At 71.6% G+C, this 115,343-nt stretch carries 93 protein-coding genes and 1 pseudogene (1 of these 94 running past the window's edge); 40 read left to right on the forward strand and 54 right to left on the reverse strand.

Annotated features, from left to right (window positions below; genetic code table 11):
• From ACQEVJ_RS32785 to hrcA, 3 genes are all read right to left on the reverse strand, one after another.
• On the reverse strand, positions 1 to 578 hold the 5' portion of the coding sequence (locus ACQEVJ_RS32785; protein WP_433107814.1) for a 16S rRNA (uracil(1498)-N(3))-methyltransferase. It extends 157 nt beyond the left edge of the window; only the first 578 of its 735 coding nucleotides appear in the window; its start codon is at positions 576 to 578; the stop codon falls past the left edge of the window.
• A gap of 107 nt (positions 579 to 685) precedes the next feature.
• A complete protein-coding gene (gene dnaJ, locus ACQEVJ_RS32790) occupies positions 686 to 1,825 on the reverse strand; it encodes a molecular chaperone DnaJ (protein ID WP_433107816.1) in 1,140 nt (379 codons plus the stop codon).
• Positions 1,826 to 2,839 (reverse strand): heat-inducible transcriptional repressor HrcA, encoded by a 1,014-nt coding sequence (hrcA, locus tag ACQEVJ_RS32795; protein ID WP_433107818.1) that lies wholly within the window; start codon positions 2,837 to 2,839, stop codon positions 1,826 to 1,828. It lies immediately after the preceding gene.
• Between the two features lie 156 nt (positions 2,840 to 2,995).
• Here hrcA and ACQEVJ_RS32800 point away from each other — a divergent pair, with 156 nt between their 5' ends.
• Positions 2,996 to 3,664 (forward strand): hypothetical protein, encoded by a 669-nt coding sequence (locus ACQEVJ_RS32800; protein ID WP_433107820.1) that lies wholly within the window; start codon positions 2,996 to 2,998, stop codon positions 3,662 to 3,664.
• A gap of 18 nt (positions 3,665 to 3,682) precedes the next feature.
• On the forward strand, positions 3,683 to 4,489 hold the full coding sequence (locus ACQEVJ_RS32805; protein WP_433107822.1) for a DUF3097 domain-containing protein: 807 nt from the start codon (positions 3,683 to 3,685) through the stop codon (positions 4,487 to 4,489).
• Here ACQEVJ_RS32805 and hemW read toward each other — a convergent pair.
• Positions 4,486 to 5,706 (reverse strand): radical SAM family heme chaperone HemW, encoded by a 1,221-nt coding sequence (hemW, locus tag ACQEVJ_RS32810; RefSeq protein WP_433107824.1) that lies wholly within the window; start codon positions 5,704 to 5,706, stop codon positions 4,486 to 4,488. The genes ACQEVJ_RS32805 and hemW overlap by 4 nt on opposite strands.
• A 138-nt stretch (positions 5,707 to 5,844) precedes the next feature.
• On the opposite strand from hemW, the gene ACQEVJ_RS32815 reads away from it, so the two are divergent.
• Positions 5,845 to 7,083: a glycoside hydrolase family 18 protein gene (locus ACQEVJ_RS32815; protein ID WP_433107826.1), complete on the forward strand. Its 1,239-nt coding sequence runs from the start codon at positions 5,845 to 5,847 to the stop codon at positions 7,081 to 7,083.
• Positions 7,084 to 7,239: 156 nt separating this feature from the next.
• On the opposite strand, the gene ACQEVJ_RS32820 is transcribed toward ACQEVJ_RS32815, so the two are convergent.
• The 3 genes from ACQEVJ_RS32820 to lepA form a co-directional block, all read right to left on the reverse strand.
• Complete coding sequence (locus ACQEVJ_RS32820; protein WP_433107828.1) at positions 7,240 to 7,803, reverse strand: hypothetical protein; 564 nt, start codon at positions 7,801 to 7,803, stop codon at positions 7,240 to 7,242.
• A 55-nt stretch (positions 7,804 to 7,858) separates the two neighbouring features.
• Complete coding sequence (locus ACQEVJ_RS32825) at positions 7,859 to 8,506, reverse strand: MOSC domain-containing protein (protein ID WP_433107830.1); 648 nt, start codon at positions 8,504 to 8,506, stop codon at positions 7,859 to 7,861.
• A 69-nt stretch (positions 8,507 to 8,575) separates the two neighbouring features.
• A complete protein-coding gene (lepA, locus tag ACQEVJ_RS32830) occupies positions 8,576 to 10,399 on the reverse strand; it encodes a translation elongation factor 4 (protein WP_433107832.1) in 1,824 nt (607 codons plus the stop codon).
• 119 nt (positions 10,400 to 10,518) lie between these two features.
• On the opposite strand from lepA, the gene ACQEVJ_RS32835 reads away from it, so the two are divergent.
• Together ACQEVJ_RS32835 and rpsT are read left to right on the forward strand one after the other, a co-directional pair.
• Positions 10,519 to 11,595 (forward strand): hypothetical protein, encoded by a 1,077-nt coding sequence (locus ACQEVJ_RS32835; protein WP_433107834.1) that lies wholly within the window; start codon positions 10,519 to 10,521, stop codon positions 11,593 to 11,595.
• Positions 11,596 to 11,733: 138 nt separating this feature from the next.
• A complete protein-coding gene (gene rpsT / locus ACQEVJ_RS32840; protein WP_363646479.1) occupies positions 11,734 to 12,006 on the forward strand; it encodes a 30S ribosomal protein S20 in 273 nt (90 codons plus the stop codon).
• 76 nt (positions 12,007 to 12,082) lie between these two features.
• Here the strand turns inward: rpsT and ACQEVJ_RS32845 are convergent, their stop codons facing one another.
• A complete protein-coding gene (locus ACQEVJ_RS32845; RefSeq protein ID WP_433107836.1) occupies positions 12,083 to 13,291 on the reverse strand; it encodes an MFS transporter in 1,209 nt (402 codons plus the stop codon).
• A gap of 66 nt (positions 13,292 to 13,357) precedes the next feature.
• Here ACQEVJ_RS32845 and ACQEVJ_RS32850 point away from each other — a divergent pair, with 66 nt between their 5' ends.
• Positions 13,358 to 13,855: a MarR family winged helix-turn-helix transcriptional regulator gene (locus ACQEVJ_RS32850; RefSeq protein ID WP_433107838.1), complete on the forward strand. Its 498-nt coding sequence runs from the start codon at positions 13,358 to 13,360 to the stop codon at positions 13,853 to 13,855.
• Positions 13,856 to 13,874: 19 nt separating this feature from the next.
• Here the strand turns inward: ACQEVJ_RS32850 and holA are convergent, their stop codons facing one another.
• From holA to ACQEVJ_RS32885, 7 genes are all read right to left on the reverse strand, one after another.
• Positions 13,875 to 14,840, reverse strand: a complete 966-nt coding sequence (holA, locus tag ACQEVJ_RS32855; protein WP_433107840.1) for a DNA polymerase III subunit delta — start codon at positions 14,838 to 14,840, stop codon at positions 13,875 to 13,877.
• An 83-nt stretch (positions 14,841 to 14,923) separates the two neighbouring features.
• A complete protein-coding gene (locus ACQEVJ_RS32860) occupies positions 14,924 to 17,770 on the reverse strand; it encodes a ComEC/Rec2 family competence protein (protein ID WP_433107842.1) in 2,847 nt (948 codons plus the stop codon).
• Entirely contained in the window at positions 17,767 to 18,873 is a 1,107-nt protein-coding gene (locus ACQEVJ_RS32865; protein ID WP_433107844.1) for a helix-hairpin-helix domain-containing protein, read from the reverse strand. Before ACQEVJ_RS32865 ends, ACQEVJ_RS32860 begins: the two co-directional genes overlap by 4 nt.
• Before the next feature lie 254 nt (positions 18,874 to 19,127).
• Positions 19,128 to 19,982, reverse strand: coding sequence for a DegV family protein (locus ACQEVJ_RS32870; protein ID WP_433107846.1), 855 nt, complete (start codon positions 19,980 to 19,982; stop codon positions 19,128 to 19,130).
• 63 nt (positions 19,983 to 20,045) lie between these two features.
• A complete protein-coding gene (gene hutI / locus ACQEVJ_RS32875) occupies positions 20,046 to 21,254 on the reverse strand; it encodes an imidazolonepropionase (RefSeq protein ID WP_433107848.1) in 1,209 nt (402 codons plus the stop codon).
• 454 nt (positions 21,255 to 21,708) lie between these two features.
• Positions 21,709 to 23,112: a GTPase HflX gene (hflX, locus tag ACQEVJ_RS32880; protein WP_433107850.1), complete on the reverse strand. Its 1,404-nt coding sequence runs from the start codon at positions 23,110 to 23,112 to the stop codon at positions 21,709 to 21,711.
• Between the two features lie 179 nt (positions 23,113 to 23,291).
• Entirely contained in the window at positions 23,292 to 26,642 is a 3,351-nt protein-coding gene (locus tag ACQEVJ_RS32885; protein ID WP_433107852.1) for a BTAD domain-containing putative transcriptional regulator, read from the reverse strand.
• Positions 26,643 to 26,810: 168 nt separating this feature from the next.
• Here ACQEVJ_RS32885 and ACQEVJ_RS32890 point away from each other — a divergent pair, with 168 nt between their 5' ends.
• Positions 26,811 to 28,175: an FAD-binding oxidoreductase gene (locus tag ACQEVJ_RS32890; RefSeq protein WP_433107854.1), complete on the forward strand. Its 1,365-nt coding sequence runs from the start codon at positions 26,811 to 26,813 to the stop codon at positions 28,173 to 28,175.
• 7 nt (positions 28,176 to 28,182) lie between these two features.
• Here ACQEVJ_RS32890 and ACQEVJ_RS32895 read toward each other — a convergent pair whose 3' ends face one another.
• Positions 28,183 to 31,488, reverse strand: a complete 3,306-nt coding sequence (locus ACQEVJ_RS32895) for a BTAD domain-containing putative transcriptional regulator (RefSeq protein WP_433107856.1) — start codon at positions 31,486 to 31,488, stop codon at positions 28,183 to 28,185.
• Positions 31,489 to 31,640: 152 nt separating this feature from the next.
• Here ACQEVJ_RS32895 and ACQEVJ_RS32900 point away from each other — a divergent pair, with 152 nt between their 5' ends.
• The gene (locus tag ACQEVJ_RS32900) at positions 31,641 to 32,993 is read left to right on the forward strand and encodes an FAD-binding oxidoreductase (protein WP_433107858.1); all 1,353 of its coding nucleotides are present in this window, start codon (positions 31,641 to 31,643) and stop codon (positions 32,991 to 32,993) included.
• Positions 32,994 to 32,999: 6 nt separating this feature from the next.
• Here ACQEVJ_RS32900 and ACQEVJ_RS32905 read toward each other — a convergent pair whose 3' ends face one another.
• The gene (locus ACQEVJ_RS32905; RefSeq protein WP_433107860.1) at positions 33,000 to 33,680 is read right to left on the reverse strand and encodes a DUF4097 family beta strand repeat-containing protein; all 681 of its coding nucleotides are present in this window, start codon (positions 33,678 to 33,680) and stop codon (positions 33,000 to 33,002) included.
• Positions 33,681 to 33,826: 146 nt separating this feature from the next.
• Between ACQEVJ_RS32905 and aceB the strand changes: the two genes are divergently transcribed.
• The 10 genes from aceB (at position 33,827) to ACQEVJ_RS32955 (ending at position 44,585) form a co-directional block, all read left to right on the forward strand.
• Positions 33,827 to 35,416, forward strand: coding sequence for a malate synthase A (gene aceB / locus ACQEVJ_RS32910; protein WP_433107862.1), 1,590 nt, complete (start codon positions 33,827 to 33,829; stop codon positions 35,414 to 35,416).
• 24 nt (positions 35,417 to 35,440) lie between these two features.
• Entirely contained in the window at positions 35,441 to 36,892 is a 1,452-nt protein-coding gene (locus ACQEVJ_RS32915; protein ID WP_433107864.1) for an FAD-linked oxidase C-terminal domain-containing protein, read from the forward strand.
• On the forward strand, positions 36,892 to 38,178 hold the full coding sequence (locus tag ACQEVJ_RS32920; RefSeq protein ID WP_433107866.1) for an FAD-binding oxidoreductase: 1,287 nt from the start codon (positions 36,892 to 36,894) through the stop codon (positions 38,176 to 38,178). Before ACQEVJ_RS32915 ends, ACQEVJ_RS32920 begins: the two co-directional genes overlap by 1 nt.
• Position 38,179: 1 nt before the next feature.
• Positions 38,180 to 39,430 (forward strand): (Fe-S)-binding protein, encoded by a 1,251-nt coding sequence (locus tag ACQEVJ_RS32925; protein WP_433107868.1) that lies wholly within the window; start codon positions 38,180 to 38,182, stop codon positions 39,428 to 39,430.
• Between the two features lie 62 nt (positions 39,431 to 39,492).
• Entirely contained in the window at positions 39,493 to 40,227 is a 735-nt protein-coding gene (locus ACQEVJ_RS32930) for an IclR family transcriptional regulator (protein WP_433107870.1), read from the forward strand.
• A gap of 29 nt (positions 40,228 to 40,256) precedes the next feature.
• Complete coding sequence (locus tag ACQEVJ_RS32935; RefSeq protein WP_433107872.1) at positions 40,257 to 40,475, forward strand: DUF2277 domain-containing protein; 219 nt, start codon at positions 40,257 to 40,259, stop codon at positions 40,473 to 40,475.
• 88 nt (positions 40,476 to 40,563) lie between these two features.
• A complete protein-coding gene (locus tag ACQEVJ_RS32940) occupies positions 40,564 to 41,232 on the forward strand; it encodes a hypothetical protein (RefSeq protein ID WP_433107874.1) in 669 nt (222 codons plus the stop codon).
• A 100-nt stretch (positions 41,233 to 41,332) separates the two neighbouring features.
• Entirely contained in the window at positions 41,333 to 42,013 is a 681-nt protein-coding gene (locus ACQEVJ_RS32945; RefSeq protein WP_433107876.1) for an RNA polymerase sigma factor, read from the forward strand.
• Positions 42,013 to 43,041 carry a CU044_5270 family protein gene (locus ACQEVJ_RS32950; RefSeq protein WP_433107878.1) on the forward strand — a complete coding sequence of 343 codons (1,029 nt, stop codon included), beginning with the start codon at positions 42,013 to 42,015 and terminating at the stop codon, positions 43,039 to 43,041. The genes ACQEVJ_RS32945 and ACQEVJ_RS32950 overlap by 1 nt, the downstream gene beginning before the upstream one ends.
• Positions 43,042 to 43,097: 56 nt before the next feature.
• On the forward strand, positions 43,098 to 44,585 hold the full coding sequence (locus ACQEVJ_RS32955; protein ID WP_433107880.1) for a hypothetical protein: 1,488 nt from the start codon (positions 43,098 to 43,100) through the stop codon (positions 44,583 to 44,585).
• A 10-nt stretch (positions 44,586 to 44,595) separates the two neighbouring features.
• On the opposite strand, the gene ACQEVJ_RS32960 is transcribed toward ACQEVJ_RS32955, so the two are convergent.
• The 11 genes and pseudogenes from ACQEVJ_RS32960 to ACQEVJ_RS33010 all read right to left on the reverse strand — a co-directional run bounded on the left by ACQEVJ_RS32960 (position 44,596) and on the right by ACQEVJ_RS33010 (position 57,609).
• Positions 44,596 to 45,345: an HNH endonuclease family protein gene (locus ACQEVJ_RS32960; RefSeq protein ID WP_433107882.1), complete on the reverse strand. Its 750-nt coding sequence runs from the start codon at positions 45,343 to 45,345 to the stop codon at positions 44,596 to 44,598.
• A gap of 212 nt (positions 45,346 to 45,557) precedes the next feature.
• The gene (locus tag ACQEVJ_RS32965) at positions 45,558 to 46,508 is read right to left on the reverse strand and encodes an ABC transporter substrate-binding protein (RefSeq protein WP_433107884.1); all 951 of its coding nucleotides are present in this window, start codon (positions 46,506 to 46,508) and stop codon (positions 45,558 to 45,560) included.
• 163 nt (positions 46,509 to 46,671) lie between these two features.
• Positions 46,672 to 47,643: an ABC transporter substrate-binding protein gene (locus ACQEVJ_RS32970; RefSeq protein ID WP_433107886.1), complete on the reverse strand. Its 972-nt coding sequence runs from the start codon at positions 47,641 to 47,643 to the stop codon at positions 46,672 to 46,674.
• Complete coding sequence (locus ACQEVJ_RS32975) at positions 47,640 to 49,577, reverse strand: ABC transporter permease (RefSeq protein ID WP_433107888.1); 1,938 nt, start codon at positions 49,575 to 49,577, stop codon at positions 47,640 to 47,642. The genes ACQEVJ_RS32970 and ACQEVJ_RS32975 overlap by 4 nt, the downstream gene beginning before the upstream one ends.
• A 315-nt stretch (positions 49,578 to 49,892) precedes the next feature.
• A pseudogene (locus tag ACQEVJ_RS32980) lies at positions 49,893 to 50,891 on the reverse strand (quaternary amine ABC transporter ATP-binding protein); the annotation flags it as partial.
• Positions 50,892 to 51,274: 383 nt separating this feature from the next.
• Positions 51,275 to 52,036 carry an SDR family NAD(P)-dependent oxidoreductase gene (locus ACQEVJ_RS32985; RefSeq protein ID WP_433107890.1) on the reverse strand — a complete coding sequence of 254 codons (762 nt, stop codon included), beginning with the start codon at positions 52,034 to 52,036 and terminating at the stop codon, positions 51,275 to 51,277.
• 69 nt (positions 52,037 to 52,105) lie between these two features.
• On the reverse strand, positions 52,106 to 54,388 hold the full coding sequence (locus ACQEVJ_RS32990; protein WP_433107892.1) for a tetratricopeptide repeat protein: 2,283 nt from the start codon (positions 54,386 to 54,388) through the stop codon (positions 52,106 to 52,108).
• Between the two features lie 67 nt (positions 54,389 to 54,455).
• Positions 54,456 to 55,223 (reverse strand): SCO6745 family protein, encoded by a 768-nt coding sequence (locus tag ACQEVJ_RS32995; RefSeq protein ID WP_433107894.1) that lies wholly within the window; start codon positions 55,221 to 55,223, stop codon positions 54,456 to 54,458.
• A 72-nt stretch (positions 55,224 to 55,295) separates the two neighbouring features.
• Complete coding sequence (gene dapF / locus ACQEVJ_RS33000) at positions 55,296 to 56,108, reverse strand: diaminopimelate epimerase (RefSeq protein ID WP_433113108.1); 813 nt, start codon at positions 56,106 to 56,108, stop codon at positions 55,296 to 55,298.
• Positions 56,109 to 56,135: 27 nt separating this feature from the next.
• The gene (gene miaA, locus ACQEVJ_RS33005) at positions 56,136 to 57,047 is read right to left on the reverse strand and encodes a tRNA (adenosine(37)-N6)-dimethylallyltransferase MiaA (protein ID WP_433107896.1); all 912 of its coding nucleotides are present in this window, start codon (positions 57,045 to 57,047) and stop codon (positions 56,136 to 56,138) included.
• A 28-nt stretch (positions 57,048 to 57,075) separates the two neighbouring features.
• On the reverse strand, positions 57,076 to 57,609 hold the full coding sequence (locus ACQEVJ_RS33010; protein ID WP_433107898.1) for a methylated-DNA--[protein]-cysteine S-methyltransferase: 534 nt from the start codon (positions 57,607 to 57,609) through the stop codon (positions 57,076 to 57,078).
• A gap of 42 nt (positions 57,610 to 57,651) precedes the next feature.
• On the opposite strand from ACQEVJ_RS33010, the gene ACQEVJ_RS33015 reads away from it, so the two are divergent.
• Complete coding sequence (locus ACQEVJ_RS33015; RefSeq protein ID WP_433107900.1) at positions 57,652 to 58,353, forward strand: class III extradiol dioxygenase subunit B-like domain-containing protein; 702 nt, start codon at positions 57,652 to 57,654, stop codon at positions 58,351 to 58,353.
• Here the strand turns inward: ACQEVJ_RS33015 and ACQEVJ_RS33020 are convergent.
• The 3 genes from ACQEVJ_RS33020 to miaB form a co-directional block, all read right to left on the reverse strand.
• Positions 58,326 to 59,276, reverse strand: coding sequence for a ribonuclease Z (locus ACQEVJ_RS33020; protein WP_433107902.1), 951 nt, complete (start codon positions 59,274 to 59,276; stop codon positions 58,326 to 58,328). The two genes, ACQEVJ_RS33015 and ACQEVJ_RS33020, sit on opposite strands and share 28 nt — an antisense overlap.
• Before the next feature lie 638 nt (positions 59,277 to 59,914).
• A complete protein-coding gene (locus ACQEVJ_RS33025) occupies positions 59,915 to 60,193 on the reverse strand; it encodes a hypothetical protein (RefSeq protein WP_433107904.1) in 279 nt (92 codons plus the stop codon).
• A gap of 142 nt (positions 60,194 to 60,335) precedes the next feature.
• A complete protein-coding gene (gene miaB / locus ACQEVJ_RS33030) occupies positions 60,336 to 61,784 on the reverse strand; it encodes a tRNA (N6-isopentenyl adenosine(37)-C2)-methylthiotransferase MiaB (protein ID WP_433113111.1) in 1,449 nt (482 codons plus the stop codon).
• A gap of 595 nt (positions 61,785 to 62,379) precedes the next feature.
• Here miaB and ACQEVJ_RS33035 point away from each other — a divergent pair.
• From ACQEVJ_RS33035 to ACQEVJ_RS33045, 3 genes are all read left to right on the forward strand, one after another.
• The gene (locus ACQEVJ_RS33035) at positions 62,380 to 63,618 is read left to right on the forward strand and encodes a sensor histidine kinase (protein ID WP_433107906.1); all 1,239 of its coding nucleotides are present in this window, start codon (positions 62,380 to 62,382) and stop codon (positions 63,616 to 63,618) included.
• A 139-nt stretch (positions 63,619 to 63,757) separates the two neighbouring features.
• Positions 63,758 to 65,884 (forward strand): sensor histidine kinase, encoded by a 2,127-nt coding sequence (locus ACQEVJ_RS33040; RefSeq protein ID WP_433107908.1) that lies wholly within the window; start codon positions 63,758 to 63,760, stop codon positions 65,882 to 65,884.
• Positions 65,856 to 66,494, forward strand: a complete 639-nt coding sequence (locus tag ACQEVJ_RS33045; protein WP_433107910.1) for a response regulator — start codon at positions 65,856 to 65,858, stop codon at positions 66,492 to 66,494. Before ACQEVJ_RS33040 ends, ACQEVJ_RS33045 begins: the two co-directional genes overlap by 29 nt.
• A 76-nt stretch (positions 66,495 to 66,570) precedes the next feature.
• On the opposite strand, the gene ACQEVJ_RS33050 is transcribed toward ACQEVJ_RS33045, so the two are convergent.
• From ACQEVJ_RS33050 to ACQEVJ_RS33060, 3 genes are all read right to left on the reverse strand, one after another.
• Positions 66,571 to 66,882, reverse strand: coding sequence for an ArsR/SmtB family transcription factor (locus tag ACQEVJ_RS33050; protein WP_433107912.1), 312 nt, complete (start codon positions 66,880 to 66,882; stop codon positions 66,571 to 66,573).
• Positions 66,879 to 67,367 carry an SRPBCC family protein gene (locus ACQEVJ_RS33055; protein WP_433107914.1) on the reverse strand — a complete coding sequence of 163 codons (489 nt, stop codon included), beginning with the start codon at positions 67,365 to 67,367 and terminating at the stop codon, positions 66,879 to 66,881. The genes ACQEVJ_RS33050 and ACQEVJ_RS33055 overlap by 4 nt, the downstream gene beginning before the upstream one ends.
• 102 nt (positions 67,368 to 67,469) lie before the next feature.
• Positions 67,470 to 68,066 carry a hypothetical protein gene (locus ACQEVJ_RS33060; protein ID WP_433107916.1) on the reverse strand — a complete coding sequence of 199 codons (597 nt, stop codon included), beginning with the start codon at positions 68,064 to 68,066 and terminating at the stop codon, positions 67,470 to 67,472.
• Between the two features lie 222 nt (positions 68,067 to 68,288).
• Between ACQEVJ_RS33060 and ACQEVJ_RS33065 the strand changes: the two genes are divergently transcribed.
• The 6 genes from ACQEVJ_RS33065 (at position 68,289) to ACQEVJ_RS33090 (ending at position 74,339) form a co-directional block, all read left to right on the forward strand.
• Complete coding sequence (locus ACQEVJ_RS33065) at positions 68,289 to 69,044, forward strand: amino acid ABC transporter ATP-binding protein (protein ID WP_433107918.1); 756 nt, start codon at positions 68,289 to 68,291, stop codon at positions 69,042 to 69,044.
• Between the two features lie 44 nt (positions 69,045 to 69,088).
• Positions 69,089 to 69,922 carry a glutamate ABC transporter substrate-binding protein gene (locus tag ACQEVJ_RS33070; RefSeq protein ID WP_433107920.1) on the forward strand — a complete coding sequence of 278 codons (834 nt, stop codon included), beginning with the start codon at positions 69,089 to 69,091 and terminating at the stop codon, positions 69,920 to 69,922.
• Positions 69,923 to 69,955: 33 nt separating this feature from the next.
• A complete protein-coding gene (locus ACQEVJ_RS33075; RefSeq protein WP_433107922.1) occupies positions 69,956 to 70,627 on the forward strand; it encodes an amino acid ABC transporter permease in 672 nt (223 codons plus the stop codon).
• On the forward strand, positions 70,624 to 71,502 hold the full coding sequence (locus ACQEVJ_RS33080) for an amino acid ABC transporter permease (RefSeq protein ID WP_433107924.1): 879 nt from the start codon (positions 70,624 to 70,626) through the stop codon (positions 71,500 to 71,502). Before ACQEVJ_RS33075 ends, ACQEVJ_RS33080 begins: the two co-directional genes overlap by 4 nt.
• A gap of 84 nt (positions 71,503 to 71,586) precedes the next feature.
• Positions 71,587 to 72,324 carry a transporter substrate-binding domain-containing protein gene (locus tag ACQEVJ_RS33085; RefSeq protein ID WP_433107926.1) on the forward strand — a complete coding sequence of 246 codons (738 nt, stop codon included), beginning with the start codon at positions 71,587 to 71,589 and terminating at the stop codon, positions 72,322 to 72,324.
• A 53-nt stretch (positions 72,325 to 72,377) separates the two neighbouring features.
• Positions 72,378 to 74,339, forward strand: coding sequence for a S9 family peptidase (locus tag ACQEVJ_RS33090; RefSeq protein ID WP_433107928.1), 1,962 nt, complete (start codon positions 72,378 to 72,380; stop codon positions 74,337 to 74,339).
• Positions 74,340 to 74,349: 10 nt separating this feature from the next.
• Here the strand turns inward: ACQEVJ_RS33090 and ACQEVJ_RS33095 are convergent, their stop codons facing one another.
• Positions 74,350 to 75,009: a DUF305 domain-containing protein gene (locus ACQEVJ_RS33095; RefSeq protein WP_433107930.1), complete on the reverse strand. Its 660-nt coding sequence runs from the start codon at positions 75,007 to 75,009 to the stop codon at positions 74,350 to 74,352.
• Positions 75,010 to 75,298: 289 nt separating this feature from the next.
• On the opposite strand from ACQEVJ_RS33095, the gene ACQEVJ_RS33100 reads away from it, so the two are divergent.
• Positions 75,299 to 77,014: an LVIVD repeat-containing protein gene (locus ACQEVJ_RS33100; RefSeq protein ID WP_433107932.1), complete on the forward strand. Its 1,716-nt coding sequence runs from the start codon at positions 75,299 to 75,301 to the stop codon at positions 77,012 to 77,014.
• A 102-nt stretch (positions 77,015 to 77,116) separates the two neighbouring features.
• On the opposite strand, the gene rny is transcribed toward ACQEVJ_RS33100, so the two are convergent.
• The 3 genes from rny to recA form a co-directional block, all read right to left on the reverse strand.
• Positions 77,117 to 78,739: a ribonuclease Y gene (gene rny / locus ACQEVJ_RS33105; RefSeq protein WP_433107934.1), complete on the reverse strand. Its 1,623-nt coding sequence runs from the start codon at positions 78,737 to 78,739 to the stop codon at positions 77,117 to 77,119.
• Positions 78,740 to 79,019: 280 nt separating this feature from the next.
• Positions 79,020 to 79,625, reverse strand: a complete 606-nt coding sequence (gene recX, locus ACQEVJ_RS33110) for a recombination regulator RecX (RefSeq protein WP_433113114.1) — start codon at positions 79,623 to 79,625, stop codon at positions 79,020 to 79,022.
• A 386-nt stretch (positions 79,626 to 80,011) separates the two neighbouring features.
• Complete coding sequence (gene recA, locus ACQEVJ_RS33115) at positions 80,012 to 81,112, reverse strand: recombinase RecA (RefSeq protein ID WP_433107936.1); 1,101 nt, start codon at positions 81,110 to 81,112, stop codon at positions 80,012 to 80,014.
• A gap of 330 nt (positions 81,113 to 81,442) precedes the next feature.
• Between recA and ACQEVJ_RS33120 the strand changes: the two genes are divergently transcribed.
• Positions 81,443 to 81,718 carry a hypothetical protein gene (locus tag ACQEVJ_RS33120; RefSeq protein ID WP_433107938.1) on the forward strand — a complete coding sequence of 92 codons (276 nt, stop codon included), beginning with the start codon at positions 81,443 to 81,445 and terminating at the stop codon, positions 81,716 to 81,718.
• Between the two features lie 24 nt (positions 81,719 to 81,742).
• Here the strand turns inward: ACQEVJ_RS33120 and ACQEVJ_RS33125 are convergent, their stop codons facing one another.
• The 7 genes from ACQEVJ_RS33125 to ACQEVJ_RS33155 form a co-directional block, all read right to left on the reverse strand.
• Positions 81,743 to 82,828 carry an ABC transporter permease gene (locus ACQEVJ_RS33125; protein ID WP_433107940.1) on the reverse strand — a complete coding sequence of 362 codons (1,086 nt, stop codon included), beginning with the start codon at positions 82,826 to 82,828 and terminating at the stop codon, positions 81,743 to 81,745.
• Positions 82,825 to 83,703, reverse strand: a complete 879-nt coding sequence (locus ACQEVJ_RS33130; protein WP_433107942.1) for an ABC transporter ATP-binding protein — start codon at positions 83,701 to 83,703, stop codon at positions 82,825 to 82,827. Before ACQEVJ_RS33130 ends, ACQEVJ_RS33125 begins: the two co-directional genes overlap by 4 nt.
• Positions 83,696 to 84,004 (reverse strand): winged helix-turn-helix domain-containing protein, encoded by a 309-nt coding sequence (locus ACQEVJ_RS33135; protein WP_433107944.1) that lies wholly within the window; start codon positions 84,002 to 84,004, stop codon positions 83,696 to 83,698. The genes ACQEVJ_RS33130 and ACQEVJ_RS33135 overlap by 8 nt, the downstream gene beginning before the upstream one ends.
• Entirely contained in the window at positions 84,001 to 84,432 is a 432-nt protein-coding gene (locus ACQEVJ_RS33140; protein WP_433107946.1) for a hypothetical protein, read from the reverse strand. The genes ACQEVJ_RS33135 and ACQEVJ_RS33140 overlap by 4 nt, the downstream gene beginning before the upstream one ends.
• Before the next feature lie 240 nt (positions 84,433 to 84,672).
• Positions 84,673 to 84,867 carry a DUF3046 domain-containing protein gene (locus ACQEVJ_RS33145; RefSeq protein ID WP_433107948.1) on the reverse strand — a complete coding sequence of 65 codons (195 nt, stop codon included), beginning with the start codon at positions 84,865 to 84,867 and terminating at the stop codon, positions 84,673 to 84,675.
• Positions 84,868 to 84,941: 74 nt separating this feature from the next.
• Positions 84,942 to 85,430 (reverse strand): VOC family protein, encoded by a 489-nt coding sequence (locus ACQEVJ_RS33150; RefSeq protein ID WP_204047141.1) that lies wholly within the window; start codon positions 85,428 to 85,430, stop codon positions 84,942 to 84,944.
• Positions 85,431 to 85,475: 45 nt separating this feature from the next.
• Positions 85,476 to 85,619 (reverse strand): hypothetical protein, encoded by a 144-nt coding sequence (locus ACQEVJ_RS33155; protein WP_433107950.1) that lies wholly within the window; start codon positions 85,617 to 85,619, stop codon positions 85,476 to 85,478.
• 128 nt (positions 85,620 to 85,747) lie between these two features.
• On the opposite strand from ACQEVJ_RS33155, the gene ACQEVJ_RS33160 reads away from it, so the two are divergent.
• On the forward strand, positions 85,748 to 91,288 hold the full coding sequence (locus tag ACQEVJ_RS33160) for an Lhr family helicase (RefSeq protein WP_433107952.1): 5,541 nt from the start codon (positions 85,748 to 85,750) through the stop codon (positions 91,286 to 91,288).
• A gap of 179 nt (positions 91,289 to 91,467) precedes the next feature.
• Here ACQEVJ_RS33160 and ACQEVJ_RS33165 read toward each other — a convergent pair whose 3' ends face one another.
• Both ACQEVJ_RS33165 and ACQEVJ_RS33170 read right to left on the reverse strand, forming a co-directional pair.
• On the reverse strand, positions 91,468 to 92,151 hold the full coding sequence (locus ACQEVJ_RS33165) for a M15 family metallopeptidase (RefSeq protein ID WP_433107954.1): 684 nt from the start codon (positions 92,149 to 92,151) through the stop codon (positions 91,468 to 91,470).
• Positions 92,152 to 92,167: 16 nt separating this feature from the next.
• On the reverse strand, positions 92,168 to 93,343 hold the full coding sequence (locus ACQEVJ_RS33170; RefSeq protein WP_433107956.1) for an ROK family protein: 1,176 nt from the start codon (positions 93,341 to 93,343) through the stop codon (positions 92,168 to 92,170).
• Positions 93,344 to 93,567: 224 nt separating this feature from the next.
• On the opposite strand from ACQEVJ_RS33170, the gene ACQEVJ_RS33175 reads away from it, so the two are divergent.
• The 4 genes from ACQEVJ_RS33175 (at position 93,568) to ACQEVJ_RS33190 (ending at position 98,407) form a co-directional block, all read left to right on the forward strand.
• A complete protein-coding gene (locus tag ACQEVJ_RS33175; protein WP_433107958.1) occupies positions 93,568 to 94,896 on the forward strand; it encodes a sugar ABC transporter substrate-binding protein in 1,329 nt (442 codons plus the stop codon).
• 3 nt (positions 94,897 to 94,899) lie between these two features.
• Positions 94,900 to 95,916, forward strand: coding sequence for a carbohydrate ABC transporter permease (locus ACQEVJ_RS33180; RefSeq protein ID WP_433107960.1), 1,017 nt, complete (start codon positions 94,900 to 94,902; stop codon positions 95,914 to 95,916).
• Complete coding sequence (locus ACQEVJ_RS33185; RefSeq protein ID WP_433107962.1) at positions 95,913 to 96,764, forward strand: carbohydrate ABC transporter permease; 852 nt, start codon at positions 95,913 to 95,915, stop codon at positions 96,762 to 96,764. The genes ACQEVJ_RS33180 and ACQEVJ_RS33185 overlap by 4 nt, the downstream gene beginning before the upstream one ends.
• A gap of 122 nt (positions 96,765 to 96,886) precedes the next feature.
• On the forward strand, positions 96,887 to 98,407 hold the full coding sequence (locus ACQEVJ_RS33190) for a glycoside hydrolase family 3 protein (protein ID WP_433107964.1): 1,521 nt from the start codon (positions 96,887 to 96,889) through the stop codon (positions 98,405 to 98,407).
• Between the two features lie 98 nt (positions 98,408 to 98,505).
• Here ACQEVJ_RS33190 and ACQEVJ_RS33195 read toward each other — a convergent pair whose 3' ends face one another.
• From ACQEVJ_RS33195 to ACQEVJ_RS33215, 5 genes are all read right to left on the reverse strand, one after another.
• On the reverse strand, positions 98,506 to 99,141 hold the full coding sequence (locus ACQEVJ_RS33195; protein WP_433107966.1) for a hypothetical protein: 636 nt from the start codon (positions 99,139 to 99,141) through the stop codon (positions 98,506 to 98,508).
• A gap of 33 nt (positions 99,142 to 99,174) precedes the next feature.
• The gene (locus ACQEVJ_RS33200) at positions 99,175 to 100,626 is read right to left on the reverse strand and encodes a sugar phosphate isomerase/epimerase family protein (protein ID WP_433107968.1); all 1,452 of its coding nucleotides are present in this window, start codon (positions 100,624 to 100,626) and stop codon (positions 99,175 to 99,177) included.
• 644 nt (positions 100,627 to 101,270) lie between these two features.
• The gene (locus tag ACQEVJ_RS33205; RefSeq protein ID WP_433107970.1) at positions 101,271 to 101,906 is read right to left on the reverse strand and encodes a hypothetical protein; all 636 of its coding nucleotides are present in this window, start codon (positions 101,904 to 101,906) and stop codon (positions 101,271 to 101,273) included.
• Between the two features lie 124 nt (positions 101,907 to 102,030).
• Positions 102,031 to 103,884: an OmpL47-type beta-barrel domain-containing protein gene (locus tag ACQEVJ_RS33210; protein ID WP_433107972.1), complete on the reverse strand. Its 1,854-nt coding sequence runs from the start codon at positions 103,882 to 103,884 to the stop codon at positions 102,031 to 102,033.
• A 212-nt stretch (positions 103,885 to 104,096) separates the two neighbouring features.
• Complete coding sequence (locus ACQEVJ_RS33215) at positions 104,097 to 108,107, reverse strand: ThuA domain-containing protein (protein WP_433107974.1); 4,011 nt, start codon at positions 108,105 to 108,107, stop codon at positions 104,097 to 104,099.
• 482 nt (positions 108,108 to 108,589) lie between these two features.
• Here ACQEVJ_RS33215 and ACQEVJ_RS33220 point away from each other — a divergent pair, with 482 nt between their 5' ends.
• Both ACQEVJ_RS33220 and ACQEVJ_RS33225 read left to right on the forward strand, forming a co-directional pair.
• Entirely contained in the window at positions 108,590 to 109,825 is a 1,236-nt protein-coding gene (locus tag ACQEVJ_RS33220; RefSeq protein WP_433107975.1) for a multicopper oxidase domain-containing protein, read from the forward strand.
• 199 nt (positions 109,826 to 110,024) lie between these two features.
• Entirely contained in the window at positions 110,025 to 111,020 is a 996-nt protein-coding gene (locus ACQEVJ_RS33225) for a multicopper oxidase domain-containing protein (protein WP_433107977.1), read from the forward strand.
• A gap of 95 nt (positions 111,021 to 111,115) precedes the next feature.
• On the opposite strand, the gene ACQEVJ_RS33230 is transcribed toward ACQEVJ_RS33225, so the two are convergent.
• The gene (locus ACQEVJ_RS33230; RefSeq protein WP_433107979.1) at positions 111,116 to 111,439 is read right to left on the reverse strand and encodes a hypothetical protein; all 324 of its coding nucleotides are present in this window, start codon (positions 111,437 to 111,439) and stop codon (positions 111,116 to 111,118) included.
• Positions 111,440 to 111,495: 56 nt separating this feature from the next.
• Here ACQEVJ_RS33230 and ACQEVJ_RS33235 point away from each other — a divergent pair, with 56 nt between their 5' ends.
• Both ACQEVJ_RS33235 and ACQEVJ_RS33240 read left to right on the forward strand, forming a co-directional pair.
• A complete protein-coding gene (locus tag ACQEVJ_RS33235) occupies positions 111,496 to 111,756 on the forward strand; it encodes a hypothetical protein (protein ID WP_433107981.1) in 261 nt (86 codons plus the stop codon).
• Positions 111,757 to 111,786: 30 nt separating this feature from the next.
• Positions 111,787 to 111,981, forward strand: coding sequence for a hypothetical protein (locus ACQEVJ_RS33240; protein ID WP_433107983.1), 195 nt, complete (start codon positions 111,787 to 111,789; stop codon positions 111,979 to 111,981).
• On the opposite strand, the gene ACQEVJ_RS33245 is transcribed toward ACQEVJ_RS33240, so the two are convergent.
• The gene (locus tag ACQEVJ_RS33245) at positions 111,971 to 113,149 is read right to left on the reverse strand and encodes an ROK family transcriptional regulator (protein ID WP_433107985.1); all 1,179 of its coding nucleotides are present in this window, start codon (positions 113,147 to 113,149) and stop codon (positions 111,971 to 111,973) included. The genes ACQEVJ_RS33240 and ACQEVJ_RS33245 overlap by 11 nt on opposite strands.
• 234 nt (positions 113,150 to 113,383) lie before the next feature.
• On the opposite strand from ACQEVJ_RS33245, the gene ACQEVJ_RS33250 reads away from it, so the two are divergent.
• The gene (locus ACQEVJ_RS33250) at positions 113,384 to 115,285 is read left to right on the forward strand and encodes an endonuclease/exonuclease/phosphatase family protein (protein ID WP_433107987.1); all 1,902 of its coding nucleotides are present in this window, start codon (positions 113,384 to 113,386) and stop codon (positions 115,283 to 115,285) included.
• Positions 115,286 to 115,343: the final 58 nt, after the last annotated feature.

The following is a 115,343-nucleotide window of genomic DNA, read 5'->3' on the forward strand; positions in this document are numbered from 1 at the left end:
ATCACGATGTCACCCGGCTCCTCCGGCAGGGGGAGGCGGCTCAGCGGCTCGGCGGCCTCCTCGTGCAGCACGACCGCGAGCGCCGCCGCCGAGACGAGCGAGCCGACCGCCGCGGTCGTGGCCTGCTCGGTCACCTCGGGCAGGTGGAAGCGCCGGGCCTGCTTGGCCGCCTCGCGGGCCGTGCTGCGCCAGCGGGCGAGGGCCTTGGCGGCCCGGTCGCCCTTCCACTGGGTGACGCAACGGGCGGCGGCCCAGGGCACGATCACGTCGACCCCGGCCTCGGTCATCATCTCGACCGCGAGCTCGCCCCGGTCGCCCTTGGGCAGGCCCTGGACGACCACCAGCCTCGGCCGGGGCGGCGGGAGCTCGAACCGGCGCAGCACCTCGGCGGTCAGCGAGTCCTTGCCGGCCGCCGTGACCGTGCACTCGGCCACCCGCCCCGCGCCGTCGGTCAGGTCGATCCGCTCCCCCGGCCGCAGGCGGCGTACGGCGGCGGCGTGCCGCCCCTCCGGCCCGTCGAGGACGATCGTGTCCGCCGCCTGGCCGGCCGCGTCCGACAGGAACACGGGAACACTCATGCCACCTCCTCGCCTGGCGGCTCGGAGTTCGGTCGCGACGGAGACGCGCAGGTCAACACCTCGCGAAACACGCTGTGCCTATCGCTTCGCTCGCTCATGCGATCAGCTCAGCGGCCGTTGAAGGCGTCCCGCAGGCGCGAGAAGAAGCCCTGCTGGCCCGGGGAGAACTTGCCGGGCGGCCGCTCCTCTCCGCGCAGCTTCGCCAGCTCGCGCAGCAGTTCCTCCTGCTGCGGTTCGAGCTTGGTCGGCGTCTCGACGTTGACGTGGATCAGCAGGTCGCCCCTGCCGGTCTCGTTGAGCCGCTGGACGCCCTTGCCGTAGAGGGGGATGACCTGGCCGGCCTGCGTGCCCGGCCGTATGTCGAGCTCCTCTGCTCCGTCAAGGGTCTCGATCGTGATCGACGTGCCGAGCGCGGCCGCGGTCATCGGGATGTGCACCGTGCAGTGCAGGTCGTCGCCGCGCCGCTCGAAGATCTCGTGCGGCCGCTCGACGATCTCCAGGAACAGGTCGCCGGGAGGCCCGCCGCCGGGGCCGACCTCGCCCTCGCCCGCGAGCTGGATGTGCGTGCCGTCCTCGACGCCGGCCGGGATCCTCACCTTGATCGTGCGCCGGGTCCTGACCCGTCCCTCGCCCGAGCACTCCATGCAGGGGTGCCGGATGACGCTGCCGTACCCGCCGCACTGGGGGCAGGGACGGGAGGTCATGACCTGGCCGAGGAACGAACGGGTCACCTGCGAGACCTCGCCGCGCCCGTGACACATGTCGCAGGTGTCGGGGTGGGTGCCGGCCGCCGCCCCGGAGCCCTGGCAGACCTCGCAGACCACGGCCGTGTCGACCACGATCTCGCGGGTCGTGCCGAAGGCCGCCTCCGCCAGGTCGAGCTCGACCCGGATGGTGGCGTTGCGGCCACGGCGGGCGCGGGAGCGGGGCCCCCGCGCGGCGCCCGCCGAGCCGAAGAAGGCGTCCATGATGTCGCTGAACGGGAAGCCCGCGCCGAAGCCGCCGGCCCCGGCCCCGGCCCCCGCGCCGCCGCCGAACGGGTCGGCGCCCATGTCGTACATGCGGCGCTTGCCCGCGTCGGACAGCACCTCGTACGCCTGGTTGATCTCCTTGAACCGCTCCTGCGTCTCCGGATCGGGGTTGACGTCCGGGTGCAGTTCGCGGGCGAGACGGCGGTACGCCTTCTTGATCTCTTCCTGGCTGGCGTCGCGCCGTACGCCAAGGGTCGCGTAGTAGTCGTTGGACACTTATGACCCCGCCAGGATCTGGCCGACGTAACGCGCCACCGCGCGCACCGCACCCATCGTCACCGGATAGTCCATTCGTGTCGGGCCCAGCACTCCGAGCCGGGCCAGTTCCTTGTCACCCGAACCGTATCCGGCGGCCACGATAGAAGTGCCGCGCAGCCCACTGTAGGGGTTCTCGGATCCGATGCGGACGGTCAGTTCGGACAGCCCGCCGGTCTCTCCCAGCAGGCGGATGAGGACGACCTGCTCCTCCAGCGCCTCCAGCACGTCCCGCAGGCCGATGCTGAGGTCGGCGGCGGCGAGGTTGGCCGTCCCACCAAAGACGATCTTCTCCTCGTGCCGCTCGACGAGCGTCTCCAGCAGCACCGACAGGATCGTGGCCGCCGCCGGCCTGTCCTCGGGAGGCAGGCGTTCGGGAACGTCGGCCACGGTCTCGGGCACCTGGGACAGGCCGCAGCCGTCCAGGCACGCGTTGAGCACGGCGCGCAGGTTCGCGATCCGGTCGTCGGCGATGGCCTCGGGCAGGTCGACCACTCGCTGCTCGACCCGCCCGGTGTTCGTGATCAGCACCAGCATGACCCGGCGCTCCGCGACCGGGACGATCTCCACGTGGCGGACCGACGACCTGGTGAGCGAGGGGTACTGCACCACCGCGACCTGCCGGGTGAGCTGCGCGAGCAGCCGCACCGTGCGCATGACGATCTCGTCGAGGTCCACCGCCCCGGCGAGGAAGGTCTCGATGGCCCTGCGCTCCGCGCCGGACAGCGGCTTGATCTGCGACAGCCGATCGACGAACAGGCGGTATCCCTTGTCGGTCGGCACCCTGCCGGCACTGGTGTGCGGCTGGGTGATGTATCCCTGCTCCTCCAGCGCCGCCATGTCGTTGCGGATCGTCGCCGGGGAGACGCCGAGGTTGTGCCGGTCCACCAGGGCCTTGGATCCCACCGGCTCGTTGGTGGACACGTAGTCCTCGACGATGGCGCGCAGGACGGCGAGCTTGCGGTCGTCGAGCAATCGTCACCTCCCTGTGCCTGGAAACACCGACTCTGGCACTCTGTGTTCCCGAGTGCCAAGTGTACGGCTACCACCCCACGTGGTGCGATAACGCGGAGGGCACCAGGACAAGCGAGCTACAAATCCACCACAAGCCGCATGGTGGACTCTTCACCCATGCACGAGAATCAGAACTCCGCGGCCGACGTGACGATGCGGGTGCCCCGCCCCGTACCCCCGCCGCCGGCCGACGTGACCTTGCGGATGCCGCACCCCTTTCCCCCGCCGTACGGCGAATCCCGGCCGATCCGGCCCCGCCTGCTGTGGATCTTCCTCTCCTGGGCGCTCTTCGTCGTCCTGCTGGTGGCGGGCGTCGGCGGGTTCGCCGGCGGCCTGTTCTCCACGATCGGCGACGCCGCGCCCAGAACGATCTTCTCCGGCGGGCAGTCGGTGAACGTCGCGCTCGACCCCGCGGACAAACCGGCGATCTACGCGGCCGTCGACCAGCCCACCGACGTCCGCTGCCAACTCGGCGACGGCGCCGATCCGCGGGTGCGGCTGACCCGGCCGGCCGTCTCCCAGACCGTCTCGCTGAACGGCACGACCTGGGAGCTGCTGTTCGAGGCCGGCGTCCCGGAGGCGGGCACCTACCAGCTCGCCTGCGAGGGCGACGGGGTGCGGTTCGGCGTCGGCAGGCAGCTCGCGGGCGGCGCGCTGGTGAGCGGCGCGCTGGTGGGCGGCGCGATCGCGCTGCTGGCGCTGCCCACCGTCGGCTTCCTGGCCGCGCTGATCGTGACGATCGTCGTGCTCGCGCGCCGCTCCGCGGCCCGGCGTCGCATGGCGTGATTTGCTAGCGTTCCCCGCATGTACGGGCGGGACGTGCTATCCGGAGACTGGCGGCGGCCACGGCGGGGGCAGATCCCCGAGATCCCGGCCGAGCCCGACCTCGTGGTCGAGGACGCCGAGGGCCGCTTCTGCGGCGCCGTTGTGGCCTGCGACAAGGAGGCCGTGACACTGGAGGACCGGTTCGGCCGCCGGCGGGTGTTCCCGCTGACGCCAGCCGGCTTCCTGCTCGAAGGCAAACCGGTGACGCTGGTGCGCCCCCAGGCCGGCCCGAAGGGGCCGCTGCGGAGCGCCTCGGGGTCGATCGCGGTCGAGGGCCTGCGCGCGCAGGTCGCCAGGGAGAGCCGCATCTACGTCGAGGGCGTCCACGACGCCTCTCTGGTCGAAAAGATCTGGGGGCACGACCTGCGGGTGGAGGGGGTCGTCGTCGAATACCTGGAGGGCGTGGACGACCTCCCGGCCATCGTCGAGGAGTTCGGCCCCGAGCCGGGCAGGCGGCTCGGGGTGCTCGTGGACCACCTGGTGCCCGGCTCGAAGGAGAGCCGCATCGCCGCCCGGGTGTCCGGGGACGACGTGCTCGTGGTCGGGCATCCGTTCGTGGACATCTGGCAGGCGGTCAAGCCGCGGGCGCTCGGCATCCCCGCCTGGCCGGACGTGCCGCGCGGCGTGCCCTGGAAGGAGGGCGTGATCGCGGCCCTCGGCTGGCGGATGGACCCCCAGGAGGCGTGGCGGCACATCCTGGACCGGGCCACGACCTACGCCGACCTGGAGCCCGAGCTGCTCGGCCGGGTGGAAGAGCTGATCGACTTTGTCACGGCACCCGATTAGGGAGTCAGGTCCCGCACCACGGCGTCGGCGAGCAGCCTGCCGCGCAGCGTGAGCACGGCCCGGCCCGCCTTGAACGCCTCCACCTCCAGCAGCCCCTCGGCCAGGGCCCGCGCGCACGCCGTACGCGCCTGGGGGGCGAGGTCGGTGAGCGGGAGGCCCGAGACGAGGCGCAGCTCCAGCATGACCCGTTCGACGGCCCTGTCCTCCGCCGACAGCACCTCCCGGGCGTGCGCGGGCGAGGTCCCGGCCGCCAGGCGGGCGGCGTACGCCGCGGGGTGCTTGACGTTCCACCAGCGGGTGCCGCCGACGTGGCTGTGCGCCCCCGGCCCGGCCCCCCACCAGTCGCCGCCGGTCCAGTACAACAGGTTGTGGCGGCAGCGGGCCTCGTCTCCCGCAGCCCAGTTGGAGATCTCGTACCAGCTCAGGCCCGCGGCCGTCAGCATCTCCTCGGCGATCAGGTAGCGGTCGGCCGCCACGTCGTCGTCCGGCATCGGCAACTCGCCGCGCCGGATCCGGGCGGCGAGCCGGGTGCCGTCCTCGACGATCAGGGAGTACGCCGAGACGTGGTCGGGCCCGGCGGCCAGCGCGGCCTCCAGGGAGGCCCGCCAGTCGTCGTCGCTCTCCCCCGGCGTGCCGTAGATCAGGTCGAGGCTGACGTGCTCGAACCCGGCCGCACGGGCCTCCCGTACGGCCTCGGCGGGCCTGCCGGGGGTGTGCCTCCGGTCGAGCACGGCGAGGACGTGCTCGACCGCGCTCTGCATGCCGAAGCTCAGGCGGGTGAACCCGCCCGCCCGCAGCTCCTTCAGGTAGGTCTCGTCCACCGATTCCGGGTTGGCCTCGGTCGTCACCTCGGCGTCCGGCCGCAGGCCGAACTCCTCGCCGATGGCGCCGAGGATCCGTACGAGGTCGGCGGCGGGCAGCAGGGTCGGCGTGCCGCCACCGAAGAAGACGGTCTCCACGGGCGGCGCGGCGTCTCCCAGCACGCGCCGGGCCAGCCGTATCTCCTCGACCGCGGTGGCGGCGTAGTCGCGCTGCGCGGCGCCGGGGCCCAGCTCGGCCGCCGTGTAGGTGTTGAAGTCGCAGTAGCCGCAGCGCGTCGCGCAGAACGGCACGTGGACGTAGAAGCCGAAGGGGCGGGAGCCGAGCCCGTCGAGAGCCCCGGACGGCAGCTCGCCGCTCACGGGGACGGGGTCGCCGTCGGGAAGCACAGAAGGCACGCTCTCCAGTCTGCCGTCACTCGCGCCCTGCCATTGACGCCCTGATCACACCGGTCTACGATCGCGGCAATTTACAGGAAACTTTCCTATAAAAAAAGCGCTCGGGAGGCCGGCGTGCTCATGAGAAGGACCCTCGCCGTGGCTGTCGCGGCCACCCTGGCGGCAGGACTGGCGCCGTCGGCGGCCCAGGCCACCACTGGCGGGGACCGCTACAAGCGGGTCGCCTATTTCATCCAGTGGGGAATCTACGGTCGGAACTTCCACGTGAAGGACGTGGACGCGAGCGGCGCCGCCGCGAAGCTGACCCACCTCAACTACGCCTTCGGGTTCGTCGGCCCCGAGGGCACCTGCTACTCCGCCGACCCCTGGGCCGACTGGCAGCGCCCCGTGCCCGCCGAGCAGAGCGTCGACGGCGTCGCCGACACCGACGACCAGCCACTCAAGGGCAACCTCGGCCAGCTCAAGAAGCTCAAGGCCCGCCACCCCGGCCTCAAGGTCCTGATCTCCCTCGGCGGCTGGACCGGCTCCAAGTACTTCTCCGACGCCGTCCTCACCCCCGAGTCCCGGGCCAGGCTCGCCACCTCCTGCGTCGACCTGTGGCTCAAGGGCGACCTGCCCGGCCTGCCCCCCGGCGCCGCCTCCGGCGTGTTCGACGGCATCGACCTCGACTGGGAATGGCCCGGCTCCGCCGGAAACGACGGCAACGTCATCCGCCCCGAGGACAAGCAGAACTTCACCCTGTTCCTCGCCGAACTGCGCCGCCAGATGAAGGCCCACGACCGGCGCGACGAACTGAGCGCCTTCCTCCCCGCCGCCGCCGCCAAGATCGACGCCGGCTTCGAGGTCAGCAAGGTCTTCGACCAGCTCGACTTCGCCACCGTCCAGGGCTACGACCTCCACGGCCCCTGGGAGAACCGCACCGGCCACCAGGCCAACCTTCTCACCGACCGGCGCGACCCCAACGACGTGAAGTTCAGCGTCGACCAGACCGTACGCGACTACGTCGGCCGCGGCGCACCCAAGCAGAAGATCGTCATCGGCGTCCCCGCCTACGGCCAGGGCTGGACCGGCGTGACCTCCCGCGGCGACGGCCGGTACGCCACCGCCACCGGCCCCGCCCCCGGCACCTGGGCCGCCGGCAGCGACGACTACAAAAACCTCGTCAACAAGCCCGGCAAGCGCTACCGCGACCTGCTCACCGGCACCCTGTGGCTCTACGACGGCAACGAGTTCTGGTCCTACGACGACCCCGCCGTCATGCTGGAAAAGGCCGCCTACATCCGCCTCAAGGGCCTCGGCGGCTCCATGCTCTGGTCCATCGACCAGGACGACTCCAAGGCCTCCCTCACCTCGGCCCTCTACTCCGTCCTGCGCTGACCGGCCGTGCGGAAGGGGCACCCCGGCCTCTTCCGCACACGGAGGGCAGGAAAGACCACTTACCTGGGCAGGCGTTCTGCGGTGTCGGCCTCTCGGCCTTTCCCCCGGCCGGGCGGGGAGCGGATGCTCGACCGGCTCCTCGCCCGGTTCGCCTGATCAAGAAGGGCAGTACTCCGTCCGTCCTTCCTGGTCGAACTCGGCCCGCGGGATCAGCGCGTCGACGACCTTGTCCGTCCTGTCGTCGTACTCGTTGACGAGCACCGTGCCCGGTCTGCGCCTGAGCTTGTCCGCGTCGCCGGGTTGGAACTCGACGTGCTCGGTCGAATAGCTGTTGTCATTCGTCCAGCCATATGCCCGGTAGGTGATGGCCGGGTCGAATGACGGGATCTTCTGCTCGGCCCGCCAGCCGTCGCCGGGAGCGTCGAGCCGCAAGGACGCCGTCTCACCCGCCACCCGCGGAGCCAGGTAGGAGGCGTCGCTGATGGAGGGATTGGGCGGCTCCGTCGCGTCGGGGTCGTACGTCGCGGGAGTGGGATCCTCCGGGTACCGGTCGTGATAGACGATCACGCCGTCGGGCTGCCGCCCGCACCAGGCCAGGACGATGACGAGGTTCCCGTCCCGGTCGACGCTGACCCCGGTGATCCCGTTGATGGGAACGGTGCAGCCGGTCGCCCCGAAGGCGATCAACCCGACCACGAGCAGACCCGCGAACCGTCTCATACAAGCAAAGTAGATCGCTTCACGGCTGGAACCGAGGGCCGTGAGCGCTTCGTGATCAGGACGCGACCACGTCGGTGCGGCTGTCGAGCACGCGCTCGGCGACCCGGTCCCACCTGATGCTGTGGCCGGGGAGGGCGAGGATCCGCAGCAACAGGTCCCGGTCGCCGTGGTAGGCCTGGAACGACTCGGCGATCGTCACCCCGTCAGAGGGCCGGTCGAGCACCTCGATCTCGTCGCCGGCGCCGAGTTCGCCCTGCTCGATCACCCGGAAGTACGCCCCGGTGCGGCCCGCCTCGGTGAAGCGCTTCACCCAGCCGCGCTCGTCGAGCCAGTTGCGGAACACGACGCAGGGGACGCGGGGGGCGGTGACCTCCAGGACGGCCGTGCCGACCCGCCACCGCTCCCCGAGGACCGCGCCGGTCACGTCGGCCCCGGACGTCGTGAGGTTCTCCCCGAACTGGCCGTCGCGCAGGTCGCGGCCCATGCGGGGCTCCCACCAGTCGTAGTCCTCCCGCGCATAGGCGTACACCGCCTGGTCCGGGTGGCCGTGGTTGGGGATGTCGGCACGCTCGTCGCCCGCCAGGCCGTTCTCGCGTACGGCGACCCGGCCCTCAGCCTTCCGCTTGTCGATGGCGGTGCGCCGCAGGTTGCCGGCCCATTCGGCGTCCACGGCCAGGCCCACGTTCACAGAGAGGATGTGCATGACCAAACGTTAAAGGATGGTCATGTTTCTCCGCGATCCTATTAAGTTCTGGTCAAACCAGACGGAGTCCTACTTCTTGTTCTTGTCCGGGGCCTCGGACGAGAGGGCGGCGACGAAGGCCTCCTGGGGGACCTCCACCCGGCCGACCATCTTCATCCGCTTCTTGCCTTCCTTCTGCTTCTCCAGCAGCTTGCGCTTACGGCTGATGTCACCGCCGTAGCACTTGGCGAGGACGTCCTTGCGGATGGCGCGGATGTTCTCCCGGGCGATGACGCGGGCGCCGATCGCGGCCTGGATGGGCACCTCGAACTGCTGCCGCGGGATGAGCTCCTTGAGCTTCTTGGCCATCTCCACGCCGTAGGCGTACGCCTTCTCGCGGTGGACGATCGCGCTGAACGCGTCCACGGTCTCGCCCTGCAGCAGGATGTCGACCTTGACCAGGTCGGCCTCCTGCTCACCGGACGGCTCGTAGTCGAGCGAGGCGTACCCGCGGGTCTTCGACTTCAGCTGGTCGAAGAAGTCGAAGATGATCTCGCCGAGCGGGAGCGTGTAGCGGATCTCGACCCGGTCCTCCGACAGGTAGTCCATGCCCTGGAGCTGCCCGCGGCGACCCTGGCACAGCTCCATGATCGCGCCGATGAACTCGGCCGGAGCGAGCACCGTGGCCTTCACCACGGGCTCGAAGATCTGGCCGATCTTCCCCGCCGGGAACTCCGAGGGGTTGGTGACGACGTGCTCGCTGCCGTCCTCCATGTTCACCCGGTAGATGACGTTGGGCGAGGTCGAGATGAGCGACAGGTTGAACTCGCGTTCCAGCCGCTCACGGACGATCTCCATGTGCAGCAGGCCGAGGAAGCCGCAGCGGAAGCCGAAGCCGAGCGCCGCCGACGTCTCCGGCTCGTACACGAGGGCGGCGTCGTTCAGCCGCAGCTTGTCGAGGGCCTCGCGCAGCTCGGGGTAGTCGTCGCCGTCGATGGGATAGAGCCCGGAGTAGACCATCGGCTTGGGGTGCTCGTAGCCGCCCAGGGCCTCCCCGGCGGGCTTGGCCGCGTTGGTGACCGTGTCGCCGACCCGCGACTGGCGCACGTCCTTCACGCCGGTGATCAGGTAGCCCACCTCGCCGACGCCGAGCCCCTTGTCGGACGGCATGGGCTCCGGCGAGATGACGCCGATCTCCAGCAGTTCGTGCTGCGCGCCGGTGGACATCATCAGCACGCGCTCGCGCTTGGACAGGTGGCCGTCCACCACCCTGACGTACGTCACGACGCCCCGGTAGGTGTCGTACACGGAGTCGAAGATCAGCGCTCGGGCGGGGACGTCCGCGTTGCCGACCGGCGCCGGGACGTGCTCCACGACGTGGTCGAGCAGTTCCTTGACGCCCACGCCGGTCTTGCCGGACACGCGCATCACGTCGCCGGGGTCGCAGCCGATCAGGCCCGCGATCTCCTCGGCGTACTTGTCCGGCTGCGCGGCGGGCAGGTCGATCTTGTTGAGCACCGGGATGATGTGGAGGTCGGCGTTCATGGCCAGGTAGAGGTTGGCCAGCGTCTGCGCCTCGATGCCCTGGGCGGCGTCGACGAGCAGGATCGCGCCCTCGCACGCCTCGAGCGACCGGGACACCTCGTAGGTGAAGTCCACGTGGCCCGGCGTGTCGATCATGTTGAGCACGTGGCCGTTCCATGGGAGCCGCACGGCCTGCGACTTGATGGTGATGCCCCGCTCCCGCTCGATGTCCATGCGGTCGAGGTACTGCGCGCGCATCGACCTGTCGTCCACCACGCCGGTGAGCTGCAGCATTCGGTCGGCGAGGGTCGACTTGCCATGGTCGATGTGCGCGATGATGCAGAAATTGCGGATCAACGCGGGGTCGGTCTGGCCAGGCTGAGTGCGCACCGGGGTCCGTTTCGACAAGATGATTGACTGCTGATCGGGCAGGCCGTCCGCCTCGCCTCGCGCTCGGCGGGCCCTCCCGAGGCTGGCGGACCAGCCACCCTCCATGGTGGCATGTCCGGGTGCTTGCCTTGACCACCAGACGTGTTCTGCGATTAACCGCCGTCGTCGTGGCCGTGCCGCTCGCGCTCGGCCTGGCCGGAGCCGCCGCGCTGCGTCTGCAGTTCGCCGGGACGCCCGCCGGATGGGCCAGGACGACAGGCCACGACGCCCTGTGGATGGGCCACGCGTGGGTGGACGGCCGCCGCACCGAGGCCGACGTGCGGGCCCTCGCCGTACGGCTGCGCGCGAGCGGGATCAGGGACGTGTACGTCCACAGCGGGCCGTTCAAGTACGACGGGACCCTGCCGCCCGACCGCTACGCCAACGCCGGAAATTTTCTGAAATGGTGGCGGAAGAACGTGCCCGGCGTCCGGGTGTCGGCCTGGCTCGGCCAGACGGTCAACGACAACGGCAAGCCGCACCTGAGCCTGGCCGACACGGCGACGCGGGCCCGCGTCGTGGCGGGCGCCCGTGACCTGGTCGCCCTCGGGTTCGACGGGATCCACTACGACTTCGAACCGGTCTCCGACGGGGACGGGCCGTTCCTCAGCGTCCTGCGCGAGACCCGGCAGGCCGTCGGCACCCGGCTGTTGTCGGTCGCCACCCAGCAGATCGAGCCGCTGACCGGCCTGCGCGCCCCCACCGCCCTGGTGATCGGCCACGACAAGTACTGGACGCCGGACTACTTCCGCCAGGTCGTCGGCCTCACCGACCAGGTCGCGATCATGACGTATGACTCAGGGACGCCCCTGCCGTCCCTGTACGGCGGATATGTCGTACGGCAGGCCTCCCTCGCCCTGGACCTCGTACCCGAGGACAAGACCCTCCTTATCGGGGCTCCGGCGTACCACGACCACGGCGTGGCGTACCTCGACTACGCCGAGAGCGTCGAGGCCGCCGCCGAGGGCGCGCGGCTGGCGCTCAGCGAGCACGGGCCGCGCACCGAGTTCGGCCTGGCCCTGTACGTCGACTTCGCGGCCACGGAGGAGGATTGGACGGAGTACGAGCGGGCCTGGGTGCGCGGTGGTGCCGGAGGAAGCGTGGAGTCGTCGGGCGGGCGGGCCGATGTGCGGACCGCGGCTGCCGCGTCGCGATAGCATGAGCGGGGGCGGCCCTGTCGTCGTGAATTTGAGCGACGGCCCGGGCTGTTGGTATCCTGTCCAACTGCGTGTGGCGCGCCCTCTCACGAGCCCGCGCGCCCCATCCGACCGAGACTTAACACTGAGGCTTTCTTCGTGGCGAACATCAAGTCCCAGATCAAGCGCAACCGGCAGAACGAGAAGCACCGGCTGCGTAACAAGGCCGTCAAGTCGTCCCTGAAGACCGCGGTCCGCAAGTTCCGCGAGGCTGCCGACCAGGGCAACGTGGACGAAGCCCTCGTCGCGCTCAAGGCCGCGTCCCGGCAGCTCGACAAGGCCGTCAGCAAGGGCGTCATTCACAAGAACCAGGCCGCCAACCGGAAGTCGGCGATCGCCCAGCGCGCCGCCGCCCTGCAGGCCGCCAAGTAGCTCGCACCGAGCGTACGCCGCATCTCCCCTCGCAGGGGGATGCGGCGTTTTCGCGTGCCCGCAGTCGCTCCGGACGTCAGGCGGGCACGGGCGGTCGCGCCGCGTCCTCCGTCGTACGCCTCCGGACCTCGGGCAGAGCGAGCACCGCCAGGTTGACCACGGCCACCAACGCAGCCGCCGTGAGCAGCGGAAGCGCGGCTCCGGCCCAGGCGGCGAGCGGCGCCGCCGCGGCGAGACCGAGGGGCCGCGCCGCGTAGGAGATGAGCGCGTCGAACGAGTCCACCCTGCCGAGGGCCTGGGGCTCCACACGCTGCTGCACCACCGTCTCCCACAGCGGCGTCAGCATCCCCACGCCCAGCATCGCGACGACGTACGCGGCGGTGACGGCCACGGCCGGCGCGGGAAACGCCGTGGGGAACGCGAAGGCGACGAGCGGGCACGCGTAGACCGCCGCCCCGACCGCCGCCACGGCGAGGGGCCGCCGGATCGGCAGCCTGGGGGCCAGGAAGACGCCGAGCAGCGTCGCCACCGTTCCCGCCTGCGCGACGACCACCCAGACCGGCTCCCCGCCCAGGCTGCGTACGGCGATGATCGGGCCGAGGGTCAGCAGGACGCCCGCCCCGAGGTGCCAGACGCCGTGCCCTGCCACACTGATCAGGAACCAGCGGTGCCGCCGCGCCTCGCGCCACCCTTCCCGCAGGTCGCCGAGGAAGTGATCGCGCCCGGTCGCCGGCCGGGGAGCCGTGACCAGGCCGCCCAGCGTGACCGCGGACCCGGCGAACAGGACCCCGGTCAGCAGGAAGGACCAGCCCGGCCCGAGCCACAGCGTCAGACCTCCGGCGAGCGCGGGGCCGGTGATCTGGGCGAGACCGCCGGCCACTCCGATGTGGGCGTTCACCCGCAGCCGGCGCTCCGCCGGAACCACTCCGATGACCAGCGGTGACACCGCCGGGACGCCGAAGGCCACCGCGGCTCCGGTGAGCGCCGCGAGCCCCGCCATCACGGCGAGACTGGGTCGCCCGAGGAGGAGCAGCGACCCCAGTGCCACCTGGGCGGCGCAGCGGGCCAGGTCGGCGACAAGGATCACCCGCCTCGGCGGGAAGCGGTCCGCGATCACTCCGCCGATCGGGAGCAGCAGGAGCATGGGCAGCATCTCGGCGGCGAGAACGACGCCGAGTTCGAGGGCGGAGCCGGTCACTCTGATGACGGCGAGGGTGAGCCCGGTGGGGATGAGGGCGGTGGCGAGCGCGGCGACCGTCCGCCCGGCGACCAGACGTGCAATCATGCGAGGGAAGGTATTTCGTCAGCGAAGCTTTCGTCAACGTATTTTTATCCGACGTAGGATTGCCCCGTGGACGACTCGGTGGACCGGCACATCGCGCGGTGGCGCGGGAAGGCGCCCTTCGACGAACGCGCGGAGGCGATCGTCACGCGCATGCAGTTCCTGGTGAAGCACCTGGCCCAGGCGAAGGACAGCGCGCTGTCCGCGGTGGGTCTGCAGGACTTCGAGTACGAGACCCTTCATTGGCTCGGCGCCCGGGGAGAAGGCGGCCGGGCCACCCCTTCGGAGCTCGCCGGCGAACTGAAGGTCTCTCCCGCCGGCATGACGGGCCGCCTGGACACCCTGGAGAAGGCGGGGCTCGTCCGGCGCATCCGCAGTGTGGAGGACCGCCGCCGAGTGGACGTGGAGCTGACGAGCGAGGGCCGCGCGATCTGGCTCGAGGCGATGGACCTGCGCGGCGAGGTCGAGGACGCGATGGTGGGCGTGCTGGAGCCGGACGACCAGGATGTCCTCGCGGCGCTGCTCAAGCGGATGCTGCTTCGTATGGAGAATCCCGGCCAGGCCTGAGCCGAGCGGCGGGAGCGGCTCAGCGGGTGCCGCGACTGGCCACGATCGTGTGGACGGCCTTCTCCAAGGCGTATGCCGGGTCGGTGCCGCCGCCCTTGACCTGCTCGTCGGCGGTTGCCACGGCCTGCAGGGCGGTGGAGATCCCCTCCGGCCCCCAGCCGGACAGCTGGCGCTTCACCCGGTCGATCTTCCACGGCGGCATGCCCACATGGCTCGCGAGCTGGCCACCGCGCAGGTTGCGGGGCGCCCCGCCCACCTTCGCGAGCGAGCGCAGGCCTCCCGCCAGCGCGCTGACGATCAGCACCGGCGCCACGCCCGTGGCGAGGGCCCACCGGACCTGCTCCAGCGCCTCCCCCAAGCGGCCCTCGATCGCCAGGTCGGCGATGGTGAAGCCGCTGACCTCCGCGCGTCCCCGGTAGTACTTCGCGACCGCCGCCTCGTCGATGTTCTTGCCCTCGGTGTCGAAGGCGAGCTGATTGCAGGCGGCCGCGAGTTCGCGCAGGTCGCTGCCCACGGCGTCGAGCAGCGCCTGGGCGGCGGCGGGCGAGATCGAGCGGCCCTCCCTGCGGACCTCGGCCTTGATGAAGTCGAGCCGCTCTCCCGCCTTGGTCAGCTTGGCCACGGTGACGACGTCGGCGCCCGCCTTCTTCACGCCGTCCACCAGGGCCTTCCCCTTGACGCCGCCGGGGTGGGCCAGCACCAGCACCGTGTCGTCGGCGGGACGGGCGGTGTATTTCACGATCTCGGCGATGACGTCCTTCGAGAGGTCCTGTGCCCCCCGGATCACGATGACCGACCGGTCACCGAACAACGAGGGGGAAGCGAGCCCGGTCAGCTCCCCCGGCTCCACCTTGCTCCCCTGAAGGTCGTACAGCTCCACCCCCGGTTCCTCGGCGCGTACCGCCGCCACGATGGAGCCGATGGCGCGATCGGCAAGGAACTCCTCGTCGCCGACGACCAGGGTCACGGGTGCTGGGTTCGCCATGTCAGGCAGCATGCCACGCCCACGCGGCCACGGCACATCCGCCGCCGGCAAGGAGCATCGCGGGCCGGTCTCCACCCCACCGCTCACCCGGCTCCCGATCGTTTGCCCCGTACGACCACGGCGAGGCCGTCGCGGGCGGCGACGACGGCGATGTCTCCCGACAGGTCGGTGCGGTAGGGCCGCATGCCGAGCCAGCGCAGCCGCTGCAGCGTCAGCGGGGCGGGATGCCCGTAGTCGTTGACCGCGCCGACGCTGATGAGGGCGGCCCGCGCGCCCGTGGCGGCGAGGAAGGCCGGTGCCTGCCGGGACGACCCGTGATGGGGCACTTTCAGCACGTCGACCCGTGGCAGGCCGCGCCGCAGCAGGGCTTCCTGCGCCTCCGTCTCCAGGTCCCCGGCGAGCAGGGCCGCCCCCAGAATCGGCCCCGGCGCCGGTTGTGCGCCGGGCCCGCCCGGCACTCTCGCCCCTCCGGGCACTCCGGGCGCTGCGGGTGCTGCGGGTGCTGCGGGCAGACTGTGTGGTGCTGCGGGCGTGCCCTGTGTGGGCGGCTCGGACCAGCGCACCAGCAGCACGACGCTGGCGTTGTTGGCCGTCGCCCCCTCACCGGAGCCCTGCGGCGCCGCACCGGACTCGGGGGCGAGCACGGTGATCTCGCTCAGCCCGAACCGCCACCGCATCCCGGGGACCGCCTGCCATTCCGGGATCCGAGCCGTCCTGAGTTGCGTGGAGACGCGACCGGCCTCGCCCTCCGGCACACGGCTCGGGCTCACGACCACCGCCCCCACCGCTCGGCGGCGCAGCACGCCCGGCAGCCCGCCGACGTGGTCGAGATGGGGGTGGGTGAGGACGACGAGCGGCACCTGCCGCACTCCCAGGGCGCGCAGGCACCGGTCGGCGGGGCCCGGCTGCGGCCCGGCGTCGACCACCACGGCCCGGCCGGGACCGGCCGCCAGGGCCATGGCGTCTCCCTGGCCGACGTCGCAGACGACCAGCAGCCATCCCGGCGGCGGCCAGGGCGACACCACCGGCATGGCCACGAGGGCGGCGAGCAACGCTCCCGCAGCGAGCGCCGCCACCAGGCGCCTGCGCGCACGGCCCCGCAGGACGAGCCATCCCGCGACGGCCGCCGCCGTGAGCGCGGCGACGCCCGCCATTCCCCCGAGCCACTCCGCCGAGGCGAACGGAAGGTCGGCCGCCCGCTGCGCCACCGTGATGATCCAGCCCACGGCCCACCCGGCGGGGCGCACCAGCAGCCGGGCCAGGTCGATGCTCACCGGGGCGATCAGGGCGGCCCCGAACCCCAGCACCGTCGCGGGCGCCACCGCGGGCTCCGCGAGCAGGTTGGCCGGGATCGCGGCCAGGTCGAGGCGCCCGGACATCAGCACCAGCAGCGGTGTGACGGCCGCCTGCGCCGCGGCGGTCACGGACAGGGCCTCGGCGAGCAGGCGGGGCACCCGGCGCGCCGTCAGACGGTCGCGCCACCGGGGCGCGAGGAGCAGGATGCCGCCGGTCGCGAACACCGACAGCCCGAAGCCCCACTGCCGGGCCAGCCCGGGGTCGAACACGACCAGCCCCAGCACGGTCGCCGACAGGGCGGCCACGCCGTCCCTGGTGCGGCCGGTGCCGAGGGCTACGGCGGCGACGGTTCCCATGACGAGGGCTCGCAGCACGCTCGGCGACGGCCTCGCCACGACCGAGAACGCGATCATCGCCACGACCGCGACGACGGCCCGGAGGGCCAGTGGCAGGCCGGCGAAGCGCCCGAGCACCAGCACGGCGCCCGCCACGATCGCGAGGTTGGTGCCGGACACGGCGGTGAGGTGGCCGAGTCCCGCCGTCGCCAGGTCGAGCCGGACCTCCTCGTCCAGGCGCGACACGTCGCCGACGACCAGACCGGGCAACAGCCCGCGCTGGTCGTCGGGCAGCACGTCGCTCGCCTCGCGCAGACCCGCGCGCAGCACTCCGGCCGCACGCTGCACGGCCGATGGCGCGCCGATCGGCTCGGGCGGCCCCCGGACGAGCATCACGGCCGCGACCGGCTCACCCGGCTCGGCCGGACCCAACCGCCCACGCACCCTGACCCGCTGGCTCGGCAGCAGCGGACGCCACCCGTCGGCGGGACCGAGCAGCACGACGGGCACGTCCACGGCGTACCGCTCCTGGGCGGCCGACACCAGCAGCATCCGGGCCCGGACGACCGCCGTCTCCCGCCGGGACACCCCGCCCTGGTGCGGCCGGATGCGCAGATCGTCGGCGATCTCGGCCTCGGCGGTCACCGTGACGCCCCGGCGGGCCAGGTCCGGCACCGGCCCGGTCGTCACTCCGTGGACCGTGAACGCCGTCACCGCGGCCGTAACGGCCACAGACGCGAGCACCGCCAGGGCGATCCTTGCGGCGACCCCGGGCGCTCTCGTCGGGCCGGCGAGTCCCCCGCCGACGCGCGAACCTGCCTCGGCGACGCCGCCCCAGCCATGCTCGACGCCAGCCCGCCCATGCGAGACGCCGCGTCCCGAGAGCCACTGCTCCTCCCCCAAGCGGTGTCGCGGTTCCGCGCCCGCCGGCTGCTCCTCCTCTCCCAAACGGTGCCGGGGTGCCTGACCCGTCCGTTTCCCGCCCGCGGCGGCGGGGCGCTCTCCTGCCGGAGCCCGCGTGTAGTCCGCCGCGATGTCGCGACGCTTCGCCGCCGCCCATGTGACGGCGCCCGCGACGGCCGCGGCCAGTGCCACGGCGGCTCCCGCGAGGGCGGGGCAGCCGAGCAGCACGAGTGCCGTGAGCCAGGAGGCCACCGCTGGAGCGGCCAGAGCCGCCGGACCGGAGACCGTCCTGCCGCGCCCCGATTCGTCCTGCCCCGGCTGAGCGCGCCCCGGCTCATCGCGGCCCCGCTCGTCGCGGCCCTCGGGAGGGTCGTGGGGGTGGCCTCCGGCGGTCACACGGACACCTTGTCGCGCATCTCGGCGAACTTCCTGTCTCCGATGCCCGGAACGTCTTTCAACTGGTCGACGCTCTGGAAACCTCCGTGCGCGTCCCGGTAGTCGACGATCCGTTGCGCGATCACGCCGCCGATCCCGGGCAGCGCGTCGAGTTGCTCGGCGGTGGCGGTATTGAGGTTCACCACCCCGGCCCCCGGCGTCATGCCCGACGCAGGGTCTGGAGCAGGGCCCGCACCGGCCGTCGCCGGGCCTCCGGCGACGATCTGCTCACCGTCCACCACTCGCCGGGCCAGGTTGATCCCGCCCGGGTTCGCGCCCTTCCGCAGACCTCCCGCGGCTTCGATCGCGTCGGCGACCCGCGAGCCGGACGCGAGGACGAACACCCCGGGGTTGCGGACCTTGCCTGTCACGTAAACCACGACTCGCGCCGATGAACCGGGGGTGGCGGCCATGGTGCCACCGGTGCCCGCGACGTAGGCCGTCGCGCCCGGCCCGGCATCGACTCCTGGGCCCGACGTCGCATGCGGGGCCGAACCCGGTGCCGCGTCGGGGCCGGCGGCGGAGTCGGCGGTGCGGTCGGCAACGTGGTCGCCGGCGTGGTCGGCGATGGGGCGGAGGTCGCGCACCGCGGCGGCCGGGAGCGGCGGGGCGATGGGCTCTGCCACCGGCCTCGACCGCCAGGCCAGGATCCCGGTGACGAGCGCGGCGAGCAGCCCGGCGGCCACCAGCACCCGCAGCCCGGGCATGCCCGGGTCGAGCCGTGGCAGGGCTCGACCGAGAGCCGCCCGTCCGAGCGTTCGCAGGTTCCGCGCGGACGTCCCCGGCCCGTCCGCGCGTCCTTCCCACCGGTCGGCGACCTCCTCGGGCAGGCCGGAGGTCCCCTCCCGGTAATGATCGCCCTCGGCCTCCATCGGATGATCCGGCACGTAGGTCTCCGTACGGACGACGTGGGGAGCACCGAACGACGGCGGCGGCCCGGGCGGGGACGGCGTCGACCGCAGGCGGGCGGACGGGGGAAACGGATCGAGCGGACGCAACAGCCCGCGCAGGCGGGACTCGCCGACGACGCCGCGGGCAGCCCCACGAGACTCCTTGCTTCGCACGCCATGGACGGTAGACACATGACAGGACCCCGCCCGGCCCGAACGTGATTCTGTGGACAACCCGGGAGCTGCCACGACGGGCTCACCTCACGGACGATCAGGGACGCACCACGCGCTGATCGTCCGGCGCGGCACAGCGTGGAAAGGCGTGGAAAGGCACGGGACGGCGCAAGACCGCGCGGGACAGCGCGGGACAGCGCGGACCGGAGCCGGACGGCGCAGCAGTGGACGCACCGCCGGATCTCCGGGAGGGCTCAGTCCACCGCGGCGGGGGCGACGGTGACGCCGAGCATGCCAGGGCCGACGTGGGCGCCGAGGACCGGCCCGATCTCGGCCACCCACATCCGTACGAGCCTGGGCAGTCGCGCGGTCAGCCCCTTGGTGAGCGCCTCGGCCCGCTCGGCCGCCATCAGGTGCTGCACGGCCACGTCGACCGGCCGGTCCCCGGCCACCTCGACGGCCAGGTCCTCCAGGCGGGCCAGGGCACGGCTCGCGGTGCGGACCTTCTCCAGAACGCCGATCTCGCCGTCGGCCATGCGCAGCAGCGGTTTGATCGACAGGGCCGACCCGAGGAGGTTGGTCACCCGGCCGATGCGGCCGCCGTGCCGCAGGTAGTCGAGCGTCTCGACGTAGAAGAACGTGCTCGCGGAAGCGGCCCGCCGCCGGGCCACGTCGGCCACCTCGGCGGCCGGGGATCCCGTCGTGGCCGCCCGCGCGGCGGCCAGCACCGCGAAGCCGAGCCCCATGGCGATCGACCCGCTGTCGACGACCTCGACCGGCACGGGGGCTTCACGCGCGGCCAGACGCGCGGAGTCGGCGGTGCCGGACAGTGCGCCGGACAGGTGGACGGAGACGATCGCGGCGGCGCCGTTCGCGGCGGCCCGCCGGTAGGCGTCCGCGAAACGCTCGGGGGCCGGGCGCGAGGTGACGATCGGCGAGCGGTCCTTGAGGGCGTGCGCGAGAAGACCGGCGTCGAACGGGGTCACGTCGTCGATCTCCCGATCGCCCAGGAGCACCTGAACCGGTACGACGGTGATGTTCCATCTGCCGGTCGCCTCGGCGCCGAGGTACGCCGTGGAATCGGTGACGACAGCGACAGGTGGTGACATATCGCGAGATTACCCGCGAGTGATCGCCCGGCAACCCCTTCGTGAACGTTCAGGCCACACCGGTCACTGGACCGGTACGCCGCCCCGCCAGACGCGACGCGGCTTGAGACCGAACGACCAGGCGAACGCGCCCTCGTGGTCGGCGTCCCACTGGACGATGTCGGCGAGCCGGCCGGGAGCGAGGATGCCGCGGTCGGGAGCGCCGAGGACCTGGGCGCCGCCCAGAGTGGCGGCCCGCAGGGCGTCTCCGACGCTCATCCCGAACGCCGCCACCGCGAGGCTGATGACCAGGGACATCGAGGTGATGCCACAGTGTCCGGGGTTGTGGTCGCTGCCGAGCGCCACCGGAACGCCCTGGGCCAGCATCCGGCGCACCGGCGGGAGGTGGCCCACCTGCAGGGCCGCGCCCGGGCAGACGACGGCGGGCACGCCGTATCTCGCCATGAGGGCGACGTCCTCGTCCGAGGCGTGGTGGAGCAGGTCGGCGGAGGCGCAGCTCATCTCGGCCGCGAGCTGGACGGCGCCGCGCCGGTTGTAGGCGCCCGCGTGGATGCGCGGCAGCAGCCCGACGTTGCGGCCGGAGGCCAGCACCCAGCGGGCCTCCTCCGCAGTGAAGTGGCCGTCGTCGCAGTAGACGTCCACGCTGTCGGCCCCGGCGCCGGCGGCGTCCGCGCACCACGAGGCCACGGCCTCGACGTAGTCGCGCTGGCGGCCGAAGTATTCCGGCGGCACCACGTGGGCGGCCATGAACGTGACGTGGACCCGCGGCATCATCGGCTCTTTCTCGAGCTCGCGCAGCAGCCGCACGTCGGCCAGTTCGCCGTCGCGGGTCAGGTGGTAGCCGGTCTTGGCCTCGACGGTCGTGGTGCCGCCGAGCAGCCACTCGCGCAGCCGCTCGCGGACCCCGTTGCACAGTGTCCAGGGGTCGGTGCCACGCGTCACGGTGACGGTCGAGCCGATGCCGCCGCCCGCCGCCGCGATGGCCGAGGAACTGGATCCCCCGGAGCGCATCGCCATCTCGGCGTAGCGGTTGCCTGCGTACACGGGGTGGGTGTGCGCGTCGATGAGGCCGGGCGTGACGAGCGCTCCGCCGAGGTTCTCCACGTGGTCGACGTCGACGATGTCGTCCACGACTCCGGGAACGCTCTGCGGGAGGTCGGCGGCGCGGCCGACCCACGCGATCCGGTCGTTGTGCACCAGGATCGCCGCGTTGCTACACACATCGTGCCCGGTCCAGAGCCGGCCGATGTTGGTGAGAAGGCGAACGGTCATCGGACCACCTGCCGAATACCCCGGGACGACGAACGGCCCCCGCCTGCGGGCGCCTGGCCCGCCGGGTCCGCTTCGTGTCCGGACGTCATTGGGGGGTCTCCTGCCTCATCGCGCACCCATGTTGTGCGATGACCCTACCGCCGGGATCTCGAACCCGGGCGATTCAGTTCAGTTACGGTATTTCACAGGTGGGCTCGATGTACAGGGTTAGCGACAGAAACGAACGTCGGCCTCATGCGCATCGCAGCGCATCAGTCGTCTCACACGCTGCGGCAAGGTCAGGATCGAAGGAGCAGATCCGATGTCCGCGAACGCCTTGGAAAGGGTGACCACACTGCCTGGAGTCATGTTGTTACCCACGCCATAAGGTCCCATTAGGCTTTCCTTATCATAGCAAGGGCAACCGCTGGCGGGCCACCGACACGCCGGAGGTGGCCCGCCGATGAAAAAGGCGTCAGACGGTCTCGACGGGCTTCGCCACGCGGTCCAGCTCCGCGTACAGATCGGCGTAGACCCGGGCGTGCAGGATCGTGCCGTCGCCGGTGTGCTCCAGCGACAGGACCTCGCCCTCGCTGTGCGCCCGCGCGATCAGGTCGCCCCTGTCGTACGGCACCAGCAGCCTGACCTCGTGGTCGAGGCGGGGAAGCTCCCGCTCGATCACGGACATCAGCTCGCCGATCCCGGCCCCGGTGCGGGCGGAGACGACGACGCTGTGCCGCTCCTTCATCGTCAGCCGGGTCAGCACGACGGGGTCGGCGGCGTCGGCCTTGTTCACGACCACGATCTCCGGAATGTCCCGCGCGCCCTCGATCTCGGCCAGCACCTCGCGGACGGCCGCGATCTGCGACTCGGGGTCGGGGTGCGACCCGTCCACCACATGGAGGATCAGGTCGGCGTCCCCCACCTCCTCCAGCGTCGAGCGGAACGCCTCGACGAGCTGGTGGGGCAGGTGCCGTACGAAACCGACCGTGTCGGCCAGCGTGAACAGGCGGCCCTCGGGCGTGCGGGCCTTGCGCACGGTGGGGTCGAGGGTCGCGAACAGCGCGTCCTCGACCAGCACGCCCGCGCCGGTCAGCCGGTTGAGCAGCGACGACTTGCCGGCGTTGGTGTATCCGGCGATCGCAACGGCCGGCACCTCGCGGGCCTGCCGGCGGTGCCGCATGGTCTGCCGGGCGGTCGACATCCCCTTGATCTGCCGCCGCAGCTTGGCCATCCGCTCGCGGATCCGCCGCCGGTCCAGCTCGATCTTGGTCTCACCGGGGCCGCGGCCGCCGATGCCGACGCCACCGGCGGCACGACCGCCGACCTGGCGCGACAGGTTGCCACCCCAGCCTCGCAGGCGCGGCAGCAGGTACTGCAGCTGCGCCAGCTCGACCTGCGCCTTGCCCTCGCGGCTCTTGGCGTGCTGGGCGAAGATGTCGAGGATCAGCGCGGTCCGGTCGATGACCTTGACCTTCACGACCTCTTCGAGCTGGCGGAGCTGGCCGGGGGTCAGCTCGCCGTCGCAGATCACGGTGTCGGCGCCGCCGGCGGCCACGATGTCCCGCAGCTCGACGGCCTTGCCCGATCCGATGTAGGTGGCGGGGTCGGGCCGGTCGCGACGCTGGATCAGACCCTCCAGCACCTGCGATCCCGCGGTCTCGGCCAGCAGCTTCAGCTCCTGCAGCGAGTTCTCCGCGTCCAGCGCGGTGCCGCCCGCCCAGACGCCCACCAGGACGACGCGCTCCAGCCGGAGCTGGCGGTACTCGACTTCGGTGATGTCTTCGAGCTCTGTCGACAGACCCGCTACGCGGCGGAGCGCCTGGCGCTCTTCCAGTTCGTAATCGCCTACGGCAAGGTCTTCGGGCTCGTTTCGCATATATGTCATCTCTACTAGACAGAACAGTCAGACACGCCGATGCCTTCCCGGCCCCGGGTGCCTCCCGTCGATGGTGACACGACCCCCCGGACGTGCGCACTCCCTTATGTGCCCAGTTCTTATGTAGGCAGTTCTTATGGGCCCGGTTCTTATGAGCCCAGTCCCTATGAGCCCAGTCCCTATGAGCGCAGCTCGGCCAGGAGTCGCGCGCTCCGTCCCGCCCAGTGGTCCAGCCCCAGGCGGAGGTGGATCTCGTGCGCCCGGCGCGCGTGGTCCAGGGCCAGCTCCCGGTCGCCCGTCGCCACCGACAACATTGCCAAAGCTTGGTGGATGGAGCCCCAGCCGGCCGTGCCGCTGCCGTGCAGGGCCAGCCGGTCCGCGTACGGCGCCAGCCTGTCGTACAGGCCGGAGGGATCGGGGACGCCGAGCTGAGCCGCCACGTACGACCAGATGACGGCGACGAACTCCCCCGACCAGTCGTCGGGGACCGTCGTGCCCCATCGGGCGATCAGGTTCCCGGCCAGCTCGCGATCGCCCACGTCGAGCGCCGCGAGCACGGCTATGGGACGCAGCGGGTCGTTGTGCGGCTGCGACGCCGCCGTGATGACCTCCTCGAGGACTTCGGCGACCCTGCCCTGTCCCCGCCGGCAGGCGTAGAGCATGGTCGGCCGCACGACGCCCAGGCCCCACATGCTGCTGTCGCCGAAGACCTCGCCGAGCTCGTCGACGAGGCGCTCGACCTCGTCCCAGCGGCCCTCCAGGGTCAGCCGCGCGGCCTGGGCGATGCGCACCATGGCCGTCAGCTCAGATCTTCTGACCTCCTGCAGCAGACGCTCGGCGCGGGCCAGATCGCGGTCCCATTCGGTCAGCTCCCCCGCCCTGAACAGGCACGCCATCCGGTGCACCCGGGCCACGATCTCAGCCGCGGCGGGAAGATTGGGCACCGCGAGCATCTCCTCGGCGGCGCGGCGGCGCTCGGTCTCCCGCTCCGGCACCCAGGACGCGATCATGTAGTTGTTGAGCACCTGGAGGAGCAGGGCGGGGTCGCCTATCCTCCGGGCGATCTCCACAGCCTCCGCCACCATCGCCTCGCCTTCCGCGCGGCGAGGCCCGTAGTTGAGCTCGATGCCGAGAGTGCCGAGCAGTGCCGCCCTGTGGGCGTCGTCCAGCGGGCCCGCCAGCAGGTTTTCGAGGAGGGCGACCGTGTGGTCGTCGACCACTCCGTACGACCGCCAGTTCCAGACGCTGAGGGTGCCGAACACCGCCACGGCATCCACCAGGGCCACCCGGTCGCCCGTGTCCTCCGCCAGCTCGATGGCCTCCTCGAGTGCCGCCCGTGCCCGCACGGCGTCCCCGATGACGCGCAGCGACCGGCCCAGCTCGATCAGCAGGCGGCACCGCCTGGCCGGGTCGCGCGTGCCGAGGGCGAGCAGCGCCTTGTCCCACAGCTCGACCGCCTCGTCGTACGCGCGCTGGGCGGTCGCCTGCCTGGCCGCTCTGGCGGCGTAGCCGACGGCCTTGTCCGCTCCCCCGACCCGCGCGGCCATGGCGAAGTGGTGGGCGAGGACGGGCAGGCGCGCCGCCCCGTCGCCGCCGGGCGGCGCCGTCGGCAGGGACTCCAGGGCCTCCGCCACGCTCAGGTGGAGCCTGGCCTTCTCCAGACGGCCGAGCCCGGCGTAGAGCGCGTCACGCACCAGGGCGTGCGAGAAACGGTAGTCGAAGCCTCCCGGCGCCTCGGCGAGGACGCCGACGGCGACGGCGGGCTCCAGCAGCGACATCACCTCCTCGGCGGGGGTCTCCGTGAGCGCCTCCAGCACGTCGAGGCTGACGTCGCGGCCCAGGACGGCGGCGCGGCGCAGCAGGTCCCTGGTGGGGTCGGGCAGCCGCGCGACCCTCCGCTCGATGACCTCCATGACGCCTTCCGGCACGCCCAGCGACGCGGCGTCGAGCCGATGCTCGCTGCCGAGCAGCCGCAGCAGCTCGCCGAGGTAGAAGGGGTTGCCGCCGGTGCGCCGGTAGAGCACCTCGGCGAGCGCCGGGTCGGTCAGGTCGTGCCGCCGCAGGAACGCGCCGACCTCCTCCGCGGTGAACGGCGCGAGGGTGAGGCGCTCGGTGCCGGGCTCGCGGGTGAGGGCGGCGAGGGTGTCGCGCAGCCGCTCGGGCTCCCTGCCCGGCTCCGGCCGCACGGTCGCCAGCACCAGCACGGGCCTGCGGTGCAGCTCGGCAGCGAGGAAGGCGAGCAGCCGCAGCGAGGCTACGTCCGCGGCGTGGAGGTCATCCAGCACCACCAGCGTCGGCGTGCCCGACCGGGCGAGCGCGGCCAGCACGCCCTCGTAAAGCTCGAAGAGCGCGGCCTCCGGGTCGGCGGCGGCGTCGCCCTCGCCCGCGAGGAGCCGCGCCGCGGCCCGGCCCCGCTCCCCCAGCTCGCGCAGCGCCTGCAGCCAGGGCCAGAACGGCGGGGCCGCCTCGGCCTCCACGCAGCGGCCCCAGACGACCGCGACGCCGCGCGCCTCGGCCTCCTCGGCGGCGAGCTGGGCCAGCCTGGTCTTGCCGATTCCCGGCTCGCCGGTCACCAGCAGCACGCCGCCGCGGCCCCGTCGTAGGGCACCGAGCCGTTCGCCGAAGCGGGCGAGCTCGCGCTCGCGCGCGACGAGGGCCGCGGACGGCGGCGGCTCGTCCGCCGGGATGGGCCGCTCCTCCGCCGGCGGAGCGTCGGCCGGCCGCGCGACGACGGGCGCTTCCAGGGGCGCGGGCGCGTCCAGGGCCGGCGACTGCTCCAGCACGGCCTGCTCCAGCCGCCGCAGCTCGGGGCCGGGCTGCAGGCCCATCTCCTCGGCGAGCAGGGCGCGCACCCGGCGCAGCGCGCCGAGCGCGTCGGTCTGCCTGCCCGACCGGTAGAGGGCGAGGACGAGCAGGCTCCACAGCCGCTCGCGGTACGGATACGCCTCGACCAGCCGCTCCAGGTCGGCCACGCACGAGGGCCCGTCGCCCATGGCGAGCCTGGCCTCGAACCGGTCCTCGACCGCCACCGCCCGCAGCTCGGCCAGGCGCGCGATGGCAGGCTGGGCGAACTCGTAGGCCGCGAACTCGGCGAGCGGCTCGCCCCGCCATGACTCGAGTGCCCGGTCGATCAGCCCGAGCACCGCGGCGTACTCGCGCCGCGCGAGCGCCCTGCGGCCGTCCTCCACCCAGGAGACGAAGCGCGCGAGGTCGACCTGGCCGGGCGCGACGGACAGCAGGTAGCCGGGCTCGCGGGTGAGCAGCACGGCCGGGGGCGTGCGCGGCCGGCGTCCCGGCTCCAGCACCTTGCGCAGGTTGGAGACGTACGACTGCAGCGTCGCGGTGGCGCTGGAGGGCGGCTCGTCCGCCCACAGCTCGTCGATCAGCCGGTCGAGGGAGACGATCCTGCCGGGCTCAAGGGCGAGGACGGCGAGCACCGCCCGCTGCTTGCGCGGGCCGAGGTCGATGACGCGGCCGTCGCCGCCGGTGACCTCGAAAGGGCCGAGCAGCCGGAAGGACAGCGTGTTCATGGCCTAACCCCTCTGATCGCTGCCGCAAGCGTAGAGCCGGGACGACCCCCACCGGAACGGTCCACTTGGGGGCGACTTGGACGGCCTTCAAGCCGCGCTCATGAACGCTCCGATCCCCGTGTTCCACCGTGGTCCCACACGAGGAACCCACGATGGGGAGGAGAAGAGATGGACCAGGTGAAGGCGCTCGGCGCCGATCTCCGCCGAGTGGTGCGCGGCCGGGTGCTGGTGCGCGGCGACGAGGGCTTCGACGAGAGCCGGCGCCCCTGGGACCTGGCCGTCGACCAGCGGGTCGCGGCGGTCGTCGAGGCGCGGGACGCGCACGACGTCGCGGCCGTGGTCGGCTACGCGGGCCTCGCCGGGCTGCGCGTCGCCACCCAGCCGAACGGGCACGCCCCCGCCGCCTTCGACGACGCGATCCTGCTGCGGACGGGTGCGTTGCGCGGCCTGACCGTACGGCCGGCGGAACGGGTGGCCCGGGTGGAGGCCGGCGTCTCGTGGGGCGAGGTGCTCACGGCGGCGGGCGAGCACGGGCTGACACCGCTGGCGGGCAGCACGGGGGCCGTCAGCGCCACCGGGTTCACCCTGGGCGGAGGCTTGAGCTGGTTCGGGCGCAAGTACGGCTTCGCCGCCGACAGCGTGCGCGCGTTCGAGGTCGTGGACGCCTCCGGCGAGCACGCGACCGTCACGGCCGGCAGCGACCCCGAGCTGTTCTGGGCGCTGCGCGGCGGCGGGGGCGACCTCGCGGTGGTGACCGCGATGGAGTTCGACCTGCACCCGGCGCCGGTGCTGTACGGCGGGCGGATCCTGTGGCCGGCCAAGCGGGCCGCGGAGGTGCTGGCCGCCTTCCGCGCCACCACGGCCGAGGCGCCCGAGGAGCTGACGGTCTGGTTCCACCTGCTGCAGTTCCCGCCGCTGCCCGAGCTGCCCGAGCCGCTGCGCGGCCTGTCGGCCGTGACGATCGACGTCGCCTACCTGGGCGACCCGGACGAGGCGCGGGCCCTGCTGCACCGGTTCGACCGGATTCCCGAGCCCGTCTTCGACACGCGCGACCGGATGCCGGTGGCGAACCTGGCGGACATCTGCGCGGAGCCGACCGACCCGACACCGGCGATGCTGCGCTCCGAGCTGCTCACCGGCCTCGGCGACGCCGACGCGGCGGCGCTGCTGGCCGCCGCCGGGCCCGGCACCATCGCGCCGCTCGCCTACGTGCAGATCCGCCACCTCGGCGGGGCGCTGGCCCGGGTGGACGAGAAGGGCGGCGCCTGCGGCCACATCGCTGAGCCCTACCTGCTGACCACGCTCGGCGTGCTCGTAGCGCCCGGCATCGAGGAGGCGATCCGGCAGCGGCAGTCGGCCGTCGCGGACGCGGTGGCGGGGGTCTCTACCGGCCGCAAGCCCTTCACCTTCCTCGGCCACGGGGAGCCCGCGTCGTCCGCCTTCCCGGCCGAGATCCTGACCCGTCTGCGCGAGGTCAAGCGCCGCCGCGACCCGCACGGCGTCTTCCTCGGCAACCACCCCGTCCTCGACTGACGGCGGCTCATCCGTCCAGTTCGGCGAGGAGCCGCGTGCTCTCCCCCGCCCAGTGGTCCAGCCCCAGGCTCAGATGGGTCTCGTGGGCCCGGCGCGCGTGGCGCAGGGCGAGGCCGCGCTCACCCGCGGCGGCCGCCAGCTCGGCCAGGACCAGGTGGGTGGAGCCCCAGCCGGCGCCGCCCATGCCGCTGACCACGAGCCGTTCCCCATACGGCGCGAGCCTGCGGTAGAGGGCGGCGGGGTCGGGCACGCCGAGCCGGGCGGCCACGTGGCCCCACACGACGACGAGGAGCTCGGCGGTCCAGTCGTCGCGGATCTCGCCGCTCCAGCGCTCCGCCAGCCGCCGGGCGAGCGCGGTGTCGCCCACGTCGAGGGCGGCCAGAGCGGCGACCGCGCGCAGCGGCACCATGTCGGGGTCGTGCGCCCGGGCCACGAGCCGGTCGGCCAGCTCGTCCACCCGGCCCTGCCCGCGGCGGCAGGTGTAGAGGGTGATCAGGCCGGGGTAGTCGAGCCCCCACATGCTGAACCCCGCGATGAGCGCGGTGAACTCCTCCGCGAGGCGTTCTGCCTCCGCCCAGTCGCCGCGCATCGTGCGGCCGGCGGCCTCGGCGATCCGCGCCATCCCGGTCGTCTCGGGACGCCTGATCTCCTCGGCCAGCCGGGCGCAGCGGGCCAGGTCGCGGTCCCACTCCGCGAGCTCGCCCGCCCGCAGCAGGTGGGCCATGCGGAAGACGCGGGCGACGGCCTCCGCCGTCGCGTCCAGGGGGAGGGTGAGCATCTCCTCGACCGCCTGGCGGCGCTCGTCCTCCCGCTCGGAGACCCAGGCGGCCACCACGTAGTTGTTGAGCGAGCGGGCCAGCAGGCGGGGGTCGCCGGTGCGGCGGGCCAGCCGCACGCCGTCGGCCGCCAGCCGTTCCCCCTCGACCCTGCGCGGCGAGTAGTACAGCTCCAAGCCCAGGGTGCCCAGCAGGGTGGCCCGCTCCACGTCGCCGAGCGGCTCCTTCAGCAGGCCCTCCAAGAGGGTGACCGACCCGTCGTCCACGATGCCGTAGTGGTGCCAGTTCCACACCGACATGCCGCCGAACACCGTCGCGGCCTCGATCAGCGTCGCACGTTCGCCGATGCCGGCGGCGAGGCCGATCGCCTCCTCAAGCGCCGACCTCGCACCGGCGACGTCGCCGACCGCGCGCAGCGCCTCGCCGCGGCGCACCAGCAGCGCGCAGCGCCGGGCGGGGTCCGCGGGGCCCAGAGCGGCGAGGGCCCTGCCCCACCAGTCCACCGCCTCGTCGTACGCGCAGCCGGCGGCGGCCTGCCTGGCGGCCCGGACGGCGTACTCCACGGCCTTGGCGGCGCCGCCCGCCCGGGCGGCCGCCACGAAGTGGTGGGCGAGCACGGACGCCTCGACCCCCGGAAGGACCTCCAGCGCCTCCCCCGTGCGCAGGTGCAGCCGCGCCGCGCGCACCCGGCCGAGACCGGCGTAGAGGGCGTCGCGGACGAGGGCGTGGGAGAACCGGTAGTCGAAGCCGGGCGCCTCGACGAGCAGCCCCGTCGCCACGGCCGGTTCGAGCCGCAGCATCACCTCCTCCGCGCCCACGCCGCAGGCGGCCTCCAGCGCGTCGAGGCTCACCTCGCGGCCGAGTACGGCGGCCGCCTCCAGCAGCGCACGGGTCTCCTCCGGCAGCCGTGCCACGCGGCGGCCGATGACCTCACGCACCCCCTCGGGCACGCCGACGGAGGCGGCGTCGAGCCGGTGCTCGCTGCCCAGCAGCCGGATCAGCTCGCCCAGATAGAAGGGGTTGCCCCCGGTGCGCTCGTGGAGCAGCGCGGCGAGCCGCGTGTCCGGCAGGTCGCGCCCGGCCAGGTAGGCGGCCACGTCCTCCCGGGTGAACGGCGGCAGCGTGAGGCGCTCCGCGCCGCGTTCGCGGGCGAGTGCGGCCAGCGTGTCGCGCAGCTGCTCGGGGTCGCCGCCCGGCTCCGGGCGAATCGTCGCCAGCACCAGCACGGGCGACCGGTGCAGCTCCCCCGCCGCGAACGCGAGCAGGCGCAGGGACGACGCGTCGGCCCAGTGCAGGTCGTCGAGGACGACGAGCGCCGGTCCCGCCGCCGGCAGGGCGACGGCCACCCGCTCGTGCAGCTCGAACAGCGCGGTGCCGGGGTCGCCGCCGGGTGTCTGTCCCGGCGTGTCCCCGGACAGGGCGGCCAGCGCGTCCGCCGCCTCCGGGCCGAGGTCGCGCAGCACCCGCAGCCACGGCCAGAAGGCGGGGGCGCCGGTGTCCTCGGCGCAGCGGCCCCAGGCGACCGCCATCCCCAGGGCGGCCGCCTCGTCGGCCGCCGCCTCCGCGAGGCGGGTCTTGCCGATGCCCGCCTCCCCGGCGACCAGCAGCACGCCGCCCCGGCCGCGCCGGGCCTCGGCCAGGCGGGCGGCCACGCGTCCGAGCTGCTCGCGCCGGGCGACGAGCCCGTCGTGGACGACCGGTCCCGGCGCGGTCCCGGGCGGGGCGGCCGACACCGGCGCGGCGGCGGGGGCGAGCAGGACGGGCCCGGGGCCGCCGAGGTCCGGCGACTGGCCGAAGACGGCCTGCTCGAGCCACCGCAGCTCGGGGCCGGGCTCCAGGCCCAGTTCCCCGGCGAGCAGCGCCCTGACCCTGCGCAGCGCGGCGAGGGCGTCGGCCTGCCGTCCGGACCGGTAGAGGGCGAGCACGAGCAGGCTCCACAGCCGCTCCCGGTAGGGGTGGTCCTCCACCAGGCGTTCGAGGTCGGGCACGCACGATCCCGCGTCGCCGAGCGCCAGCCGGGCCTCGAACCAGTTCTCCGTGGCCGTGGCGCGCAGCTCGGTCAGCCGCGCGACGACCGGCTGGGCGAACTCGTACGCGGTGAACTCGGCCAGCGGCTCGCCCCGCCACGTCTCCAGCGCGCCGCGCAGCGACTCGGCCGCGGCGGTGTGCTCGCCCCGGGCGAGCGCCCGCCCGCCGTCCTCGGCCAGCGCGGTGAAGCGGACCAGGTCCACCTGTCCGGGCGCCACCGCCAGCAGGTAGCCGGGCTCGCGGGTGACCAGCAGCTTCGGCGGCGTGCGCGGCGGCCGGCCGGGTTCGAGCGCCCGGCGGAGCTGGAAGACGTACGCCTGCAGGGTCCCGGTCGCGCTCGACGGCGCCTCGCCCGACCACAGCTCGTCGATGAGACGGTCGAGGGAGACCACGCGGCCCGGCTCCAGCGCGAGCATGGCCAGCACGGCCCGCTGCTTGGGCGTGCCGAGGCCGACCGCCCGGCCGTCGGCGTCGGTGACCTCGAACGGGCCGAACAGGCGAAAGTCCATCGTTCCCCATCGCGAGACATTTACCGGAAATCGGATTCCTACCGTAGGACCAGACCGTTCCGAGCCGATTCCTAATCATCGCCAACCGGGATGTAGCAGGGTTGATCACGAGCGGGGCCGACCGGCGCCGCCGGACACAGCAGGAGGAGAGCGTGACAACCCTGGGAACCGACCTTCGCCGTACGGTACGCGGGCAGGTCCTCGTCCCCGGCGACGACGGCTTCGAGGCCGCGCGGCTGCCGTGGAACCGGGCGGTCGACCAGCGCGTGGCCGCGGTCGTGGAGGTCGAGGACGCGGCCGACGCCGCCGCCGCGATCCGTTGCGCGAGGCTGGCCGGTCTCGCCGTCGCGGCGCAGCCGAGCGGGCACGGCGCCACGACCCGCCTCGACGGGACGATCCTGCTGCGCACCGGACGGCTGCGCGGCGTGGAGGTCGTGCCGGAGCAGCGGACCGCCCGCGTCGAGGCCGGCGTGCAGTGGGGCGAGTTGCTGACCGCGACCGGCAAGCACGGGCTGACCGGACTGCCCGGCAGCTCCCCCGTCGTCAGCGTCACCGGCTACACCCTCGGCGGCGGGCTGGGGTGGTTCGCGCGCAGGCACGGCTGGGCGGCCGGCGCCGTACGCGCCTTCGAGGTGGTCGGCGCCGACGGCACGCAGGCCCGCGTCACGGCCGGCTCCGACCCCGACCTGTTCTGGGCGCTGCGCGGCGGCGGAGGAGACTTCGCGCTGGTGACGGCGATGGAGCTGGACCTGCACCCGGCGCCGCTGCTGTACGGCGGACGCATGCTGTGGCCCGCCGAGCGGGCGCCCGAGGTGCTCGCCGCCTACCGGGAGGTGACCGCGGCGGCGCCCGAGGAACTGACCGTCTGGTTCACGATGGTGAAGTTCCCGCCGGTGCCCCAGGTGCCCGAGCCGCTGCGCGGGCTCGCCGCGGTCGCGGTGGACTCGACGTTCCTGGGCGGCGAGGAGGAGGGGCGCGACCTGCTCCGGCGGTTCGAGGGCATCCCCGGCGTGCTGCGCGACAGCCGCGCGGCGCTGCCCCTGGACGCGCTGGGCGGCATCTGCGCCGAGCCGACGCAGCCGGTGCCCGGCGCGGGCCGCGCCGAACTGCTGACCGGGCTCGGCGACGACGTGGCGGACGACCTGCTCGCGGCCGTGGGCGACGTCGCCCCCTTGGCCACGGTGCAGGTGCGCCACCTCGGCGGCGCGCTGAGCCGGCCCGCCGACGGCGGCGGGGCGTGCGGGCACATCGCCGAGCCGTACCTGCTGGGCATGATCGGGCCGGTCATGTCGCCGGAGGGCCGGCAGGCGGTCAACGCGCGGCTCGCGGAGATCGCGCGGGCGATGGCGCCGCACACGACCGGCCGCAAGCCGTTCACCTACCTGGGCGGCGACGAGAAGGCCGCCTCCGCGTTCGACGCGGACACGCTGGCCCGGCTGCGCGAGATCAAGCGCCGCCGCGACCCGGACGGCGTCTTCCGCGCCAACCAGCCGGTGCTCGCCTGACGGCGATCACAGCTTGTGCACCTCGGCGTCGCCCGATCCGGTCCTGATCGTGATCGTGTGCGGCGCCGAGGCGTCGTCCGCCACCTCGATCCTGCGGTCGCCGCTCCCCGTCGACGCGTTGACGTTGTAGGCGCCGTTCGGCACCCAGAGCCGGCCGTCGCCCGACCCGGTCACCGCCTGCACCTGGTCGGGGACGGCGGTGAACCGGAGCGTGATGTCCCCCGACCCCGTGCGGGTGCTGACCTGGGTGGCGGCGAGCCCCCGCGCGTCGACGTCGCCCGATCCGGTGGAGGCGTTGACCTGGCCGGTCAGGTCGCGCAGCGTGATGTCCCCCGAGCCGGTGTCGATCTTCATGGTGAGACCGCGCGGCACCTCCACCTTGTAGTCCACCGAGCAGCTGTCGCACTTGTACGCCAGTGTGAGCGTGTCCCCGTCGACGGAATGGCCGTTCGCGGGTTTGTCACCGCGCCAGTGCAGGGTCTCGGTGACGTGGACCCCGGACCTGTCGCTCTCGTTCACCACGATGTCGCCCGACCCGGCATGGGTGTCGAGGACGGCCACCTTGTCCGTCACGTCGTAGGACTCCACGGCCTGCTGCCCGTCGAAGTCGAGCCGCACGTCACACGCCGCGACGACGAGGCTCATTCCCAGGACGGCCCCCGCGACGGCCATCGTCTTGTATCTCATGCCCACGATCTTCGGCCATGCGTGCGACGTCTCCCATCAGGGAATCCCCGGACAGCCCCCTGAGGAACCCCCTGCGTTGACCCCCGGCCGTCCCCTGAAGTAGCGTCGATTCCACCATTCAGAACTACTTTTCCGGAAGGTGGAAAATGACGGAAGGCGTCGAGATCAAGGGCCCCCTGCTGGACCGGTTCGACGAGATCCTCACTCCCGAGGCCCTCGGCTTCGTGGCCACCTTGCAGCGCGAGTTCGACCCCAGGCGCAGGGAACTGCTCGCCGCGCGTCAGGCGCGGCAGGAGGAGCTGTCCGCGGGCGGCATGCTCGATTTCCTTCCCGAGACCGCCCACGTCCGCGAGTCGGAGTGGCGGGTCGCCCCGCCCGCTCCGGGGCTGGAGGACCGCCGGGTCGAGATCACCGGCCCGGTCGACCGCAAGATGACGATCAACGCGCTCAACTCCGGCGCCAAGGTCTGGCTGGCCGACTTCGAGGACGCCAACTCCCCGACCTGGGAGAACACGATCAACGGGCAGCTCAACCTGCGCGACGCCCTCGACCGTACGATCGACTTCGAGTCCGGCGGCAAGACGTACGCCCTGCGGCCGGACGAGGAACTGGCCACGGTCGTGGTCCGCCCGCGCGGCTGGCACCTGCCCGAAAAGCACATCCTGGTGGACGGCGAGCGGATGTCGGCATCGCTGCTCGACTTCGGCCTCTACTTCTTCCACTGCGCGCAGCGGCAGATCGGCAAGGGCCGCGGGCCCTACTTCTACCTGCCGAAGATGGAGTCACACCTGGAGGCGCGGCTCTGGAACGACGTGTTCGTCCGGGCCCAGGAGCTGCTCGGCATCCCCCGGGGGACGATCCGGGCGACCGTGCTCATCGAGACCTACCCGGCGGCGTTCGAGATGGAGGAGATCCTCTACGAGCTGCGCGAGCACTCCGCCGGCCTCAACGCCGGCCGCTGGGACTACCTGTTCAGCGTCATCAAGAAGTTCCGCACCCGGGGGCGGGAGTTCCTGCTGCCCGAGCGCAACGCGGTGACGATGACCGCGCCGTTCATGCGGGCCTACACCGAACTGCTGGTACGCACCTGTCACAAGCACGGCGCGCACGCGATCGGCGGCATGGCGGCCTTCATCCCCTCCCGTCGTGACCCGGAGGTCAACAAGGTCGCGCTGGAGAAGGTGCGGGCCGACAAGACCCGCGAGTCGGGCGACGGCTTCGACGGCTCCTGGGTCGCCCACCCCGACCTCGTGCCGATCTGCCGCGAGGTCTTCGACGGCGTGCTCGGCGACCGGCCCAACCAGCTCGACCGGCTGCGTGAGGACGTCCACGTCACGGCCGAGGACCTGCTGTCGGTGTCCAAGACCCCCGGCGAGATCACCGAGGCGGGGCTGCGCGGCAACGTGGACGTCGGCCTGCGCTACCTGGCGGCCTGGATGGGCGGCAACGGCGCCGCGGCGATCCACAACCTGATGGAGGACGCGGCGACCGCCGAGATCTCCCGCTCGCAGGTCTGGCAGTGGATCCACAACGACATCACGCTGGCCGACACCGGCGCGGTGGTGACACGGGAGCTCGTGGAGCGGATCATCGAGGAGGAGCTGGCCGGAATCGCCGCCGAGCCGGGCTACGACGAGAAGCTCTACGCGCAGGCCACGGCGCTGTTCAAGGAGGTCGCCCTTGACGACGACTTCGCGGAGTTCCTTACGCTTCCGGCGTACGAGCGGATGCCGTGACGATGTGAGGGGAAGCGGGAGCCGATGTCCGAGCTCGAACGGCTGACGGCACGGCTGGCGGCCGTGCTCCCGCCCGACGCCGTCATCACCGATCCCGTACGGCTGCGCACCTACGAGTGCGACGGGCTGACCCACCACCGGGCGACCCCCGGGGTGGTCGTGCTGCCGGAGGCGGCCGAGCAGGTCGCCGCGGTCGTACGGCTGTGCGGTGAGCACGGCGTGCCGTTCGTCGCGCGGGGGTCGGGCACCGGCCTGTCGGGCGGCGCCCTCCCCCGCACGGACGGCGTGCTGATCGTCACCTCCCGCATGCGGCGGATCCTGAAGATCGACATCCCGAATCGCCAGGCCGTGGTGGAGCCCGGGGTGACGAACCTGGCGATCACCGAGGCGGTCCGCGACCGGGGGTACTACTACGCCCCCGACCCCTCCAGCCAGCAGGTCTGCTCCATCGGCGGCAACGTGGCGGAGAACTCGGGCGGCGCGCACTGCCTCAAGTACGGCTTCACGGTCAACCACGTGCTCGCCGCCGAGATCGTCACGCCCGACGGGGAGATCGTGGAGCTGTCGGCCCGGGACCCCGGCTACGACCTGCTCGGCGCGTTCATCGGCTCCGAGGGCACGCTCGGCATCGCCACCAAGATCACCGTACGGCTGTCGCGGGCGCCCGAGGCGGTCACGACCCTGCTCGCCGCCTTCACCGGCATCGAGGCCGGCGGGCACGCGGTGTCGGCGATCATCGCGGCGGGCGTCGTCCCCGCCGCGATCGAGATGATGGACGCGCTGGCGATCGAGGCGGCCGAGGCCGCCGTCAACTGCCGCTACCCCGCCGGGGCGGGAGCCGTGCTCGTGGTGGAGCTGGACGGCCCGCGCGCCGAGGTGGAGCACCAGTTCGCGGCCGTGGAGCGGATCTGCCGCGACAGCGGCGCCTTCGAGATCCGGGTGGCCGCCTCCGCGGAGGAGCGGGCGGCCATCTGGAAGGGCCGCAAGTCGGCGTTCGCCGCCGTGGGCCGGATCAGCCCGGCGTACATCGTGCAGGACGGCGTGGTGCCGCGGACCGCGCTTCCTGGCGTGCTCGCGGGCATCGACCGGCTGCAGGAGGAGTACGGCATCCGCGTGGCCAACGTCTTCCACGCGGGCGACGGCAACCTCCATCCCCTCGTGCTGTTCGACGACTCCGTGCCCGGCGAGGCCGAGCGCGCCGAGGCCGTCAGCGGGCGCATCCTCGACCTGTGCGTCGAGCACGGCGGGTCGATCACCGGGGAGCACGGCGTCGGCGTGGACAAGGCCCGCTACATGCCCCGGATGTTCACCGAGGACGACCTCGACACCATGCAACTCGTGCGGTGCGCGTTCGATCCCCGGGGGCTGGCCAACCCGGGCAAGGTCTTCCCCACCCCGCGCCTGTGCGGCGAGGCGCCGGGAGTGCGCAGGGGCGCTCACCCTCTGGTCGAGGCCGGACTGGCGGAGCAGTTCTGATGGGCGTGCGGGACGTTCGGGACGCGCTGGAGGCGACCGGTGTGGCCGTGCGCGCGGCCGGCGACGGGGACGAGGTCGCGGGCGTGCGTCCGCGCTGGGTGGCGCTGCCCGAGTCGGCCGAGGAGATCGCGGCCGTGATGCGGGTCTGCGCCGCGCACGACCTGGCCGTCGTCGCGACGGGCGGCGGGACCAAGCTGCGCTGGGGAGCCTCGCCCGCCCGCTGTGACGTGCTCGTGGACCTGTGCTGCATGAACCGGATGCCGGAACACGCGGCGGGTGACCTGGTCGTCCGGGCGCAGGCCGGGGTGACCGTCGAGGCGCTGGCGCGGACCCTCGCCGAGGGAGGTCAGGAGCTCGCACTCGACGTGCCCGTGCCGGGGACCACGGTCGGCGGGCTGCTGGCCACCGGCGTCGCCGGGCCGCGCAGGTTCCGCCACGGCACGGCCCGCGACCTGCTCATCGGCGTCACGGTCGTGCTCGCCGACGGCACGATCGCCAAGTCGGGCGGGAAGGTCGTCAAGAACGTCGCCGGATACGACCTCGGCAAGCTGTTCACCGGCTCGTACGGCACGCTCGGGATCATCGCGGACGCGACGTTCCGCCTTCATCCCCTGCCCGCCGCCCGCGCCTGGGTGACGGCGACCGTCGAACGGCCGGTGACCGAGACGGAGCGGGTCATGTCGGCGACCGGCGTCCTGCTGACGGCGGTCCCCGCGGTGACCGAGTCGCCGCTGGAGCCGAGCGCCGTGGAGATCGACTGGCCCGACGTGGACGGCCCCTGCACGCTGGCGGTCCTGGTCGAGGGCGCCGCCGCGGCCGAGCGCGCCAAGGCGCTGTGTGTGCTGATGAACGACGTGATGGACGGCTCGGCGGAAGTGACCGAGGAGCCGCCGACGTGGTGGAACCGGCTTCCCTCGTCGGACGACGACGCGCTGCTTGAGCTCAGGATCGGGGTCGCCTCGCTTCCCCACATGCTCCCCGCCCTGAGGGAGGCCGCCCACGCGTCGGGGGCGCGGCCGGCGATCCGCGGCTCGCTCGCCGCCGGGACGCTGCACATCGGTCTGCGGGGTCTGCCCGGTGAGATCGCCGGGTTCGTGGGCCTGGTGCGTGACGACGCCGAGGGGATGTTCGACGGCCGGGTGGTCGTGCTCGCCGCGCCCCCGGAGACCGCGCGCCGCCTCGACCGGTGGGGGCGCGTCGGCGCGCTGCCGCTGATGCGGCGGGTCAAGGAGCGGTTCGATCCCGATCGCCGGTTGTCCCCCGGCCGCTTCGTCGGAGGCATCTGAAATGGACCCCGAGCTGATCAAGGACTGCGTCCACTGCGGGTTCTGCCTGCCCACCTGCCCGACGTACGTGCTGTGGGGCGAGGAGATGGACTCCCCGCGCGGGCGCATCCACCTGATGGGGCAGCACGTCGAGGGCACGCCGCTCACCGACGCGATGGCCGGTCACTTCGACGCCTGCCTGGGCTGCATGGCGTGTGTCACCGCGTGCCCGTCCGGGGTGCGGTACGACCGCTTGATCGAGCAGACACGCGCGGTCGTGGAGCGCGAGCACGTGCGCCGCCCGGACGAGCGCGCGATCCGGGCGCTGGTGTTCGCGCTGTTCCCCTACCGGCGCAGGCTGCGGGCGATGCGGCTGCCGATGCGGCTGAGCAGGCGCCTCCAGCCGTTCCTGGAACGGGTGAACCCCTCACTCGGCGCGATGGCCGAACTGGCACCCGGCGTCCCCCGGCCCGTACGGCTGCCGCCACTGGTGCGGGCGAGGCGACGGCGCAGGGCGCGGGTCGGGCTGCTGACCGGCTGCGTGCAGGGCGAGTTCTTCCCGCAGGTCAACGCGGCGACGGCCCGGGTGCTCGCGCTGGAGGGCTGCGACGTGGTGATCCCGCCCCGGCAGGGCTGCTGCGGGGCGCTGTCGCTGCACTCGGGCCGCGAGGCCGAGGCGCGGAGGTTCGCCCGCCGCACGATCGCCACCTTCGAGCGGGCCGGCGTGGACGCCGTCGTGGTGAACGCGGCGGGCTGCGGGTCGAGCATGAAGGACTACGCCGAGGTGCTCGCGGACGAGCCCGCCTGGGCGGCCCGCGCCGGGGCGCTGCGGACCCGTGACCTGGCGGAGTTCCTGACCGAGCTGGGACCGGCCGCCGAGCGCCACCCGCTGCCGGTCACGGTCGCCTACCACGACGCCTGCCACCTTGCCCACGCCCAGGGCGTGCGCGCCCAGCCGCGTGAGCTGCTGCGCGCGATCCCGGGGCTGGAGCTGCGGGAGGTCGAGGAGTCCGCGATCTGCTGCGGGTCGGCGGGCACCTACAACCTCTTCCAGCCGGAGGCGGCCCGGCAACTGGGCGACCGCAAGGCCGAACGGGTGCTCGCCACCGGCGCCGGCCTGCTGGTGTCGGCCAACCCGGGATGCACGATGCAGATCGCGGCCGCCGTCCGCAGAGCGGGCAAGGGGGAGATCCGGGTCGCGCACACGGCCGAGGTGCTCGACGCCTCGCTGCGCGGCCTCGAACCCGGCATGCTGGGACGGTCCCCGCATTGAGGATGACACCGCATTGAGGATGACACCGCATTGAGGATGACACCGCCGAGGAGGAGGACGCGGTGAGCGTGCAGAGCGTCGACCGGGCGCTGGACGTGCTCGAAGCACTGTCCGAGCACGGCGGCCAGGCCGGCCTGTCGGAGATCGCCGCCACGACCGGCCTGCCGTACGGGACGATCCACCGGCTGTTACAGACGCTGCTGGCCCGTGGGTACGTCCGGCAGGAGTCCGACCGGCGCTACGCCCTCGGCGGCGCGCTCGTGCGGATCGGCGGCGTGGCCGAGCGGATGCTCGCGGTCTGGGCCGAGCCCTACCTCGCGAGGCTGGTGGAGCTGTCCGGTGAGACGGCCAACCTCGCCGTGCTGGAGGGCGACTACGTCGTCTACGTGGCCCAGGTGCCCTCGCCGCGCAGGCTGCGGATGTTCGCCGAGGTCGGCCGCCGGGTGCTGCCGCACAGCACGGCCGTCGGCAAGGCCCTGCTGGCCGGCCGGGACGACGCGGAGGCGGTGTTCCGGCGCACCGGGCTGCCCCGCCGTACGGACCGGACGATCACGGAAATCGGCGAGCTGCTTGAGGAGCTCGGCCGGGTGCGCAACCGCGGGTACGCGCTCGACCTGGGCGAGGAGGAGAGCGGCGTGCACTGCATGGCCGTGCCGGTCCACGACGGCGGGCGGACCTTCGCGGCGATGTCGGTGTCCGGACCGGCCGAGCGCATCGACGCGGTCGACCGCGAGGAGCTGGCCGCGATGCTGCGCAAGGTGGCCGAGGACTTCGGCGCCGCGGTCTTCCACTCCTGACCGCGTCCGGGATCGGCGAGTATGGGGTCATGTGCCGAAGCATCAAGACCCTGCGCCCGCCCTTCACCGACGAGGTGACCGAGGAGGACATCCGGGCGGCGGCCCTGCAGTACGTCCGCAAGATCTCCGGTTTCCGCGCGCCCGCCGCCCACAACGCCGAGGTGTTCGACCGCGCGGTCGAGGAGATAGCGCAGGCCAGCACGGCGCTGCTGGCCTCCCTCCAGGTCCGCGGCTCGGCGGCCCGGTAGCACCGAGATCCAAGCACGGAGATCCAAGCACGGAGATCCAAGCTGGGGCTCCAAGCCGACCACAAGTGCCGGGCGGGACAGTGGCCACATGGGACTGATCTCCGACTTCCTCATGGCCCGGCGGCTGCGCAAGGGCCCCACGCTGCTGCTGCCGTACGCGCCCGACACCGCGACCGTGCTGGAGACGGTGCGGCTGCACGACCCCCAGGCCGGGCCGTACGGGTGGGGGTTCAAAATCGGCGAGAACGTCGAGCTGCGCGGGCCGATCGAGCTGACCCCGGAGCTGGCGGCCAGGGCCGGTCTCCCGGCGGGCTGGGCGACCGCGTTCTTCGCGCGCAACATCGACAGCGAAGAGGGCGGCGACTTCTCGCGGCCGAGCCTGCTCGTGCGGGGCCTGGCCGAGCGGCTCGGCGGCCGGGAGCACCCGGAGTGCCAGGAGCCGCCGGAGGACCTGGCCGAGGTCACCGGCGGGCGGCTCATCCCCGTGGACGAGGTGATCGGCCTGCTCGCGGACGATCTGCCCGGCCTGGCCGTCGCGACGGTGACCGACACGGGTGCGACGCTGCTCACCAGCGCCGAGAGCCCGATCGAGGTCTTCGTCACCGAGTGGGACGCCGACGACGTGACGTACGAGCTGTCCGCGGACGGCGGTTACGGCACGGACGTTCCCGCCGCCGCCCGGCGGGCCGCCCTCGCGATCGCCGAGCGCACGGGCGGGACGGCCCGCGACCACAACGGGTTCCTCATCACCGGGTGAGCGCATCGGGTGGAACCGGCCGGGCGGGTCCGGCGGAGTAGGGGTGGAGGGCGCGACGGCGCCCCACGGAAGGATCCCCTATGAACGGACAAAACGGGTGGTGAGGACGGTCTCCGGCGACACGCGCTTCACCACCGCCGCCCCCGATCGCGGGCCCGGCGGCTCCCGCAACGGCATCAAGGCACGCGACGCCGAGCCGGACGACGCCGGGGCGGACGACGCCGAGCCGAGCGACGCGGGGCTGATCGAGGCGTCGCTGACCGTGCCCGAGCGGTTCGCCGGCGTCTTCGACCGGCACGCGGACGAGATCCACGCCTACGCCGGTCGCCGTCTCGGTCCCGAGCACGCCGACGACGTGACGGCGGAGACGTTCCTCGTGGCGTTCCGCAAGCGGCACCGCTACGACACCTCCCGGCCGGACGCCCGGCCCTGGCTGTACGGCATCGCCGGCAACCTCATCTCCGGGCACCGCCGGTCGGAGGTGCGCCGGCTGCGGGCGCTCGCCCGCGCCCCGCGCGACGCCGGCGAGCGCGGCGCCCACGAGGAGGAGCGCGGAGCGGAGCGGGCGAGCGCCGCCGCCCTGCGGCCCGCCCTCGCCGCCGCGCTGGCCAGGCTGTCGTCCGCCGAGCGCGACCTGCTCCTACTGGTCGCCTGGGCCGACCTCTCCTACGAGGAGGCGGCCGAGGCGCTGAGCATCCCCATCGGCACGGTCCGCTCGCGCCTGCACCGGGTGCGCGCGAAGCTGCGCCGCCATCTCGACCTTCCCGAGGAGAACGTGTGATGACCGACGAGATCGACCTGGTGGCGCGGGAGCGGCCCGACGTCGCGCCCTACTCCCTGGCGGCCAAGGCGGCCGTGCGGCGGCGGCTGGCCGACCCCGCGGGCCGTCCCGCCCGTCCGCGCCCGCGTCCGTACGTGCTTGTGGCGGGCGGGACGGCGCTGCTCGCCGCGGCGGGCGTCGTCGCCGTCACCACCGTGCTGACGGAGCCGGAGGCCCGGCCGGCGAAGGTGAGCCCGGGGGTCGTGACGCTGCCGAAGGTGTCGGCCATGTCGGCCGAGGAGGTGCTGGGCCGTGCGGCCCGTGCCGTGACCGACCTGTCGCCGCGCGACGACCAGTTCGTCAAGGTCGGCTCGCAGACGATGTACGAGGCCGACGTGGTCGGCGAGGACGAGAAGGAGTCGCGCTACCTCTACCGGACGAAGCGGACGATCTGGCTGTCCGCCGACGGCACGAGGGACGGCGCGCTGAAGATCGAGTATCTGGAGCCGCACGCCTACCCCGGCTGGCCGATCCCGCCGGAGGCGTACAAGGAGAAGGGCACCGAGTGGATGCGGCTCCCGGCCTGCAACAGCGTGCGGGACACCGCCTACACGAATTTGAAGAAGCTGCCCGACGACCCGGAGAAGATGCGCGCCTACCTGTACGACCGGCCGCGCGGCGACAGTCCACCCGACACGGGGGCGTGGACGGCCGTCGGCGACCTGCTGCGGGAGACGTACGTGCCGGCCCCCCAGCGCGCGGCGCTGTTCAAGGCCGCCGCCACGATCCCCGGGGTGACGGTGACCGAGAACACCGAGGACGCGGCGGGACGCACCGGCATCGGCGTCGGTCGGGTCTCCGGCGGGGTGCGCGAGGAGATCATCTTCGATCCCTCCACGTATGAGCTGCTCGGTGAACGCGGCATCGTGGTGGACGAGAAGGAGGCGAAGGCGCCCGCCGGGAGCCTGGTGGCCTCGACCGCCCAGCTGGAGGTCACGGTCGACGACACCGCGCCCCAGGTGGACGACCCCCACGCGGGCTGCGGCTGACCTGCCGGAGGCGATCTCCCCTAAGATCATCCTTCTTGTCTCGGGAAGGGCGCGGGGTGTTCCGACAGCGTGCGGGGAGGATCGCGGCCGGGGTCTACCTGGCGGTGTCGGCCGTCGGCGCCGTGGTCTCGGCCGTCACCGGGCGTCTCGACGCCCTCTGGGCGGCCGTCCTGTGGTATCCGCTCGACGACTACTCCTCGGGCGGCCTCGCCGCGGCGCCCACGGCCGCCATGACGGCGGCGGTGGGTCTCTTCACGATCCTCGCGCTCAAGGCCTGGATGCTCCGCCAGGTCTTCACCTTCCCCCCGCGCGCGCCGCGGCCCGCCGACCGGCGGACGGTCTGGCTGCGGCGCCTGCTGTACCTGGCCGTCGCCGACGCCCTGATCCCCGGGCTGCCGGCCGCGCTGCTCCCCGACGCCCTCGCCGAGGCGCTCACGCTGGCCCTGTGGTGCCCGCTGCAGGTGCTGTTCGCGCTGACCCTCACCCGCGGGCGGCTCCGGACGTTCGCGCTCGTCTCCGCCTGGCCGGGGTCCGCGGGCCTGGCGGTGATCGCGATGGACGAGGTTCCCGGGGTGCGGGCGCCCCGGTTCGTCCTGCTCGCCTGCCTGGCCATGGCGGCGGCCTGGCAGATCGCCGTCCTCTTCGGTCAGCACCGCGACGGCCGCTGGAGCCGCGACACGGTGACGGCCGGCTGGCGCCACGTCACCGTGTCGCTGGCGACCCCCCTCGCCGCCATGGCCGTCCTCTGGGCGTTCGCCTACAACGTGCCGCTGATGGAGATACTGGAGGAGTTCGACGTCTTCCTGGCGGTGTGGCTGGCCCGCTCCGCCCGCGAACTCACCGGCCCGCGCGGCACACCCCCGGAGCCTGCGCCGCTCCGCCCGCCCGGGCCGATCCTGCTGGCGGCCGTCCTGCTGCCGTTCCTCGTGCTGGTCGGGCCGGAGGAGACCGCGCGCCCCGCCTACAGCGACTCGTGGTACGACCCCGGGCCACCCGAGGCGTCGCGGTCCGAGGACGGGGCACGCGCGGACCACGAGAGCTACGTCGCGGAGGCCAACGCCCGCTGCCGGGACCCCTGGCCGCGGGTGCGGGCCAGGCGGCAGGGCACGGCCGCGTACTTCCTGTTCGAGGGCGGGGGATACGGCGTCTACGACCCGGACGACACCACCGAGGGCGGGGACCCCTACGCGGACGCGGACGACGGGTTTCTCGGCGCGGCGGGCGGTTCCGCGGTCGTGATGACCCACGGCGAGAACGAGCCGATGTGCCTGACCGTGAAGGCGTTCGGCTCCGCTCCCCCACTGCGGTTGAAGGGCTGGGAGCAGGTGGCCGAGGTCGGCGTGGTCAGCCGCAGCGGCCGCCTGGAGGTGCCCTCGTACGCCGACGGCGGCGACGAGGGCGCGGGGGCCCGGCTGCCGAACCTGGCGGTGAAGGGCCCCGGACGCTACCGGCTGCGCGTCTACGCCCGGGGGCCGGAAGGGGCCGAGGAGCACCTGGTCGTCGTGTTCCCCGGCCGGTCGGGCGGCAAGATCGTCTACCGGTGAGCCCGGTCTCCTACTTGCACTGCTCCAGCATGGCCGCCTTGTCGGCGGAGGTCACCGGCAGGTCGTACTTGAGGGCGACCTGGGCGAACCGCACGGCGTAGGAGCAGCGGATGTCGCGGCGGGGCGGCAGCCAGGTGGCCGGCCCCGAGTCGCTCTTGGAGCCGTTGGTGGAGCCGTCCACGGGGATCAGGTTGAGCGGGTCGTTGGCGATCTGCTTGCGCTTGCTCTCGCTCCACCGCGACGCGCCCATCTGCCAGTCGTACGACAGGGGCATGACGTGGTCGATCTGGACCTCCGCCGCATGCGTCTTGCTCCAGTCGATGGTCTTGCCGGTGTACGGGTCATACAGGGTCATGGAGACGATGACGCAGTTCGACCCGCTGCGATACTTGATGTCCCGGCCATCCCGCTTGAGCAGGTCGTTGCGGGTGTCGCAGCCGTTGCGCCCCCACGGCACATCGTCCACGCTGTCGGCCCAGGCGTAGCCGAACTTGTCGCGGTCGTAACCGGTCTTCACCCCTCGGCCCTTCGTCGCCACCTTGTCGATCAGATCGCGGGCCTTCGCCAGGTCCTTGTCCGACGAGATCGCCTTCAGGCCGGGGCCGGTGCCATCGGGGTTGTCGAGCGGGTTGACGCCCTGCTCCGTCCCCGAGCCGCCCTTCGCGCCACCGCTCTTGCCTGTGAGGTCGCCGTCGAGTTCCGGCATCGGCCCGCAACCCGCCAGTACGGCCACCGCCACCGAGATTCCGGAGATCGACACAGCGATCAACCGAGTACCACGCCCGCCCACTGCCACCCCTAGGTAATGAAATATCCCCCTCAGATATAGCAAATTGCAAAAAAGTGGCAAAGGAGGCGCGCGGCGCCGCTTCCGGCGAGAGCACGGGGACGACGAAGGGCGTGGCACGCCGTGCGCGCCACGCCCCTCGAACGGACCCGGTGAACGAGACCCGGTGGGTCAGATCCGGTGGATCAGGCCGGGATCCAGTCCTGCCAGACGATCTTGTTGGCGTCGACCCACTTCTTCGCGGCCGCCTCGGCGCTCATCTTGTTCACCGCCATGTCGTAGGCCACGGAGTTCTGGTCGTCGTTGGTCCAGGTCCAGTTCTTGATGAACTCGTACGCGGCGCCGCCCGTCTGGGCGAACTTCACGCTGACGATCTTGTCGAGCAGGTACGGCGGATAGTCGCACTTGATCGTCTTGACGTTGTCGTCACATCCGATGGCGTACGGCGGAAGGTTGATCTTGACGAGCTTGAGCTGGTTGAACAGCCACTGGGGCTCGTAGAAGTACATCAGCAGCGGGGTCTCGTTCTCGGTGGCCTTGCGGGCCGCCGCGATCAGCGCGTCCTCGCTGCCGGAGTAGACCACCTTGTACGGCAGGTTCAGGTTCTTGACGAGCGCCTCGTCGTTGGTCACGAAGGACTTGTCACCGGCGAGGAACTGGCCCAGGCCGTCGCTCTTGTCGGTCTTGAACAGGTCCTTGTACTTGGACAGGTTGTGCCAGTCCGTGATGTCCGGATATTTCTGGACCATCCACTCGGGGACGTACCACCCGAGAACGCCCTTGTTGCCGTCCTCACCCGCGGTGATCGCGACCTTCTTCTGCTCGATGAACTCCTTCTTCAGCTCCGGGTGGTTCCAGTTCTCCAGGACGACGTCGACCGTGCCCTTCTCGAAACCCTTCCAGGAGTCCGCCTCGCCGCTCTCGATCTGCTCGACCTTGTAGCCGAGCTCGTGCTCCAGGAGATAGGCGACGACAGCGGCGCTGGCCTCGTAACCGATCCAGGGGTTGATCGCCAGTCGCACGGTCTTCGTGCCGCCCCCGGCGCCTGCTCCGGCGGCGTCATCCGAGCTCCCGCCGCTGCAGGCGGTCATGGCCGGCGCGAGCGTCAGCACGACAGCAAGGAGACGGATCCTCATATCTGACCTCATCCGATGTCGTATGGGCGGCGAACGCGAGTGGCGGGGCCTCGGCGACACCGGCAGGGTATTCCATCGGCAGGCGGGATCGGCCGCGATCCGTGAGGATCGCGGCCGGCGGTGCTCGCGCCCGGACGGGCGCGCGGAGGTCGTGATCCTCAGATCACTTGGGCATCCAGGCCTGCCACTTGGCCGTGTTGGCCTCCACCCACTTCTTGGCCGCGTCCTCGGCCGACATGCCGTTGTTGGTGATGTCGTCGGCGACCGCGTTCTGGTCGTCGTTCGTCCACTGGAAGTTCTTGACCAGCTCGTACGCCTTGCCGCCCGTGCCGGCGAACTTCTTGCTCACGATCTTGTCGAGGTCGTACGGCGGGTAGTCGCAGGCGACCTTCTTGGGGTCGCTGTCGCAGCCCTCCTCCCACACCGGGAGGTTGACCTTCACCAGCTTGACCTGGTTGAAGAGCCACTGCGGCTCGTAGAAGTACATGAGCAGCGGCTTCTTCTGCTCGCTCGCCTGCTTGGCGGCCTTGATCAGCGCGGCCTCGCTGCCCGCGTACACCACCTTGTAGTCGAGCTTGAGGTTCTTGACCAGCGCCTCGTCGTTGGTGACGAAGGACGGATCGCCGTCGAGAAGCTGGCCCTTGCCGTCCGACTCGGAGGTCTTGAACAGGTCGGCGTACTTGTTCAGGTTCTTGTAATCGGTGATGTCGGGGTACTTCTCCACCATCCACTCGGGCACGTACCAGCCGATCACGCCCTTGTTGCCGGTGCTGCCCGCCTCGACGGCGACGTTCTTCTCCTCGACGTACTTCTTCTTGAGGTCCTCGTGGCCCCAGTTCTCGATGACCACGTCGACGTCGCCCGACTCCATGCCCTGCCAGGACGGCTCCTCGGCGAGCGTCACCTTCTCGACCTTGTAGCCGAGCTCGTGCTCCAAGAGGTAGGACACGACAGCAGCGCTGGCCTCGTAGCCGACCCAGCCGTTGATCGCGATCTTGACCGTGCCCGCCGCGGACGCGCCCGCGGCGCTCGCGCTCGGCGCAGCCGCGGAGTCGTCCTCGACCTTGGCCCCTCCGCAGGCGGCCGCGCTGAGGCCGAGAACGAGAACCCCTGCGATCAGGCGTGACTTCTTCATGCGTTCCTCTTCTTGTGGGGAGAGCGGCGCCCGTTGGCGCCCTGCGTGATCCGGTCGAGCATGACTCCGAGAAGGACCAGGGCGACGCCGGCGGCGAGGCCCTTGCCGTAGTCCTCCTGCTGCGCGAACCCGGCCACGACGTCGTATCCGAGAGCTCCCGCGCCGATCAGCGCGCCGATCACCACCATCGCCAGCGTCATGACGATGCCCTGGTTCGCCGCGAGCAGCAGCGAGCCGCGGGCCATCGGCAACTGGACCTTCCACAGCAGCTGCCGGTCGGTGGAACCGGCGGACTTCGCCGCCTCCACGACGGTCACGGGGACCGCCCGCAGGCCGTCCTCGACCAGGCGCGCGACCACCGGCACCGCGTAGATGAGCGCGGCCATGATCGCGGTGAAGCGGCCGTTGCCGAACAGCGCCACGGCGGGCAGCAGGTAGGAGAACGACGGCATCGTCTGCGCGGCGTCCAGGACTGGCCGCAGCACGGCGGCGAACCACCGGGACCGCGCCGCCGCCACGCCGAGCGCGAGCCCGGCGGCGATCGTGATCACCGCGCCGACCAGCACCATCGTCAGCGTCTGCATGCCGTGCTCCCACAGGCCGAGCGCGGCGACACCCAGGAGGCAGGCAGCGGCGACCAGACCGGCCATCAATCCGCTCACGCGCCAGGCGAACGCCAGCACGGCCGCCGTGATCAGCCACCAGGGAGCGCTGGTCAGCACGTTCTGCAGCGGGTTGAGCAGGCCATACGCGACGGTGTCGTTGAGGAAGCCGGTGAAGGTGTACCAGTGCGCCTCGATCCAGTCGGCCACGTCGTTGATCGGCCGGATGATCTGCACCTGCCACTGCTCGGGGAACTCCTGCGCCAGCACGGGTGTCAGGGCGAGCCCGGCGGCCGTGAGGACGGCGAAGCCGCACCAGCGGACGATCCTCGCCCGGGTCCCGCCCTCGCGCCGCTGCGCCGCCGCCCGCGTCACGCGGTCGAGCACGATGGCGATCAGCACGATCGCGACCCCGGGCACCAGCGCGGCACCGACGTTCACCCGGGCGAGCGCCCGGATCAGGTCCTCGCCGAGACCGGGCGCCGCGATCAGCGCCGTCAGCGGCACCATCGACAGTGCCGCGGCGATCGTCTGGTTGACGCCCAGCATGATTGTGTTCAGTGCCAGCGGCAGGCGGACCTTGCGCAGCGTCTGCCATCGGGTGGCGCCCAGCGAGTCCGACGCCTCCACTGCGACACCGGAGACCCGCTCGATGGCGAGTGCGGTGATCCTGATGGCGGGCGGCATCGCGTAGATCATCGTGGCGATCGTCGCGGACGCCGGCCCTATGAGGAACAGCAGCACCATCGGCGACAGGTACGAGAACGTCGGCATGATCTGCATGACGTCGAGCACCGGCGTCACGATCCGCCGGACGCGGGGCGAGCGGCCGGCCCAGATCCCCAGCGGGATGCCGAACAGCAGCGACAGCACCACCGCGGACAGCGTCAGCGCGAGCGTCTCGACGCTCGCCTCCCAGAACCCGAGCACGCCGAGGCCGGCGAAGCCCACGAGCGAGACGAGCGCGATCCGCCAGCCGCCCGCGAGCCAGCCGAGACCGGCGGCCAGGCCGACGAGCCCGGGCCACCCCAGCGCGACCAGGACGCCCTGGATCATCGCGAAGACCTCCGCCGCACCCAGGCGGAGGTAGTTGACGACGTACAGGAAGATCGGGTTGCTGTTGCGGTTGGCGTCCACCCAGTCGCGGGCGTCGTTGAGCCAGTGGAACAGGGTGGCGTCGTCGTCGTGCGGCAGCACGGCCTTGCCGCGGAAGGCCACGTAGAGGGCCACCCCCGCGACCACTCCGACGACCGGCGCGACCCATCGCGGCAGGCGCCGGACCCGCCCCGGGGTATGAACGGGCGGCGCCACCTGAACAGGCGCGCTCACCATCTACGCCTCCCCGGCCGCGCCGGCGGAGGCGACCGCCGCGCCCCCGCGAGTCCTCGCCTCGGCGCGCGCGGAGGTCTCGCCCTCGTCCCGCGCCAACTGCTCCTCCTGAACGGCCTCTGCGGAGGCGACGGGCTCGTCGCCGCCGGACTCCTCCGGGCCGGCGGGCTCCTCGGCAGACTCCTCGGCAGACTCCTCCGCAGAGGCGGCGGGCTCCTCGGCAGACTCCTCAGTGGATTCCTCTGCGGAGGCGACGGGCTCGTCGCCGCCGGACTCCTCCGGGCCGGCGGGCTCCTCGGCAGACCCCTCGCTGGGGGCGGCGACGACCACGCGCTCGGTTTCGGGCCGCACCGCGCCGAGGAGATCGACGCGGCTCACCACGCCGACCAGTTCGCCGTCGGCGACGACCCGGATGGGCCGGTCGGACGCCATCGCGGCCGGGACCGCGTCGTGGATCACGGTGTCGGCGGGGAGTTCGGGACCGTCGAGCGGCTCGTCCGACTCTGGGGCGCGGGAGATCCAGCGCAGCGACAGCACCTGCGCCCTGGGGACGTCCCGCACGAAGTCGGCCACGTAGTCGTCGGCGGGCGCCCCGACCAGTTCCTCGGGGGTGCCCACCTGCACGATCGCCCCCGCCCGCATGATCGCGATGCGCTCGCCGAGCTTGAGCGCCTCGGACAGGTCGTGGGTGATGAAGACCATCGTCTTGCCGACCTCGCGGTGCAGCCGGATGACCTCGGCCTGCATGTCGCGGCGGATCAGCGGGTCGAGCGCGCTGAACGGCTCGTCGAACAGCAGCACCTCGGGGTCGACGGCGAGGGCCCGGGCCAGCCCCACCCTCTGCTGCATGCCGCCAGAAAGCTGCTCGGGATAGGAGTCCTCGTGGCCCTCCAGCCCGACCAGCGAAAGGATGCGCCGGGCCTTCTCGTGCCGCTCGGCCTTCCCGACGCCCTGGATCTCCAGGCCGTAGCCGACGTTGTCCACGACCTTCCGGTGCGGCAGCAGCCCGAAGTGCTGGAAGACCATGCTCACCCGGTGGCGGCGAAGCTCCCGCAGTTGCTTGGCCGACATCGCGCGCACGTCCTGACCGTCGATGCGCAGCTCGCCCGCCGTCGGCTCGATCAGCCGGGTGAGACAGCGCACCAGCGTCGACTTGCCGCTGCCCGATAGGCCCATGACGACGAAGACCTCGCCTGGGTGTACTTCGAAGCTGACGTCCCTGACGGCGGCGGTGCACCCCGTCTTCGCGCGGAGTTGCGCGGGCTCAAGGTCTGCGTCGGGGCTGCCGATGATCCGGTCGGCCTTGGGACCGAAGATCTTCCAGAGCCCGCGAACCTCGATCGCGGCTGTGCCCACTCTGATTCCCCTCACTTGGCGCTCGCCCGCGAGGCGGCGTGGACGCCCGGAAACGCCAAAGCACGGCGCGAGGGCTGCCGCTCGCAGGCCGTGAATGAAGAGCGGGGGCCAACGACTCCTCAGGGCACACGCACAGGCGTTGCGCTACGCGCAACACGGATCCTGTTTTGACAACAGGTCCGACGCTAGGGCCCCCGTGTCTTAGCGTGGTGAAATATGTCACATAATCTTCATATCGTGATCATCCGGTGATCTTTCGCCCCATGCGTCGCATGGGGCAGTGAGGGCGAAACGGCGGCGCGTGAGGACCCATCTCCGGCGAGGCGGCACCGGGAGTGTCGGGATCAGGTGGCGAGAATGCCTCCGTCGACCGGGAGCACCGCCCCAGTGACGTACGAACCGGCGTCGGAGGCGAGGAAGACGGCAGCGGCGACGAGTTCCTCCGGGTCGCCCGAACGCCTCATGAGGACCCGCTGCTCTTGCATGCGGTCGAGGTAGCCGTCGGGATACTCCGCGGTCATCTCCGAGTCGAAGAAGCCCGGCTCCAGGCAGTTGACCCGGATGCCCCGGCGCGAGGTCCACTGCTGCGCGAGATCGCGGGTGAGCCCGGCGACGGCGGCCTTCGACGCGCTGTAGGCCGCCTGCGGCAGCCCGGCCGTGGTCTCGCCGAGCACGCTGCCGATGTTGACGATCGACGAGCCCGGCCGCATGACCCGGGCACAGGCCTGCGACATCCAGTAGGTGCCGTTCAAGTTGACGTCGAGCACGCGGCGGAACTCGCCCGGCGTCTCCCGCAGGGCGGGCACGGCCGTGCCGACGCCCGCGTTGTTGATCAGCACGTCGACGCGGCCGAACTCGCCCATGGCCGCGTCGACGAGGGCCTGGCACTCCTCGGGGACCGACACGTCGGTCCTGACCGCCAGGCAGCGGCGGCCGGTCTCCTCGACCAGCCGCCGGGTCCGCTCCAGGCCCTCGGGACGGCGGGCCCCGATCACCGTGTCGGCGCCCGCCTCCGCCAGACCCCTGGCGAAGGCGACGCCGAGCCCCGACGAGGCCCCCGTCACGATGGCCACCTTGCCGTCAAGACGGAACCGGTCCAGGATCACGCCGCCTCCTCGCTCAAGAGTCGAGTGCGACTCTAAAGCAAGGTTCCGCCAAGGTGTGGGGCGGGCGGATCAGAGGCCGTACTCCTTGGAGATCCGCTCGTGCCGCTCGGCCTCGATGCCGACCTCGCGGGCGAGGTCGAGCCACGCGAGCGGGTGGGACCACTGCTCGGTGACGTCGTCGAGAACGGCGTCCAGCTCCGCCGGCCGCACGGTGGGCGGGATCGCGATCCAGCCGAACACGCCGGGCAGCTGCTCACCGGTGGCCGGGTGGGTGACGCGGTAGTTCTCGTCGCTGTAGACCCACATCGGCCAGCCGCGCTCGGCGAGGACCTCGTTGAACTCGGCCCACTCGTCCTCCGACGGCGCGGCGCCGTCGAAGAACCAGCTCGTGTAGCCGCCCGGACGCAGCATCGTCACCCCGGCGAACGGGATGACGAAGCTCTCCCGCTCCTGCTCGTTCTCCGGGATCGGCTCCAGCGGCCGGGGGTCGATCACGACGACGTCGCCCGCGTTGTACTCCATGCCGCGCGGCTGCGGGATGGCCAGGCGCGCGGTGGCCGGACCGGTCCGTACGGCGAGCACCTCCCGCTGGCTGCCGTCGGGGGCGGGGAGGATCACCCGGACCAGGTGCCATTCCTCCTCGATCGGGCCTTCTCCCGACTCGATCGGCATGCCGAGCTTGGTGCCCGCGGCGCGCACGGCCGCCCAGTCCTCCACGGCGGTGGACAGGACGATGAACCGCCAGACGTCCTCCTCCTCGCCCTCACCGGAGTCGAGCAGGGGCTTGAGGATCTCGGCCGCCTTGGCGTTGTCGCCGAGCTGCTGGACGGCGCCCGACCACAGCCGGCGCGCCTCCAGCCCGCCCTCGTGGGCGACCGCCTGCTCGGCCTCGGCCGCCGTCTGCTCCCAGCGCTCGCGCGCGCGGTGCAGCCGGGCGAGGGCGAGGTGCGAACGGGTCTCCGGCAGCCGGGCCGCCAGGGTCTCCACCCGCTCGTCCTGCCGGGCCTCGATGAGCAGGCCCGTGAGGTAGGAGATGTCCTCGTCGCCTGCGGCGGCCGGGTCGCCGTCCTCGACGATCGTCTTCCAGTAGACGTCGGCGCCCACGGGGGCGTAGCCGAGGAACCCGAGCGTCGTGGTGTGCCGCCGGGTGGCCTCGAGGTCGGTGCCGGACAGCGGCCACAGCCAGCCCACCCACCGCTCGGGGTCTGCCGTGCGGCCGTCGGCGGCGTCGAAGTAGGCCACCAGCTCGTCGCGGGGGCCGGGCGGCGGCAGCTCCTTGGCGGCGTCGGCCGCGGCGCGCAGCTCGGCCACCCGCTCGGCCAGTCCCTCGGTGACGCGGAGGTCGGCGATCGCGGCCTCGGCGTAGTCGGCCAGCAGGCGGGCCTGCCACAGGCCCTGCCGGGCGACCGCCAGGTGCCCGGCCGTCAGCGCGAGCTCGAACCGGGCGCGGTGGCCGCCCACGCTCTCGAAGTAGGCGATCCACTGGCGCAGGATGCGGCCGAGCTGCCAGGTGTTGGCGATCGAGCCGCCCGCGGTGAGCATGCGGACGGTGCGCGCCCACTCGACCCACTCGCGCGCGTGGTCGCCCACCACGTCGAGGTCGGGCAGCGCGTCCACGGCCTCCTGCAGACGGCCGAGGGTGGCCAGCACCTGCGACTTGAGCAGGGTCTCGCGGCGGCCCTTCGCGACCGGGTCGTCCGGCTTGAAGTCGGTCGAGGCGTCGAGCGCGGCCAGCGCGTCGTCCGGGCGTCCGGCGGCGAGCAGGGCCCGCGCGGAGGCGGCGCCCAGCTCCCAGCTCGCCTCACGTCCCTCGCCGCGCAGGCGCTCGACCGCCGCCTCGGCGTACGCGACGGCCTCGGCCGCCTGGCCCGCGTCGATCAGGGCCGCGACGTACTGCGTGGCCAGGCCGGGGAAGGCGAGGGAGTCCGGGCCGACGCCGTCGAGGGCCGCGCCGAGGGCGGCCAGGCGGGTGTCGGCGTAGCCGGGGCCGTCGGTGTTGGCCTGGGCCATCGCCAGGACCTCCACGGCGCCGGGGGCGGCGGGACAGTCGCGTACGTCGTCACGCTGGGCGAAGTCCGCCAGCGCGACGGCGTCGTCGAGCGCGACCGCGCCGATCGCCCGATCGCCCACCCGGCCGAGCAGGTGCCAGTAGCGCGCGAAGAACTCCAGCCACGGCTTCTCCAGCGTCTCGGCATGCTGCGCGATCGCCGGCGCCACGACGTCGAGCTGGGCGAAACGGCCCTCCAGCGCCTGCGCGGGCACGTCACCCAGCGCCATGGCCAGCCCCGTGTTGCCCGCCTCGTGCAGTTCACGCTGGGTGCCACCGACCCAGGCCCAGATGTCCACGTCCATGAGCAGTCAGTCTGCCAGGTCGCCGACCATGACCCAAACAGCACGCGGCCTTCGGCCTACGGGCGCGTCAGCGCGTGCGGGCCACCCGGGACGCCTCCCGGAGCAGGCCGGAGAGCTCGGCGAGCTCGGCCGGGCCGAGCGCCGCGTACGCGCGGGCGACGAGATCGTCGGTCAGCTCCTCCGCCCCGGCCCTGCGCTCCGCCGCCTCCGCCGACGGCTCCGGGTAGGGCTCGGGCCAGGCGAGGAAACGGGCGACGTCGGAGGTTCGGTCGTACGGGACCGGGGTCCCGGTGTTGTCCGCGCCGACGAGGGTGGCCTCCAGCGGGTCGAGCCCGTGCGCCACCACGGCCGTCGCGTGCCGGGCGCCGCGCAGTTCCCGTACGACGTGGAGCAGGTGGGCCGCCAGGGCGGGCCCGCCGCCGGGCCGCGGCATGGCCCGCCATCCGGCGAACAGCGGCGCGCAGAACGGGTCCGCGGCGTCGGCGACGGCCGCGAGCAGTTCCGCCAGCCGGTCGGCGTTCCCGAGCCGGGCGAGCCTGCGCCGTCCCCAGTCGTGGCAGGCGCCGGCGTACAGCGCGGTGGCCTCCTCGGCCGGGAGCTTGCGCCCGCCCTCCCACGACTCGCGGACGTGCCCGGACGGGAAGAAGACGACCGCCGCGAGCACGACATCGGCGTCCACCTCGCCGAGGACGCCGCACCTGCCCCGAAAGTACATCTCACGGGGACCGACGCCGTGGCGCTCGCACAGCGCCTTGACCTCCCGGGAGATCATGAACCCCCCGCCGAGGGCCCCGATGGCCGCCTTCGTCTCCACCACCGCGTCACGCGGGTCCATGCGCCCTCCTAGGTCTACTCTCCAGACCCAGGGTGACGGATCAGAACAAGGTTCTGCAAGTCCCTGAAACGATCAGAGGACGGCGGGCCACTCCCCCGAGGCGACGAGGACGGCGGGCCCCGACAGGTAGCTCGTGTCCTCCTCAAGCGTGACGGTGACCGTGCCGCCGAGGACCCGGACCTCCCAGGTGCCGGTGGTCTCCCCGGCGGCGCGGGCGGCGGCGACGACCGTCGCGACCGCCCCGGTGCCGCACGAGCGCGTCTCCCCCGAGCCCCGCTCGTGCACCCGCATGGACACCTTGTGGTCGCCCACCGCGTTGAAGATCTCGACGTTGACGCCCTCCGGGTAGACCCCGCGGTCGAAGTCCGGCTCGCGGCCGAGATCGAACCCGGCCACCGGCTCCTCCACGACGCACGCCAGGTGGGGGTTGCCCATGTTCACGTTCACGCCTCGGCACTCGCGACCGTCGACGATCGCGCTGCTCTCCCCCAGCACCCGCGGCCTGCCCATGTCCACGGTCACGTCGCCCGTCGCGCCGAGCCGTACGCGCTTGAGGCCCCCGCGGGTGGCGACGGCGAACTCGCCGGGCGCCGCGAGGCCCGCGTCCACGAGGTAGCGGGCGAAGACCCGCACGCCGTTGCCGCACATCTCGGCGATGCCGCCGTCCGCGTTGCGGTAGTCCATGAACCACTCGGCCTCGCCGGCCTGCCCGGCCACCTCGGGGCAGAGCTTGGTGCGCACGACGCGCAGCACCCCGTCGGCGCCGATGCCCGCACGCCGGTCGCACAGCGCCGCGACGTCCGGCGCGGACAGGTCCAGCGCACGATCGGCGTCCGGCAGGATGACGAAGTCGTTCTCGGTGCCGTGGCCCTTCACGAACCGCAGGCCCTTCACAAACCGCATGGCAGAAGTCTAGGAGGCACCCGTGATCACGCCGATCGCCCGGTCGGCCAGATCGGGCGCGTCGAACGGCAGCCACACCACCCGGGGGTCGCGGCGGAACCACGACTCCTGCCGCCGGGCGAACCTGCGGGTGGCCCGCACCGTCTCCTCCCGCGCCTGCTCCTCGGTCCACTCCCCCGCGAGGAACCGCAGCACCTGCGCGTATCCGAGCGCCCGGCTCGCGGTCCTGCCGTCGGCCAGGCCGCGCGCGGCGAGCGCGCGCACCTCGTCCACCAGCCCGGCCTCCCACATGAGGGCGACCCGGCGCTCGATCCGCTCGTCCAGGACCGGCCGCGGCACCTCGACGCCGATCTGCACGCTGTCGTAGACCGCGTCGTACGACGGCATCGTGGCGGAGAACGGCCGCCCGGACAGCTCGATGACCTCCAGCGCGCGGACGATCCTGCGGCCGTTGCTCGGCAGGATGTTCTCCGCGGCCACCGGGTCGAGGCCCTTGAGCCGTTCGTAGAGGGGCGCCGGGCCGGTCTCGGCGAGCTCCTTCTCCAGCCTGGCCCGCGCGTCCGGGTCGGTCCCCGGGAACTCCAGGTCGTCGATCGCGGCGCGGACGTAGAGCCCGGAGCCGCCCGCCAGCACGGGCACCCGGCCGCTGGAGCGCAGGTCGTCGATCAGGGGGCGGACGAGCCGCTGATACTCGGCCACGCTGGCGGTCCGCGTCACCGGCCAGATGTCCAGCAGGTGGTGGGGGACGCCGCGCCGCTCCCGCGCCGAGAGCTTGGCCGTCCCGATGTCCATGCCCTCGTAGAGCTGCATGGAGTCGGTGTTGATCACTTCGCCGCCCAGGCGGAGCGCGAGTTCGACGGCCAGATCGGACTTGCCCGCCGCGGTCGCGCCCACGACGGCGATCACAGGTAGCTGCCCCACACCCTCCAGTGTCCCAGCGGCGGGGAGGTCACATGTCCCAGTCGAGGGTGGGCGGCAGGTGGCCTTCGAGGGTGAGCAGCCACCGCTTGGACTCCACTCCCTCGCCGCCGCTGAAGCCGCCGAGCCCGTTGCTCGCGACGACCCGGTGGCACGGCACGATGATCGGGATCGGGTTGGCGCCCATGATCGAGCCGATGGCCCGCGCCGGGACCCCCGTGCCGCTCCGCGCCGCCAGCTCCCCGTACGTCACCACCTCGCCGTACGGGACTGTGGCGAACAACGTGCCGAGGACCTGCCGCTGGAGCGACGACATGAGCCGCCAGTCCACCGGGACGCGGAACTCCTTCAGCTCGCCCCGGAAGTACGCCGCCAGCTCCTCGCCGACGGAAGCCGTACGCACCGGGTCGTCGGCGACGGCCATCCCGAGGCGATCGGCGATGCGCTCCCTGAGCAGGGGGCCGTCCCTGAAGTCCGTCGCGGCGACCCCGTCCTCGGTGACGGCGGCGAGGACGTCGCCCAGCCTGGTCGGTACGGTCGCGAACGCCACCGTGCTGCTGTCCATGTGTCCCATTCTGCGCGCGCCCCGGGGGGGTAGGGTGATCGGGTGCTGGTCGCCGCTGCCGTCTGCCCGCATCCTCCGCTGCTCGTCCCGCAGGTCGCCGGGGCCGCCGCACCCGAACTCGACGACCTGCGCGCGGCCTGCGCCGCGGCGGTCGGCTCGCTTCTGGACGCCCGCCCCGACGTGCTGGCCGTGACCGGTGGGGCGGAACTCACCGCGTCCTTCCCCGGGGACGCCGCGGGGACGCTGCGCCCGTGGGGCCCCGACGTCCGGGTCGGTCCGGGGGATCTCGTCCTGCCCCTGTCGCTCACGATCGGCCGCTGGCTGCTTGAGCGGGGGCACGCGTCCGGGGACGGCCTGCCCGCGCTGCGGTTCGAGGCGGTCGGATTCGACGCGTCGCCGGCCGAGTGCGCCGCGCTGGGCCGCCGCCTGGCGGAGTCGGCGCGGCGGGTGGCGCTGCTGGTCATGGGCGACGGCTCGGCCCGGCGCACCGAGAAGGCACCGGGTTACATCCATCCCGACGCCGTGCCGTACGACGAGGTGCTCGCCGGCGCGCTCGACTCGGGCGACACCGGTCGTCTGCTGGGCCTCGACCCCGACGAGGCGCGGGAGCTGTGGGCGGCGGGCCGGGCGGCCCTCCAGGTGCTCGGCGGCGCCGCGCACGGGGCGCCCCCGCCGGCCGCCGAGCTGCTGTACGACGACGCGCCGTACGGCGTGGGCTACTTCGTCGCCCGCTGGACCTGGTAGTCGGCACGCTTCGGCACGGGGACGCGCATGAGGTCGCGCGCCGTCACGACGTCCCCCGCATAGGACTTGCGCACCTCGTCCACGAAGCGCGGCTCGTCCGCCGTCGTGTAGCGCTCGGAGAAGTGCGTGAGCACCAGCCGCCGCACCCCGCAGGCCGCCGCGACCTGACCCGCCTGGGCCGCCGTCAGGTGCCCGTACTGCGCGGCCATCGCGCTCTCGTCCGACAGGAACGTCGACTCGATCACCAGCAGGTCGACGCCGTCGGCCAGGGCGAACGCTCCGTCGCACAGCCGGGTGTCCATCACGAAGGCGGCGCTCTGTCCAGGCCTGGGGGCGCTGCACTCGTCCAGCGTGACCGTCGAGCCGTCCGGCATCGTCAGCGAGCCGTGCCGCTGGAGCTCCCCGATCATCGGACCGCGCACGCCGCGCCTGGCCAGTTCCTCGGGCAGCATGCGGCGCCCGTCCGGCTCGTCCACGCGGTAGCCGTACGACTGGACGGGATGCGACAGCGGCCGCGCGGTCAGCGTCACGGGGCCCGCCGGCCACCGGACCACCTCGCCGGAGACGGGGCGGGGCGCGATCACGTCGGTGTCGGCGAAGGCTGACGCATTGCGCAGCCTGCGCCAGTACGTCTCGCCGCTCGCGGGGTAGGCCGCCCGCACCTCGTGGTTCACCTTGTCCCTGGCGATCCGCTGGACCACGCCGGGCACCCCCAGGCAGTGGTCGCCGTGGAAGTGGGTGACGCAGATCCAGGTGATGTCGTGCGCGCTCACCCCGGCGTGCAGCATCTGCCGCTGCGTGCCCTCCCCCGGATCGAACAGGAACCCCTCGCCGTCCCAGCGCAGCAGGTAACCGTTGTGGTTGCGGTGACGGGTGGGCACCGCACTCGAGGTGCCGAGGACGACCAGCTCACGAACGGACACACCGCCGATGCTAAGACGTGTCGGGCGATCGGGCCCTGCCGCACGTGCCCCCGCCGCCATCGCCCTCATCTGATAAAGCGCGGCTCCGCCAAAGATTTGCCGCTATTCGTGATATTTCCTCAAATAAGGCCGGGCGGCATATTTGGAGTTCCCGGAAATCGGTGGAACCGCCGCTGAATTTCATACGCGGCGGGCAGACTGAGAAATCGGAAACAACTGACCGCCGCATGGAAGAACACGACCTTGCCGGATTTCTCCCCCACCCCACGGCACCGACGCGACGGTCATCCCGTCCTCGCCCTGACGGGCGTGATCGGCGTGACCGCGATCGCCGGGCTCGGCGTCGTCCTGGCCGTCCTGTCCGGGCGGGACCCGGCGCCCTCCGCCGCCCGGCCGGTAGCCGCCCGACTGGGCACCCCGGCCACATCGGCACGTCCCGCGCCGGGATTTCCCGCTGCCGGCCCCTTCTTTTCTCCGGCATCCGAGCGGCCGGAAACGGAACCGGAACGCGCGGTCGAGCACAGGGGGGAGCCGGCCGAAGAAGTGGCGACGCGAGACGGCCCAAAGGGAGAACAACCAGAGAGAGAACAACCGGAGCGAAAACGGCCGGCACGTCGACGCGGCGCGCTGCCGCCCGGTCACGAGACCGGAGCGTCGCGGTCACCCGAGCGCTCTGCCCGGACGGCGAACCCCTCCTCCCGGTCCCGGCCGCCCTCGTCGGCCCGGCGCGGCGGAAGCGACTCCACCGATACGGCAGGCCGCACCGGGACGCGGGAGGCGCACCGGCCGCGACCCGCCCGGAAGGCTTCGCCGGGCACGCGGGAGCCGGCCGTACGGGGCCCTGCGACCGGCGACTCGGCGGCCGAGGACACGGCGACCAAGGAGACGGCGGCCCGGGACACGGGCACGCGCAGCACGGCCGTGCCCCGTGCCGGGGCGGACGGCGCGGCACGCGCCCGGGTCCAGGACCCCTGCCTGCAGTTCGACGACGACCTGCAGCGCGACTACTGCTACGAGGTCCTGCGCCGCCTCAGCGGTTGATCCGGGAAGCCCTGCGCGTCAGACGGCCGAGCAGGCGGACGGCTCTGCGGGGAGCGGAGCGGGACGGCCGATGGTGGGCATTCCCAGGTTGACCGCGCTGCCCTGCTGCGGGGCGGCCTGCCGCGCCTCCCACGCGTCGCCCGCGCGGGTCGGCCGTACGGACAGGACCTTGTCGGCCACCAGGTGGTGCGGTGCGGCGTAGGTGACCTCGACCGTGACCATGTCGCCCGGGCGGGCGTCGGCGGCGGCGAGGTGGACGAGACGGTTGTCGGCCGCGCGGCCGGACAGGCGGTGGGTGGCGTCGTCCTTGCGGCCCTCGCCCTCGGCGACCAGCACCTCCAGGGTGCGCCCGACCTGCTTCTTGTTCTCCTCCCAGGAGATCTCCTCCTGGAGGGCGACCAGGCGCTCGTACCGCTCCTGGACGACGGCCTTGGGCACCTGGTCCTCCATGGTCGCCGCCGGGGTGCCGGGGCGGATGGAGTACTGGAACGTGAACGCGTTGCCGAAACGCGACTGCCGCACGACGTCGAGGGTCTGCTGGAAGTCCTCCTCGGTCTCGCCGGGGAAGCCCACGATGATGTCGGTCGAGATCGCGGCGTCCGGCATGGCGGCCCGGACCCGCTCGATGATCCCGAGGTAGCGCTCGGACCGGTACGACCGGCGCATGGCCTTGAGGATGCGGTCGGAGCCGGACTGCAGCGGCATGTGCAGCTGGTGCATCACGTTCGGCGTCTCGGCCATGGCGGCGATCACGTCGTCGGTGAAGGCGGCCGGGTGGGGCGAGGTGAAGCGGACCCGCTCCAGGCCCTCGACGTCGCCGCAGGCCCGCAGCAGCTTGCCGAACGCCAGCCGGTCGCCGAACTCCACACCGTAGGTGTTGACGTTCTGGCCCAGCAGGGTGATCTCCAGGACGCCCTGGTCGACCAGCGTGCGCACCTCGCTGAGGATGTCGCCGGGACGGCGGTCCTTCTCCTTGCCGCGCAGCGACGGCACGATGCAGAACGTGCAGGTGTTGTTGCACCCGACCGAGATCGCCACCCAGGCCGCGTAGGCCGACTCGCGGCGGCTCGGCAGCGTGGAGGGGAAGGTCTCCAGGGACTCCTTGATCTCGACCTGGGCCTCTTCGGCGATCCGGGCCCGCTCCAGCAGCACCGGCAGCGACCCGATGTTGTGGGTGCCGAAGACGACGTCCACCCAGGGGGCCCGGCGGACGATCTCGCCCTGGTCCTTCTGCGCCAGGCACCCGCCGACCGCGATCTGCATGCCCTCGCGGGCCATCTTGATCGGCCGCAGGTGGCCCAGGTTGCCGTAGAGCCGGTTGTCGGCGTTCTCGCGTACGGCGCAGGTGTTGAACACGACGACGTCCGGCGTGTCCCCTTCGGCCGCGCGGACGTATCCCGCGTCCTCCAGCAGCCCGGACAGCCGCTCCGAGTCGTGCACGTTCATCTGGCAGCCGTAGGTCCGCACCTCGTAGGTCCGGCTCGCGCCCTCGGCGCCCCGTGTCGTCGCAGTCTGTGTGGTCGCAGTCATCGCACTACAAGGGTAGGCGCTTCCCCACCCCCGCCCGTACCGGAGACCGGTGGCGTTCCCGTGAGTGTGAGCCGTGCGGTACGCCGGGCCGGGCCCGTCAGGGCAGGGTCATCTCTCATTACCCAGGCTTGCGAAAAGCGAAAGGTTCGTTTTATTGAGCTATTCATATTCATGTGGTGCTCTTGTGGGGTACGGAGCGCCGCGATCGACTGCCCTGCAGCGGGCGCCTCCCAGCGAGATCCCAGGCGAATGGAAGGCCATCGGCCAGACCGCGCCGCCTGGCATACGCGTGCTCGTCTCCCGAAGTGGTCGCAGGACCATGACCGAGCGCACTGACCCCACGCTCCCCACGGATTGGCCTCTACCGATGGTGAACTGGAACCGATCATCCGTCCTCGTCCGCAGGACGGTCGGTTACTCCGCTGTCGCGGCACTGGTGTGCACCGGGATCAGTGTGCTCTTCCTCGTTTTCGTGGGCAGCAAGGATGCCGAGGCGGCCCGGGCTCGAGTCACCGGAGCGTGGGACCGAACGGTGCCCCTGATCAGACAGGGGTTCCTCCCGTCTGCGCTGCCGGCCGGCAAGGACATGGCGATCCAGGTCCTGGACACACAGCACCGGGTCGTCGCGGCGACGCCGCAACTCGCCGGCAAGCCCCCGATAGCCGCTTTCCACGCCACCAACGGAAACGTGCATTCCGAGCGGGTGCTGTGCCCTCCGACCGGGCTGAAGGGCTGCATGACCGTCTTCTCGTTCAAGGTCTATCAGCCGGACGGGCCTTGGCTGCTGTATGTGGCGGCGCCCACGGTCCCCTGGTACGGGAACACCGCAGCGCTGTCTTTCGCGATCGGCATGTCCCTGCTGATGACCGCGATGACGGCAGCCGGGACCTTCCGGCTGATCAAGAAGGACCTCATCCCGGTGGACGCCATCCGCGCGGAAATCGCGGAGATCACCGCCACCGACCTCCACCGCAGGGTCCCGACGGCCGGAAAGAACCACCAAGAGATCAACCTCCTGGCCGAAACGGTGAACGACACCCTGGACCGGCTCGAAGGCGCTTACAAGCAACTGCGGCAGTTCACCTCGGACGCCTCTCACGACCTGCGCAGCCCTCTCACCGCCATGCGGGCTCAACTCGAGGAGGCGCTCATGCACCCGTACGACACCGACTGGCCGAAGATGACCGCGGCGGTGCTCACCGGAGTGGACCGGCTTCAGGCGATCGTGACCGACCTGCTGACCCTGGCCAGGCTGGACGCCCGCGCCCCCATCGACCGCAGGCCGACCGACCTCGGCCAACTGGTGCGCAGCGAACTCGACCGCCGCGCCTACCGAATGGAAATCGTCAGGGATCTCCGGCAGAACGTCTTCGTCGACTGCGACCCGCTGCGAATCAGCCGGCTCCTGGTCAACCTGCTCGACAACGCCGAACGCCATGCCACATCACAGATCACCGTCAGCGTGCGAGCCGACGGGCCGACGGCGACGCTGGAGGTCCTCGACGACGGCGCCGGAATCGCCCCCGAACACCGGGAGACGGTCTTCGACCGCTTCACCCGGCTGGACGCCTCACGCGACCGGGACACAGGGGGGACCGGATTGGGATTGGCGATCGCACGGGAGATCGCAGAAGCACACCGGGGCACCTTGACCATCCAGGACAGCGAACGGGGAGCACGGTTCGTCCTGCGCCTCCCTGTCACTGAAGCGCCTCAGGCGGCTGGTCGAAGCGGTCACCATGCCGGTCACGCCGGCATGTTCGGTTCGTAGCCCCACGAGATACAGCCTCCTACACATACCGCTGCCTAGCACAACGTCCTGGGACATTGTCCTGTTCGTCTGGGCATATCGGTCGCTAGCCTGAGCCCCACCCGGTAGTCGCGCTGGAGGCGCGCGAAGGAGGCGGGCAGTGCGGCGTACGGCGTGGGCGGTCTGCGTGCTCAGCCTGCTCCTGGTCGCCGCGGCCCTGGTGTTCGGTCACCGCAGCGGCGCCGGGTTGCTCGCCCAGAGCCACCTCCTCTTCGTCGCCGCCTGCGCGCTCGTCGGCGGCCTGATCACCGCCGAGCGTCCGGGCAACGCCGTCGGGTGGCTGATGGCGGCCTGCGGCCTGTGCTTCGCGCTGTTGGACTCGACCGGGCACTACGCGCTGGCCGGGCTGCCGTTCGCGACCCCGATGGCCTGGCCGCAGACGTGGCTGTGGGTCCCCGCCAACCTGTCCGCCGCCGCCGTGCCGGCGTTCTTCCCGTCAGGACGGCCGTCGTCGCCCGGGTGGCGGGCGACCCTGTGGGCACTCGCCGCGGTCGCGGTCGCGGTGACCGCGCTGAGCGCCCTGCTGCCCGGCCCCAGCCACCAGCTCGGGTGGGGCACGCCGCTGCCGAACCCCCTTGGGGTGCCCGCGCTCGCCACCGTCTCCCCGTTCGTCGAGCCGCTGACGACCGGACTCATGGGCGCCCTGTTCGTGGCCGGCGCGGCCGGGCTCGTACGCCGGGCCGGGCGCGGCGACGCCAACGAACGGGTCCAGCTCAAGTGGCTTGGGTACGCCGCGGGGCTCGCCGGGCTGATCGTCGCGGGGCGGCTTGCCGCCGGGTTGTCCGACGGCGACCCGCGCTCCATCTGGCCCATCACCAGCCCGTTCTGGGAGCTCATGGGGGCGTTCGCGGCCTGCCTGCTCCCGGCCGCCGCCGCGGTGGCGGTGCTGCGGCACGGCCTGTTCGACATCGACCTCGTCATCAACCGCACGCTCGTCTACGTGCTGCTGTCGGCGTGCGTGTTCGGCGGTTACCTGCTTGTGGTCACCTATCTCGGCGCCGTGTTCCGAGCGGCGGACGGGCTGCCGGTGTCGGTGGCCGCCGCCGGGGTGGTCGCCCTCGTCTTCGCGCCGCTGCGCGAGCGGCTGCAACGCGCCGTCAATCTGGTGATGTACGGCAGGCGCGACGATCCGTACGCGGCGCTGGCCCTGCTGGGCAGGCGCCTGGAGGAGGCGGCGGAGCCGGGTGCGGTGCTGGCCGCGGCGGCCCGGTCGGTGGCGGAGGCGCTGCGCCTGCCGCACGTCGCGGTCGAGGTCGCCGGAGGGCCGACCCACGCGTACGGCGTGCCCTCCTCCGGCGCCGTACGGCTGCCGCTCGTGCACCGGGGCGAGCCGGTGGGCGACCTGGTCCTGTCTCCGCGCCCCGGCGAGAGCGGGCTCGGGGCGAGAGACCGCCGGGTTCTCGCCGACCTCGCCCGGCAGACGGGGATCGCCGTGCACGCCGTACGGCTGTCGGCGGACCTGCAGCGCTCGCGTGAACGGCTGGTGGCGGCCCGCGAGGAGGAGCGGCGGCGGCTGCGGCGCGACCTGCACGACGGTCTCGGGCCGACCCTGGCCGCGTTGACCATGCGGGCGGAGGCCGTGCAGGACATGGTGCGCGACCCCGACGCCCTGGCGATGCTCGAAGAGATCATGACGGACGCCCGCACGGCGACGGCCGACGTACGGACGCTGGTGGAGGGGCTGCGGCCACCGGCCCTCGACACGCTGGGCCTGGCCGGGGCGATCAGGTCGCACGCGGCCCGGCTGCCCGGCGTCGAGATCGGCGTCGAGATCGACGGATCCCTTCCGGCACTGCCCGCGGCCGTCGAGGTGGCGGCATACCGGATCGCGGCCGAGGCGCTGGCGAACGCGCGCCGCCACGCCGGGGCCGGGCGGGTGCGCGTACGGCTCGGCATGACCGGCGGCGGCGTGCTCGAAGTGGAGGTCGCCGACGAAGGCGGCGAGCCGCACGCGGACGGCAGCGGGAGCGGAGTCGGCACGGCGTCGATGCGCGAGCGGGCGGCCGAGCTCGGCGGCACCTGCGTGATCGGCCCGCGGCCCGGTGGCGGGACGCGGGTGCTGGCCCGCCTTCCTTCCCGGAACACGGCCGAGAACACGGCCGAGCACACGACCCAGAACAGGGCCGAGAACACGTCTGCGAACACGGCTCAGGACCCACCCCTGGACACGGCGCAGGACACGAGACGGGAGGCGGGCGATGGAGCCGATCCGCGTGCTGCTGGTTGACGACCACTCGGCCTTCAGGGCGGGGCTGCGCGCGCTCCTGCGGCCGTTGGAGGAGGTGGAGGTCGCCGACGAGGCGGCCAGCGGCGAGCAGGCCCTCGCCCTCCTCCCCCGCGTGCAGCCCGACGTCGTGCTGATGGACCTCGCCATGCCGGGCATGGGCGGGGCGGCCGCGACCGAGCGGATCACGAGGGACAACCCGCACGTGCGGGTCCTGGTGCTCAGCATGGCGGACGACGACGACGCGGTCTTCGCGGCACTGCGCGCGGGGGCGCGCGGATACGTGCTCAAGGGCGCGCGGCGGGCCGAGCTCGTGCGTGCGATCCTGGCCGTGGCCGAGGGGGAGGCGATCTTCGGTCCCGCCCTCGCCGCACGGCTGATGGGCTACTTCTCCGATCTCGGCCGGAAGCCGGAGCCGAGCTTTCCCGAACTCACCCCGCGTGAGCGCGAGATCCTGGGCCTGGTCGCCGGCCACCTGACGAACGTTCAGATCGCGGCCCGGCTCGGGCTGAGCCAGAAGACCGTGCGCAACCACGTGTCCAGCATCTTCGCGAAGCTGCGCGTGGCCGACCGGGCCGAGGCGATCATGCGGGCCAGGGAGTCGGGCCTCTAGCTTGATCTTCAGCCCTCGCGCCGAGGACGCGGGCCGGCGGACTGCTTGAATTCCGTTTCCTCGCCGCCGCTCGGCCTCAGTCGTCCGGGGTCCCGTCGAGATGGCGTTCGAGCGCGTCAAGCCGATCGCTCCACAACCACCGGTAAGGCGCCAGCCAGGCGTCGATGTCCGCCAGCGGCTCGGGCCGTAGCCGATACCAGCGTCGCTGCGCCTCCTTGCGCACCTCGACCAGGCCGGCCTCGCGCAGCACCTTCAAGTGCTTGGACACCGTCGGCTGCGTGAGGGCCAGCCGGCCGACGAGGTCTCCGGCCAGGAGTTCACCGTCGCGCAGCAGGTCGAGGATCTCCCGCCGCCTCGGCTCCGCCAGGACCTCGAAGGCGGTTTTCACGCGAAGGCCCGCTGGTACGTGGCCTGCAACTCGTGCCCCACGGAGGGCTCGACCGGGCGGCCGTCCAGGAGGGCCTCCAGCGCGTCCAGCCCGGCATGCCAGCCGGCGCCCAGCGCGGGTGCGGCGCCGGGGTCGTCGACGATGTTCGTGAACACCAGCCGGCAGCCGTCGTCGCCGTCAGGCTCCAACTCCCAGCGCAAGATCTCCGAGTCCCACGTGTACTCCAGCAGTTTCGGCGGATCGACCCGGATGACCTCACCCTCGCCGATCACCGTCCCTTGCCGGTCGACGAAGGCGATCTTGGCGCCCGGGGTGAGGTCGAGCTGGAACCGGTCGTAGTCCAGGATCTGCACGAACCATGCACGCAGCTGACCGGTCTCGGTGATCGCGCGCCAGACCTTGGCCTGCGGGTGCCGGATCCTGCGTTCGAATCGCAGGGCGACGCGACCGTCCCCGGCTCTGTGCACCGTCCCGAGCGCGCTCATGACTGCCCCCTTCGTTGTTGCCCGTCTGTCTATATAGACATGCAGGCATATACGCGGTCAACCTGGGGTAGCGAAATTGGAGCCAGAGGAGCGAAACCCGGCTCAGGCGGCGCGCCAGTCGTCCACGGGCATGCGCAGAACCTTCAGCGCGACCGCGCCGAACGCGGCGAGGTGGAACAGCGATCCGATGGCCTGAACGGCAGGCGGCTGCCCGATCGTGAGGAACGGCCCGCAGACGCCCGCGAGCGCCGCCACCGGGACCCACCACGGCGTACGCCGCACCGCCGCCAGGCCCGTCAGGAGCACCAGCAGGCCCACGTGGAGGAGGAAGCCCGGCAGGAGGATGCCGTACACGAACCCGCCGAGCGCGCCGGCCACCTCGGTCACCCGGGCGGCCGGGGCGTCCGGAAGGGTGAGCGCCAGCGCCAGGTCGTAGAAGTCGGTCATGAACAGGCAGGTGGCGGTGACCGCGCCGGTCAGTCCGACGGCCGCGCCGATGTTGCCGATACGCGGCGCCCGCGTTCGGAGGAGGTGGGCGAGCCCGAGGACCACCGGGACGAGGCAGACGGTCGCCCACTGGAACAGCAGCGCGCTGGCCTGCACCTGCACCGGACTGGCGCGGAACACCGCGGGATCGTGCTCGGTGCCCGGCGGCGAGGTCAGGAAGGCCAGGCCCAGCAGGACGGGCCACGCCAGCATGGCCACTCCCGCAACCGTCTTCCGAAACAGATCCGGATTTTTCAGCATCTGCGCTCCTACACGATGAGAGGTCGGCAGGAGCCAAGCGGGACCGTGTCCCGGGCCGCATGGGGCGGGCCGTACGGACAAACCGGGAGGGATGTCCTGAGCAGCCGGGATGTGATCTATTCGGTACCGGCCCGTTAGTGACTCGGCGACATTGACCCCCCTACGTTGTTGACCATGACGGAGATCAGTGGTTCCGACCCGCTTGTCAGGCTGGAGGGAGTCAACAAGCATTTCGGTCCCCTGCATGTGCTCAGGGACATCGACCTGAGCGTGGGCCGGGGCGAGGTGGTCGTCGTCATCGGCCCGTCCGGCAGCGGCAAGTCCACGCTGTGCCGGGTGATCAACCGGCTGGAGACGATCGACACCGGGACCATCGTCTTCGACGGCCGGGAACTGCCCGCGGAGGGCAGGGCTCTGGCCCGCCTGCGGTCCGAGGTCGGGATGGTCTTCCAGTCCTTCAACCTCTTCTCCCACAAGACGATCCTGGAGAACGTCACGCTCGGCCCGATGAGGGTGCGGAAGGTTTCCCGGCAGCAGGCCGAGCAACGGGGCATGGAACTGCTCGAACGGGTCGGCATCGCCTCGCAGGCGGGCAAGTACCCCGCCCAGTTGTCCGGCGGCCAGCAGCAGCGCACGGCCATCGCCCGCGCGCTGGCCATGGACCCCAAGATGATCCTTTTCGACGAGCCCACCTCGGCCCTCGACCCGGAGATGGTCCAGGAAGTGCTCGACGTGATGGTCGGCCTGGCCAAGGACGGCATGACGATGATGGTCGTCACCCACGAGATGGGCTTCGCCCGCCGGGCGGCCAACCGGATCGTGTTCATGGCCGACGGCCAGATCATCGAGGAGGGGTCGCCCTCGGAGTTCTTCACCCAGCCGAGCACCGAGCGCGCCCGCGACTTCCTCTCCAAGATCCTCACTCACTGATCCCAGCTCACGACAAGCTCCACAAGAAGCGAAAGGTGACGCGGATGCGATTCGGAGCCGGCCTGCTCGCGCTGGCCGCCCTGGCCACCGGCCTGACAGCCTGCGGCAACTCCGGGGCGAGCTCTATCGCCGACAAGGCGAAGGACGACAAGAAGCTCGTGATCGGCATCAAGATCGACCAGCCGGGCTGGGGACTGAAGAAGCCCGACGGCAGCTACGCCGGGTTCGACGTCGACGTGGCGAGGTACGTCGCCAAGGAACTCGGCGTGCCGGAGAGCGGGATCACGTTCAAGGAGGCCCAGTCGGCCAACCGTGAGCCGTTCATCCAGCAGGGCCAGGTGGACATGGTCGTGGCGACCTACTCCATCACCGACGAGCGCAAGAAGAAGATCTCCTTCGCCGGGCCCTACCTGGTGACCGGCCAGGACATCCTCGTCCGCGCCGACGACACCTCGATCACCGGGGTCGACTCCCTCAAGGACAAGAAGGTCTGCGGCGCCCAGGGCTCGTCGTCGCCGAAGCGGCTCGCCGACAAGTTCGGGGCGGAGTGGGAGTCCAAGAACCTCACCCAGCAGCAGGGGTACGGCGCGTGCCTGCCGCTGCTGGAGAACAACCAGGTCGACGCGATCTCCACGGACGCGACGATCCTCGCCGGGTTCGCCGCCCAGTTCCCCGGCAAGTTCAAGCTGATCGGCCAGCCGTTCAGCGAGGAGAAGTACGGCATCGGCATCAAGATGGACGACAAGGCCGGCCGCGACGCGATCAACAACGCGATCGAGAAGTTCTTCCAGGACGGCAGCTGGCGCAAGGCCCTCGACGCCAACCTGGGCGAGTTCGGCAAGTACTTCACCTCGCCGCCGTCCGTCGAAAGGTACTAGAGCACCGATAGCGGCACTGGAAGGAGGCAGACGGTGGAGGCCGTCGTCGACGAGCTTCCCGTCATCCTCGGCGCGTTCTGGCTGACGGTGAAGCTCACGGTGGTCAGCGGGGTGATCTCGCTGGTCTGGGGGATCGTGCTGGCGGCCATGCGCGTCAGTCCGCTGCCGGTGCTGCGGGGGGCGGGCGCGCTGTACGTCAACGTGCTGCGCAACACGCCCCTCACACTGATCATCGTGTTCTGCGGTCTCGGCCTGGGCACGGTGATGAACGTCCAGTTCTCCCGGGACGACCTGTCGCTCAACAGCTTCTGGCTGTCGATCATCGGGTTGTCCGCCTACACCTCCGCCTTCGTGTGCGAGGTCGTCAGGTCCGGGATCAACACCGTGCCGCTCGGGCAGGCGGAGGCGGCCCGGGCGATCGGGCTGACGTTCCTGCAGACGCTCCGCCTGGTGATCCTCCCCCAGGCGGTGCGCACGGTCATCGCGCCGCTCGGGAGCCTGCTGAACGCGCTGGTCAAGAACACGACGGTCGCGGCCGCGATCGGCGTCATGGAGGCGGCGCTGCGGATGAAGAACCTGTTCGACGCCCACGGAGACGCGATCATTCCCATCTTCCTCGGCTTCGCCGCCGGGTTCGTCGTGCTGACCCTTCCCATGAACCTGCTGTCCGGCCGGCTGGCGCGGCTCCTGGCGGTGGCCCGATGACGGAGCGCGGCTCGACCGTCCTGTACGACGTCCCGGGCCCGCGCGCCCGCCTCCGCAACAACGTGCTGACGCTCGCGTTCGGCGTCGTCCTGCTGCTGGTCGCGTACTTCGTCTGGACGAAGTTCGACGAGAAGGGCCAGTGGGACGGCGAGCTGTGGCAGCCGTTCCTGCGGGCCGACACCTGGACCGAGCTGATCCTGCCCGGGCTGCTCAACACGCTGGCCGCCGCCGCGGTCGCCGCGGTGTTCGCGCTGCTCTTCGGGGCCGTGTTCGGCATCGCCCGCCTGTCGGACCACCGCTGGGTGCGGATCCCGGCCGCGGTGGTCGTCGAGGCCTTCCGCGCGGTCCCGGTGCTCATGCTGATCTTCTTCGCGCAGTACGGCGGGAGCCTGGCCGGGCTGGTCGTGACCGAGTTCGCGGCCGTGGTCTTCGGTCTCACGGTCTACAACGGGTCGGTCCTGGCCGAGATCGTGCGCGCGGGCATCCTCGCCGTGCCACGCGGCCAGGCCGAGGCGGGGTACGCCATGGGCCTGCGCAAGAACCAGGTGATGCGGCTGATCCTGCTGCCGCAGGCGGTCACCGCGATGATGCCCGCGATCGTCAGCCAGCTCGTGGTGCTGCTCAAGGACACCGCGCTCGGGTTCGTCGTGGCGTACGCCGACCTGCTGAACGCGGGCGCCCGCGTGGTGCCGGCCAACTACGCCAACCTGATCCCCTCGGTCATCGTCATCGCGGTGGTCTACATCGCGATCAACCTGGCGCTGGGCTACCTCGCCACCTGGCTGGAGCGGCGCAGCAGGCGCAGCCGCAAGGTCGCGGCCGACCCGGCCGCCGCCGAGGCGGCCGCGGGCGGCGAGGTCGCGCTGATGCGCTGACCCTCCTGCGGGACGCCGCGGGTCAAGGGATCTTTGCCGTGTCGCTGCTGGCGGTGGGACACGGGCGACCTCGATATTGAGCGCGTGTGGCGTGGCGTTGCCGTGGTCGGCGTCCTGGCGGCCGTGTTCCTGTCCGGTGGATGCGGGAACGACGGCACGCTCGTGGTCGGCGTGCGTCCCGGGCAGCCGGGCCTGGTCACCCGGCTCCCCGACGGGCGCTACAGCGGTTTCGACATCGAGGTCGCGCAGTACGTCGCCCGGGCGCTCGGCTACCGCGACGACCAGGTCGTCTACACGCTCGACCCCACGCGGGCCGATCTCGTCGTCGGCGCCACCGGCCCGCCGGGCTCGCGGTACGTCGCCGGCCCCTACCTCGTCACCAGCACCGACGTCCTCGTCCGCGCCGACGACCTGTCCATCCGCCGCCCGCGCGACCTCGCCCGCAAACGCGTCTGCGCCACCCGGGAGTCCGCCGAGCCGCTCGTGAAGAGGTTCGGCGCCCGGTGGCGGCAGTTCTTCCTCGCCGAGGCGAACCTGCCCGCGGCCTGCGCGCCGCTGCTGGCCTCCGGCCGTACCGACGCGATCGTGGCCGACGCCCCCGTGCTCGCCGGGCTGTCGGCGCAGTACCCCGGCAGGTTCCGCTTCAGCGGCAGGTCGCTGGCCACCGAGAAGTACGGCATCGCCGCCGGGACGGCCGCACTGCGTGACCAGGTCGAGGAGGCGCTGCGCCGGATGTTCGAGGACGGCACCTGGAAGCGGACGGTCATCGAGCAGCTCGGCGCGCTGGCCACCCGCTACACCACTCCCCCGTCCCTCGACTGATGCGTTGCCGCATTCTCACCCCCGCCGACGGGCTCGTCCGGCAGGATGCGGTCATGCCCCCCACGCCTGGCCCGAGGCCGTTCTCGCCACGGCCGTCGCCCATCTCCACCACCGACGTGGCACGCGCCGGTCTACGGCTCGGCTTCCCCGCCGTGCTGGGCCCGGAGACGTGGTGGGAGGAGGACCGCCCCGCCGAGGGCGGCCGCCGTACGGTCGTCCACCGGGCCGCCGACGGCGCCCTCACCGACCTGCTTCCCGCGCCCTGGGACGCCCGTACGCGCGTCCACGAGTACGGCGGGCGGTCCTATGTCGTCGTCCCCGGCCACGGGATCGTCTTCGCGCACCATGCCGACCAGCGGCTCTATCTCGCCCGGCCCCGCGCCGGCGACGAGCCGGGCTTGGGCGCGGAGCGGCCCCGCCCGGTCACGCCGGAGCCCGACGAGCCGGGCGCGCTGCGCTACGCCGACCTGCGGGTCCAGGACGGCCCGGACGGGCCGCGGGTGTGGTGCGTACGGGAACGCCATCACCAGGACGCCAAGGTCACCCGTTCGATCGTGTCCGTGGAGCTGACCGGGACCGGAGAGATCGCCGAACTGGTCACCGGCAGCGACTTCTACGCCTCGCCCACGCCGTCCCCCGACGGGCGGCACCTCGCCTACATCTGCTGGAACCACCCGCAGATGCCCTGGACCGGCACCGAGCTACGGGTCACGCGGCTGTCCGACGGCGCCACGTGGACGGTGATGGGCGGGCCGGCCGAGTCGGTCCTCGCGCCGCTGTGGTGCGACGAGCGGCGCCTGTACGCGGTCTCCGACCGGTCCGGCTGGTGGAACCTCTACCGGGCCGACATGTCAGGGTCGTCGCGCGAGGCCCTCTGCCCGGCGGAGGAGGAGTTCGCCGGGCCTCTGTGGCAGCTCGGCGGCCTGCCGTACGCCGTGCTTGGCGACGGGCGGCTCGCCGTGCTGCACGGGCGCGGCGACCTGCGCCTGGGCGTCCTCGACCCGGAGACGGGCAGCCTGACCGACCTCGACGTCCCCTTCCAGGGGTGGGCGCCCGTGCTGGACGCGGACGGCGACGCGCTCGTCGGACTCGGCTACGGGGCGGACGTACCGCGTTCGGTCGTCCGGATCGACGCCGCCGGTCGCGCCGGTCACGCCGGTCACGCCGCTCGCACCGCTCGCGCCGAGGAACTGCGACGGGAGATCGCCGACGTTCCCGCCGGGGTCCTCCCGGCGCCCCGTGTTGTGGAGTTCGGGGCCGTGGAATCCGGGGCTGTGGAATCGGGGGCCGGGCCAGGCATGCGCGTCCACGCGTACCTGTATCCGCCGGAACAGGCGGACGAAGGCGGCGCGCCGTACGTCGTCTTCGTCCACGGCGGGCCGACCGGGCACGCGACGAGCGAGCTCAGCCTGGAGAAGGCGTTCTTCACCAGCCGCGGCATCGGCGTGCTCGACGTCAACTACGGCGGATCCAGCGGGTACGGCCGGGCCTACCGGGAGCGCCTGCGCGGCCGGTGGGGCGTGACCGACGTGGAGGACGTGGTCGCCGCCGCGAAGTGGCTGGTCGCCGAGGGCCTCGCCGACCCCGCCCGGATCGCCGTACGCGGGGCGAGCGCGGGCGGATGGACGGTCATGGCCGCCTGCGGCGCGTCGGACGTCTTCGCGGGCGGCGTCTCGGTGGCGGGCGTCAGCGCGCTCGGGCCCCTCGTCGCGGCCACCCACGACTTCGAGTCGCGCTACGTGGAGTGGCTGGTCGGTCCCGAGGACCGGTACGGCGAGCGCGAGCCGCTGGCCCGAGCCGGCCAGGTGAACTGTCCCATGCTGCTCATGCAGGGGCTCGCCGACCCGGTCGTGCCGCCGGCCCAGTCGCGGGCGTTCGCCGAGCGCCTGATGGCGCGCGGCGTGCCCTGCACCTATCTGACGTTCGAGGGCGAGGCGCACGGGTTCCGGCGGCTGGAGACCAAGGCGGCGGCCCTCGCCGCCGAGCTGTCGTTCTACCTGCAGATCTTCCGGTGAACGAGGTCGGTCACGCTTTGGCGAGAAGCGTGCGCATCCGGTCGATCTCGATGCGCTGGTCCGCGTCGACATGGGTGACGAACTGGTTGATCTCTGACTCCTCGCCTCCCCCGTCTCCGAAGAGCCGCTCCACCATGGTCAGCGCTCCCAGGTGGTGCTGGATCATGTATTCGTAGAAGAGCCGGTCGAACGGCGCCCCCTTGGCCTGCTCTAGTTCGGCGAACTGCTCCTCGCTGAGCATGCCGGGCATGATCTCTCCGCCGCCGTGGTCGTGCCCCGCGCCGGAACCCACGCTCGGCACCTGCTGGAGCCGGGCCCTGAGCCAGCGCACCATCAGGTCGATCTCGTCTTGCTGGGAGATCTCGATCCGCTTGGCGAAACGCGGGAGGTCCCCGCTCTCGCTGCGCCCGGCGACGAGCGCGGTCATGCGCAGGGCCTGGGAATGATGCCGGATCATCCCCTGCATGAACCGCACGTCGGCGTCGGTGTACTCCCGGCCGTCGGAGCTCGGCACGTCGCCGGCCGGCAGGACCTTGCTGCCCTGTCCCGGCGCGCCCGGCTGCACGACGTTCATCTTGGCCGGTTCGGTGGTCTCGGCCGTACAGGCGCTGATCGCGGCAGCGGCGAGCACGAGCGCGAGAAGCTGCCGGAACGAGGTCGGGGAGATCATGGCCTGCACTCGCTTCTTTGGCTGTTGGGGGGATATCGGCCAAACCGGAGGATGTGTAGGCGTATAGCACATTCACCCCAGATTCAGTTAGTGTCCCCCAAACGCCGCGTAGATCTTTTGGGAGCTGGGCCGGGCCCCGGGATCTGTCGCACGCGCAATGGGTCACGCCGGCAAGACCAGAAAAGGAGGGGTGCGACCCTTGAGAATCAGCGGTGCGGCAGCACGTTGGGGGCGTGCTGGATTAAGGAAGATCGGAGTCGTCGCCGCAGGGGCGGTCCTGGTGGGCCTCATGCCCGCCACGGCCATGGCGGACGACAGCGATCCTCGAGCCGGCCTTGGAGCCGGTTGGCTGGATGCCCAGCAGGCGAGCCAGGGGCTGGAACTCCTGGCTCACCGGGACAAGCCTGAGGGCTTCTACCAGGCATCGAGCCCGGGCAACTCGTCGTACGCGAACTCGGACATGGCGTTCAGTGGCAAGTACGCGTTCGTCGGCAACTACACCGGCTTCAACATCTACGACGTCTCGACACCCTCGAACCCGGTCCTGGCCACCTCCGTGGTGTGCCCGGGCGGCCAGGGCGACCTGTCCGTGTACGGCAACCTGCTGTTCATGTCGGTGGAGGAGACCCGGGGCCGGATCGACTGCGGCACGCAGGGCGCGAGCGGCACCGTGAACCCGGACCGCTTCCGCGGCGTCCGGGTCTTCGACATCAGCAACATCAGCAAGCCGGTCCAGGTGGCGGCCGTCCAGACCTGCCGTGGCTCGCACACGCACACCCTGGTCACCGGCAAGAACGACCCGGACAACGTGTACGTCTACGTACAGGGCACGGCGAGCATCCGCTCGGGTTCCGAGCTCGCGGGCTGCGCCAACACCGCGGCGACCGACCCGAACACGTCCCAGTGGCGTATCGAGGTAATCAAGGTGCCGGTGGCCGCGCCGCAGAACGCGGCGATCGTCTCCACGCCGCGCCTGTTCACCGACCCGGAGACCGGGGCGATCAACGGTCTGCAGAACACCCCGCAGACCCCGCGGCACCCGTCCGGCTCTGCCTGGTCGCCGTCGCCCGTCACCACCCACTGCCACGACATCACGGCCTACCCCGAGATCGGCCTCGCGGCCGGGGCGTGCGCGGGCAACGGACTCCTGATCGACATCTCCGACCCGGCCAACCCGAAGCGGCTCGACGCGGTGACGGACCCGAACTTCGCGTACTGGCACTCGGCCACGTTCAACAACGACGGGACCAAGGTCGTCTTCACGGACGAGTGGGGCGGCGGCAGCGCGGCGCGTTGCCGGGTCACCGACGAACCGTCGTGGGGCGCGGACGCCATCTTCGACATCGTCGACGGCAAGCTGAAGTTCCGCAGCTACTACAAGCTGCCGGTGCCGCAGACGAACCAGGAGAACTGCGTCGCGCACAACGGATCGCTCGTTCCCGTGCCCGGCCGGGACATCATGGTCCAGGCCTGGTATCAGGGCGGCGTCTCGGTGTTCGACTTCACCGACTCGGCCAACCCGCATGAGATCGCGTACTTCGACCGTGGTCCGGTCAGCGCGGCCTCTCTGCTCCTCGGTGGTTTCTGGTCCGCGTACTACTACAACGGCCATGTCTACGGCAGCGAGATCGCCCGCGGGTTCGACGCGTTCACGCTGACTCCGAGCGAGCACCTGGACCAGGCCGAGATCGACGCGGCGGCCACGGCCACCTTCGACCGGTTCAACAGCCAGCACCAGCCCCGGGTGACGTGGCCGGCGAGCTTCCCGCTGGTTCGCGCCTACTACGCGCAGGCGCTGCGCACCGGCACCATGAAGAAGGCCACGGCCGACAACGTGCGAAAGTTCGTCGACCGGGCCGAGCGGTTCACCGACGGGCCGCAGAAGAACGCCGCCGTGGCGCAGCTTCGGGCCGTCTCCCACCAGCTCGACACCTCCGTCGGCGCGCAGGCGACGCTGGCGAAGGCGCTCAACGACCTCGCCGACGCGCTCAGCCTCAAGGCTTAGCCGCCTGATCAGGGGGCGTCCCGCCGGGGCGTCCCCCGCACGACCGGGGCCCCCGCCCATTAGTGGGCGGGGGCCCTTGGCCGTGCTTCACCGGGCGAGGCTCTACCGGGCGAATTCCGTGGCGCGGGACTCGCGGACCACGGTGATCCGGATCTGGCCGGGGTAGGTCAGCTCCTCCTCGACCTGCTTGGCGACGTCCCTGGCGATGACCTGTGCCTGGATGTCGTCCACGTTCTCGGGCCTGACCATGACCCGGATCTCCCGGCCCGCCTGCATGGCGAAGACCTTGTCCACGCCGTCGTACGACTGGGCGATCTCCTCCAGGCGCTCCAGCCGCTTGACGTACGCCTCCAGGGACTCGCGCCGGGCGCCGGGGCGGCTGCCGCTGATCGCGTCCGCGGCCTGGGTGAGGACCGCCTCGACGGTCCTGACCTCCACCTCGTTGTGGTGCGCCTCGATGGCGTGGACGACGTCCTCGTGCTCGCCGTACCGCCGGGCGATCTCCGCGCCGATCATCGCGTGGCTGCCCTCGACCTCGTGGGTGAGCGCCTTGCCGATGTCGTGCAGAAGCGCGCAGCGCTTGACGAGGTCACGGTCGAGCCGCAGCTCGGAGGCCATGATCCCGGCGATGTGCGCCGACTCGATCAGGTGCTTGAGCACGTTCTGGCCATAGGAGGTGCGGTAGCGGAGCTGGCCCAGCAGGGTGACCAGCTCGGGGTGCATCTCGGTGATGCCCAGCTCGACCAGCGCGTCCTCTCCCGCCCGCACGCACAGGTCTCGCACCTCGGCCTTGCTCCGCTCGTACGCCTCCTCGATGCGCTGCGGGTGGATCCGGCCGTCGAGCACGAGCTTCTCCAGCGTCAGCCTGGCCGTCTCCCGGCGGACCGGGTCGAAACACGACAGCAGCACCGCCTCCGGCGTGTCGTCGATGATCAGGTTGACCCCGGTGGTGGACTCGAAGGCCCTGATGTTGCGGCCCTCGCGGCCGATGATGCGGCCCTTCATCTCGTCGCCGGGCAGATGGAGGACGCTCACCACAGACTCGGCCGTCTGCTCGGTGGCGACCCGCTGCACGGCCAACGTCACGATCTTGCAGGCGCGCTTCTCGCCCTCCTTCCGGGCCTCGCCCTCGATCTCCCGGACGATCAGCGCGGCCTCGCGCTTGGCCTGGTTCTCGATCTCCTTGACCAGCTCCCCCTTGGCCTGCTCGGCCGTCAGGCCGGCGACCCGCTCCAGGATCTCCTGTCGCCGCTCGGCCACCCGCTCCAGCTCCTCGCGGCGGTCGGCCAGCTCGGTCTCGGTCTCGGCCAGCTTGCGGGCCCGCTCGGCCTGCCTGCGCGCCTCCTCGTCGAGCCGCTGCTCGCGCTCGGCCAGCCGGTTCTCGCGGCGTTCGAGGTCAGAGCGCAGCTCCTTGAGCTCCGTCTTGAGGATCCGCGCCTCCTCCTCGACCTCCTTGCGCGTCAGCGCGGCACTCTCGGCGAGTGTCTCCGACTTCTTGAGAATCTCCCCCGCGTCATGCTCCGCCTTCGTGCGGATCTCCTCGGCCTCGCGTCTGGCCCGTTCGAGTTCCTCGTTGACCTCGGCCTTCACCTCGGCGAGTTGCTCGGACGAGGGGCCGGACGGTGCGACGGCGCCGGTGCGGCGCATGACTATGACGAGGGCGGCGATCATCACGAGAGCCAGCAGCACTACCGCAACCGCAAGAACGATCACGATCGTGTCCATGCGCGCTCACCCCTCACGACAACTATTGGCAGGGGTCACACGCGCAGCACGGCAGCGCCCGGTGGCGTCACCAGGACAAATATCGTCGCAATGCCCGGGCGCCCCGAGGGGCGACCGAAATGGCCCGAAGGCCGGTCAATGTCTCTCGTCCGTCGTGGTACACCGTTATGGCAATCCGCGCTGCGCGGAGTAACTCCTCACTGCGGTCGAGATTAAGCGTCAGAGAGGTAACGAGCAAGCAAAGATGCCCTGTCAAGTGACTTTTGCGTGGTGCTATGGCTCACTCGAAGGTATCCGGAAGCCCATCCGACGGGCTGCCTTCGGCCTCGATCGCCTCTCGGACCACACGGAAGGCCAGGCCTGGAGAGTAGCCCTTGCGGGCCAGCATGCCGACCAGTCTTCGCATGCGCGCCTGCGGCTCCACCCCGCGGGTGGCGGCCAGCTTCCGATCCACCAGCCTGCGTGCGGTCTCGGCCTCCTCGTCCGGATCGAGTCGCCCGACGGCGTCCTTGACCGTCTCCTCGGCCACGCCGCGCTGCCGCAGTTCCTGGGCGAGCGCGCGGCGGGCGAGCCCGCGACCGGTGTGCCGGGAGCTCACCCACGCGGCGGCGAACGCCTCGTCGTCGATGAGCCCGACCTCGGAGAACCGCTCCAGCACGGCGTTCGCCGCCTCCTCGGGCACCTCCCGCTTGCGCAGGGCGTCCGCGAGCTGGGCCCGGGTCTTGGGCGCCATCGTCAGCAGCCGCAGGCAGATGGCTCTGGCCACCGCCTCGGGGTCGGCCGGCGGTCCGTCGCTCGCCGCCGCGCCTTCCTGCGGGCCGTCGGGAAGCCACCCGCCGGACCTCTTACGCTCTCGCCTGCCTCGCCGGGCTCCCCGGTCGGTCAGCGCTCCCCAGTCTGTCAGCGCATCCGGGTCTCCCTGCGCTTCCGAGTCTGTCAGCGCATCCCGGTCTCCCAGCGCATCCCGGTTTCCCAGCGCATCCCGGTCTCCCAGGCCTGCCCGGTCTCCTCGCCGACCGCCACGTCCCCGACGCCGCCGTCCGGCCCCGCCGGCGTCCTGACTCGCCTCCGCGCGCCCGATCTCCGCCCGCCCGATCTCCGCGCGCCCGATCTCCGCACGCGCGATCTCCGCACGCAGGGCGGCGATCGTCGCGGACGCGTCCTCAGCCGGCCCTGACGGCTCCTCGACCGGCCCCCAGGGTCCCGAGTTCCAGTCCCCCGGCCCGATCCCGTCGTCCGGGCCGGGGGGCTCGTCGCGCCTCATGCCTGCGCTCAGACGTCACCCGGCTTGGGCGCGCTGGCCGCCTTGCTGCCCCGGCCGGACGTGGGGGCGGGCGGCGCCGCCGGAGCGGCGACGGGCTCGCTCGGCGAGTCGAGCCGCGGCCCGACCCCGAGCTTCTCCTTGATCTTCTTCTCGATCTCGTTGGCGATGTCGGGGTTGTTCTTCAGGAAGTTGCGGGCGTTCTCCTTGCCCTGCCCGAGCTGGTCGCCCTCGTACGTGTACCAGGCGCCGGCCTTGCGCACGAACCCGTGCTCGACGCCCATGTCGATCAGCCCGCCCTCGCGGGAGATGCCGATGCCGTACAGGATGTCGAAGTCGGCCTGGCGGAAGGGCGGGGCCATCTTGTTCTTGACGACCTTCACCCGGGTCCGGTTGCCGACCGGCTCGGTGCCGTCCTTGAGCGTCTCGATCCTGCGCGCGTCCAGCCGCACCGACGCGTAGAACTTCAGCGCCTTGCCACCCGTGGTGGTCTCGGGGCTTCCGAACATGACGCCGATCTTCTCGCGGAGCTGGTTGATGAAGATGGCGGTGGTCCGGGTCTGGTTCAGCGCGCCGGCGATCTTGCGCAGGGCCTGCGACATGAGGCGGGCCTGGAGACCGACGTGGCTGTCGCCCATCTCGCCCTCGATCTCGGCCTTCGGCACGAGGGCCGCGACCGAGTCGATCACGATGATGTCGACGGCGCCGGAGCGGATCAGCATGTCCGCGATCTCCAGCGCCTGCTCACCGGTGTCCGGCTGGGAGACGAGCAACGCGTCGACGTCGACGCCCAGCTTCTTGGCGTACTCGGGGTCGAGGGCGTGCTCGGCGTCGATGAACGCGGCGATGCCGCCGCCCTTCTGGGCGTTGGCCACGGCGTGCAGGGCGACCGTCGTCTTACCGGAGGACTCGGGGCCGTACACCTCGACGATCCTGCCGCGGGGATAGCCGCCGATGCCGAGGGCGACGTCGAGAGCGATCGAACCGGTGGGGATGACCTCGATCGGGGCACGCGCGTCGTCTCCGAGACGCATGACGCTGCCCTTGCCGAACTGCCGCTCGATTTGCGCGAGGGCGGTCTCAAGGGCCTTCTCGCGGTCGTTGATTGCCATTGGGTGCCCCCTGGAGGGTGGTCGTCTACTCGGTCACCGAAAAACTACGGGGTGCCACCGACATTTTCCGGGGCTTCCCGCACGCCGCCCCGAAAGGCGGGCCGGGAGCCTGTCGCGCCCCGGCGCCGTGACGGCGCGCACCCCGGCGGCGACCAGTCCAATATAGCCGAACGGCTGTTCGATCAATGCCCGAACCGCCACGGTGCGCGGCGAGGGAACGGCATCCCAACCGCGCCGTTACATTCCCGGGCGTTACCCCAGCGTGGTTGTCAGCGCGCTGACCTGGGACGATCCTTGTAGCAAAGCTGGATCTCCCGCTGGAGGGGCCACGTGACGGGCACCGGCGACTACAGCGGACAGCGCCTGGCCCACCTTGAGGCGCTCGCGGCGCGACTCCCCGAGCGCGGTCTCACCGCGCGACTGCTCGGCACGGACGATCCCGTCCTGTCCGTCTGGCACCCGGACACCGGCAGGCAGACGATCGTCTTCGCGACGCCCGCCAAGGAAGGCTGGATGTTCCTGTGGGCCCCGGGCGGCCAGGAGAGCGCCGACGACCCCGGCCGCGCGGCCGAACTGATCAGTCAGACACTCTCCCGGCAACCCTGACCCTCCAGCGGGCGCTCCCGGCCGTCAGCGGACGACTTCGCCCAGCTTGACCCGGGCGCCGGTGCGGAGCACCGCCCGCCGGTAGACGCGGGCCGCGCCCAGCAGGACGGCCACCACGGCCACGATCATGAGCGCTCCGGCGATGAGGATCTCCCCCAGCGGCACGTCGACGGCCGCCGTACGCACGGGCATGACCATCGAGGAGAACGGCGGCACGAACGACAGCACGCGCGCGACCGTGCCCGTCGGCTCGACGGCGGCGAAGTAGGCCGTCAGGTAGGTGAACATCATGAGCATGGTCATCGGCGTCAGGACGGTGTTGAGCTCCTCCTGCCGCGACACCAGGGAGCCGAAGGCGGCGGCGAGCGCCGAGAAGAAGGCGTAGCCCAGCACGAACCAGACGACCGCGCTGACCACGATTCCCCCCATTCCGGGGGGCAGATCGGCCGTGAAGCCGGTCGCGAACGACGCCGAAAGACCGGCGGCGATGACCACGACGAGGTTGACCAGCCCCAGCGAACCCAGCCCGACGATCTTGCCGCCCAGGAGCTGCCAGGGACGCACCGAGGTGAGCAGGATCTCCACGATGCGGCTGCCCTTCTCCTCCACCACGCCCATGGCGACGAACATCGAGGAGTAGATGAGCAGGAAGAACAGCACCATCACGATCAGCGTGGCGATGCCGGTGCGCACGCCCTGGTAGCGGGCGTCGACGCCGACCGACTCCACCGTCAGCGGCGTGATCGTGAGGCCGGCCGCCTTGATCTGATGGTCACGGTGGGCGCTCTCCAGGATCAGCCCCAGCCGCTGGTCGAGTTCGCCGTTCGCGAGGACCTTGTCCCCGTTGATCAGGGCCGCGTCGAGGTCGCCGTCGATCACGGCCTTCCTCGCGGCCGCCTCGTCCGGCCACCTGGAGTACGCGAGCTGAGCCGCGGGCGGGGGCGCGTCGCCTACGACGCCCACGTCGTAGGTGTCGTCCCCGCCGAGGACCTTCGGCAGGAACGCCAGCGCGGCCACCAGGACCGCGCTGACCGCCAGACTGATCAGGTACGACTTCGTCCTGACGCGCGTGCGGATCTCCCGCTGGGCCACCAGCCACAGCCCGTTCATGCCACCGCCTCCCTGAAGATCTCGGCCAGCGTCGGCTGCCTGCGGCCGAAGTGCTCCACCTTGCCCGCCCTGATCGCCGTACGCAGGATGTCCTGGTCGTCGCCCTCCTCGCACTGCAGGACGTCGCGGTCGCCCTCACGGGTCAGCTCGCCGGGCAGGCCGTCGGCCCAGCCGGGCGCGGCGTTCCTGACCACGACCCGCAGCACCCCGCGGCCCTCCCGCTCGCGCAGCTCGCCGACCGGTCCGTACGCCACCATGCGGCCCGCCGAGATGATGCCGACCGAGTCGCAGAGCTGTTCGACCAGGTCGAGCTGGTGGCTGGAGAAGATCACCGGCACGCCCGCGGCGGCGCGGTCCTTGAGCACCTCCGCGAGCGCGTCGACCGCCAGCGGGTCGAGGCCCGAGAACGGCTCGTCGAGGATCAGGACCGCCGGCTCGTGGACGAGCGCGACGGCGAGCTGCACCCGCTGCTGGTTGCCGAGCGACAGCGCCTCCACGGCGTCGTCACTCCGCTCGACCAGGCCGAGCCGTTCGATCAGCGCGGCGGTGGCCGAGCGCGCGGCGGCGGGGGCGAGCCCGTGGAGCCTGCCGAAGTATTCGATCTGCTCGGCGACCTTCATCTTCTGGTAGAGGCCGCGCTCCTCCGGCATGTAGCCGAACGTGCGGCGGTCGTCGTACGTCACCGGGCGCCCGTCGAGGCGCACCTCGCCGGAGTCGGCGTCGAGCACGCCCATGACGATCCGCATCGTCGTCGTCTTGCCCGCGCCGTTGGCGCCGACGAACCCGAACATCTCGCCGGGCCGTACGGTGAAGCCCACCCCGTCGAGGGCGGTCTTGTCTCCATAGCGTTTACGCAGGCCGTCGATCTCAAGCATGGGGGGTCGCCTCCACAATTCGTCGCAGAACGTCCATGTATGTCTCGAAGGCCATACGCCCCTGATCGGTCAGCGAGAGCCAGGTGCGTGCGCGCTTGCCGACGAAGGTCTTCTCCACCCGGACGTAGCCGGCCTGTTCGAGCGTGAGGATGTGCTTGCTGAGCAGCGAGTCGCTGACCTCGATGGTGTCGCGGAGGAAGCGGAAGTCGGCCCTGTCCGCCGCGGCCAGGGCCGCCATGATCGACAGCCGCACCGGCGCGTGGATGATCTCGTCGAGCTCGTGGCGCGGGTGGGCGGTCATCGGTTCCTCATCACCCGGAGCCCGCCGTACACCATGGGCAGCCCGGCGAGCACCGACAGCGCGACGAACGCCGCCGTCCAGCCCGCCGCGGGCCGGTCGGGCCGCAGCCAGACGCCGACGACGAACGGCAGCATCATCGTCACCACGTACGCGGCCGAAACCGGCCCGTTGATCCGCTTCATCAGCCGGTCGTGAACCCGCAGCCGGGCCCAGTACACGCACAGGGCGATCGTCACGACGACCCACCCGAGCCCGGCGATCAACGGCAACGGATGGCCGCCGAGGAAGATCGCCGGCCAGTAGACCATCGTGGCCAGTCCCACGAACAGGTACGCCCGTCCGGGCCCGCGCGAGGAATGCCGAACCCGCCGGCCCACACGCCCGATCTCCTGCAGAGCCTCATCGGGAGTGAAGTGGTCTCCGCTCATGAGCTTCCTCCGTGTTCATTCGCTCAACAAGCTAGCAAGGACTCAACCGGCGTTCAAGTGGTTGTCGTAGGCGAAGGAAGAAGTGAGTCATGGATGTGCCGGTTCGGCGCGTGGCGGGATCACACCACTGCGGTCACGGAGTGGAGTCGGCGCAGACCACCGCCGAGCGGCACCTGCGGGCGCGGTGAGACGGCGGCGCCGCCGCTGCGGCGGACTGTCGGCAGGGTGGAAGAGGGGGCGTCAGCGCAGCCTGGGGTCCACGTCGACCTCCTGGCAGACGGCCTGCCAGACCTGCTTGGCCGCCACGCCCTCCGCGAGGGCCTGCTCGACCGTGCGCCCGCCGAGCCCGGCGATGACGTAGTCCTTCGCCCACGACTCCGCGTACGCCTCGCCGAAGTGGCGGCGCATCTTGTTCCAGAAGTCTGTGAGGCGCATGGGTTCAGTATGACGCCGCGGCCGGTCTGACCCGTCCGGCCGCGGCGCTCGCTTCCCGCCTGCGGGAGACGGCGTCACATGACGCGGGTGCCGTACATCTCGCCGAGCGGGTCGGCGAGCAGCTCCAGGCGGGCGCCGTCCGGGTCCTGGAAGTAGATCGAACTGCCGCTCTCCACCTGGTACGGCACACCGGCGGCGTCGAGCTTGCCGCGCAGGCGCTCCCACGTCGCCCGCTCCACGGAGATCGCGATGTGGTGGAGCCCGCCGAGGACCTCCTTGTACGGCTCCAGGTCGAGGCCGGGGAGGTCGAAGAACGCCAGCAGGTTGCCGTTGCCGATGTCGAAGAAGAAGTGGTTGGACCCGCGGTAGTCGCGGTTCTCGAAGATCTCGGTCAACGGGAACTCGAGGAGCTCGTGGTAGAAGCGGATCGTCCGCTCGACGTCAGACGAGATCAGCGCGAAGTGGTGCAGGCCCCTCGCGCTGCTGGCGGCACGGCGCTCGCCCAGGTAGCGCTCGCGAATCCGCGCGCGCTCCGCCTCGATGGCCGCGTAGTCGATTTCCATACTGAGGAAGATTGTCCCGACAGCGGCATCTCATGCCATCCGGGGTCAGGAGAGCAGCCATCTTCGCCAGCCGACCCATTCCGCGCGTTCCGCCCGCAGCGCCTCGTACCGCGACTCGCGGGCCTGGCGGGCCTGGCTGGCCTGGTGGGCGAGGTCCTGCCGGTCGGTGCGGCTCGTCCTGCCGAACATGTCGTCTCCCCATCCGTCGAAGATCGTGGTCGCGTCGTACGGGATCAGCCTGCCTGGGCCGGCTTGCCCGGCACTTGCCTCTCACCTGGTGACGGGATGGCGGCGCGGCGTTTTCTGTCGGTGGGGCGATGCATGATGGGCAGGTGGGTGCGATCGACGGCTTCAGCCCGGTGACCAGGGAGTGGTTCACCGGCGCCTTCGCGACACCGACCGCCGCGCAGGAGGGCGCGTGGTCGTCGATCGCGCGGGGCGAGAACACGCTCGTGGTCGCTCCCACCGGATCAGGCAAGACGCTCGCGGCCTTCCTGTGGGCCATCGATCGCCTCGCCGTCGAGCACACGGCGGGCCCGGCCTCGCCGGGAGACGTGGCGGCACGGGAGGAGCGGGACGGCGGGTCCGGGGTGCGGCCCGGCGAGCGGCTCAGCGGATCTGCCCCGGCGCGGCAGGGCGAGCTGCCCGGCGGATCTGTGGCGGGGCAGCCCGGCGGCCGTCGCGGCGCGCGACGCGGCCGGAAGGATGACGGGGAGCCGCCCCGGCCGTGCCGGGTCGTGTACGTCTCCCCCTTGAAGGCCCTCGCGGTGGACGTCGAGCGGAACCTGCGGGCCCCGCTCACCGGCATCCGGCAGACGGCGCTGCGGATGGGCCTGCCCGCCCCCGACATCTCGGTGGCGATCCGCTCCGGAGACACCGCGGCCGAGGAGCGACGCCGTTTCGCCGCCCGGCCCTCCGACATCCTGATCACGACGCCCGAATCCCTGTTCCTGATCCTCACGTCGCAGGCGCGCGAGGCGCTGCGCGGCGTCGAAACCGTGATCGTGGACGAGGTCCACGCCGTCGCCGGGACCAAGCGCGGGGCTCACCTCGCGCTGACGCTGGAGCGGCTCGACGCCCTGTTGCCGGCTCCGGCCCAGCGCATCGGGCTGTCGGCGACCGTACGGCCGGCCGAGGAGGTGGCGACGTTCCTCGGCGGGTCCCGCCCGGCCACGGTCGTGCAGCCGCCCTCGGAGAAGGTCATCGAGGTCGACGTCGTGGTCCCGGTGGAGGACATGACCGAGCTGGCCCCGCCTCCGCCCGGCGCGGACGGCGAGTCGCCGGAGCACCGCAGGAGCATCTGGCCGCACGTCGAGGAGCACCTTCTCGACCTGATCGAGGCCCATCGGTCCACGATCGTCTTCGCCAACTCCCGGCGTCTGTCGGAGCGCCTGTGCACCCGGCTCAACGAGCTCGCCTGGGAACGGCGGGCCGCTCCCGCGCGGGGCGAGGGTCCGAGCCCGGGCCTGGGAGATCCGGCCCACTGGTCGGACGCCTTCGAGGAGTTGCACGCGCAATGGTCGGACCGGCGCGACGGACCTGATGCCCGGCGCGCGGACGCCGAGCACGCGGACGCCGAGCACGCGGACGCCGAGCACAGGGGCACCGGGCGGACGGACGCCCTATGGCCGGATGACCAGCGCGCGGATGCCTGGCGGACCGGCCCGGCGGCCATGCCGTCGGAGATGATGGCCCAGGCGGGGGCCTCGGGAGGCGCGATCCCCGAGGTGGTGCGGGCGCATCACGGCTCCGTCTCCAAGGAGGAGCGGTCCCAGATCGAGGAGGCGCTGAAGTCGGGCCGCCTGCCCGCGGTGGTCGCCACCTCCAGCCTGGAGCTGGGCATCGACATGGGGTCGGTCGACCTGGTGGCCTGTGTCGAGGCGCCGCCCAGCGTGGCGAGCGGCCTGCAGCGCATCGGCCGCGCCGGGCACCAGGTCGGGGCCGTGTCCCGAGGCGTGATCTTCCCCAAATATCGGGGCGACCTGGTTCAGACGGCCGTCGTGGCCGAGCGTATGCGCACGGGGCAGATCGAGGAGATCCGCTATCCGCGCAATCCCCTCGACGTGCTGGCCCAGCAGATCGTCGCGATGACCGCGCTCGACGAGTGGACGGTCGACTCGCTGGAGGCGGTGGTGCGCCGGGCCGCGCCGTACGCCACGCTGCCGCGCAGCGCGCTGGAGGCGACGCTCGACATGCTCGCCGGGCGCTACCCGAGCGAGGAGTTCGCGGAACTACGGCCGCGCATCGTGTGGGACCGGGTGACGGGCACCCTCCAGGGCCGTCCCGGTGCCCAGCGCCTGGCGGTGACCAACGGGGGCACCATCCCCGACCGCGGGCTGTTCGGCGTGTTCCTGGTGGGCGACAAGGCGTCGCGCGTGGGCGAGCTGGACGAGGAGATGGTCTACGAGTCCCGCGTCGGCGACGTGTTCGTGCTGGGCGCCACCTCGTGGCGGATCGAGGACATCACCGCCGACCGGGTCCTGGTCTCCCCCGCCCCCGGCCAGCCGGGCAAGCTGCCGTTCTGGCACGGAGACGCGCCGGGCCGGCCCGCCGAGCTGGGCCGGGCGATCGGCGCGTTCCTCCGCGAGTTGTCGGCCGCCGGGGCGGGCGGCCGGGGCGGCTCGGCGCCGGCGCGCGAGCGGATCCGCGCGGCGGGGCTCGACGACTACGCCGTCGGCAACCTGCTCGCCTACCTGACCGAGCAGCGGGAGGCGACGGGCTACGTGCCCGACGACCGCACGCTCGTGGTCGAGCGGTTCCGCGACGAGCTGGGCGACTGGCGCATAGTGATCCACTCCCCCTTCGGCGCGCGGGTCCACGCCCCCTGGGCGCTCGCCGTCGGGCGACGGCTGCGCGAGCGGTATGGCGTCGACGTCCAGGCCGTCCACTCCGACGACGGCATCGTGCTGCGCGTGCCCGACACCTTCGAGGACGCGCCGACCGACGTCGCGGTGTTCGACGCCGAGGAGATCGAGCAGATCGTCGTGGAGGAGCTGGGCGGCTCCGCCCTGTTCGCCTCCCGGTTCCGGGAGTGCGCCGGACGCGCCCTCCTGCTGCCCCGCCGCTCGCCCGGCAGGCGCAGCCCCCTGTGGCAGCAGCGCCAGCGGGCGGCCCACCTGCTCGGCGTCGCGAGCAAGTACGCCGGGTTCCCGGTGGTGCTGGAGACGATGCGCGAGTGCCTGCAGGACGTCTTCGACGTGCCGGGCCTGGTGGAGCTCATGCGCGACGTCGCCGCCCGCCGGGTGCGGGTGGTCGAGGTGGAGACCTCCCAGGCGTCCCCGTTCGCGGCGTCGCTGCTGTTCAACTACATCGGCGCGTTCATGTACGAGGGCGACGCGCCGCTGGCCGAGCGGCGGGCGCAGGCGCTCGCCCTCGACACCGCGCTCCTCGCCGAGCTCATGGGGCAGGCCGACCTGCGGGAGCTGCTCGACCCGGATGTCGTCGCCGAGACCGAGCGGGAGCTGACGCGGCTGGACAGGCCGTTGCGCGACGCCGAGGACCTCGCCGACCTGCTGCGCTCGCACGGCCCGCTGCTCGCCCAGGACGTCTCGATCCGGGAGGGCGACCCCGCCTGGCTCGCCGACCTGGAACGGGCGCGCCGGGCCATCCGGATACGCGTGGCGGGCCACGAGCAATGGGCCGCGGTGGAGGACGCCTGGCGCCTGCGCGACGCGCTCGGAGTGCCGTTGCCGGTGGGCGTCCCGCACGAGTTCCTCGAAGCGCCCCTCGCCGGTGGGCCCGCCGGGCCGGGCCGGGCCGCCGCCCCCGATCCGCTCGGCGACCTGGTCGCACGCCACGCCCGCACTCGCGGGCCGTTCTCGTCCGGCACGGCCGCCGCGCGCTTCGGCGTGGGCGTCGCGGTGGTCGACGAGGCGCTGCGCCGTCTCGCGGCGGCGGGCAGGGTGGTCGCGGGCGAGTTCCGCCCCGGGGGCCGGGGCGAGGAGTGGTGCGACGCCGGGGTGCTGCGGCTGCTGCGGCGCCGGTCGCTGGCGCGGCTCCGCAAGGAGGTCGAACCGGTCCCACCGGAGACGCTGGCGGCGTTCCTGCCCGCCTGGCACGGCATCGTCCCGCAGAGCATCACGCCGACCGGCGGCGGACCGGGCGGGAACGGCGGCAGGACCGGGCCGACGGGGCCCGGTGCCCATAGCGGCTTCGGTACGCAGGGCGGCTTCGGCGCACAAATGGGCCAGGAGACACAGAGGGGCCTGGAAGCACAGAGGGGTCTGCAAGCACAGAGGGGTCTGCAAGCACAGGGGGGTCTGCAAGCACAGAGCGGCTACGGCGGGCAGCGCCCGGCATGGCGGGAGGATCCGACGCGGCCGGAGGGGTGGCACGCGGGTCCGGTGCGGCAGGAGGGCCACGGCTCGGCGCGGGCGATGGACGCTCTGATCACGGCGATCGAACGGTTGCAGGGAGCGGCCGTCCCCGCTTCCGCGCTGGAGTCGCTGGTGCTCCCCGCGCGGGTGCCCGGATACTCCCCCGCCCTGCTCGACGAGCTGACCTCGTCCGGTGAGGTCGTATGGGTGGGCCAGGGCTCCCTGCCCGGCGGCGACGGGTGGGTCGGTCTCTACTTCGCCGACACCGCACCCCTGCTGCTCCCCACACCGTCTGAGATCACCATGACTCCGCTGCACGAGCAGATCCTGGAGATCCTGAGCGGGGGCGGCGCGCTGTTCTTCCGCGAGTTGTCCAACCGGATCGCGGCGGCGGCGCTCGGCGACCAGGTGCCGCCCCTGTCCGGCCCGGACGCCGCCTCGGCCCGCCGGGCCAGAATCCTCGGCCGCGTCACCGGTGCCACCGGGACGCCCGCCGCCCAGCCCGGCACCGCGGAGTCAGCCCAGCCCGGCACCGCCGCACGACCCGAAGGGGACGAAGGCGGCACCACGCCGGGGACATCCACCGAGCCCACCGGCACCGGCCCGGGCGCGTTCGCCCGTCAGGGCGCAATGGGGCCTGACGGCGCGGCGGGTGTCGCGCGTGCGAGCGCGGTGCCGGACGACACGACACTCGCGGCGGCCCTGTGGGACCTCGTCTGGGCGGGCCGGGTCACCGGCGACACGCTCGCCCCGCTTCGCTCGACGCTGGGCACCGGGCGGCCCGCCCACCGGCCTGCGGCGACCAGGCGCCGCCGCGCGGTGCTGCCGACGAGAAGCGGCCCGCCGACCGTGAGCGGCCGGTGGTGGCTGCTGCCCTCGCCGTCGTCCGACGCCACCCAGCGGGCGCACGCGCAGGCCGAAGTCCTGCTGGAGCGGCACGGCGTGCTGACGAGGGGCGGCATCGCGGCCGAGCGCCTGCCCGGCGGGTTCTCCGCCGTCTACCAGGTGCTGCGCGCCTTCGAGGAGAGCGGCCGGTGCCGCCGGGGCTACTTCGTCGAGGGTCTGGGCGGCGCCCAGTTCGCCCTGCCGGGCGCGGTCGACCGCATGCGCGCCATGTCCTCCACGCGCCCCGCTCCGGCCGAGGACCTGTGGTCGATCCCCGCCTCGCCGCCGCCCCGCCGTGCGGTCGTGCTCGCGGCGACCGACCCGGCCAACCCTTACGGCGCGGCCCTGCCCTGGCCGGACCGCACGGACGACGTGACCCACAAGCCGGGCCGCAAGGCCGGCGCGCTGGTGGTGCTGGTGGAGGGTGCGCTGATCCTCTACGTGGAGCGCGGCGGGAAGACCCTGCTCTCGTCCGGGCCCGAGGAGGACCTGCGGCCGGCCGTGCAGGCCCTGGCCGTCGCGGTGAAGCGGGGGGCCCTGGGCAAGCTCACCGTCGAGCGGGCCGACGGCACCGCGATCGCCGACTCGCCCCTGGCGGATGCCCTGGAGGCCGCCGGGTTCCACCCCACCCCCCGCGGTCTGCGCATCCGCGCGTGACCAGGTTGGCGTTCAGCAGGCGGGGCCGCGCCCATCCCGGGCACCGGTCACCCCAGAACCGGCACAGACCCCCGCGCGCTCGGCGTAAGGCCGCTCACCCGCTCACCGTGATGCTCGACCAGGTCGTGGCCCGGAGCGGCGCGCTCGCCCCGCGGACGCGCCGGCGGGGGCATGGATTCCTACAGTTCGACGGGGCCGTAGATGGCGGCGGGGGCGCGGAGGGTCATGGCCCAGTAGCGATCGCCGTACGACCAGTGCCACCACTCGGTCGGATAGTTGACCAGCCCGGCCGCCTCCAGGGCCGCGCGCAGGACGTCGCGGTTGCGCCGCGCCTCGGCTTCCACGGGGGCGGCGGTGTAGCACGCGCCGCCGCTCTGCTCGGGGGTGGCGTTGACCGCCGTGCCCATATCGAGCTCCACCCCGTCGTCGTCGCACAGCGTGAGGTCGACGGCCGCGCCCGCCGTGTGCGGGGCCACCTCGATCGGCGAGACGTACCGGCTCGCGGCGACGTGCAGCTCCGCGCCCGACATGTGGGGGAACGCCGCCCGCAACTCGTCCTTGTACTCCTCGAAATACTTCGTCTGCAGCGCCGGCGGGCGGTAGCCCTCGACCACCACCAGGTTGCATCCGGCGGGCAGGCGCTCCTGGGCCTCCTCGAGACGGGCGAGCAGCCCCTCACGCAGGTGGGCGTAGGCCCCGGCGGGGTCGGCGAGCCGTCCGTCCACCCGCAGCCGCCCCCGTACGTCGCTCAGCTTCTCCCCGCACTCGTTCACGCCGATCGAGGTCACGCGAGGGTCGGAGATGAGCACCGGGCCTTCGGCGAGGCCGGGCGCGGCGGAGCGATCACGAGGAGAGTCGGACATAAGGAGCAATCTATCGTCAGACGGTGTCCGAGAAGACCTCTTCACGCGCTCGGTCCAGTGCCGCGACGATTGCACCCATGAGAACGGGATTGCCCTCCACTCCGGTCGCCATCACCGTGGGACGGCTCGGGCACACCCGGGCCACCGCCTCCTCGACGCGCTCCGCAAGGTGAACGCCGCCGGCCCTGCCCACGTCACCGCCGAGCACGACGAGTCCCGGGTCGAGGACCACGGAGACCGCCGCGACCCCGACCGCGAGCCGCCCGGCCAGGTCCTCGACGAAGGCCTCGTTGCCGGCGTCGATCGCCGTACGGACCAGGTCGGCCACCTCGGTGTCCAGCAGGTCCGCCGCGGCGACGCCGTGCGCGCGGGCCAGGTTCCACAGCCCCTCTCCTCCGACGAGGCGCTGGAAGGAGCCGGTCTGCGGCGCGGTGACCGCGCTCGGCAGCGGTTCCCCGGGGACGGGCAGCCAGCCGATCTCGCCCGCGCCGCCGGTGATGCCGCGGTGCAGCCGACCGCCGAGCATGACGCCGAGGCCCTGGCCGACGCCGGTCCACAGGATCACGAAGTCGTCGGCGCCCCGCGCGGCGCCGTACGTCTGCTCGGCGAGAGCCGCCAGGTTGACGTCGTTCTCGATGATCACGCATTCGCCGAGCAGGGTGCGCAGCCCGGCCAGGATGCCGACGTGCCAGGTGGGCAGGTCGACCGAGTAGCGCACGTCGCCGGTGAGCGGATCGACGACGCCGCGCGTGCCGATGACGAAGCAGCGCAGCCGGGTGAGTTCTATCCCGGCCGTCCCGCAGGCCCGCTGAACGGCCTCGTGGACGATGCGCACGGGATCGCGGGCCTCGCTCGGGTCCACGGTCACCTGCGCGACGACCGTGCCGGTGATGTCGGCGACGGCGGCCGTCACGCTGTCCGGCAGCACCTCCAGCCCGGCGACGTACGCGCTGGAGGGGTTGACCCCGTACAGCGCGGCGTTGGGGCCGCGCCCGCCGGGTCGCTCCCCCGCGGCCGTGACCAGCCCGCGCGTCTCCAGCCGGGCCAGGAGCTGGCCGGATGTGACCTTGGACAGGCCGGTAAGCTCTCCCAACTCAGCCCTGGTCAGCGGGCCTCTGGAGATGAGGAGTTCCAATGCCGCGCGGTCGTTGATCTGCCGAAGCAGCCGAGGCGTACCCGGTCGTTGAGGCACCGGCTGGTTCCCCTCTCGTCACGATCCGCTAACGCGGTCTTTTTTATAAGAAAGTTTCTTGTTAGTTTATCGCCAGCCAGCCCGGAGGCAACCGATCAGCCTCGGGACGCCAGAGCGCCGACCGAAAGGAGAGCGCCTTCCGGCAGGTGAGCGGCCCGCCGACACCCCCCACGAGGCGCACCCCCGACGCGAAGCCGGGAAGGGAGAGAACCATCGTGAAGATCATGAAGATCGCGATCGCGACCACCGCGACCGCTGCCCTGGCCCTGGGACTCGCAGCTTGCTCGAGCGACGACTCCGGAAGCACGACGGCCCCGTCGTCCTCCGCCGCCGCCGCCGAGAACGGTCCCAAGTTCGCAGGCCAGACTCTTACCGTGTGGCGACTCGGTGCCCCCACCGACGTCTTCACCAAATACATGGACGACCTGAACGCCAAGTTCAAGGAGAAGACGGGCGCCGAGGCGAAGGTCCAGTGGATCCCCTGGCCCGACGCCCAGAAGAAGTGGACCACCGCGCTCGCCGGCGGCGAGGGCCCGGACGTCACCGAGTTCGGCAACGACCAGGTCGCCGCCTGGGTGGCGCAGGACGCGCTCGCGGACATTACCGACGCCGCCAAGAGCGACCCCGAGCTCCAGCAGATCCCGCAGAACCTGTGGAGCTACGAGACGATCGACGGCAAGATCTACGCCGTGCCGTGGGGCGGCGGCACCCGCGCCGTGCTGTACCGCAAGGACTGGTTCGACAAGCTCGGCATCGAGGTCCCCAAGACCTGGGACGACCTGGTCGCGGCGGCCAAGAAGATCGTGGACAAGCAGGGCAAGGACGTCGACGGCTTCGCCTTCAACGGCGGCTCCGACGCGAACATGTCGCTGTCGCCGTTCGTCTGGTCGGCGGGCGGTGACTTCGCCAAGTTCGAGGGCGGCAAGTGGGTGGGCCAGCTCACCCAGCCGGCCTTCAAGGAGGGCTTCCAGTTCTACACGGACCTGGTCGCCAAGGACGGCGTGTCCGGCAAGGGCCGCCTGACGCAGAACTCCGTGGACATCGCCCAGCGCTTCGCCGCCGGCAAGGTCGGCATGTACGTCACCGGCGGCTGGGACATCGCCGCCATCAAGGAGCAGAGCAAGGGCAAGGTCGACGAGTCGAAGATGGGCTTCTTCTCGCTGCCCGCCAAGGACGGCTCCGGCCCGGCCCCGGCCTTCCAGGGCGGCAACGACATCGCCGTCTGGAAGGACGCCAAGAACCCCGAGCTCGCCCTCGAGTACGTCAAGCTCGCCGCGGGCAAGGAGTTCGGCGTCCGGTACGCCAAGGAGGGCGGCCTGCTCCCGCTCTACCCCGACGCGCTCGCGGAGATGGGCAGTGACCCCGCCCAGAAGCCGTTCACGGACACCTTCAAGGTCGCCAAGGGCTTCCCGGCCAGCCCCAACTGGGCGGAGGCCAACGACACCAAGGCGGTGCTGCAGAACGCGGCGCGTGAGGTGATCGAGGGCAAGAAGGCCGTCGACCAGGCTCTGACGGACGCGAACACCGAGCTTGAGACGATCCTCAACCAGTAGATCATGACTCACTCGTCAACCCTCGCCCGGGGCGGAGCCGACACCTCCGCCCCGTCGCGGCGCAGTCGCAAGCGGACGCGCGGGACGGGGCTCTCCCCGAAGACCGTCCCGTACGTCCTGCTCCTGCCCGGCTTCCTGGTCATCGCGGTGCTGCTGCTCTACCCGCTGTACCAGATGGTCGAGATGTCCTTCCACAAGGTCGGGCTCCGGCAGATCAAGGCCGTCAACCCCGCTCCCGCCGAGTTCGTCGGCTGGGACAACTACTCGCAGATCCTCGACTCGGACCTGTTCTGGTCGTCGCTGCGCAACACGGTGCTCTTCGCCGTTGTGACCGTCGCGCTGACGCTCGTCCTCGGGACCCTCGTCGGCCTGTTGCTCAACAAGCTCGGCCCGAAGATGTCGACCTTCGTGATCGTCGGCATCATGGCCGCCTGGGCCACCCCGCCCACCGCTCAGGCGGTCGTGTGGAAGTGGCTGTTCGACTCCGACGCCGGCATCGTCAACTGGACGTTGAACCTCCTGCCCGACTGGCTGTCGAACCTGCTGTTCGGCCGCGCCGACTGGAGCGGGCACCCGTGGTTCAACGACACGCTCACGCTCTACTTCGTGCTGATCGTGGCCGTGGTGTGGGCGTCGTTCCCGTTCATCGCGGTGTCGGTGCTCGCGGGGCTCAAGAGCATCCCCTCCGAGCTGTACGAGGCGGCGAAGATGGACGGCTCGGGCCCGGTCCTCACGTTCAGGAGGATCACGCTTCCGCTGCTCAAGCCGGTGTTCTCGGTGCTCGTCGTGTTGTCGATCATCTGGGACTTCAAGGTCTTCACGCAGCTCTACCTGCTGGCCGGCGGCACGGTGAACCGCGACGCGTTCAACCTGTCGCTGTGGAGCTACGCCGAGGCGTTCAGCAGCCCGCCGAAGATGGGCCTGGGCGCCGCCATCGCGGTCGTCCTGACCGTGATCCTGCTGCTGATCACCTTCGTGTACGTGCGTCAGATCGTGAAGACGGAGGACGACATCCGATGAGCCCGCTCGCCCGCAGGAGGCTCGGACGGGCCGCGCTGAACGCGGCCGGGATCGTGGTGTTCCTCTTCGCGGTCTTCCCCGTCTACTGGATGGTCACCACGGCCTTCAAGCCGAACGACCAGATCTTCACCACGAGCTTCATCCCGTTCCCCAGCCCGCCCTCGATGGACCACGTCTCGCGGGTCTTCACCAAGGGCGTCGCCGGCCACTCCGTCTGGCAGTACCTGTTCAACAGCACCCTCGTGGCGCTCAGCGCCGTCGTGCTCGGCGCGGTGTTCGCGCTGCTCGCGGCGACCGCTGTGGCGAGGTTCCGCTTCCGTTTCCGCACCTCGTTCCTGATCCTGCTGCTGATCGTGCAGATGGTGCCGGCCGAGGCGCTGCTGATCCCGCTGTTCACCATGGTCAAGCGGCTCGGCCTGTACGACCAGCTGCTCGGCCTGATCGTCATCAACGTCGGCCTGACGCTGCCGTTCTCCGTCTGGATGCTGCGCACGTTCGTCGCGGCCGTGCCGAAGGAGCTGGAGGAGGCGTCCTGGATCGACGGCGCGGGCCGGTTCACCACGTTCTGGCGCGTGCTGTTCCCGCTCGTCGCGCCCGGCCTCGTCGCGACCAGCATCTTCGCGTTCATCACCACCTGGAACGAGTTCGTCTACGCTCTGACCCTCATCGGCGACCAGGGCAAGTACACGATGCCGGTCGCGCTGCAGTTCTTCGTCGGCCAGCGGTCGACCGACTGGGGCGGCATCATGGCCGCCTCCACCCTGATGACCATCCCGGTCCTCGTCTTCTTCCTGCTGGTCCAGCGGCGGATGGTCTCCGGCCTCGTCGCGGGCGCGGTCAAGGGATAACCACACCGCCACCGGCAACACCACCCTCGTACGGCCGCTCGTACGGCCACCGCAACCCGGTGGCCGTACGGGCCCTGCCCGCGCGCCCTCACACCCACTGTCACCTAAGGAGCCGTGACACCATGTCCGCCACCCGCGACCCCCTGCCGGGGGCCGCCGAACCGTCCCCGCGTACCGGCGACCCGGGCCTGCACCGGCTCGCGGCGGGCGCACTGCTGATCTCGTTCCAGGGCACGACCGCGCCGGATTGGGTCCTGCGCGGCCTGGAGGACGGTCTGGGCGGCGTCTGTCTCTTCGGGTTCAACGTCGCCGACGGCGAGCAGGTCGCCGCGCTCAGCGCCCGCCTGAACGAGGCGGGACGCCCGATCATCTCCCTGGACGAGGAGGGCGGTGACGTCACCCGGCTGGCCTACCACACCGGGAGCGCCTACCCGGGCAACGCGGCGCTCGGCGCGGTGGACGACGTGGCCCTGACCGAGCGGGTCTACCACGCGATGGCCGCGGACCTGGCGCGGTGCGGGGTGAACCTCGACATGGGCCCGGTGGCCGACGTCAACACCGCCGACGACAACCCGATCATCGGCACCCGGTCGTTCGGCTCGTCGCCTGACCTCGTGGCACGGCACACGGTCGCCGCCGTACGCGGCCTGCAGTCGGCGGGGATCGCCGCCTGCGTCAAGCACTTCCCCGGCCACGGCGCCACCCATCAGGACTCCCACCTGGAGATCCCGCTGGTGGACGCCTCGCTCGACCTGCTGAGGGAGCGCGAACTGGTCCCCTTCCTCGCGGCGATCGAGGCCGGCGCGAAGTCCATCATGTCGGCGCACGTGGCGGTCCCCGACCTGACCGGGACGCTGCCCGCCACACTGAGCTGGGAGACGCTGACCCGGCTGCTGCGGCGCGAGCTGGGCTACGACGGCGTCGTGATCACCGACGCCCTCGACATGCACGCGATCAGCAGGAGCGTGGGGCTCGCGGAGGGCGCGGTGATGGCCCTGGCCGCGGGCGCCGACATGCTGTGCCTCGGGCCGCTGCCCACGCCGGATGACATCCGGAGCATCGTGGATCACATGGTGGACGCCGTCGCCGAGGGCAGGCTCACGGCGGAGCGGCTGGAGGAGGCCGCCACGCGGGTGGAACGGCTGCGCGACTGGTTCGCCGGGGAGCACGGATCCGCCGGGAAGAACAGCGAGGTGACGGAGGGCGACGTCGTCGGCCTGGACGCCGCCCGCCGCGCCGTGTCGCTGACGGGCTCGGCGGGACCGCTGGCCGATCCGTTCGTGGTCGAGATCGACACGCCGCCGACGATCGCGGTGGGCGAGGTGCCCTGGGGAATCGCGCCGTGGCTGCCGCAGGCCGAGATCGTCCGGGTCAGGCCGGAGAAGGCCGACGCAGGGGCATTGCTCGGGCGGGCGAGGGACCGCTCGCTGATCGTGGTCGTCAAGGACGCCCACCGCCACCAGAGCAGCCGCGACCTGATCTCGGAGCTGCTCACCGCCCGCCCGGACGCCGTCGTGGTGGAGATGGGCCTGCCGATCTGGCGGCCCGGCGCGAGGGCCTACATCGCGACGTACGGCGCCGCCCGCGCCAACGCGCGGGCCGCGGTGGAGCTGCTGAGCGGTGGTCCCTTGGCGGTCAGGTAGCCGTCGTTGGCGTCGATCGCGGGTGGATGTCCGGGACGCGTGCCAGACTCGCACACGTCCCGGACATCCACAGCGGGCGACGGCGTCCCGCCCGCGGCTCAGGACTGGTTGAACAGTGAAAGCGTCAGGGTGGAGTGGTACTCCCCGGCGGCGACGTCGACCGGGGTGCGCAGGGCGAGGTCGGCGTTGACCTGGGAGGTGCCGATCTCGTCGGCGGAGTTCGCGATCGAGGCGAGCAGCTCCTGGCCCTCCAGACCCACCGTGGGGGCTCCGGTGCCGTCGGAGATGACACTGGAGACCGGCTCACCGGCCGACACCGCCCCGGTGGAGGAGTCGCTCAGCAGGCGCGGCTTCCATCCCAGGTACTCCGGGCCGATGGTCTTGGCGGAGTCGCCGGTCGCGGTGAACTGGCTGGACTGGCCGACCACCGCCCAGAACTCGCCCGCGGGGATCTCCTCGGGCAGGCGGGTGTCGGTCACCGTGACCGTCGGCAGGGTGCCGGTGAACTGGCGGGCAGCGGCATCCGAGCCGTTCTCCGTGAGGGCCACTCCGTTGTTGTCGGCCACGGTCATCGACAGTTGACCGGGAGTGCGGATGGGCTCGATGTTCACCGACACGTCGATGCCGTTGCCCGGGTCGTCATCCGCCATCGCGGGACCGGCCACGCCGACACCGGCGAGCGCGACACCGAGCACCGACACGGCGAGTATCTGGGCAGCTCTCTTGGTTTTCATGCGATTACTCCATCTGTGGGGGGCGGGGCCCGGTCAGCCGCAGCTGATCGCGTTGTACGTGGCGTCGTAGGACGTGGTGACCTGCTTTCCACCGATCGTCGCGGTCCCCGTCACGGTCACCTTGCCCGCGCCGATCTGTCCGGCCCGCGCGTTGAACGACTGGTACGCCTGCTTGCCCGGAGCCACGTCGGCCACGGTCTTGGAACCGTACGGAGTCGTCAACGTCACGGTCACCGGCACGTCGCCGTCGTTGACCGCCGTGACCGCCACGTACGTCGACGTGCCCACGCAGCGGGACGAGGCGGTAACGGTCAGCGGGACCTTGTTGCGAAGCGCCGACATGTTGGCGTAGCTCAGCGCCGAGAACTCGAGGGACTGGCCGGGGTTGTTCGCGCTGCCCGGGGCGTTGTCCTGCTCGTACATCGGGTTGACGCGACCCCTCTTCGGGCCCCCGGAGAAGAACTCGGCGTAGTCGATGTTGCCGGTGCCGAACGGCACCATCTCGTAGCCGTCGGAGGTCGCCGTGTTGATCTTGCCGTCCTTGGCGTGGAACAGCGGGAACCGCTCGTCGGCCTTCTTCACGACCCCCAGCGGGTCGAAGATGTTGGTTTGCGTCGACCCGTCGGGCGCGGTGAAGGTCTTGTACTTGTACTGAGCCACGTGCGCCCAGTAGATGTCCATCTCCAGGTGGACCCGCGCGGGGTCGGTGATCTGCAGGAAGTACTCGAGCCTGCGGATGCCGGAGGAGCGGGTCGGACGTCCCTGCCCGTCGAGCGGCCCGCTGTCGAGCAGGAAGCTGTAGGCGACGTCGTGGTTGTGCGTGTACAGCTTGAGGCCGGCGTCTTTGGCGAGGGCGCCGAGCTGGTTCCACTTGTCCGCCGCGACATCCCAGTCGGCCTTGTAGGCGCTGCCCGTGGGGTCGGAGCCGGTGCCGACGTGCTCCATGCCGAGAATGTTGGCGATCTCCAGGTGGAGCTTGAAGCGGTCGATGTCGGCCTGGGAGAGCGGCCAGGAGCCGGGGATGAAGCCGTGGTTGCCCTGGGCGCGCAGGCCGTTGTCGTCCAGCCATCCGCGCAGCAGGCGGGCGCCCGCCACGCTCTCCAGGTTCGCGCCGCCCTCGGCGTTCGCGTGCTGGCTGTAGCCGGCGAACTCGACCTGCGCGTAGCCGATCTTGCCCAGCTCCTCGAACGTGCGCCGGAAGCCGGCGGGCAGGTTCGGGTCCGCGAGCGGGTTACGCGCGATGACGTCGCGGACGGTGTAGAGGATGATTCCTCGCTTGGCCGCCGGAATCAGCGCGTGCTGGTCACCCTTCGTCTCGCCGCCCTCGCCGAGGCTCGCGTGGGCGGCCGAGGAGAGCAGGCCCGTCGCCGAGAGGGCCGCCACCGCCGTGACACCCGTCGTGGCCGCGAGGAACTGGCGCCGGTTCAGCCCCAGCCTGCGGCGCAGCATCTGCCCGGTCTCATTTTCTTCTTCGAACGCACTCATCGTTGTGCCAACTCCATGTCTTGCCAAGTCCATCTGCGTGAAGAACCTTGATCCCCCGATGGCGCGGCGAGCCGCTGGTGCCTCCTCGGAGCGGACGAAACGGTCGGGGGTGACGGCCCCCACCGCGGCGAGTTCGTGCCGCGGCTGGTGCCGTTCGCCTCCTCCGCCCCACCTTTACCGTTTGGATGACTTGGCCAGGAAGCTACGCGACTTTGTGTGAGCTGTGAAGACTGTTCTGTCGAGATCCGCATAACTTTTTCTCGATTGAGATTAAAGTGGCGGCCAGCGGCCCGAAGGTCGGCTAGACACGGGCTGGATGCGCTCACGGCGGACTCAAGCGGTGGGAATCCGGTCAGAGCGTGTCGGAGAAGACCTCTTCGCGGGCACGGTCGAGCGCCGCGACGATCGCGCCGCGCAGCACCGGTTTCCCTCGACCTCGTGTAGGCGCTGGCCGGGTTCACTCCGTACAGGGCGGCGCTCGGCCCGCGGGCTGACGCGCGGGCCGCGGTGGAGCTGCTGAGCGGTGGTCCCTTGGCGGTCAGGTAGCCGTCGTTGGCGTCGATCGCGGGTGGATGTCCGGGACGCGTGCCAGACTCGCACACGTCCCGGACATCCACAGCGGGCGACGGCGTCCCGCCCGCGGCTCAGGACTGGTTGAACAGCGACAGCGTCAGGGTCGAGTGGTACTCCCCGGCGGCGACGTCGACCGGGGTGCGCAGGGCGAGGTCGGCGTTGACCTGGGAGGTGCCGATCTCGTCGGCGGAGTTCGCGATCGAGGCGAGCAGCTCCTGGCCCTCCAGACCCACCGTGGGGGCTCCGGTGCCGTCGGAGATGACACTGGAGACCGGCTCACCGGCCGACACCGCCCCGGTGGAGGAGTCGCTCAGCAGGCGCGGCTTCCATCCCAGGTACTCCGGGCCGATGGTCTTGGCGGAGTCGCCGGTCGCGGTGAACTGGCTGGACTGGCCGACCACCGCCCAGAACTCGCCCGCGGGGATCTCCTCGGGCAGGCGGGTGTCGGTCACCGTGACCGTCGGCAGGGTGCCGACGAACTGACGGGCGGCGGCATCCGAGCCGTTCTCCGTGAGGGCCACTCCGTTGTTGTCGGCCACGGTCATCGACAGCTGACCGGGAGTGCGGATGGGCTCGATGTTCACCGACACGTCGATACCGTTGCCCGGGTCGTCATCCGCCGCCGCGGGACCGGCCACGCCGACACCGGCGAGCGCGACACCGAGCACCGACACGGCGAGTATCTGGGCAGCTCTCTTGGTTTTCATGCGATCGCTCCATTTATGGGAGGCATGGGGGGCGGCCGGCCGATCGGCCGGCCGCCCCCTGTTCACTACGGCTAAGTAAGGGCGGTGCCCCCGACGCGTACGCCGTGGCCACCGCCGGCCCCGGTCAGCCGCAGCTGATCGCGGTGTAGGTGGCCTCGTAGGACGTGGTGACCTGCTTGCCATCGATCGTCGAGGTCCCCGTCACAGTCACCTTGCCCGCGCCGATCTGTCCGGTCCGCGCGTTGAAGGACTGGTACGCCTGCTTGCCCGGGGCCACGTCGGCCACGGTCTTGGAACCGTACGGAGTGGTCAGCTCCACGGTCGCCGGCACGTCGCCGTCGTTGACGGCCGTGACCGCGACGTACGCCGACGTGCCCACGCAGCGGGACGAGGCGGTAACGGTCAGCGGCGTCTTGGCGGTCGGCGGCGCCACGACGACCGAGAACTTGGCCGTGGCGACGTTGGAGGTGTTGCCCGCCTTGTCGGTGGCCCGGTAGCTCACGGTGTGCGCCCCCGGCTGGTCGACCACGAGCGCCTTCGTGTACAGCGCGAACGGCTGCCCGTCGAGCGAGTACTCGATGGTGTCCACGCCGGAGCCGGCGTCGGTCGCGGTGATCGTCAGCTTGGCGGAGCCCACGTAGTTCCAGGCCCAGTCCATGCTGCCGGTGAGCTGCGCCGACACCGTCGGCGGAGTGGTGTCGTCCTGCTTGGGCGCCACCACGGTGAAGGTCACCGACCCCGTATCGGAGGTGTTGCCGGCCTTGTCGGTGGCCCGGTAGCTCACGGTGTGCTTGCCGACCTGGTTCACCGACACCGGAGCCGTGTAGGCCTGGAACGCACCGCCGTCGAGCGAGTACTCCACCTTGTCCACACCGGACTCGGTGTCGGTCGCCGTGATCGTCGCCGTGGCGGAGCTCACGTAGTTGCCGTCAGCGTCCTTGGTGCCCGACACCTGCGCCGACACCGTCGGCGGGGTGGTGTCCTTCTGACCCGAGTTCGCGACCGTGAAGGTCACCGACCCCACGTTGGAGGTGTTGCCGGCCTTGTCGGTGGCCCGGTAGCTCACGGTGTGCTTGCCCGGCTGGTCGACCACGAGCGCCTTGGTGTACAGCGCGAACGGCTGACCGTCGAGCGAGTACTCCACCGTGTCCACCCCGGACTCGGTGTCGGTCGCGGAGATCGTCACCGTGGCGGAACCCTCGTAGTTGCCGTCAGCGTCCTTCTTTCCCGACACCGCAGCCGACGCCTCAGGCGGGGTGGTGTCCTTCTCCTGCGAGGCCACCACGGTGAACGTCACCGAGGCCGCCTCCGAGGTGTTGCCGGCCTTGTCGGTGGCCCGGTAGCTCACGGTGTGCTTGCCGACCTGGTTCACCGAAACCGGGGCCGAGTACGTCTGGAACTCCCCGCCGTCGAGCGAGTACTCCACCTTGTCCACACCGGACTCGGTGTCGATCGCCGAGATCGTCGCCGTGGCGGAACCCACGTAGTTGCCATCGGCGTCCTTTTCACCCGACACCGACGCCGACACCGTCGGCGGAGTGGTGTCCGAGGGAGTGCCGGGGGAGACCACGAACTCGCCGTACATCTGGCCGTGACCGGGGACCGCGCAGAAGTAGCGGTACTTACCTGGGGTGAGGTTCACCTGAACCTCCCACCGGCCACCGTTGGCGTCAAAGGGGCTGGCCAGGATGTTGACGGCGACGTCGTGGTTGTAGCCGGGGGTGGAGGTGTCGAAGGTCAGGGTGTGCGACATCCCGAACTGGTTGCCGGTCGCTGTGCTGTTCTCGAAGATGATCGTCGCGGGACCGGCGGTTGCCGTGGTCGGCGCGGACTTGTAGCGGGTGAAGTCGGCGTCGGTGGTCCAGACGAGCGTCTGCGCCGCCGCCTGGCTGGCCTGCAGCACCTGCTGCCCCTGAGACTGGGCGCTGGCCCCGGCCGACGACAGCCACAGCGCCGGCAGCGCAACGCTCAGCAGCACCACGGCAAGACGCCGCGCCGCGACTGATGATTTGGTTACTTTCCGTAATTTACCGAAGAGGGCGGTAAGAGATCCGATATGCATCTATCGCTGTACCTCTCGTGAGTCTGCGACCCGGGCCGACGGACGTTGTGCCCCGGCTGAGGTCGGCTGGCCGGGGTGCCGGGCACGGGGAGTGCGCTCCCCGTGCCCGGCACCGCCGGATCACCGAACTAGAGCTCGCGCACGCGGACGTTGCGGAACTCGGCCAGGTCGGTGTTGCTGTGGTTCTGCAGCCCGATGAACCCGCTGATGAACTGACGCAGGTCCGTGTCCGGGTCACCGCTGCGAGACGACTTCTTGCCCGGAACGTTGTCGAACTCGTTGATCACCACGCCGTTGCGGATGATCGTGTAGTGCTGTCCGACTGCCCGGATCTCGTAGTCGTTCCACACGTTCTTCGGCGTCGGCTTGGCCTTGTCCAGCGTGTTCGGCTGGAAGTTGTAGACCGAGCCGGTCTTCTGGGCCTCGCCCGTGTCGCCGTCGTAGATCTGGATCTCGTGGCCACAGTAGACCCCGACCCATGCCTGATCCGTGCGGGCCGACCCGACCGTCCCGCAGCTCGTGCTGGGACGGTCGTCCAGCGGGGTCCTCGTGTCGGGGAACCGAACGAAGACTCCGGTGTTGGCGCGAGTCGTCCCGGGCGCGATGTCACGGAACTTCAGCCTCACCGAGAAGTCGGCGTATGCCTTCTTCGTGTAGACCAGCATTCCCATGCCGCCGGACGTGCGCATCGTGCCGTCCGGCTGCAGGTTGAACTGTCCGGCCCCTGCCATGGTCCAGCCCTGGAAGGACTGCGGAGTCCCATCGAAGATGGTCTCGTAGCCCTTGGTCTTGCCGATGTTGGACTGGCCCGCCGCCTTGCTGATCGCGGAGGCCTCCTTGTCGTCGATGACGCCGTCCTTGCGGAGCTGGGTCACGACATCGTTGAGGTGGCTCACGAAGTCACTCTGGTTCGACCAGGTGCGCTCGTCGTCGATCAGGTCGTTGATCGTGCAGCCGCCGCCGGCCACACGGTTGGCAACGCCGGTGTCGGTGTCCAGCAGCATGACGTTGGGCCGGGAGTCGGGCGCCGGGCAACCGGTGTTGACGTCGATCTCCCCGGTGGCCACCTCACCGTTGGCGTAGGTGACCTTCAGCTTCGCCTTGTAGCTGCCGAGGTTCGCGTAGGTGTGCGTCGGGTTGGCCTCCGTCGACTTGCTGCCGTCGCCGAAGTCCCACTCCCACTTCACGCCGCCGGCCTTCGTGTTGGAGAACGCCACTGTCTTCGGCGCGCTCTCCCGGACGGGCCGCGCCGTGGCCTGGCTCGGGTTCGGCGTCGCCGGACCGCCCTTGTAGCTGATGCGGATCAGCTTCTGGTTGCTGCTGAGCGTGAAGAAGCCGCCGCCGTAGTCGAGCATGTAGAGCGCGCCGTCAGCGCCGAACTTGGCGTCCATCCAGTCCTGGAGCTGGGTGCCGCTGCCGCCGGGCTGGATGATGCTGCGCACGTCCTCGGCGAAGGCCGGCGGAGCCATGTCCTTGACCGTCTTCGGGTCAACGGTGACGGCGACCCGGTTCTGGGAGTTGGACTCGTCACCGATGAACCACTTGTTCTCCCAGTACGCCGGCCACGCGACACCGCTGTCGGTGTCGGCCTCGGAGCGGTGGTAGGTCGGCCCGGACATGATCGCCTGGCCGCCGCCGCTGAGGTAGGGCTGGGTGAGGGTCTCGTCGCCCAGCTTGTAGGTCGGCAGGCCGCTGCCGTCGTCCCGCTTCGGGTAGACCGGGCCGCCGCCCTGCGGCGAGAACCAGATCATGTTGTTGCGGGCCGGCGGGATGTCGACCAGGCCGGTGTTGCGAGGTGACTCGTTCTTCAGGTTGTCGCAGTCGTACCAGCCGGCGGGCTGACTGGCGTCGACGTTGCTGCGGTCACGGTAGGGCTGCTTGTTGCCCATGCAGTACGGCCAGCCCTGGTTGCCGGCCGAGGTGATGATCGTCCCGGTCTCGTACTTCGCCGGGCCCCAGATCTCGCTCGGGACACCGGCGTCCGGACCGACCCATCCGGCGGTCAGCCAGTTGTTCACCTTGTCGAACTGGATCCGCGAGACGTTGCGAACGCCCATCACGTAGATCTCCGGGCGGGTCTTGCCGCCGCCCTCTTCGTCACCCGTGAACAGGTTGCCCTTGGGGATCGTGTACGTGCCGTCCGGCTCCGGGTGGATCCGGATGATCTTGCCGCCCAGGTTGTTGGTGTTACCAGCGGTGCGGCGGGCGTCCTGGAACGACAGGCCCTTGTAGTCCTGGGTCCAGTTGTTCCCGGCGTAACCCGCCCCGGCGCCGCCGGAGGAGTTGTTGTCGCCGGAACCGACGTAGAGGTTGCCCTCCTTGTCGAAGGCCATGCCGCCACCCGCGTGGCAGCAGCTGTGGATCTGGGTGTCCCAGTGCAGCAGGTCCTTGCGAGTGCTCTGGTCGATCGTCTGGGTGGCGGAGTCGTAGGTGAACCGCGAGATCGTCCGCTGGCCGATCCGCTTGTCCCTGTCGATCGACTCGTGCGGCATCCAGTAGACGTAGAGCCAGCCGTTCTGCTCGAACTTGGGGTCGGGCACGATGCCGAGGAGGCCTTCCTCGTTCTTGACCAACTCGTCGCCGCTGCCGCGGTTGCCCATCACGGCGAGCGTGGTGAGCAGCTTGACCTGCTTGGTCTTCGGGTCCCACTGGTGGATCGTGCCACAGCCGAGGCCGACGTTGGGGTTGTCCCAGCTCACGACCGGACCGGTCGGGCAGGCCGCCCTGCCGATGTAGAAGACCTTGCCGTCGGGTGCGACGGTCAGGCCGTGGGGCTCGCCGATCTGGTCGAGCTGACCCGACTTGTTCGTCGTGGTCAACCGCTCGGTCACGTAGTTCGACGCGATGGTCGCCTGGCAGTCGCCGCGGACCAGACCCGCCGCCCACTTGATGGCGCCGCCGAGGTGGCTCTGGAACTGCTTGTCGCTGGTGTAGCTCGCCTCGGTGCCGCCCATGCCGGTGTAGAACGACCGGCCGCCGTCGTAGTCACGGCACCACGAGATCGGGTGGAACGGGCCATTGCCGTTCAGGCCCGCCTTGTAGAACCGCTCCTCGACCTGCGCGACCGTGTGGACCTTGCCGAGCGGGTTGGGAGCCCAGTTCATCCACTGGTCGGACCGCTTGACGGTGAGTGGCTGCCCCTCGTTGGCCGGGTGCTGGCGGTCGGTGAAGTCCACCTGCGCCTCCTGCACCTCGGTCTCCGGAGGAGGACCGGCGGTGGGGCCGAACAGCCGCAGCTCGGCCAGCTGGATCAGCGGCTCACCGCTGTTCGCGGTGATGTCCAGCTTGTACCACGGGTACGCCGTGGTGTTCTCAAACTTGTATTCCTTGGTCTGGAACCGCTGCGGGAAGGTCTCATTGGTCCGCTTGTCCAGGTCGACCCAGGTCTGCCCGTCCTGCGAGCCCTTCAGCGTCCAGTTCTTCGGGTCACGGCCCTGGTAGTCGTTGGCCGAGGTCAGCGCATAGTGGGCGACCACGACCGGCTTCTCCAGCCGCACCTCGGCCCACCCGGTGTTGGCGCGGGTCAGCCACTTGGTGTTGTTGTTGCCGTCGATCAGCTGGGCCCTGGCCTCACTCGGCGGGTTCTCCCCGCTCACCCTGATCTCGACAACCTTCTCGGCAGGGGGAATGCTGCCGGCGGGGCGAGTGCCGACCAGATCGGTGAACCAGGAGGAGTCCGCCTGTGCGCGCACGGCATCGTGGACGCCGACGAAACCGCCTCCGTCCCTGATGAACGTCTGGAACGCGGCCTCTTGGGCGGCGTTCAGCGTCACACCCTTGGCCGACAGAAACACCACACCGCGGTAGCGTGCCAGGTTCTCAGAGGTGAAGACCGACGGGTCCTCGGACACGTCGACGGAGAAGCCGTTGGTCTTGCCCAGGTCCTTGACCGCCGCCGCGGCCTGCTCGACCGGATCGTCCTGCTTTGCCGCCGGTCCGTGGAACACCAACACGGTGACCGGGGCGTCGGCGGCCTGCATATGTTCGCTGTGACCGGCCGGGGCCGGGTCGGCCGGTGTCGGCGCGGCCGCGGCGGGTAGCGCCGCCATTCCCATGGTCAGGGCGACACTTGACACTGTGATCACGGCGCGGCGCCAGGCCGGTGGTCGGGGCCGTGCGAAGAGGTCTCTTCGACCCATCGTCCGCTCCTTTTGCTGGGGGGTACAACAGCAACCTTCGGAAGAGCTACCTGATCAGCCGCAGTGGTCACCGGGCTTGCGACGTCGGACGCGGCGCCGACCTTGTTGATCTCCTTGTCCCTGCGCTGTTGATCATTCCGGTGACGGCAGTGGTGCCGTGACGTCCTGCATCCCTCCGAGGCTGGTAGCCGACTCCTCAGGCGCTTTGGCTGGAAAGTAACAGTCAGGCGGCACTTCGTCCAGACTCGTGAAAAAGTTGTGCGCTTCGTTACCATACTTATCGAAGAACCAGCAAAAGTCTCCTCACCTATCGACAAAAGTGCCCTTTCGCCTGCGCAAATACCTCCGGACCGGCACGTCCCATCTGCGCACGCCGACCTCGAGATCCCAACACCACGTCGTATCCGCCGACTCGCCATCGGCATCAGGGACCATCCTCAGCTCGCCGCACCCAGGCGAGCGCCGTCACCGATTGGGGAACCATGACCGAGAAAAGCAGCGACGTGGCGCGACGCCTGCTCTCCCGGCGCGCCTTCACCGCCACCGCGGCGACAGCCGCCGCGATCGCGCCGTTCGTCGTGGCGAGTCAGGTCAACGCGGAATCGCCCGAGAAGACCGCGGGCAACCCGGCCAACGCGCAGGGCGACGTCCGCCGCATCACCCTCTACGCGGAGAAGCTGCCGGACGGCCAGCTGGGCTACGGCCTGGAGCCCGGCAAGCCCACGATCCCCGGCCCCCTCATCGAGATGATCGAGGGCGAGACCCTCGAGATCGAACTGGTCAACAACACGGACGTGACCGCCAGCCTGCACGTGCACGGGGTCGACTATGAATGGAACAGCGACGGCACGCGGATGAACAACAGCGTGGTGGAGCCGGGAGGCCGGTACGTCTACACCTGGCGCACCCACGCCCAGACCGACCGCCCGGGCGGCACCTTCGAGCCCGGCAGCGCGGGCTACTGGCACTACCACGACCACGTCGTGGGGACCGACCACGGCACGGGCGGCATCCTGCGCGGACTCTACGGGCCACTGGTGGTACGCCGGAAGGGTGACGTGCTGCCGGACAAGACCTTCACCGTCGTCTTCAACGACATGAAGACCAACAACCTCGCTCAGGCGCCCAACTTCGCCGCCAAGCTCGGCGAGCGAGTGGAGTTCATCGTGATCACCCACGGGAACTTCTTCCACACGTTCCACATCCACGGACACCGCTGGGCCGACAACCGCACCGGCCTGCTGGAAAGCCCGCAGGACCAGAGCCGGATCATCGACACCAAGACCACAGGACCTGCCGAGTCGTTCGGCTTCCAGGTGATCGCCGGCGAGCGCGTCGGCCCCGGGAAGTGGATGTACCACTGCCACGTACAGAGCTATTCCGATATAGGGATGTCCGGGGTGTTCACGGTGACCGAAGCGAGCGAGAAAGTGCCGCTGACCGTTACCGCCTCGTCCCGCTGCGTGGGCACGTCGACGTACGTCGCGGTCACGGCGGTCAACGACGGCAACGTGCCGGTGACCATGACGTTGACGACTCCGTACGGTTCCAAGACCGTGGCCGACGTGGCCCCGGGCAAGCAGGCCTACCAGTCCTTCAACACCCGGGCCGGACAGATCGACGCGGGCAAGGTGACCGTGAAGGGGACCGCGACGATCGGTGGCAAGCAGGTCACCTCGTCCTACGAGGCCACCTACAGCGCGATCAGCTGCGGCTGACCTGGCCTTCGAAAGTTCCCTTCTACCCGAGCGAATTCCTCCGGACCGGCATGCCCATCGCTCCGCAGGCCGGCCTCGAGATCCCAACACCACGTCGTATCCGCCGACTCGCCATCGGCATCACGGACGACCCTCAGCTCGCCGCACCCAGGCGAGCGCCGTCACCGATTGGGGAACCATGACCGAGAAAAGCACTGATATGACGCGACGCCTGTTCTCCCGGCGCGCCTTCACCACCACCGCGGCGGCAGCCGCCGCCGCGATCGCGCCGTTCGCCGTGGCGAGTCAGGTCAAGGCGGCGCCGGCGGACAAGACCGCGGGCAAGCCGGGCGGCCTCCGCCGCATCACCCTCTACGCGGAGAAGCTGCCGGACGGCCAGCTGGCTTACGGCCTGGAGCCCGGCAAGCCCACGATCCCCGGCCCCCTCATCGAGATGATCGAGGGCGAGACCCTCGAGATCGAACTGGTCAACAACACGGACGTGACCGCCAGCCTGCACGTGCACGGGGTCGACTACGAAACGAACAGCGACGGCACGCGGATGAACAACAGCGTGGTGGAGCCGGGAGGCCGGTACGTCTACACCTGGCGCACCCACGCCCAGACCAGTCGCCCGGACGGCACCATCGAACCCGGCAGCGCGGGCTACTGGCACTACCACGACCACGTCGTGGGGACCGACCACGGCACGGGCGGCATCCTGCGCGGACTCTACGGGCCACTGGTGGTACGCCGGACGGGCGACGTGCTGCCGGACAAGACCTTCACCGTCGTCTTCAACGACATGAAGACCAACAACCTCACTCAGGCGCCCGACTTCACCGCCAAGCTCGGCGAGCGAGTGGAGTTCGTCGTGATCACCCACGGGAACTTCTTCCACACGTTCCACATCCACGCGCACCGCTGGGCCGACAACCGCACCGGCCTGCTGGAAGGCCCGCAGGACCAGAGCCGGGTCATCGACACCAAGACCACAGGACCTGCCGAGTCGTTCGGCTTCCAGGTGATCGCCGGCGAGCGCGTCGGCCCCGGAATGTGGATGTACCACTGCCACGTACAGAGCCATTCAGACATGGGGATGGCCGGGACGTTCTGGGTGACCGACGCGCACGGGAACGTGCCGGGCCACTCCATGGACGAGATGTCGGGCCACTCGATGAGCGGCATGTCAGGGCACTCCATGGACGGCATGTAACGGCGACGTCATCGGCCTGGACGCGGCCGACGCGGGGGCCCGCATCGCGACGTACGGCGCGGCCCGCGCCAACGCCCCGGCGGCCGTCGAGCTGCTCACGGCGTGAACGCCTCGGGCACCGCAGCCGCGCCGCGCGTACGAGGGGAGCGGACGACCGCGTAGAGGATCGCGGCGGCGACCTGGACGACGGCGATCCCGAGCAGCACGAGCGGCGCGGGCAGCCCGGCGGACAGGCCGGCGGACAGGCCGGCCACGGCGGACCCGCGGGCCGCTGCCGTGATCTTCAGGCCCGCCCCCAGTGTGAACACCTGGGGCCGCAGCCGGGACGGCGCGTGGTCCGCCCGGATGCGCAGCGTGGCGCTCAGCAGCGGCCCGTCGAACAGCCCGGCGAGGGCGAACAGCGGCACCGCCCAGGTCACCGAAGGCGCGAACGCGGCGACCGCCAGGGCCGCCGAGGCCGAGGAAGGCCAGGCAGGTGGCCGAGGTGATCGCCCGGAGCTCCCGGGTGCGCCACACGACGGCGAGCCCCGCCACGAGGTCGCCCCGCAGCGTCGGCCGCTCCTCCGTGTCCTGCCGGCGGCGGTGGGGCAGCAGGGCGACGAGCACCGCCGCGCACGCCGCCGCCGCGCCCACGACCGCCATGGCCGGCGCGGGCGAGGCCAGGCCGGTCACCACGGTCACCACGAGAGGGCCGGTCGCGGACGCCGCGTTGAACACGGCGGCGTCCAGGGCGTAGGCGCGGTCCCGCGAGGGGCGCGGCGAGCACGTGGGGCGCCATCAGGGCGGTGAGCACGAACGCGCCCTCGGCCGCGCTGCCTGCCCGGTCGAGGGCGAGCAGGACGGCCGCGACCGCCACACCCTCCTCGGCCAGCCTGGCGAGCAACGCGGTGACCAGATAGAGCCGCACTCCGGCGGGCACGCGACCTCCATCGGCGGCCTCGTCAGCCTCTTCAGGAGGTGAAGATCTCTTCTCGGGCCTGGTCGAGCGCGGCGAGGACGGCGCCGCGCAGCACCGGATTGCCCTCCACCTCGCTCGTGACGACCTGCGGCGGGACCGGGCAGATGCGCGCGACCGCCTCTTCCACGCGGGTGGTCAGCGCCGCCCCGCCGGCCCGGCAGACCTCCCCGGCCAGCACCACGAGACCGGGGTCGAGCACCACGCACACCGACGCCACGCCGAGGGCGAGCCGTGAGGCGACCTCGTCGAGCAGGGGCTCGCCCGCGGCCCCGGCCGCGACGGCCGCGGTCACGCAGTCGGCGGCGGTGTCCCCGGCGAAGCCGTGCTGACGGGCCAGTTCGGTGACTGCCTCGGAGCTGACCAGCGACTGCAGGCCGCCCCCGAGCGACGGCAGGCGCCCGGGGACCGCCCTCACGTCGTCGGCGAGCGGCACCCCGGGAACCGGGAGATAGCCGATCTCCCCCGCGCTGCCCGACCGGCCCCGGTGCAGCCGCCCGCCCAGCACGACGGCCAGGCCGATGCCCCGGCCCACCCACACGAGCACGAAGTCGTCCACCTCCTGGGCGGAGCCCTTCGCGCGTTCGGCGATCGCGGCGAGGTTGACGTCGTTCTCGATCGTGACGTCCCGGCGCAGGTCGCGTGCCAGCGCCTCGTGGATGCCCTCGTGCCACTGCGGCAGGTCGAAGGAGAACCGCACATCGCCGGTGCGGGGATCGACGACGCCGGGCGTGCCGATCACCACGCCGTGCAGCCGCGACAGCGCCACCTTCGCGCTCCTGCAGGCCTTCACCACGGCCGTGTGCACCAGCGAGACCGGGTCGTCCTGCCCCTCGGGAGAGGCCGTCACCTCGGCCACCACGTCGCCGTTGATGTCGGCGATCGCCGCCGACACCCGGTCGGGGCCCACTTCGAGCCCCGCGACGTACGCGCAGGAGGCGATCACGCCGTACAACGCGGCGTTGGGCCCCCGGTTGCCCGCCTGCTCTCCCACGACCTCCACCAGGCCGCGCTCCTCCAAACGCGCCAGCGTCTGGGACGCGGTGACCTTGGACAGGCCGGTGAGCTCCCCGATCTGGCCGCGCGTCAGCGGACCCGAGGCGAGCAGCAGTTCCAGGGCGGCCCGGTCGTTGATCTCCCGGAGCAGCCGGGGCACGCCAGGACGTCGCTCCATACTCCTGCTTCCCATCGTCTGAGTCTCCGGCTCGCCGTCGGTGCGCCCACGCACGCCCCTCCGGTTCGCTCGGCCCCCGGTGGCGCTTCGGTCATGCACGCCCGTGAATGAATAACAAAGGTTTAAAGCAAGCTTAGCGAGCGGACAAGGGCGGGGAACGCCCCAGGTCGAACGTTATTGGTAACGCTCCCACTATTCATGAGGATGGCTCATATGAATCCGGAGGGAGCGCCCATGACCGAGACGGCCAGGCAGCCGCGCACCACACCGCGCCGGGGGCTTCCCGCTCCCCCATGGCCACTGGTCATGCTGGTGACGGGCGTCGCACTCCTGTTCGACGTGGTGCGGGTGTTCCTGCCCTCCCTCATCACCCTGTACGGCAGGGCGGGCGAGACCGCCCCCGAGAGCATGGGGATGTACGCCGCGCTGTGGTTCGTCCTGCCGTTCGCCGCCGTCCCCGCGGCGCGGCTCGCGTCACCCCGGATCGTCGGGACGGCGGGCGCGGTGGCGCTCGTCGCGGCCCGGCTCGGCCTGCAGGCCTCGGACGGGGGCACACCCCAGCTGCTGCTCGCCTCCGCCGGGGTAGCAGCGGGCCTGATCTTCCTCTACGGCTGCGCGCGGACGACGGCGGGCACGTGGGTGCCCGCCGGGCTGATCGGCGGCCTGGCCGGCGCGTCGATCGTCCACCTGGCCCTCGACCGGGTGGACCTCGTCTGGCGGGACGGGCCGCTGCCCTGGCTCGCCGTCGTGGCGCTCTGCGTCGCCTTCCTGTGGTCCGTACGGCTCTCGCCCGCGTCGCCCGGCCCCGCCCCGGCGGCCGTGTGGTTCGCCTTCGGCCCGATGCTGATGCTCGCGGGCATGTACTGCGGCGGCCCGGCCATACTCGCGCAGGACACCGGGCAGCACAGCGCGCCCTTCACGGCCCTGGCGGTCGCGCTCCAGGTCGCGGCGCTGTGCGCGGCCGTCGTCTACGCCTGGACCACGTCGTGGGGCTGGACGGCCGGGCTCTTCCTGGTCGCCGGGGTGGCGGCGGCGGAAAGCGGCATGCAGGGCCTGCCGGCCCTCGTGACGACGGTCGCCCTCGGGGCCTGCGCCGGCGCCGCCGGGCAGCACACGGGCGCCGCCGCGGAGAGCGCGGGCGGGCGCGGGGGCGTCGCCGTGCTGGGCGGGATGCTCGTGTTCCTGGCCGGGGCGTTCCTCTACTACGCGGCCTTCGACGCCGACCTGGGATTCCCCAACGCGGTGGTCCCGGTGGCGGTGGCCGTCCTGGTCGCCGCCGTCGCCGTACGCGCGGGCAGGCGGCACCGGACCGCCCCGGTGCGGCGGGCTCCGCGCCGATGGGCGTCGCCCGCGCTGTCCCTGGCCCTGCTGACCGGCCTCGTCACCTGGCAGTCGCCCCCCGCCACGAGAACGATCACGGGGAACGAGTTCACGCTCGTGGCATACAACATCCGGATGGGCTTCGGGCTCGGCGGGCGGCTCGACCTCGACCGCATCGCCGCCTGGGCCGCGACGCGGCGTCCCGACGTGGTGCTGATGAGCGAGGTCGACCGGGGCTGGCTGCTGAACGGCGGGCACGACGACCTGGCGAGGATCGCCCGCGGCCTGGGCATGCGCTACTACTTCGCCCCCGCCGCGGACCGCCTCTGGGGCGACGCGCTGCTCACGAACCTGCCCGTCGCCGAGATCGGCTCGACCCGGCTGGGGCGGCACGGCTACCCGACCGGTGCCCAGGCCCAGTCGATCGTGCTGGAGGTCGGCGACCACGAGGTGGGGATCGTGAACACCCACCTGCAGGAGCCGCGCGGGCAGGCGCCCGAGGTCGCGGCGATCGTCCGGGGGCTCGCCGCGAACACCCTCCCGCCCGGGATCGGTGTGGCCGATCCGCGACCGGTGATCGTGACGGGAGACCTCAACACGACGCCGTCCGACCCGCAGATGCGCGTGCTGGAGGCCGCGGGCCTGTCCGACCCGCTGCGGGCGCTCGGCGACCCGCCGACCTCGCCCGCCGACGCCCCCGTGCGGCGCATCGACCACGTGCTGATCTCGGACGGGCTCACGGCGGTGGCGGCCGACGCGCCCCGGGTGCCGTTCTCCGACCACCTCCCGCTCGTCGTACGGCTGCGCCTGGATTAGGCCCGTCCGGGCCCCGTTGGCAGGCGGGCGTCCTACCGATGCCAACCAGGCGGGATAA

This window comes from Microbispora sp. CA-102843 (assembly GCF_050936215.1).
Classification (GTDB): domain Bacteria; phylum Actinomycetota; class Actinomycetes; order Streptosporangiales; family Streptosporangiaceae; genus Microbispora.

What these genes read in the sequence shown, in the direction of transcription:
- ACQEVJ_RS33165 (WP_433107954.1), bottom strand. Translation starts at nt 92,151, where the DNA reads ATGTCCGACTCTCCTCGTGATCGCTCCGCCGCGCCCGGCCTCGCCGAA.
- ACQEVJ_RS33220 (WP_433107975.1), top strand. Translation starts at nt 108,590, where the DNA reads ATGACCGAGAAAAGCAGCGACGTGGCGCGACGCCTGCTCTCCCGGCGC.
- rny (WP_433107934.1), bottom strand. Translation starts at nt 78,739, where the DNA reads ATGGACACGATCGTGATCGTTCTTGCGGTTGCGGTAGTGCTGCTGGCT.
- ACQEVJ_RS33090 (WP_433107928.1), top strand. Translation starts at nt 72,378, where the DNA reads ATGCCCCCCACGCCTGGCCCGAGGCCGTTCTCGCCACGGCCGTCGCCC.
- ACQEVJ_RS33010 (WP_433107898.1), bottom strand. Translation starts at nt 57,609, where the DNA reads ATGGACAGCAGCACGGTGGCGTTCGCGACCGTACCGACCAGGCTGGGC.
- ACQEVJ_RS33070 (WP_433107920.1), top strand. Translation starts at nt 69,089, where the DNA reads ATGCGATTCGGAGCCGGCCTGCTCGCGCTGGCCGCCCTGGCCACCGGC.
- ACQEVJ_RS33125 (WP_433107940.1), bottom strand. Translation starts at nt 82,828, where the DNA reads ATGAACGGGCTGTGGCTGGTGGCCCAGCGGGAGATCCGCACGCGCGTC.
- ACQEVJ_RS33150 (WP_204047141.1), bottom strand. Translation starts at nt 85,430, where the DNA reads ATGGAAATCGACTACGCGGCCATCGAGGCGGAGCGCGCGCGGATTCGC.
- ACQEVJ_RS32895 (WP_433107856.1), bottom strand. Translation starts at nt 31,488, where the DNA reads ATGGACTTTCGCCTGTTCGGCCCGTTCGAGGTCACCGACGCCGACGGC.
- ACQEVJ_RS32970 (WP_433107886.1), bottom strand. Translation starts at nt 47,643, where the DNA reads ATGAAGAAGTCACGCCTGATCGCAGGGGTTCTCGTTCTCGGCCTCAGC.
- ACQEVJ_RS33195 (WP_433107966.1), bottom strand. Translation starts at nt 99,141, where the DNA reads ATGAAAACCAAGAGAGCTGCCCAGATACTCGCCGTGTCGGTGCTCGGT.
- ACQEVJ_RS32845 (WP_433107836.1), bottom strand. Translation starts at nt 13,291, where the DNA reads ATGATTGCACGTCTGGTCGCCGGGCGGACGGTCGCCGCGCTCGCCACC.
- ACQEVJ_RS33185 (WP_433107962.1), top strand. Translation starts at nt 95,913, where the DNA reads ATGAGCCCGCTCGCCCGCAGGAGGCTCGGACGGGCCGCGCTGAACGCG.
- hflX (WP_433107850.1), bottom strand. Translation starts at nt 23,112, where the DNA reads ATGCGAAACGAGCCCGAAGACCTTGCCGTAGGCGATTACGAACTGGAA.
- ACQEVJ_RS32950 (WP_433107878.1), top strand. Translation starts at nt 42,013, where the DNA reads ATGACCGACGAGATCGACCTGGTGGCGCGGGAGCGGCCCGACGTCGCG.
- ACQEVJ_RS33145 (WP_433107948.1), bottom strand. Translation starts at nt 84,867, where the DNA reads ATGCGCCTCACAGACTTCTGGAACAAGATGCGCCGCCACTTCGGCGAG.
- ACQEVJ_RS32965 (WP_433107884.1), bottom strand. Translation starts at nt 46,508, where the DNA reads ATGAGGATCCGTCTCCTTGCTGTCGTGCTGACGCTCGCGCCGGCCATG.
- ACQEVJ_RS33180 (WP_433107960.1), top strand. Translation starts at nt 94,900, where the DNA reads ATGACTCACTCGTCAACCCTCGCCCGGGGCGGAGCCGACACCTCCGCC.
- ACQEVJ_RS33205 (WP_433107970.1), bottom strand. Translation starts at nt 101,906, where the DNA reads ATGAAAACCAAGAGAGCTGCCCAGATACTCGCCGTGTCGGTGCTCGGT.
- ACQEVJ_RS32800 (WP_433107820.1), top strand. Translation starts at nt 2,996, where the DNA reads ATGCACGAGAATCAGAACTCCGCGGCCGACGTGACGATGCGGGTGCCC.
- ACQEVJ_RS33130 (WP_433107942.1), bottom strand. Translation starts at nt 83,703, where the DNA reads ATGCTTGAGATCGACGGCCTGCGTAAACGCTATGGAGACAAGACCGCC.
- ACQEVJ_RS33160 (WP_433107952.1), top strand. Translation starts at nt 85,748, where the DNA reads ATGCATGATGGGCAGGTGGGTGCGATCGACGGCTTCAGCCCGGTGACC.
- ACQEVJ_RS32925 (WP_433107868.1), top strand. Translation starts at nt 38,180, where the DNA reads ATGGACCCCGAGCTGATCAAGGACTGCGTCCACTGCGGGTTCTGCCTG.
- ACQEVJ_RS32935 (WP_433107872.1), top strand. Translation starts at nt 40,257, where the DNA reads ATGTGCCGAAGCATCAAGACCCTGCGCCCGCCCTTCACCGACGAGGTG.
- ACQEVJ_RS33045 (WP_433107910.1), top strand. Translation starts at nt 65,856, where the DNA reads ATGGAGCCGATCCGCGTGCTGCTGGTTGACGACCACTCGGCCTTCAGG.
- ACQEVJ_RS33250 (WP_433107987.1), top strand. Translation starts at nt 113,384, where the DNA reads ATGACCGAGACGGCCAGGCAGCCGCGCACCACACCGCGCCGGGGGCTT.
- ACQEVJ_RS33080 (WP_433107924.1), top strand. Translation starts at nt 70,624, where the DNA reads ATGACGGAGCGCGGCTCGACCGTCCTGTACGACGTCCCGGGCCCGCGC.
- ACQEVJ_RS33245 (WP_433107985.1), bottom strand. Translation starts at nt 113,149, where the DNA reads ATGGAGCGACGTCCTGGCGTGCCCCGGCTGCTCCGGGAGATCAACGAC.
- ACQEVJ_RS32990 (WP_433107892.1), bottom strand. Translation starts at nt 54,388, where the DNA reads ATGGACGTGGACATCTGGGCCTGGGTCGGTGGCACCCAGCGTGAACTG.
- ACQEVJ_RS32975 (WP_433107888.1), bottom strand. Translation starts at nt 49,577, where the DNA reads ATGGTGAGCGCGCCTGTTCAGGTGGCGCCGCCCGTTCATACCCCGGGG.
- ACQEVJ_RS33135 (WP_433107944.1), bottom strand. Translation starts at nt 84,004, where the DNA reads ATGACCGCCCACCCGCGCCACGAGCTCGACGAGATCATCCACGCGCCG.
- ACQEVJ_RS32870 (WP_433107846.1), bottom strand. Translation starts at nt 19,982, where the DNA reads ATGTCACCACCTGTCGCTGTCGTCACCGATTCCACGGCGTACCTCGGC.
- ACQEVJ_RS33215 (WP_433107974.1), bottom strand. Translation starts at nt 108,107, where the DNA reads ATGGGTCGAAGAGACCTCTTCGCACGGCCCCGACCACCGGCCTGGCGC.
- ACQEVJ_RS33060 (WP_433107916.1), bottom strand. Translation starts at nt 68,066, where the DNA reads ATGCTGGCGTGGCCCGTCCTGCTGGGCCTGGCCTTCCTGACCTCGCCG.
- holA (WP_433107840.1), bottom strand. Translation starts at nt 14,840, where the DNA reads ATGGCGAACCCAGCACCCGTGACCCTGGTCGTCGGCGACGAGGAGTTC.
- ACQEVJ_RS33095 (WP_433107930.1), bottom strand. Translation starts at nt 75,009, where the DNA reads ATGATCTCCCCGACCTCGTTCCGGCAGCTTCTCGCGCTCGTGCTCGCC.
- recA (WP_433107936.1), bottom strand. Translation starts at nt 81,112, where the DNA reads ATGGCAATCAACGACCGCGAGAAGGCCCTTGAGACCGCCCTCGCGCAA.
- ACQEVJ_RS32995 (WP_433107894.1), bottom strand. Translation starts at nt 55,223, where the DNA reads ATGGACCCGCGTGACGCGGTGGTGGAGACGAAGGCGGCCATCGGGGCC.
- aceB (WP_433107862.1), top strand. Translation starts at nt 33,827, where the DNA reads ATGACGGAAGGCGTCGAGATCAAGGGCCCCCTGCTGGACCGGTTCGAC.
- ACQEVJ_RS33155 (WP_433107950.1), bottom strand. Translation starts at nt 85,619, where the DNA reads ATGTTCGGCAGGACGAGCCGCACCGACCGGCAGGACCTCGCCCACCAG.
- ACQEVJ_RS32890 (WP_433107854.1), top strand. Translation starts at nt 26,811, where the DNA reads ATGGACCAGGTGAAGGCGCTCGGCGCCGATCTCCGCCGAGTGGTGCGC.
- ACQEVJ_RS32920 (WP_433107866.1), top strand. Translation starts at nt 36,892, where the DNA reads ATGGGCGTGCGGGACGTTCGGGACGCGCTGGAGGCGACCGGTGTGGCC.
- ACQEVJ_RS33200 (WP_433107968.1), bottom strand. Translation starts at nt 100,626, where the DNA reads ATGAGTGCGTTCGAAGAAGAAAATGAGACCGGGCAGATGCTGCGCCGC.
- ACQEVJ_RS32940 (WP_433107874.1), top strand. Translation starts at nt 40,564, where the DNA reads ATGGGACTGATCTCCGACTTCCTCATGGCCCGGCGGCTGCGCAAGGGC.
- ACQEVJ_RS32915 (WP_433107864.1), top strand. Translation starts at nt 35,441, where the DNA reads ATGTCCGAGCTCGAACGGCTGACGGCACGGCTGGCGGCCGTGCTCCCG.
- ACQEVJ_RS33225 (WP_433107977.1), top strand. Translation starts at nt 110,025, where the DNA reads ATGACGCGACGCCTGTTCTCCCGGCGCGCCTTCACCACCACCGCGGCG.
- ACQEVJ_RS32885 (WP_433107852.1), bottom strand. Translation starts at nt 26,642, where the DNA reads ATGAACACGCTGTCCTTCCGGCTGCTCGGCCCTTTCGAGGTCACCGGC.
- ACQEVJ_RS32825 (WP_433107830.1), bottom strand. Translation starts at nt 8,506, where the DNA reads ATGCACATCCTCTCTGTGAACGTGGGCCTGGCCGTGGACGCCGAATGG.
- ACQEVJ_RS32805 (WP_433107822.1), top strand. Translation starts at nt 3,683, where the DNA reads ATGTACGGGCGGGACGTGCTATCCGGAGACTGGCGGCGGCCACGGCGG.
- ACQEVJ_RS33140 (WP_433107946.1), bottom strand. Translation starts at nt 84,432, where the DNA reads ATGAGCGGAGACCACTTCACTCCCGATGAGGCTCTGCAGGAGATCGGG.
- ACQEVJ_RS32820 (WP_433107828.1), bottom strand. Translation starts at nt 7,803, where the DNA reads ATGAGACGGTTCGCGGGTCTGCTCGTGGTCGGGTTGATCGCCTTCGGG.
- ACQEVJ_RS33175 (WP_433107958.1), top strand. Translation starts at nt 93,568, where the DNA reads ATGAAGATCGCGATCGCGACCACCGCGACCGCTGCCCTGGCCCTGGGA.
- ACQEVJ_RS33100 (WP_433107932.1), top strand. Translation starts at nt 75,299, where the DNA reads ATGCCCGCCACGGCCATGGCGGACGACAGCGATCCTCGAGCCGGCCTT.
- ACQEVJ_RS32905 (WP_433107860.1), bottom strand. Translation starts at nt 33,680, where the DNA reads ATGAGATACAAGACGATGGCCGTCGCGGGGGCCGTCCTGGGAATGAGC.
- ACQEVJ_RS33055 (WP_433107914.1), bottom strand. Translation starts at nt 67,367, where the DNA reads ATGAGCGCGCTCGGGACGGTGCACAGAGCCGGGGACGGTCGCGTCGCC.
- ACQEVJ_RS33065 (WP_433107918.1), top strand. Translation starts at nt 68,289, where the DNA reads ATGACGGAGATCAGTGGTTCCGACCCGCTTGTCAGGCTGGAGGGAGTC.
- ACQEVJ_RS33190 (WP_433107964.1), top strand. Translation starts at nt 96,887, where the DNA reads ATGTCCGCCACCCGCGACCCCCTGCCGGGGGCCGCCGAACCGTCCCCG.
- hutI (WP_433107848.1), bottom strand. Translation starts at nt 21,254, where the DNA reads ATGACCGTTCGCCTTCTCACCAACATCGGCCGGCTCTGGACCGGGCAC.